This window comes from Rhodanobacter sp. Soil_C_14, assembly GCF_057657335.1.
In genome coordinates, this window is record NZ_JBDGIQ010000003.1 from 222893 (window position 1) to 338235 (window position 115343).

Genomic DNA, 115343 nt, shown 5'->3' on the forward strand with positions numbered 1-115343 from the left:
CAGGATCCCGCCATGAGCCATGCCCCAGCCCCCGTACTCACCATCGACGGACCGTCGGGATCGGGCAAGGGCACCATCAGCGCGCTGGTGGCCGAGCGGCTGGGCTGGCGCCTGCTGGACTCGGGGGCGCTGTATCGCGCCGTGGGTTACGCCGCGGGGATGGCTGGGCTCGACCTTTCGGACGTGGAGGCGGTGACCCGTTGCGCGCAGGGGACGAAGATCCAGTTCCGGGCTGCGGCCGATGGCGGCGAGACCCGGGTGATCGTCAACGGCCACGATGCCACCGACGAATTGCGCACCGAAACCGCCGGCGCGGCTGCTTCGGCGATCGCCTCGATGCCCTCGGTGCGTGAAGCGCTGGTGGCGCTGCAACTGGGCTTCCGCAAGCTGCCAGGCCTGGTGGCGGACGGGCGCGACATGGGCACGGTGATCTTCCCCGATGCCCAGTACAAGGTTTTCCTCACCGCGAGCGCCGTGGAACGAGCGAAAAGGCGCTATAAGCAGTTGAAGGAAAAGGGACTCAGCGTTACACTTGCTGGCCTTCAGCGCGAAATTGAGGCGCGTGACAGTCGCGATGCTTCGCGTGCCGTGGCGCCGCTCAAGCCTGCCGCTGATGCCTTGCTGGTGGATACCACCGGCATGGGCATCGACGAGGTCGTTGCGAAAGTATTTGCCGTCGTGCAGCCCTGAACGGGTTGCGCGGCGGCTTTTGTGCCCCTGCCAAGGCAGGGGGTTTTGGCCAACGGTGATGATGGTCGGTTCCCCGGGAACCCCTCATGCACCCTCAACCGGTGGATCGGAAGTTCGCGCACCAACCATTCCAGCGCAATGAACCACGATCCTTTCCCACTATGGAATCAACATGACTGAAAGTTTTGCCGAACTGTTTGAACAGAGCCAGCAGGCCATCTCCAAGCTGAAGCCCGGCGCCATCGTCACCGGCATCGTTGTGGAAATCCGCAATGACGTCGTCGTGATCAACGCTGGCCTGAAGAGCGAAGGCATCGTCCCCATCGAGCAGTTCAAGAGCGAAGAGGGCGTGCTGGAGGTGCAGGTAGGCGACGAGGTGAAGGTAGCCCTCGAAGCTTTGGAAGACGGTTTCGGCGAGACCAAGCTGTCGCGCGAGAAAGCCAAGCGCTCGATGGTGTGGGACGACCTGGAGCAGGCGTTCGACAAGGAAGAGACCATCAAGGGCATGATCTCGGGCAAGGTCAAGGGCGGTTTCACCGTCGACATCAAGGACGTTCGCGCGTTCCTGCCCGGTTCGCTGGTCGACGTGCGCCCGGTGCGCGAGCCGACCTACCTCGAGGGCAAGGAACTCGAGTTCAAGATCATCAAGCTCGACCGCAAGCGCAACAACGTGGTGGTCAGCCGCCGTGCCGTCGTCGAGACCGAGTTCTCCGCCGAGCGCGAACAGCTGCTTGAGCGCCTGACCGAGGGTGCCGTCGTCAAGGGTGTGGTCAAGAACCTCACCGACTACGGCGCGTTCGTGGACCTGGGTGGCATCGACGGCCTGCTGCACATCACCGACATGGCGTGGAAGCGCGTGCGTCATCCGTCCGAAGTGGTCAACGTCGGCGACGAGCTGGACGTGCGCGTGCTGAAGTACGACAAGGAGCGCAACCGCGTTTCGCTGGGCCTGAAGCAGCTGGGCGACGACCCGTGGGTCGCCATCGCCCGCCGCTACCCGGTCGGCAGCCGCCTGTTCGGCAAGGTCTCCAACGTCACCGATTACGGCTGCTTCGTCGAGATCGAGCCGGGCGTGGAAGGCCTGGTGCACGTGTCCGAGATGGACTGGACCAACAAGAACGTCAACCCGGCCAAGGTGGTTCAGGTCGGTGACGAAACCGAAGTCACCGTGCTGGACGTGGACGAGGAGCGTCGCCGCATCTCGCTGGGCATCAAGCAGACCCGCTCGAACCCGTGGGAAGCCTTCGCAGCGATGCACAAGAAGGGCGACAAGGTGTCCGGCCAGATCAAGTCGATCACCGATTTCGGTGTATTCATCGGCCTGGACGGCGGCATCGACGGCCTGGTGCACCTGTCCGACATCTCCTGGCAGATGTCCGGCGAAGATCTGGTTCGCAACTTCAAGAAGGGCGACGAGATCGAGGCCGTGGTGTTGGCAGTCGACCCGGAGCGTGAGCGCATCTCGCTCGGCATCAAGCAGATGGAGCAGGATCCGTTCGGCCAGTTCATGGCGGCGAATCCGCGCGGCACCATCGTCAACGGCACCGTCAAGGAAGTCGATGCGAAGGGTGCGGTGATCGATCTGGGCGAGGGCGTCGAGGGTTACCTGCGCGCCAACGACATCGCCAAGGAGCGCATCGACGATGCCACGCTGCATCTGAAGGTGGGTGACAAGGTCGAGGCCAAGTTCACCGGCATGGATCGCAAGGGTCGCCAGCTGGCGCTCTCGATTCGCGCCAAGGACGAGGAAGACGCACCGGATACGTCGGTCGACTATTCGTCTGCCGCCAGCGGCACGACCAAGCTTGGTGCGCTGCTCAAGGAACAGTTCAACAAGGCTGACTGATCGCGTTGCACACGTCTGACACGGGGCGGCTTCTGCCGCCCCGTTGTTTCACGTCACGGACATTGGGGCCCATGACTAAATCCGAATTGATCGAGGCGCTGGCCAGGCGTCAGACCCACCTTGCGTTTGCCGATGTCGAGATGGCCGTCAAGAGCGTCATCGAACAGATGAGCCATGCCCTGGCTCATGGCGAGCGTATCGAGGTGCGTGGTTTCGGCAGCTTCGCGCTGCATTACCGACCACCACGCATGGGGCGCAACCCCAAGACCGGCGAAGCCGTGGCACTGCCCGGCAAGCACGTTCCGCACTTCAAGCCTGGCAAGGAGCTGCGTGAACGGGTCAACCAGGATCTCGAGACAGGCATCGCCTGATCAGCAGGTCATGCAACAGACATGGAAAGAAGGCAGGCGACGCGAGTCGGCCTGCTTTTTTTTTGCCTTTTCCGCGGGCAGGCGCACGCGCATGAATCATCGCCGCACGGAATCCCGGCGGCGCCTGTGCCAGTCAGCATCAATCGGGTAAAGTCGCCCCATGCGACTGCTCGCCATCATTCTCCTGCTGTTCTTCATCGCCGCCGGCATCGTCTTCGGTGCGCTCAACGCCGACCTCGTTGGCTATGACCTGGGCTTTGCCCAGCTCCGGCTGCCCAAGGGTGCAGCCCTGCTTGGTGCGGTCGTGATCGGATGGCTGCTCGGTGGACTGACCGCCTGGCTGGGCGTGAGCATGCGGCAGGGTCGCCAGCAGCGTCGGCAGTTGCGCGCGGACAAGAAGTCGCCGGTCAAGCCATGAATGTCGTGCTCGTGCTGGTTTCCCTGGTGCCGATCGCTTTCGTGCTGGGCTGGTGGACTTCGCGCCAGTTTGGCGCACGCCGCTCCGGCGCCGAAGTCAGCGCGCTGTCGTCGGACTACTTCCGTGGCCTGAACTACCTGCTCAACGAGGAGCAGGACAAGGCGATCGAGGTGTTCCTCAAGCTGGCCGAATACAACCGCGATACGGTCGAGACGCATCTGGCCCTGGGCAACCTGTTCCGCCGTCGTGGCGAGGTCGATCGGGCGATCCGCCTGCACCAGCACCTGGTTTCGCGCCCCGGGCTCACCGATGCGATGAAGACGGTGGCGCTGCTGGAACTGGGTGAAGACTACATGCGGGCGGGCCTGCTCGATCGCGCCGAGGCGCTGTTCTGCGACCTGGTGGCGATGAACGCGCACGCGCCCTCCGCACTGCGGCACCTGATTGCCATCTACCAGCACGAGCGCGACTGGCACAAGGCGATCGAACATGCGCGCCGCCTCGAGGTGATGACCGGCGAGGACGAGGCGCCGATGATCGCCCAGTTCTATTGCGAGCTGGCCGACCGCTCGCGCCAGCACGGGGCGAGGGCCGAAGCACGCGACTACCTCAGGCAGGCCTTTGAATGCCAGCCGGGTTGTGTGCGGGCATTCATGCTGACCGGAAGGTTGCTGTCCGAGGATGGCCAGCACGCCGACGCCGTGACGGCGTATGAGTCGGCGATCCAGACCGACATCGCCTTCACTCCGGAAATCCTGCCGCCGCTGCTCAACAGTTACGCCAGGTCGCAGCAGATGGAACGTGCGGAAAGTTTCTTGCGCGAGATGATCGGTCGCTACCACGGTGTTTCGCCGGTGCTGGCGCTGGCCCATCTCTACAAGGAGCGCGACGGCGAGCGTGCGGCGATCGATTTCCTCACCACCCAACTGCGCCAGCGGCCCTCGGTGCGTGGCCTGATGGCGCTGATCGACGCCACCATGGACAAGATCGAGGGGGAGGCACGCGAGAACTTCCTGATCCTGCGCGACCTTACCCGCAAGCTGCTTGAAGGGCAGGCGATGTACCGCTGCAGTCGATGCGGTTTCGGCGCCAAGGCCCATCACTGGCAGTGTCCGAGCTGCAAGAGCTGGAGCACGATCAGGCCCATCCATGGTGTAGCCAGCGAGTGAGCAGCGGATGTCCGTGACCATCGGATGGTTGTCGTGCAGTTTTCTGATCACCGTGCTCGTGGTGCGGGCTTCGATCAGCTATGCCCGCCGACGCGGCATGCTGGACCTGCCCGGGCAGCGCCGATCCCATAGCGTGGCGACGCCGCGCGGCGGTGGTATCGGCGTGGTCGTGGCCATGCTCGTGTGTCTTCCGGGCGTGTTGTGCGCGCCGCCGGCGGGTTGGCCGCTCAGCGTGACGGCGGGGTTGCTCGCCGGATTCCTGCTCGTCGCCGTGGCCGGATGGTGGGACGACCACCGTTCGCTGCCGGTATTGCCACGGCTGTTCGCCCAGTTGCTTGGCACCGGCCTGTTTTCGGCAGGCTTGATGGCGACTGGCATGCCGGCGTGGTGGTTGCCCCTGCTGCTGGTTGGCGGCGTCTGGAGTGTCAACCTGCACAATTTCATGGACGGCATCGATGGTTTGCTGGCGCAACAGGCGATCTTCGTCGGCGCGGGACTGACCCTGTTGGCATGGCAGGCAGCGCAGCCTGCCCTGGCGCTGGCGACGGCGGTGATGGCGGCGTCACTGGCGGGATTCTGGTGGTTCAATCGCCCGCCCGCGAAGATCTTCATGGGCGACGTGGGCAGCGGCAGCATCGGCCTGCTGATCTTCGCCTTTACCGCCATGCTGTGGCGCGTCGAGCCGGCGCTGCTCTGGCCCGCGCTGATCCTGTCCTCGGCGTTCGCGGTGGACGCCAGCCTGACCCTGTTGACGCGCATGTGGCGGGGACGGCGCTGGTACACTGCCCACCGCGAACATCTCTACCAGTGGACGGTACGTCGCGGCGCCACCCACGCCTTGGCCGATCTCGCCTACCTGGGCTGGAACCTGCTTGTCGCCGCACCCATGGCCTGGTTGGCCTGGAGTCATCTGCGTCTGGCGCTGCCGATTACCATGGCGGTTTATGCAGTGGCGTCGGTCGGGTGGCTGGCGCTGAAACGTCGTTGTCTGCGGCGCAACTTGAACAGGACACCTCATGTCGCTGCGTAAGCTTGTCGGCTTCATCCATCCCCGCATCGCCGTCGTTCTGCACGACTTGATGATGGCCGCGCTTGCCTGGTGGATTGCCAAGCTGTTCCGCTATGCCTTGAAGCCCGATGAAGTGGTCAGCTTCCAGTTGCTGGAATTTCCCATCGTGCTGCTGGTCCAGGGCCTGATCTTCCGCTGGACCGGGCTCTACAGGAGCGTATGGCGCTTCGCCAGCCTGCCTGATCTATGGAATATCGTGCGCGCGGTGCTGGCGGGCACGATCTCCATCGGCGTGACGCTGTTCCTCTACGAGCGGCTGGAGGGTGTGCCGCGCTCCGTGCTGGTGCTCTATCCGCTGCTGTTGTCGATACTGCTTGGCGTACCCCGACTGGCTTATCGCTACTGGAAGGACAGCCGCAACGACCTGCTGCAGAACCAGAGCGTCAAGCGGGTGCTGATCGTGGGGGCGGATCGCGCCGGCGAGGTGCTTTCGCGCGACCTCCACCGCGACAGGCGCTACGCGGTGGTCGGTTTTGTCGACGACAAGTCCAGCCTGCGTGGCGCCAGCATCAACGGACATCCGATCCTGGGGCGACTGGAGCAGTTGCCCGAGGTGGCGCGCGAGGCGGCGGTCGACATGCTGCTGATCGCGCTGCCGGGTGCTTCCACGATCGAGATGCGCCGGGTGGTCGCGTTGTGCGATGCCACCGACCTGCCATATCGCACGGTGCCCCGGCTGGAGGACGTGGTCGCCGGTCGGGCCCAGTTCAACCAGATCAAGGAAGTGGCGATCGAGGACCTGCTTGGCCGCGACGCGGTCGAACTGGACTGGACGGCCATTCGCGAGACGCTCAGCGGCCGTCGCGTGCTGATCACCGGTGGCGGTGGCTCGATCGGTTCGGAACTGTGCCGACAGGTGGCGCGGCTGGGGGCGCAGTCGCTGACCGTGGTGGAGCAGAGCGAGTACAACCTGTACCGGATTGGCCAGGAGCTGCGCGCCGAGTTCCCCGAGTTGATCTTCGACGGCATCCTGGCCCGCTGTGGCGACCGGGTGGCCATGCGCAAGGCGTTTGCCGACCTGCAGCCCCAGGTGGTGTTCCACGCGGCAGCGTACAAGCACGTGCCGATGTTGCAGGGGCAGCTCCGCGCAGGCTTCAACAACAACGTGCTGGGAACCTGCGTGGTGGCCGATGCCGCATGCGAGACGGGCGTCGAGTGCTTCGTGCTGATCTCCACCGACAAGGCGGTCAATCCGACCAGCGTCATGGGCGCATGCAAGCGCGTGGCCGAAATCTATTGCCAGAACCTCAATGCGCAGACCGACACCCGTTTCATGACGGTGCGCTTCGGCAACGTACTGGACTCGGCCGGATCGGTGGTGCCGCTGTTCCGGCGGCAGATCCGGGCAGGTGGCCCGGTTACCGTGACCCACCCCGAGGTATCGCGCTATTTCATGACGATTCCCGAGGCCTGCCAGTTGATCCTGCAGACCGCGAGCATCGGCACGGGCGGCGAGATCTATGCGCTGGACATGGGCGAGCCGGTGAAGATCCGCGACCTGGCCGAACAGATGATCCGGCTGGCCGGCAAGAAGCCCGGCAGCGAGATCCCGATCGTGTACACGGGGTTGCGCTCGGGCGAGAAGCTGTTCGAGGAATTGTTCCACCCGCTGGAAAACTACTGCGCCACCACCCACGCCAAGATCTTCCTGGCCCAGCACCGTGAAGTGTCGTGGGAGCTGCTGCAATCCCTGCTGAAGAAGGCCGCCGAAGCGGTGAATGCCTTCGATGAGGAAGAACTTCGACGCTGCGTATCCAGCCTGCTGCCGTCGTTCCGCTGGAGCGAGTCGGCGCAGCCGGACAACGTGGTGTCTATCCGTCGTGCCAATCCGGAGATCAATGAGTGAGCAAGCCCCTGCGCAAAGTGGTGTTCCCCGTCGCCGGCCTCGGCACGCGCTTTCTGCCGGCGACCAAGGTCGTCGCCAAGGAAATGCTGCCGGTCCTGGACAAGCCCCTGATCCAGTACGCCGTCGACGAGGCCGTGGATGCCGGTGCGGACACGCTGATCTTCGTCACCAATCGCTACAAGCACGCGATCGCTGACTACTTCGACAAGGCCTACGAGCTGGAGTCGAAGTTGCAGGAGAAGGGCAAGGCCGAGTTGCTGGCACTGGTGCAGGGCACCCTGCCGCGCAACGTCCGGGCGATCTTCGTGACGCAGCCCGAAGCGCTGGGCCTGGGCCATGCCGTGCTGTGCGCCAAACCCGTTGTCGGTGACGAGCCGTTCGGCGTGGTGTTGCCCGATGACCTGATCTGGAACGGCTCCGGCAAGGGCGCGCTGCGGCAGATGGCCGAACTGGCCGACGCGCAGCAGGCCGGCGTGATCGCGGTCGAGGAAGTGCCGCACGACGAGACGGACAAGTACGGCATCGTCGACGCGACCCCGATCGATGAACGCAGCGCGCTGATCCGCAGCATGGTCGAGAAGCCCAAGCCGGCTGATGCTCCGTCGAACCTGGCCGTGGTCGGTCGCTACGTGCTGCCTGGCCGGATCTTCCAGTTGCTGGAGCAGACCACGCCGGGGGCGGGTGGCGAGATCCAGCTCACCGACGCGATCGATGCCTTGCTCAGGGAGCAGGGCAAGGTGCTGGCGCATCGTTTCGAAGGCATCCGCTTCGACTGCGGCAACAAGGCCGGGCTGGTCCGCGCCACCATGCACATGGCGATGCAGGATCCGAAGCTCGCACCGACGGTCCGCGCGTTCCTCGAACAGCTTTGAGCGGTAGCGCGCCCGCGCCTGTCAGGTCGGCAGCGCGGGCATGGGCCACGGCGTCGGCATGAATCAGGTTTCCTTCCCTTCGTACTACCGCGCCACGGCGACACCTTACCCGGCTTACGCCGCGTTGCAGGGCAGCGGGCGCGCCCGGGTGGCGATCGTCGGTGGCGGTTTTGCCGGACTGAACACGGCACTGGGACTGGCCGAGCGTGGTGTCGGCGAGGTGGTGCTGCTGGAGCGCGAACAGATCGGTTTCGGCGCCTCCGGCCGCAACGGCGGTTTCGTGTTTGCTGGCTATTCGCTGGGAGAGCAATCGCTGCTGGACCAGTTGGGCGAGGCGCGCGCGCAGGCCATTTTCAGGCTCACCACCGAAGCGGTGCAGCGCATTCGCCGGCGCATCGCCAATTACGCCATTCCCTGTGATGCCGTCGACGAGGGCGTGATCTGGGCCAACTGGTTCCGCGATCCCGCCGTGTTGCGCCAGCGCCAACAGTTGCTGGCAGGGCACTACGGCGTGCAATGGCAATGGCTGGCTGAGGCGGAGCTGCGTCAGCGTATCCACAGCGAGCGTTATCACGACGGCCTGTATGAGCGTGACGCGCTGCACCTGCATCCGCTCAACTATGCAATCGGGCTTGCCGCGGCCGCAGCCGGACAGGGCGTGCGCATCCACGAGCACAGCGGTGTCCGCAGCCTCGAACGCGAAGGCCTGCAATGGCGCTTGCGCACCGCGCAGGGCGACCTGTTGGTCGACCAGGTGGTGCTGGCCTGCGGCGGTTACCTGGCGGGCCTGCAGAAGCCGATCGACCGGGCGATCCTGCCGATCGCCACCTATGTGATGGTGACCGAACCGCTGGGGCCACGCATGGACGACTGCCTGGCCACCCGCGCCGCGGTCTACGACAGCCGCTTCGCATTCGATTACTACCGCGCGCTGCCGGACACCCGGTTGCTGTGGGGCGGCCGCATTTCGATCCGCAACCGCTCGCCGCAGGCGGTGCAGCGGCTGCTGACAAGAGGCCTGCTGCGGGTGTTTCCCCAATTGCACGGCGTGAAAATCGACTACGCGTGGTCGGGCCTGATGAGCTATGCGCGCCACCAGATGCCGCAGATCGGTGGCAGCGACGACGGGCTCTGGTGGGCACAGGCGTTTGGCGGCCATGGCCTGGCGCCGACTTGCGCGGCCGGCGAACTGCTGGCGGCGGCGATCGCCGATGGCGACCAGGGCTGGAAACAGTTTGCCGACTACGGCCTGGGCAGCACGCACCGGCCGTTCGGTTATCTTGGTGCGCAGGCGACCTACTGGTGGCAGCAGGGCCGCGACTGGTTGAAGACGAGGCTGGAAGGATGAGCGAAGCAGGGCAGGGTGAAATCAGCTGGGCCGATTTCGAGAAGGTGCGGATCGTCGCCGGTACGGTGACACGGGTGGAAGCGTTCCCCGAGGCGCGCAAGCCGGCCTGGAAAGTGTGGGTGGATTTCGGCGCGTACGGCGAGAAGAAGACCAGCGCGCAGATTGCCGCGCTGTACAGCGCCGAGCAACTCGTGGGCCGGCAGATCGTCGGCGTGATCAACTTCCCAGAAAAGCAGATCGGCCCGTTTCGTTCGCAGTTCCTGCTGACCGGGTTTCACACCGACGACGGGGTGGTTTTGACCGCCGTCGAACGGCCGGTGCCGAACGGTACGCGCCTGGCCTGAGTCGTCAGCGGTCCAGCCAGACCTCCAGCCCCTGCGCATTCAGCTCGATGTCCATGCCCAGCAGTTGGCGCAAGGTGCTGCGTCCGAAGTTCCAGCCGTGCGCTTCGGCGCGGGTGGCGTAGAGATCGGTGAGCGATTCCATCAACACGGCGTGTCGGTCGGGTTGGCCGTGCGCGGCGCGGGCCAGCGCGACCATCGCGTCGATCTGCGTGTGCAGGTCGGCGGCCAGCCGTTCCACCGCTTCCACCCGGCCGTAGTGGGTGAGGTACATCGCCTCGGGCCGCAGCGCAATCAAGCGTTCGATCGAGGCATGCAACGCTTCCGGGTCGAACTGCACCGGCGAGGTGGTGGGCAGGATGAACGGGCCCTGCGTCGTGTCGAAATCGCGATACGAGAGGCCGAACACGTCGCCGGTGAAACAGACGTTGGCACGCTCGTCGTAGACGGTAAGGTGGTGCTTCGCATGGCCCGGGGTATCGATGCACGACAGCGGCCGCCCGGCCAGGTCCACCACGTGCCCGTCCGCCGCCTCGATCACCCGCTCGGCCGGAATGGGCCGCAGCCGGCCGTAGGTCTGTTCCATCACCGCCTCGCCGTAGACGGCGCTGGCGCCGGCCCACAACACCGACGGGTCGATCATGTGGCGTGCCCCGCGCGGATGCACCACCAGCTTCGCGTTCGGCAGCTGCGCGATCAGTTCGCCGGCGCCGCCGGCATGGTCCAGATGCACGTGGGTGAGGATCAGCCAGTCCACATCGGCCGGCGTGATGCCGGCGTCGCCCAGTGCATCCAGCATGCGCGGCACCGCGAAGTTGGTGCCGCAGTCGATGAACGCGCCGCGGCCGTTCTCGACGACCAGGTAGGCCGCGTCGAACCGTGGCCGCACGAAGCCGGTATCGATGGTGTGGATGCCGTGTTCTGCCATGCCTGCCTCGCGATCGGTGGATTCCGCGAGGGTAGCAAGTTGCCGGGGCCACGGCACGGCCGCCCGGGTTGATTCCGATGAATCCGGCCAGCGGGCAAACTGCGGTAGGCTAGCTGCCAATGAGGGGATCGGGGGACTCCGTCAATGCGCTGCCTGCTCGTGGTTGCGTCACTGCTGCTGGGAAATGCATGGCCGGTGCTGGCGGCGGAGGTCACCGTCCACCTCGACGATGGCCGCGGCCATGCGGTGAGCGACGCGGTGGTCATGCTGATCCCGGATGCGGCTCCGGCTGTGGCATCCGCGCCACCGGCACCGGCCACCCACGTCGTCGACCAGCGGGACGAGACCTTCGTTCCCTACGTGCAACTGCTTCATCCCGGCGACGAGGTGGTGTTCCGCAACAGCGACAGCACCCGCCACCACGTCTATTCGTTTGCCGCGATCAGGACTTTCGAATTCGTGCTGCGGCCGGGGGAAAGCTCGCCGGCCCTGGTGATGGACAAGAGCGGCATCGCCGCGGTGGGCTGCAACATCCACGACCACATGATCACCTACCTGTTCGTGTCCGCGGTGCCGGCGATCGCCCTGTCCGGTGGTGACGGCAACGCCACCATCGGTCATCTGGCGCCGGGTCGCTACACCGCGCACGTCTGGCACCCGCAGCTGCATCCCGGTCATCCGCAACCGAGCCAGAGCGTGACCGTCGGGGGTGATGCCGACATCGGGCATCTGGATTTCACGCTGTCGCTGATGCCCGATCCGCGCATGTTCATGGATCGCGAGCACCTGGACTACTGAGCCGACCATGCGCACCATGGGTTTCCGCCTTCGCCTCGCGCTGTTCTTCGTCGCCACCCTGGTGACGGTGCAACTGCTGACCGCCGGCCTCGTCTACGAGGTGACCCGGCGCGCCCTGGTGACCGAAGGCGAGCGCCAGCTGACCGCCAACGCGCAGGCTTTCGTGGCGCAGATGGACGACATCTCGGCGCGGATCGGCGGCAACGTCGAAGTGCTGTCGCTCGACTACGCGCTGCGCTCGGCTATCGCCGAACGCGATCGGGGCACCGTGTTGTCGGTGCTGCGCAACCACGGCCGGCGGGTGGGTGCCTCGCGCATGCTGCTGATCGGCCTGGACGGAACGGTCGAGGCCGATACCGCCGCCACCACGAGCACGCCGCAGCGCTTTCCGTTTCCCGACCTGATCGATGACGCCTATGACCGGCGCACCGCCGCGGTGGTCGCGCTGGACGGCAAGGCGTCGTGGATGGTGGTGGTGCCGATCTATGCGCCGCAGCCGGTGGGCCTGGTGGTGGTCAACGTGCCGCTGGATGACGTGCTGCTGGCGCACATGCAGCGGCTTTCCGCCTTGCCCCGCGACATCGAGCTGGCCACGCAGACCGCACCGGATCGCTGGGACGTGGTGGCGCGGGGCGATCGCCACACCGGGCTGGTCGACAGCCTCGCCAGCGCACATCGCGGGCTGCCATGGAAACCGCTGCTGACCGAGGTCGGCGGCAAGGAATACATGGTGCTGGCGCAGCGCCTGAAGCAGCCGAAGCAGGGCGCGCCGGTGGTGGCGGTGCTGGGCTATTCGCTGGACGACGCGCTGAGTCCGTTCCGCTCGATAGCGATCGCGTGGGCGACGCTGCTGGCGCTGGGCCTGGGCGTGGGCCTGCTCGGTGCATGGTTCACCGCGCGCAGCGTGTCGCGCCCGGTCGAGGCGCTGGCCGCCGCGGTGCGACGCATCGGGGCGGGTGATTACCGCACCCCCGCCAGCACCCGGCGACATGACGAAATCGGCCAGTTGGCCGGCGCCTTCGACGCCATGACCGAAGCGGTGTGCCAGCGCGAGCTGCGTATCCGCCACCAGGCCATGCACGACAGCGTCACCGACCTGCCCAACCGGCTGGCTGCCGAAGCCAGCATCGACGAAAGCCTGGCAAGCCATGCGGGCGAGGGCGCCCTGCTGATGGTCGGGCTGACGCGGGCGCCCGAAATCATCAAGACGATGGGACACGCCCTGTGCGACCGGCTGATGCGCGACGCCAGCGAACGCATCCGCCGGGTCGCGATGGATGCCTTCCTTGCCCGCACCAGCGACACGCAGTTCATGCTGTGGCTGCCGCGGGCCGGGCAAGACGCCGCGATCGCGGCCGGGCTGCGCGTGCTCGACGCGCTCAACGAGCCGTACCAGGAAACCGACGTCAGCATCGATCGGCTGCCGTCCGTGGGCATCGCGATGGCGCCGGCCGATGGCCAGCAAGCCGACATGCTGCTGCGCCATGCCGAGGTCGCCCAGTTCGCCGCCGCCGGCTCGGCCAGCGCGCTGAGTTTCTATGATGCAGCCACCGACCCGCATCGGCCCGAGCGGCTGTCGCTGATGGGCGACCTGCGCGAGGCACTCGATCGCGACGGCCTGCTGCTGCACTACCAACCCAAGTTCGACCTCGCCACCCAGCGCACCGATGGTGCCGAGGCGCTGCTGCGCTGGAGCCACCCGCGACGCGGCTGGGTGGCGCCGGACACGTTCATCGGCATGGCCGAGGACACCGGCAACATCCATCGTGTCAGCCGCTGGGTGCTGGCCAGCGCGCTGGCGCAGGTTCAGCGCTGGATCGAACGTGGCCTGGCGCTGCACATCGCGGTGAACCTGTCGACCCGCGACCTGGAGGATGCCGAGTTGCCGGCGTGGATCGCCGCGCTGCTGTCGATCCATCGGGTGCCGGCATCCTGCCTGACCGTGGAAGTGACCGAGCGGGCCGTGATCGGCGAACCGGACACGGCGATCCGCATCCTGCGTGGGCTGGCCGAGCAGGGCATCGGCATCGCGATCGACGATTTCGGCGTGGGCCAGGCGACCTTCGCCTACCTGCGCCACCTGCCGGTCAGCGAACTGAAGATCGACCAGATGTTCGTCCGGCACCTGGCCACCGATGCGAACGACCGGATCATCGTGCGTTCCATCGTCGAGCTGAGTCATCAGCTGGGCTATCGCGTCACCGCCGAAGGCGTGGAGGACCAGGGCGCGCTGGATTACCTGGCTGCGGTCGGCTGCGATCATGCACAGGGCTTCTTCATCGCCCGGCCGATGCCGGCCGAGGCTTTCGCGACCTTCGTCGGCGGGCAGGCCGGGCTGGCCGCCGCGGGGCCGCGCCGATGATGCGCCGGGCCTGCCTGTGCTGCCTGCTGGTCTTGTACGTGCCGGCGGGTCTCGCCCAGGAGTTCAAGTTGCATGCATGGCTGGACGGACGCCTGGTCGCCGCACCCGGCGAAACCAGCTGGACCCGCGGCGGCCTGGGCAAGACGCGTTTCGGCGGTGGCGTCGATGCCCGCTTCGGCGGTGCGGGCGTGGTCGGCACCGCCCAGTTCACGCCTGCGCTGATGGCGCTGGCCTCCGTCCAGTGGCAGGACACCGACTACGCCACGCTGGACACGATCGAAGCCTACCTGCGCTACCGCCCGGTGTCGCTGTCGCGCTGGCGCTGGTCAGTGCAGGCCGGCGCTTTCCTGCCGCCGATCTCGCTGGAGAACGATGCGATCGGCTGGACCAGCTCGTGGACGCTTACGCCTTCGGCGATCAACAGCTGGGTCGGTGAGGAATTGCGCGCGACGGGCGCGGAGGGCCGGCTCGAATGGCGCGGCGACGACGCCAGCTGGGAACTGCGCAGCGCGCTGTTCCAGCGCAACGATCCGGCCGGCAACCTGCTGGCTGTGCGTGGCTGGTCGCTCAGCGACCTCACCTACGGGCTGGGCAGCCGCCCGCACGAGCCCGACGCGGTGGTGCGCCGAAACGGTGGCCAGCCGCCGGGACGCTACGATCCGTTCCAGAATATCGGCCATCGCACCGGCTGGTACGCGAACCTCGACTGGCGCACGTCTGCCGGCGGCAGGCTGAGCCTGATGCGTTATGACAACCGCGCCGATCCCGCCGCGCACAGCGACAGCGGCGTATTCGCCTGGCACACCTGGTTCTGGAGCCTGGGCGCCTCGGCCGACACCGGCCCGATCCGCTGGATCGCCCAGGCGATGGACGGCGCCACCGTGATCGAGCCGGTCGACGGATTGCAGTTCGAAACGCGCTTCCGCTCGGCCTTCCTGCTGGCGGGATGGAACCGCGGGGCGTGGCGCCCGGCATTGCGCATCGAGCACTTCAGCACCCGCGAACTCGCCGCCGCCGTGGGCACCGGCCAGGGCGAGCACGGCAACGCCGTCACCGCGGCGCTCAACTGGCGCCCGCGCGACTGGCTGCGACTGAGCGCCGAGGTGCTGCGCATCGATAGCGTGCGCACGCAGCGCGTCGACGCGGGGCTGGCGCCGGGGTCGGCGGTCACCCAGGTGCAGGTGGGCGTGCGGCTGATCTATTGAGCGGCTTCCGCGAGATGTTCGCCCGGCACACGGGAACCTCCTGAGCACGATTGCATCCGATCCCTGACGATCCACTTCATCCACACCATGCGACAAGGGGAGAACGACATGTTGCTCTATGCAGTCCTGATTTTTGCGGTGGCCGCCATCGGCGGCCTGGTGCTGGCCTCCAGCGTGCTGCGCGGCAAGCTGGCGCCGTGGGTGATCTCGATACTGCACGCGCTGCTCGGTACCAGCGGTCTGGTGCTGCTGATCCTGGTGGTGCTGCAGGGTGCGGCGCCGGGTCGGCTCACCGCGGCGCTGGCCTTGCTGGTGCTGGCGGCGCTGGGGGGCTTCTTCCTCGCTTCGTTCCATATGCGCAAACAGGTGGCGCCCAAAGCCGTGGTGCTCGTGCATGCCGGCGTCGCGGTGGTCGGCTTCCTGACCCTGCTCAGCCTGCTGCTGGGCTGAGCGGCCATGCGCCATCCGCTGCACCCCGCACTGGTCCATTTCCCGATCGCCTGCTGGTCGCTGGCCACGGCGGCGGATCTGGCCAGCCTGGTCTGGGGTGAGCCGGCGTGGAATCTTGCCGGCGTGTTGCTGGTGGCGGGGATCGGCTTCGCGATACCCGCCATGCTGGCCGGTTTCCTGGAGCTGGCGAAAATCGCCGCGGACCACCCGGCGATCCGCGACCTCAACCGGCACATGATCGCGGTGATGAGCGCACTGTCCTGTTATGCGGCCAGCCTGTTCCTGCGCCTGCAGGGCGCCCGGCTGACCGAACCGGGCGCGCCGGCGATCGCGCTGAGCGTGCTGGGTTTCGTCGCGCTGGGCGTTGCCGGCTGGCTCGGCGGCAAGCTGGTGTATGGACACCGGCTCGGCGTCACTCCACCGTCGGCGTAGTGGCCCGCTTTGCCTTCAACGGTCGGGGGACGCGCCACAGGTACCACGCCGCGGCCGTGCGATGCGGGCTCCACGCCTAGCCGATCAGCGCCATCGCCTTCGGCGTCGGCGCCGCGTCGAGCGACTTCAGCAGCCGGTAGCCTTCGCGCACACCGAAATCGTCAGCCGGCAGGATATCGGGCCGGGCCAGGCTGTAGATCAGGAACATCTCCACGGTCCACCGACCGATGCCCTTCAGCGCGCTCAGGCGGGCGATGAGCTCGTCGTCGGCGAGCGACTGCGCGGTGGCGAGGTCGGGCACCACGCCTTCCAGCGTGGCCGCGGCGATGCCCCGGATCGTCTCGATCTTGCGCGCCGAGAAACCACAGGCGCGCATCGCGTCGAAGCTGGTGTCGAGCAGTTGCCGCGGCGACGGAAACGCCGACCGTGGATGCAGGGCGAGCAGGCGGGCGACGATCGCATCGCCGGCCTTGACGTGCAGTTGCTGGTAGGCGACCGCACGCACCAGCGCTTCGTACGGTTCGCGGGCGGGTTTCGGTTCGTGTCCGCAAGGACCGAGTTGCGCCACCAGTTGCGCCCAGTCGGAGTCGATTGATGCCAGATGTTTCGATGCATCGACGGATGCCGGCTTGCGGCCTTTCATCGGACGAACTCCCTGGCTAGCCGGCGCAGCGAAACGTGAGGTTGATGCGGCATTCGCCCAGCGCTTCGTGATGGTTCGGCTTCAGCGGCAGCACGCCATGATGGCGCAACCGCGCCGGACCGCCCCACACGACCACGTCGCCGTGAGCCAGCGGCACCCGCATCGCGGGATCGCTGCGCTGTTCGCCACCGAACAGGAACACGGCGGGAATGCCCAGCGACACGGAAACGATCGGCTGGCCGAAGTCGCGCTCGTCGCGATCCTGATGCAGGCTCAGCCGGGTGCCCGGCTCGTAGCGGTTGATCAGGCAGGCATCCGGCGCGAAACCGGCAAACCCGGCCTGGGCGGCCGCGCTGGTGGCGAGCTTGCGGAACACGTCGGGCAGCAGCGGCCAGCGCTTGCCGCTGTCCGGATCGACCGGATCGTAGCGATAGCCGCGCCGGTCGCTGACCCAGCCCAGCGATCCGGCATTGGTCATCGCCACCGACATGCGCAAGCCGCCGGGGGTGATCAGGTGGCGGAATGGCGCCTGCGCCACGATCGCATCGATCGCCTGCAGCAGCGGCGCCTCGTCGGCCAGCGCAAAGCCGCGCAACACCACCGCGCCTGCGCACAAGGACTCGTCGCGCCGCGGCGCCCGGATGCCGGCGAACAGGTCGGTGGTGATCATGTGGCGTCGTGGAAGATGATGCCCAGCGTGTGGCGATGGCCGCTGCGCAGCCGGCTGACGCCATGACGAAGGTTCACCCGGTAGCTGCCCCGCGTGCCACGCACCGGGCGCTGGTGCACCGCGAACACCACCGCGTCGCCCTGGCGCAGCGGCACCACGTCGGCGCGTGACTGCATGCGCGGGCGCTGCTCGGTCAGCACGAATTCGCCGCCGCTGAAATCCCGCCCCGGCTCGGACAGCAGGATCGCCACCTGCAACGGGAACACGTGCTCGCCGTAGATATCCTGGTGCAGGCAGTTGTAGTCACCGGCGCCGTACTGCAACAGCAGCGGCGTGGGCCGCCGCTGGCCGGCGCCGTGGCAGCGCGCGAGAAACGCCGCGTGGGACTCGGGATAGCGCACGTCGATGCCCATCGCCGCATTCCAGCGATTCGCGACCGGCGCCAGTCGCGGATAGATCGCGCCGCGCAAGTCAGCCACGGTGTCCGGCAGCGGGTAGACAAAATACTGGTACTCGCCGCGCCCGAAACCGTGCCGGCCCATCACGACACGGCTGCGGAAGATCGCCTCGTCGGCGTAGAGGCCTGCCAGGTCGCGGCACTCCCGCGGCGACAGCAGGGCTTCGAGCATCGCAAAGCCCTGCGCGTCGAGGTCGTCCGCGACGTTGGCCCAGTCGAAAACTTGCAGTCGCGCAGCGACGTCATTCGTCATCGCGTCGGGCATCGCGTTCATGCCTTGGCTTCGCGGGCGAGCAGGGCGCGCTTGCGTTCCACGCCCCAGCGATAGCCGGACAGGCCGCCGTCGTTGCGCACCACGCGATGGCAGGGGATCGCCACCGCCAGCATGTTCGCCGCGCAGGCGCCGGCTACCGCCCGCACCGCCCTGGGCGAACCGATGCCTTGGGCGATCTCGCTGTAACTGACGGTGGCGCCGGCCGGAATGTCGCGCAGCGCCCGCCAGACCCGCTGCTGGAACGCGGTGCCGCGCACGTCCAGTGGCAGGTCGAGGCCGAGCGCCGGCGCCTCGACGAAACCGACCACCGTCGCCACCAGCTGCTCGAAGGCGCGATCGCCACCGATCAGGTTCGCCCTGGGAAAGCGGTCCTGCAGGTCGCGGGCCAGGGTGTCCGGGTCGTCGCCGAACAGGATAGCGCAGACCCCACGCTGGCTCTGCGCGACCAGGATGGCGCCCAGCGAGCACTCGCCGATCGCGAATCGGATGTCGTGGTCGACGCCGCCGGCGCGGTAGCTGGACGGCGTCATGCCGAGCAGCTGGTTCGAGCTCTCGTAGAAACGGCTGCTGGCGTTGTAGCCGGCGTCGAAGATCGCCTCGGTCACGCTGCTGCCGCGACCGAGTTCGCTGCGCACCCTGCTGGCGCGGTGTGCCGCGGCATATTGCTTCGGCGTCACCCCGGCGATGGCCTTGAAGATGCGGTGGAAATGGAACGGACTCAGGCCGGTCGGTTTCGCCAGTTGCTCCAGCGTGGGCGCGGTCTCCGCGTTCTCGATCAGGCGGCAGGCCGCGGTGACCATGGCCGCGTGCTGCTCCTGCAGCGACAGCTGGTCCGGCTTGCAGCGCTTGCACGGGCGAAAGCCGGCGCGTTCCGCCGCCGCGGCCGAATCGTGGAAGGCCACGTTCTCGGGCCGGGCCGGACGGGCTGCGCAGGAAGGACGGCAGTACACGCCGGTGGTCCTGACCGAATAGAAGAAGCTGCCGTCGGCGCCCGCATCGCGCGCCTGCAGCGCGGCCCAGCGGGGGTCGCTCAGGGTGGCGGCGGCCTGTTCGGCGATTTTGTCGGCGGTTTTCATGGGTGTGCTCCCGAAGATTATCTCGTGCAGCCAATCTACGGGGCGGTGGCCGTGGTGGCACTCCGGGTCTTGCGGTCGAATTCGCGCCGTTCATCGTGATGGGCATGCAAGACACTGGCGCCTGCGTGGGAGATATCAAGTGCCGATGGCTGCGCGTGTGCGGGAAGTCGCGATTTACCGGTAGCGCGATCGCGTATACCTTCACCGGGCGCCGCCGTGGCCGATCGCCAGCGGCGCCACTGTTCATCGCCAGAGGCCTGCGCATGACGAAACAGAGGACGCGACCGGGCAGGGATGTCCCGCCAACCACGGCGTTCCCGAGACGATGCGCGTGCGTAGCCGTTCTGATCGTGTCGCTATGGGCCGGCGGCGCGGCCGCGGCAACGCAGACGCTCGCCAGCGGCTGGCGCTTCCGCCTCGATCCGCATTCGCCCGCCGCGCAGACCCACCCGGAAGCGGCGGGCTGGCGCGCTGCCCATGTGCCGGGCAGCGTGCAGACCGACCTGCTGGCGGCGGGCGTGATCGTCGATCCGTTCCAGCGCGACAACGAGGCGGCGTTGCAGTGGATCGGCCTGGCCGACTGGCAATACCAGTTGCCACTGGCGATCGATGCGGCGACCTTGCGACATGGCCATGTCGATCTGGTCTTCGACGGCCTGGACACGTTCGCCGACGTCTCGCTCAACGGCCAGCCGCTGCTGGCCGCGGACAACATGTTCCGGCGCTGGCGCGTGCCGGTGAAGGACGTGCTGCACGCGGGCAGCAATACGCTGCAGGTCACGCTGCATTCGCCGATCGCCCGGATGCAGCCCTGGCTGCTGAAACAACCCCACGCCTTGCCGGGCGAATTCGATTCCGCGTTCGGCGACGAGCCGAAAGGCCGGCAGACATCCAATTACGTGCGCAAGGCGAACTACCAGTACGGCTGGGACTGGGGCCCGCGCTACGTCACCGAGGGCATCTGGCAGCCGGTGCACCTGGAAACCTGGGACGAGTTGCGGCTGGCGGATTTCCATATCGCCCAGCAGCATGTCGATGCGCAGGCCGCGCAATTGCTGGCGCAATTCGATCTTCGTGCTGACCATGCCGGCAAGGTCGGGTTGCGGGTGACGTGGACCGCGCCTGACGGCAGCCACCGCAGCACGACCCTGGAGACCTCGCTGACTGCCGGCGACAACCATGTCGAGCTGCCGTTGCGCATCGAACATCCGCAGCGCTGGTGGCCGGTCGGCTACGGCGAGCCGAACCTGTATCGCTTCCATGCCGAAGTGGTAGTGGCCGGCAAGGTCATCGCCAGCGCCGAGCGCGATACCGGGCTGCGCAGTGTGGAGCTGCGGCGGCAGCGCGATCGCTGGGGCCGCAGCTTCGCTTTCGTGATCAATGGCGTGCCGGTCTTCGCCAAGGGCGCCAACCTGATCCCGCTGGACAGCTTCCCCGAACGCGTCACCGCGGCGCGCCTGCAACAGATCCTGCAGTCCGCCCGCGACGCCAACATGAACATGCTGCGCGTGTGGGGCGGTGGCTATTATCAGAGCGATGCGTTCTATGCGCTGGCCGACCGGCTCGGCCTGATGATCTGGCAGGACTTCATGTTCGGCGGCGCGATCCCGCCGTACGACGAGGCGTTCCGCGAGAACACCCGGATCGAGGCGACCGAACAGGTCATCCGCCTGCGCGATCACCCGAGCATCGTGCTGTGGTGCGGCAACAACGAGGTGCAGACGGGTTGGGAGTCCTGGCCCGACCGCAAGAAGTTCGCCGAGTCCATCGGACCGGCCGAACGGGCACGCGTCGAGCGCGGCATGCGCACCCTGTTCGGCGAAACCCTGCGCGACGTGGTGCAGCGCCATGCGCCGGACGTGCCGTACTGGGCCAGCTCGCCGAGCACGGATTTCGACGGGCCGGCCAACGTGCCGAACGACGGCGACATGCACGTGTGGGATGTCTGGGCCGGCTCCGCCCCGATCGAGGACTATCTGAAGACCACGCCGCGCTTCCAGTCCGAGTACGGCTTGCAATCGTTCCCATCGATGGAAACCATCCGCAGCTTCGCCGCACCGTCCGACCTGTCGCCGGAGTCGCCGGTGATGCGCGCGCACCAGAAATTCGACGGCGGCAACGGCAACCGGCGCCTGCTGTTCTACATCCGCAAGTATTACGGCGAGCCGAAGGATTTCGGGTCCTTCGTCTACCTCAGCCAGGTGATGCAAGCCGAGGGCATCGAGCTGGCCGCCGACCACCTGCGCAGCGCGCGGCCGCAAAGCATGGGCTCGCTGTACTGGCAGCTCAACGACGTGTGGCCCGGCGCCTCGTGGTCGAGCATCGACTACTTCGGACGCTGGAAGGCGCTGCAGTTCCACGCCCGCCGCTTCTACGCGCCGTTGCGGGTGGCGCCGATCCGTCGCGGCGGACGTACCGAGGTGTTCCTGGTGTCCGACCGCACCGCGCCGCTGGATGCCCGGCTGCGCCTGCGCGTGATGGACATGGATGGGCAGCTGCTGCACGAGCGCCTCGACCAGGTGCGTGTGCCTGCGCTGGCCAGTACCCGCGTCGCCGAGTTGGCCGATGCGGCGCTGCTGCAAGGTGCCGATCCGCATCGCAGCTTCGCCGTGTTCGAGCTGATCGTGCAGGGCAGGGCGGTGTCGCGACATCTGCTGTATTTCGATCGCGCGTCGACCTTGCAACTGCCGTCCCCGGAGTTGCAGGCGGAGCTCCGCGACAGCGGCCATGGCGTGGTATTGAAGCTGCACGCGAAACATCTGGCGCGCGCCGTATGGATCGACTTCGGCGAACTGGATGCCAGGGTATCGGACAACGCCCTCGACCTGCTGCCCGGCGAAAGCATCGAACTGCAGGTCAGCAGCCCGGCCGATCTCGCCTCGTTGCAAGCGGCGTTGCAGGTGCGCTCACTGGTCGATGCCACGGTCGGGCAAAGCGTGGCCCGCGACGGGGGCTGCAGCGTTTCTCCGGGGAAATGCGTTAATCCCGCGCAAGCCGGGATTCGTGTAAGGCTTGCGAAACCGCAACCTGGATTTCCACCTTCGCGGGAATGACGGGCAAGCGGGTCATTCGAGGGCCTTCATCGAATCATGAATACATCTCGCCGTTCCCTGTTGAAGTTGATGGCCGGCGCTGCCGGTGGCGCCATGCTCGGCGGCATCCCGCTGGTACACGCCGCATCGCGCTTTCCCAGCCATCGCCCGCCCCTGGGCAAGCGCAAGTTCACCAGCGCAGCCGTCGAAGCGCTGATCGCCCGCACGCGGGCGAAGATCGGCGATCCCGAACTCGCCTGGCTGTTCGAGAACTGCTACCCGAATACGCTGGACACCACGGTGCAGCTGGGCAGTCTGGGTGGCAAGCCGGATACCTTCATCGTCACCGGCGACATCGACGCGATGTGGCTGCGCGATTCCTCGGCGCAGGTGTGGCCGTACGTGTCGCTGGCTGCGCACGACGAAGCGCTGCGCCGGCTGTTCCGCGGCCTGATCCACCGCCACGCGCGGTGCATCTCGATCGACCCGTATGCCAACGCCTTCCTGCCCGATCCGCAGGCGAAGACGCCACTGTCGTGGGCGCAGCAGGACCTTACCGACATGCGCCCGGGCGTGGCCGAGCGCAAATGGGAGATCGATTCGCTGTGCTATCCGATCCGCCTGGCGCATGCGTACTGGCAGGCTACCGGCGATCGCCAGCCGTTCGACGACGACTGGCGCACCGCGATGCATGCCGTGCTGGCGACGTTCCGCCAACAGCAGCGCAAGCACGGCCCCGGTCCGTACCATTTCCAGAGGCCATCGGCCAACCCTACCGATACCCAGTTCCTCCGCGGCTACGGGCAGCCGACCCGGGCAGTCGGGTTGATCCATGCGATGTTCCGCCCATCGGACGACGCCTGCGTGTATCCGCTGTTCATCCCCGGCAACCTGTTCGCGGTGAGTTCGCTGCGTCAACTGGCGCAGCTGTCCATCGCGCTGCACGACGAGCGCGCCTTTGCCGGCGAATGCACCGCGCTGGCCGATGAGGTGGAACAGGCGCTGCAGAAGTTCGGCGTGATGCGCGATGGGCAAGGCAACGAAATCTGGGCGTACGAAGTCGACGGCTACGGCAACCAGCTGTTCATGGACGATGCCAACGCGCCGGGATTGTCGAGCCTGGCTTACCTCGGCTGCTGCAAACGCGACGATCCGCGCTACCGGCGCAGTCGCGCACTGGCCTGGAGCCCGCGCAATCCGTATTTTTTCCAGGGCCGCGCGGCGCAGGGCATTGGTGGCCCGCACCAGGGCTTGCGGATGATCTGGCCGATGTCGATCATCGTGCGGGGCCTGAGCAGCGATGACGACGGCGAGATCCGCCAGTGCCTGCGCTGGCTGAAAACCACCCATGCTGGCACCGGCTTCATGCACGAGGCCTTCGATCAGGATGATCCGGCACATTTCACCCGCGCGTGGTTCGCCTGGGCCAACACCCTGTTCGGCGAACTGATCGTGCAAGTGGCGGCGCAGCGACCGGAGCTGCTGCGGCGCGCATGACCCCCGAACACGCAACGGAGAACGCAGCATGGTGACACGCAGACGTTTCCTGCAGGGCGCAGCCGCCCTGGGCCTGCTCGGCAGCCGGCTCGAACCGCTGGCGGCATTCGCGGCACCGCGCAACGGCCATGCGATGTCGCCCGCGCCCGAGCCCGACGGTTTCGCCCGCCACGTGGATGTCTTCATCGGCACCGGCGGCCACGGCCACGTCTATCCCGGCGCCACCTTGCCGTTCGGCATGGTGCAGCTGAGCCCGGACACCAACGACGCCGGCTGGGATGCCTGCTCGGGCTACCACCAGGGCGATGGTTCGATCATGGGTTTCTCGCACACGCACCTGAGCGGCACCGGCGCCAGCGACATGCTCGACGTGCTGGTGATGCCGGCACAGGGACCGGTGCTGCTGCAACCGGGCGGGCGTGGATTGCCGGACCTGAACTACCGTTCGCGTCACGACGGCGCCGATGTCGGCGAGCGGATTTCGCCCGATGCGATGGCGCAGCCCGGCCCGGGTTACCGCTCGACGTACGATCAGGAACAGGCGCAGCCGGGCTACTACCGGGTGCACCTGAAGAACCACGACATCCTCGCCGAGCTCACGGCGACCCTGCGCACCGGACTGCATCGCTACACCTTCCACGGCGACGGCAGCGGCCACCTGCTGGTCGATCTCGCGCACGGCTACCACGACGATGCCGCGGTACCCAGCAAGGTCAGCGATGCGCGGCTGAAGCTGGTCGGCAACGACACCCTGGTCGGCGAGCGGCGCGTGCATCAGTGGGCCGGCGGCCGGCACATCTATTTCGCGATGAAGCTGTCGCGCCCGATCACGCAGGCCACGTTGTACAACGAAGATGCGGCCCTGCCGGCCAGCGCCGGCGAAACGCAGGGGCTGCACCTGAAGGCGGCGCTGCACTTCGACAACATCGCCAGCGCGCCGCTGCTGGTCAAGGTCGGCATCTCCGGCGTCGACGTGGCCGGCGCGCTGCGCAACCTCGACGCGGAAGTGCCCGGCTGGGACTTCGAACAGGTCCGCAGGACGGCGGCCGCAACGTGGGAGCGCGAGCTGGGCCGCATCCGCATCGACACGATGTCCGAAGACACGCGCAGCATCTTCTACACCTCGCTGTACCACACCATGCTGGCGCCGACCCTGTTCAGCGACGTCGATGGCCGCTACCGGGGCATGGACCTGGCCGTGCACCAGCTGCCGTCGGGCGCGAACAACTACAGCACCTACTCGCTGTGGGACACCTACCGGGCGCAGCATCCGCTGCTGACGCTGTACCAGCCCGATCGCGTGCCCGACCTGGTCAACGGCCTGGTGCGGATGGCCGGCGAAAGCCCTGACGGCCCGCCGGTGTGGCCGCTGCAGGGCGTGGAAACCGGTTGCATGATCGGCTACCACTCCGCCGCGGTGGTAGCCGAGGCGCATGCGAAGGGCTTCACCGGCATCGACTACGCCGCGGCCTGGCCGCTGTTTCGCCGTCGGGCGATGGACGACGACTACCGCGGCCTGCCGTACTACCGCAAGCTCGGCTACATCCCCAGCGACAAGGAAGGCGAGGCGGTCAGCAAGACGCTCGAATACGCCTACGATGACTGGGCCGTGGCCAGGCTGGCCGATGCCGCTGGCGCGCATGCCGAAGCTGCCCGGCTGCGCGAGCGCTCGCGCAACTACCGGCACGTGTTCGACCGCCAGTCGGGTTTCGTGCGGCCACGCGCGAAGGATGGCCACTGGCTGGAACCGTTCGATCCGCGCGGCATGGGCCACTCGAGGAAATGGCGCGACTTCACCGAATCGAACGCATGGCAGGCGACCTTCCTCAATCAGCACGACCTGTACGAATACATGAAACTGTTCGGCGGCGAGCAGGCGTTCGAGCGCAAGCTGGATGAACTGTTCAACACCAGTTCGGCGCTGCCGGCCGATGCGCCGCCGGACATCGCCGGCCTGGTCGGCCAGTACGCCCACGGCAATGAACCCAGCCATCACGTGGCCTACCTGTACGCGTACACCGGTGCGCACCACAAGACCCAGGCACGCGTGCGCAAGCTGCTGGAAAGCATGTACGAGGCGCAGCCCGACGGCCTCGCCGGCAACGAGGACTGCGGCCAGACCAGCGCCTGGTACGTGCTCGGCGCGCTGGGTCTGTACGCGGTCGATCCGGTCAGCGCCAACTACGTGTTCGGCAGCCCGCTGGTCGATCGCGCGGAGATCGAGCTGGCCGACCGGCGCAGGCTGATGGTGCTGGCCCCGGGCAACGGACCGGACAGTCCGTACATCCAGTCGGTCAGCTGGAACGGCCAGCCATGGAGCCGCAGCTGGATCAGCCACGCCGAGCTGGCCGCCGGCGGCACGCTGGAATTCCGGATGGGCAGTACGCCGAACCCGGAATTCGGCGCGGCGCCGGCGGACCGGCCGCCGTCATTCGGCGAGGCCGCCGGCAGGAAGGCCTGACGACGGCGAGGGCTCACCAGTCCGTGGGGCGGTAATCCTTGAGGAACTGCCCCCACACGTGTTCGCCGGTGTTGATGCCGTGGATGATCGGATCGACGATGCGGGCGGCGCCGTCGACGATGTCCAGCGGCGGATGGAAGCGTTCCTCCGCCACCTTCCTCGCGGCCAGCTCGGCCGGGTCCTCGTCGGTCACCCAGCCGGTGTCCACGCTGTTCATGTGGATGCCGTCGTTGTGGTAATCCGTCGCCGAGGTGCGCGTCATCATGTTGAGCGCGGCCTTGGCCATGTTGGTGTGCGGGTGCCGGGTGGTCTTGAAGTTGCGGTAGAACTGGCCTTCCATCGCCGACACGTTGACGATGTGCTTGTCGCGATCGGCCGTGCGCAGCATCAGCGGCTTCAATCGCGCGTTGATGATGAACGGGGCGATCGCGTTCACCAGCTGCACCTCCAGCAACTCCACCGACGGCACCTCGGCCATCAGCAGGCGCCATGAATTGCGCTGGCGCAGGTCGACCTGCTGCAGGTCCTGGTCGAGCCGGCCTTCGGGGAACAGGTGACTCTGCGCCAGCAATTCCTCCGGCAGCAGCGCCACCTGCGACAGCTCGGCGGCGCGGGTCAGGCCGGGAACGGAGGAATCGTGCCGGGCCGGCGCATCGCCTTGCGGCAGGATGTTCGAGCTGCGCAAACCCTCGTAGTGGCCGACCAACTGGCGCACATGCTCGGGCATGTCGTGCAGCGCGGCGGTCTCGCCTTCCATCATGTGGGCGTAGAAGTCCGGCGGTCGGCGCACGGTCTGGCAGGCGTTGTTGATGATGAAGTCCAGCCGCGGGCGGGTGGCCACCAGTTCCTGGCAGAACGCTTCCACGCTGGGCGTGTGGCGCAGGTCAAGGCCGTAGACCTGCAGCCGGTGACCCCATTCGGCGAAGTCCGGTTCAGCCGCGTAGCGCGCCGCCGAGTCGCGCGGGAAGCGCGTGGTGACGATCAGCTCGGCGCCGGCGCGCAGCAGTTTCAGGCCGGCCTGGTAGCCGATCTTCACCCGGCCACCGGTGAGCAGGGCCACGCGTCCGCTGAGGTCGGCCAGTTCGTCGCGCTTGGCGTAGTTGAACGCGGCGCAGTCGGGGCACATCTGGTCGTAGAAGAAGTGCAGGGTGGAATACTTCTTCTTGCAGACGTAGCAGTGCCGGGGTTCGATGGCTTCGCGCGGCTGCGCGGCATCGGCTTGCGGCGGGATGTCGTTTGGCTGGAATCCCTGGGGCGGGAACAGGTTGGCCGTGGTGAACACGGGGCGGCGGCGCAGCGTGCGGATGCCGGTCTGGTTGAGTACCGATTCCTCCGCTTCGACCTTGCTGGCGTAACGGGCCTTTTCAGCCGCCTTCAGCTTGATCCGACGCGCCGCCGGGTCGGGGTGATAGACCTGCGCCACGGCCTGGTGCAGGCGCTGGCGATCGTCGGCCGGCAGCCGGTCCAGCAGCTCGCGGTCCGCCGCCACCGACTCCAGCAGTTCAGCCGCGGCGCGCAGACGCTCCAGCAGGCAGGCATCGGCGTCTTCGGGCGGGGAGGCGGGGGGCATGTTCAAGGCGGTCATTCGTCGTCGGTCATCGGCAGGAAGGGGCGGACACCCGGGATGGCATGCCGCAACCGCCTATTTTGCCTGTTTTTCCGCGCCAACCGGGAAAATCCGGCCGGCCGCGGCGCGCGATGCCCCTGAACCGCCCCGCACGGGCTTCCAGCGATGCGATCCAGCGCACACTTTGTTGGCGCGGTCGATGCAAGAGTGAAACCGTAGTTGTCCAGGCTGGACGGCAGGTATCCGGGTGACGGGGCGCTGGCAGAGTCGAGAGCCGTGGTCGCCCAAGCAGGCAGGGTTGTTTTGTGAGTTTGTCGATTTCTGCAAGTGCGCCAGTGCAAGAGGCCGCCATGGCCGATCCGTCCGCCGTATTGCCCGCCATCAAGAGCGTGCTCGACAGCTTGCCGACCGCGCATCGCGCCCTGCCGATCGGGCGCCGGATCATCGGCCAGGGCTGTCACGGGGCCGTCCGCAGCGACGAAGCCACGCCGCGCATCCGCTTCGTCTATTTCACGGCCGGCGCCGAACATGATCGTCACGCCGCCTACCATCGCCACCTGATCACCGCCGAAATCCTGCTCGACCGCGTACTGGCTGCCCACGCCGCCGGGCTGCGCTCGATGGCGCCGTCGCTGGATTACGCCGCCGAGGCGCGGGCCACGGTGCCGCCACCGGCAGGCCTGTTTCATCGCGCCACGCTGGAACATCGGCGCTGGTATCGTGCCGACGGCAGCGTCCGCGCGGTGCCGCTGACCCAGGAGGCACTGTCCCTGCGGATGGCGGCCACCGACGAATTGTCCATGCGGGAAGCCAGGGCCCGCACCGCGCAGCGTTCGCACGCGCTGCCGGCCCGCGACCAGGCCTGGCTGGTTGCCCGTCGCGCCATCCCGCTGGGCCAGCGCCCGCTGAACCAGCCGGAGTGCCGCAGGCTGGCCGCTGCCCTCGACGGGATCTGGCAGGCATCCACGGGCAACTCGCACGTGGAACGGGCCAACCGGCGGATCGCCCTGAGCGTGGTGGCCGTGCTGGGCAACCTGCTGGACGAATACGTGGCCTCGCCCTTCCAGTGCGCCGCCTTGAGCGAAGCGTTCAACACCAGCCACCTGGCCCATCTGCGCCAGACCATCGCGGACTCGCGCCAGACCGAGTCGGCGTCGGACAGCTTGCTGGCCGGTCCGAAGGCCTGGTTTGCCGCCAAGGCCGTCCGCATGCGCGCCGAACACCAGCTCGGCCTGTCGATGTCGCCAGCGGCGTCTGCCAGCATCCGCCTGTCCGGCCGTGCCGTGGTGACCATGATCGGCGGTCGCCTGTACACCTTCATCGACGGTCGGCGATCGGGCTCGCGCCGGCTGCCGCCCCTGCTGGCGACTGACGCGCTGTCGGCCTGAGCTGATTCCCCGCCGCGGCGACCGAGCGGACGACCGTTCAGCTGTCCGCGCCGAACGGGGTACGGATTCCCGGCAAAGGCGTACCATGCGGCGCATGGCGGCTGCAGGGAGGTGCTCGTCATGTCCGATTCCCGACCCCTGGCCAGCGACGGTTCCACCGACGCGCTGTTCGCCGTGGTGTACGCGCGGCTCAAGGCGATGGCCGCCCGACAGTTGTCGAATCGTCGCCAAGCCACCCTGGACACCACCGAACTGGTGCACGAGCTGTACCTGCGCATGGGCCAGCGCGAGGCGTTGCATTTCGACCATCCCGCCCAGTTCTTTGCCTACGCCGCGCGCGCCATGCGCCACCTGCTGATCAACCGCGCCCGCGATCGCCTGCGCCTGTGCGCGGGCGGGCAGTGGCTGCGGGTTACCCTTGACGACCAGGATCTGAAACTGGCGCTCGACACCGCCGAACAGACGCTGGCGCTGGACGCCGCGCTGGACGCGCTGGAACAGTCCGACGCCCGTGCCGCCCAGGTGGTGGAACTGCGTTACTTCGCCGGGCTCAGCCTGGAACAGGTCGCCGACACGCTCGGCGTGGCCCGGCGCACCATCGACCGCGACTGGCGCTTTGCCCGCGCATTCATCAAGGCCCGCATGGGTTGAGGGTGCCGGGCGCGGCATGCCGTCGGGGTGGCGGCGAAGCGCGATCGGGGGCGAGGTCGCAAACGGGGCATGTTCGGGGTTAACCGTGGCAAGGCATACCGTGGGGAGTTCGGCGTGGAACCCGCAACGACAATGCGCGACGTGTTCGAAGCGGCACTCGGGCTGCCCGCGCCGGAGCGTGCGCGTCTGCTGGACGAGCGCTGCCCCGATCCGCTGCGGCGCGCGGAGATCGAACGCCTGCTCGCCGCCGACGCCACCGAAGGCGAGCTGCTGTCCACCGGCGATGCCGCCTGTGCCGCGCGGGCCATCGGCGATACCAGCGTCGCCCAGGCGCTGCCGGCCGGCAGCCGCATCGGTCCGTTCGAGCTGGTCGAGGTGCTGGGCGAGGGCGGTTCGTCGACGGTGTTCCGGGCCTTTCGCCAGGTCGATGGCGTACGCCAGGAAGTGGCGATCAAGCTGCTGGCGCGCGGCCTCTACACCGCCGATGCGCAGCGCCAGTTTCGCCGCGAGCGCGAGGCGCTGGCGCGCCTGCGCCATCCCGGCATCGCCCGCCTGATCGAGGGCGGCATCACCGAGGCCGGTCTGGCCTATATCGCGCTGGAGCTGGTCGACGGCGTGCCGATCACCCGCTACGCCAGCCAGCACCGGCTGGACCTGCGCCAGCGGCTGGTGCTGTTCCTGATGGTCTGCCGTGCGGTGGAGACGGCGCATCGTGCACTGATCGTGCACCGTGACCTGAAGCCGTCCAACGTGCTGGTCACCGCCGACGGCCACGTCAAGCTGCTGGACTTCGGCATCGCCATGCTGCTCGACGAGGACGCCGCCGAGCAGATCCATACCCAGCATCGCGCCTTGACGCCCGCCTACGCGGCGCCCGAACAGTTCGCCCAGGAACCGGTCACCGCGGCGACCGACGTGTATGCGCTGGGCGTATTGCTGGACGAACTGATCACCGGGCAACGGCGCGCCAGCGTGGATGCCGGCACCCCGTCGTCACGGCTCAGCCCGGACACCGTCACCACGGCTTACGGCACCGTGCCGGCCAGCGTGTCGAGGCTGCGGCACAAGCTGCGCGGCGATCTCGACAACATCGTGCTGAAGGCCATCGCCACCGAGGCGGAGCGTCGCTACGCCTCGGCCGGCGCACTGGCCGAGGACATCGAGCGCCACCTGGACCGCCAGCCGGTGCTGGCCCATCCGCCGTCGCGCTGGTATCGCACCAGCAAATTCGTGGCCCGCCATCGCGGCGGCGTGGTGCTCACCTCGTTGTTCGTGGCGGCCGTCCTTACCTCATTGTCGATAGCGCTGTGGCAGGCGCAGGTGGCCCGCCAGCAGGCCGCACGCGCGAACATGGTGCGGGATTTCGTCGAGAGTCTGTTCGCACCAGTGCGCTACGGTGCCGCCACATCGGAACAACCGAGCCTGGACGAACTGCTGGCCCATGGCGTCGCGAAACTCGACAACGCGCCGTCGATGGATGACGGCAGCCGCGTGGACCTGCTGGCGATGTTCTCGCGCCTGTACGAGGACCTCGGCGATGTCGCGCAGGCGCGCCAACTGGCGAACCGGGCCGTCGCCTTGTCGGAACGGACGCTGGCGCCGTCCGCCATCGAATCGATCCGTGCGCTGACCGCACGGGGCTACGCCGCGGTACGCATGGAGGACTATGCCGACGGCGGCACCGACCTGCGGCTTGCCCACCAGCGCATGCTGGCGCAGGGCATCCGCGGCGAAGCGCTGATCGACCTGCTCGGTCCGCTGGGCGCGGTCGAGGACAGCGAAGGCCATGGCGAAGCCGCGCTGGACCTCGCCCGCGAGGCACTGGCCGAACGGATCGCCAGCTGGGGGCCGGACGATCCGCGGGTCGGCATCGGCTACAACGACGTCGCTTCCGCGCTGGAAGGCCTGGAGCGCTACGACGAGGCGATCCCGATGTGGCGGAAAACGTGGCAGTTCGAGCTCGCGCATTTCGGTCCGTCCAGCAACCAGACGACGCTGGCGCTGGCCGGCCTGGCCTCGTCCACCTATCGCGCCGGCCACTGGACGCAGGCACATGCACTGTTCGCACAGGCCCTCGCGATGTACGCCCGCAACGGCAATGCGCCCCAGATCACCCAGGTGTATGCCGCGCAGAAAGCATGCGTGCTGGAGGGGCTGCGCGCCGATCACGCCAGCGCGCAGGCGCGTTGCGGGCAGGCGCAGGCCTGGTCGGCCAGCGGCTTCGGCGCGGATACCGCCCTGCATGGCGACTCGCTGGAGGCCACGGCGTTTGGCGAGGTGGAGGCGGGCGATCTCGTCGCGGCGCGCAAGCTGTTCGACGCGGCCCGCAAGCTGTACGGCAGCGATCCGGCCAACCGCATGCGGATCGGCCGCTTGGACAGCGAACTGGCCGGCATCGCCCTGCTGGAAGGCCAGCCTGCCGTGGCGCGCAAGCTGCTGCCGGAAGCCATCGCCGGCCTGCGCACGCGCAAATACCGGATGCCGCCGCTGATCGCCGAGGCGCGCCTGCTGCTGGCCTGCGCCCAGACCCCCGCCACGCCGTGTCCAGCCGACCTGCAGGCGACAGTCGAGCGCGACCTTGCGGCGGTGGCGCCCCGCAACGACCCACAACTGCTGTGGGTGCACACGCTGCTGGCGCAGGTCGAGCTGGCGCATGACCAGGCCGGCGAGGCAAAGACCCGGCTGACGGCAGCGATTCCCCGTGCCGCCGGCGAGTTGCCACCGGCGCATCCGCGTCGACTCGCGGCGCAGCTGTGGCTTGCCGTGGCCGCGGCGCGCAGTGGCGACTGCGCCCATGCCGAAGCGCAGGCCCGCGCCGCCAGCGCGACCATCCAGGCCGGCGGTCTCGCTGCACATCCCGAGCTGGCCATTGCCAGCACGCTGCTGCGCCATCCCCTGGCTTCCTGCGGCCTGTTGCTGGACTGACCGGCGCTTCAGCGTCCCACTGATCGTCCCGGCTGGCCTGCGTGGACCGAGCGGTGGGCACATGTCGCAACTTGTCGCCCTTCGGTGTTCTCCGTCTTGCCACGACCACGCGGTCGGGCGGGGCAGGGGCTGCATCAACGACAAGCCAAGGGGGCACACCGTCATGTTCCATCAGCGCACTTTCGTATCCGTCGCAGCGGGGCTGGTCCTGCTGGCGACGGTCGTCGGCACACCGGCGCAGGATCGCCGTCACCAGCCATCACCGGCTGCCAACACGCTGGTCACCGCCAACCCTTCGGGCTGGCTGCAGACCAGCACGCCCAGCGGCAGCATCGACACCGCCAACCCGTTCTTCCAGAGCTTTGGCCCCAACGGTCGCTCCTGCGATTCATGCCATCGGCAGGCCCAGGGCTGGTCGATCACTCCGGACGAACTGCGCCAGCGCTTTGCCAGCACCGACGGCAACGATCCGATCTTCCGCCTGGTCGACGGCGCTGTGTCGCCACGGGCCGATGTGTCCAGCCTCTACGCGCGGCGCATCGCCTACTCCATGCTGCTCAACCGGGGCCTGATCCGCGTGGGCATGCCAATGCCGGCGAATGCCGAGTTTCACCTGACCCGCGTCGATGATCCTTACGGTTACGCCAGCGCGAGCGACCTGTCGCTGTTTCGGCGCCCGCTGCCGTCGACCAACCTGATCTGGCTTACCGCGGTCATGTGGGACGGGCGTGAGACCGTCGCGCCATTCAAGCCGCCGATGGATGCCGGCATCAACCACGAGAACATCATCGAGAGCCTGGCTTCGCAGGCGCGTGACGCCATCCTCGGTCACGAACAGGCCGCGGTCGCCCCCGACGAGAGCGTGATCGACCGGATCGTGGACTTCGAACTGCACCTGTTCACCGCCCAGCTGGTCGACCAGGACGCCGGCAAGCTCAACGCCGGGGACGGCATGGGCGGCGCCAGCATCCTGGCGCAGCAGCGCTTCTGGATCGGCATCAACGATACCCTGGGCGGCGATCCCACCGGCGATGCCTTCGACGAGAAGGCGATGCGCCTGTTCGACGAGTGGAACGTCCCCGGCGCGCAGTTCAGCCACGATCGCGGCGAGCGTGCGCGGGCCGCGATTGCCCGCGGCGAGCAGCTCTTCAACACGTTGCCGATCGCGATCAGCGGCGTGGCCGGGCTCAACGACGTGACCGGCCTGCCCGTCATCCACGGCAGCTGCAGCAGCTGCCACAACGCGCCGAACATCGGCAATCACTCGGTGGCGCTGCCGGTGGACATCGGCATTGCCGACGCGAGCCGACGCACGCCGGACATGCCGCTGTACACGCTGACCAACAACGCCACGGGCAGGAGCGTGCAAACCACCGACCCCGGCCTGGCGTTACGTACCGGCAAGTGGGCTGACATCGGCAAGTTCAAGGGGCCGATCCTGCGTGGACTCGCCGCACGCGCGCCGTACTTCCACAACGGCTCGGCGGCGACGCTGATGGACGTCGTCGACTTCTACGACACCCGCTTCGACGTGCACATGAGCGGGCAGCAAAAAAACGATCTCGTGGCGTTCCTGTCGGCGCTGTGAGGCGTCACCACCGGAGGTAATCGATCATGCGTGCCTTGTCGGTTCTCTGCTACGGCGTGCTCTGCTACGTCGTGTTCTTCCTGACGTTTCTCTACGCGATCGCCTTCGTGGGGGACTTCCTGGTACCCCGGACACTGGACCGGCCGCCGCCGATCGGGCCGGAGACGCCCACACCCTGGATCATCGACCTCGCACTGCTCGGGCTGTTCGCCGTGCAGCACAGCGGCATGGCACGCCGCGGCTTCAAGGCGTGGCTGACACGCGTGGTGTCGCCGGCGATCGAGCGCAGCACCTACGTGCTGCTGTCCAGCCTGGCGCTGATCCTGTTGTTCTGGCAGTGGCAGTCGTTGCCGGGCACGATCTGGCAGGTGGACGCCGGCTGGGGCCAGTCGCTCCTGTATGCGCTGTTTGCCTTCGGCTGGCTGCTGGTGCTCACCGGCACCTTCGTGATCAACCACTTCGACCTGTTCGGCCTGCGCCAGGTGTGGCTGTACGCTCGCAGGCGCCCCTGTACGCCGTTGCCGTTCAAGCAGCATTTTTTCTATCGCGTCGTGCGCCATCCGCTGATGCTCGGTTTCCTCATCGCGTTCTGGGCCACCCCGCACATGAGCGCCGGCCACCTGCTGTTTGCCCTCGCCACCGGCGGCTACATCCTGATTGCGGTGAAATTCCTCGAAGAACGCGACCTGATCGCCGCGTACGGCGGTGACTACTGCCGCTACCAGCACGAAGTACCGATGCTGTGCCCGTGGCCGCGCCCGCGCCATGGCAAATCGTCCCGTTCCGCACCCGGGGTGGCGCATTGAGCGGGTACCTTGCCCGCTGGCAAACCGCTCTTCAACGCGCTGTCGATATGGTCGAACAATTGGCCATGTGCAGCAGCACGCCGGCCAGGCTTTTCAGGTCCTGGGCGTTGTGCGCGGCCACCCGTCGCAGGTTCCGGGCAGAGCCGCCGCGCAGGTAGGTGAGCCAGGCGGCCGGCGCCTCGGCGCCGGGCAGGTCGTCCTCGCGCACCACGCCGAGCAACTGTCGTTCGGCGGTGGCCAGGCGGCAGTTGGGCCACTGCCGCTTCCAGTACCGTCGCACCGGATGCAGCAGGTCCAGATGAGCCAGGCCGGCCAGCGGATTGGGCAGGCGGGCGAGGCGATAGCGGGTGGCCAGCAGCGGTGCGTCGTAGCACTTGCCGTTGTAACTGACGAGCACGGTGTCCTCGCTCAGCCACTTGGCGAACGTGTGCAGCATGGCGGTTTCGGCGGCCATCGTGGTGAGGGTGAGCTGGCGGATGCGGAAGCGGCCATCGAGCCAGTCGGCGGCGCCAATCATGAAGGCGCGGGTGCCGGTGCCACCGGCCAGGCCGGTGGTCTCGGTGTCGAAGTGCAGCAGGCGATCGTGATGTACCAGTTCCATCCGGGCGAAGCTGGCGTCGATGATCGCCGGCGGAGCGAGCCAGTCAATCCATTGTTCGGTGTAGCGCAGGCCGGGCGCGATCTCGATGCCGGGCACCTCGCGGTCGTTGGACGAGAGTGTGGCCGGGCCTCGCTTCAGTTGCGCGTGTCGTTGCAGCAGGCGACGCAGTTCGGGGGAAATCACCCGATCCGGCACGGTCACCGCATGGCTGCTGACGGAATGGATGATTGATGTCGCTACAGGCGTGCTGGCGACTTTGCCGGCTTCCACGCGCAGCTTGCGCATCCGTGCAGCCAGCGCATTCACAGTGCCACCAGCAGTGCCAGCACGCGCAGCGCCAGCGCCTTCGGCGTGCTGGCTGCCTCTTCGTCCGCGGCCAATACAGGGCCGACACAGGCCGGGCAGCCGGCGCGGCAGTCGCAGCGTTCGATCAGGCTAATCGATTGCGCCACCAGATCCTCGCGACGCTGGAACAACGGCTCGCTCTGGCCGATGCCGCCGGGGAAGGCATCGTAGAGATAGACGGTCGGCGTGAACGGCGTACCTGGCGCCAGCGTGGCGGGTTGACCGTCGTTGCCACGGATCTGGCTGCGGCCACTGAGGTCGGCGGTGACGAACCACGCGCCATCGCCCGAGCCCACGGACTTCTGCAGGTCGCGCGCCTCGGCCATCACCGCCACGGTGGCCACGATGTGCAGCGCATAAGCCGCGCCGAGGAAACCGTCCAGCGCCTGCTGGCGCTGTTCGAACGCAGCATCCAGCACCGCCTGCGGCAGTTGCCACCACACCGCGGTGGTGTGCAGTTCCTGGTCGGGCAGGTTGACCGGGCCGAAACCGATGTTTTCGTGCGAGTAGAAGCGGATCTTCTTGTAGCCGGGCACGCGGCGCACCACGTGCACCTCGCCGTGATGCGCCTGGCCGCAGCCGGCGTGCGAGCTGTCGAAGCAGTCCAGCACTTTCAGTTTCGTGTAGTCGATGGCGTCGGTGTAGTAGTCGACGTTGGTGCGCGTGACATAGGCCTTGCGGCCTTCCCAGTCCAGCTTTTCCACCTGGTAGGGCAGCGACTGGATCATGTGGATGGCGCCTTCGTACAAGGTCACCGCGGCGGCGGAATAGTCGACCTCGGCGATGATGGTCTGGCGACCATCGGTGCGGTCGACCACCACGAAGTTGCCGTCGGCCACCGAGCGCAGCGACACCGCGATGGCCGGGTAGCTGTCGGCAATCCATTCCCAGCGATCGCCTTCGCGATGCAGTACGCCTTCCTCGCTGAGCAGGTCCAGCCACGGCGTGGCCACTTCGGTGCCGAACATTTCGTCGCCCACGAAGGGCAGTTCGAACGCGGCGCAGCGGATGTGGTCGAGCAGAATCAGCGGCTGATCCGGCTGGATGCGGGCATGCTCGGGCGTGGCGTCCTGGAAGAACTCCGGATGCCGCACCAGGTACTGGTCCAGCGGATCGGAGCTGGCCACCAGCACGCCCAGCGCCGATTGCTGGCGCCGGCCGGCGCGGCCGAAGCGCTGCCAGGTAGCGGCGACCGAGCCCGGATAGCCGTTCAGCACCACCACGTCAAGGCTGCCGATATCCACGCCCAGCTCCAGCGCCGAGGTGCTGACGATGCCGTCGATGCCGCCCTCACGCATCGCCCGCTCGGCGGCGCGGCGTTCCTTCGGCAGGTAGCCGCCGCGATAGGCGCGGATGCGCGGTGGCTTGCGCGGGTCGTGGTCGAACACGTCCTTGAGATACTTGGTCAGTACCTCGACCATGCTGCGCGACTGGGCGAACACCAGCGTCTTCATGCCCGACTTGATCGCCAGCCGCGCGATGCGATTGGTCTGCGAGCGCGCCGAGGCGCGCAGTCCCAGATCGGGATTGATCACCGGCGGATTCCACAGCAGCACATGCTTGTCGCCGGTGGGCGCGCCGCTTTCGGTGATCGCGGTGACCGCGTCCTCGATCAGTGCCTCGGCGTGCTCCTGCGGATTGCCGATGGTGGCCGAGCACAGGATGAACTGCGGCGTCACGCCGTAGAACGCGCAGACGCGTTTCAGCCGGCGGATCACGTTGGCTACGTGCGAGCCGAACACGCCACGGTAGGTATGCACCTCGTCGATCACCACGTAGCGCAGGTTCTCGAAAAACTGCGCCCACTTGGTGTGGTGCGGCAGGATCGCCTGGTGCAGCATGTCCGGGTTGCTGACCACGATGTCGCCATGCAGGCGGATCGCCTGCCGCGCATCGCCGGGCGTATCGCCATCGAAGGTGAAGGCTTTCACGCCCAGCTCGCCGGCGTTGTTCAACTCCAGCAGTTCGGCTACCTGGTCCTGCGCCAGCGCCTTGGTCGGGAACAGGTACAGCGACTTGGCCCTGTCCTGCATCGCCGCGCTGATCACCGGTAGCGTGTAGCACAGTGACTTGCCCGAGGCGGTGGGTGTGACGATCGCGACGTGCGCGCCCGATTGCGTGGCCTTCCACGCCTCGGCCTGATGGCTGTAAAGCTGCTCGATGCCCCGCGTGCGCAGGGCTTGCGCCAGTGCCGTCGGAAGATCCGCGGGCATCGGCGCGAAGCTGCCCTCGCGACCGGGCACCACGAAGGCGCCGGTGATCCGCGCCGCGTAGCGCTTCGACAGGCGCTGGGCCAGCGTGCGGCCATCGCCGGGGTCGCGCAGTACCAGGTCATCGGTGGCATAACGGTCGGGCAAGGCGCTCATGGTTGGCATCCGCGAAAGTCTTCGCGGATTAAGCCGGCGTGGTGTCTCACTGGGTGAGATAGGCGTTCCGCGAGCGTGCACGAATGACGCTCCTCCTGCCTGCTCAGCGCGCCAATCGGTCCAGGGCCACCTTCATCGCATGCGCACCAGCATCCATCGCTGCCTCGATCGCGCCACCGATATCGTCGGGCAGGAAATCCGCCAGCCAGACCACACGAGTGGCATCCGGTTCGGCCACCACCTGGGCGGAGGCGTTGTAGTGCGTGGCGCCCACACCTTCGGCTGACCACACCAGTCGACGGCTGCACTCGTCCAGGGTGATGATCGGCTCGCGCACGCACTGGCCATTGGCAAAGGTGACCCGCCGCGCACCGGGTTCGAGACAGGTGTCGATGACGAAGCCGGGCACCAGGCGCGTATGCAGCGCACCGATGTCGCGGATCGCATCCCATGCATCGTCGGGATGGGCTGTGGTGATGATGTCCTTGCGTACGGTTGCCAAGGGGTTCTCCTCGTTGGACTGGATGATGCCGTCCCGCTGCAGTCAGTCACGCAGAGCTGCCGCAATACGCCTCGATGCGGTAGCCGTCAGGGTCGCTCACGAACGCGGCGTAATAGTTCGCGCTGTAATCTGTCCGAAGCGCAGGTCCCCCGTTGTCGCGCCCGCCATGAGCGAGCGCAGCGGCATGGAAGGCATCAACGCTGGTGCGGCTGGGAGCCAGCAGGCAGATGTGCAGCCCCGAGGCGTCGTTGGCCGGAACCGGTGCCTCGCTGCGCAGCACCCAGAACGCCACCGAAGTCGCGCCGTAGCCGAGCGAGGTTGCATCCGCACTGAGACAGCGATAGCCCAGCGGCTGCAATGCGGCGTCGTAGAAGGCCCTGGCACGCGTGATGTCGCGGACGCCGATGGACAAGTGGTCGATCATGGGTGACTCCGATGATGGTCGGTGGCAGCATCATCGACGTGACTGCAACTGGCGGCTTGGGAAAAATTGCTGTTCGACCGAAAGGCCTGTTCCCCGGTGACGATAGAGGCAACAACATTAGCCAGCGGCAATGGCTGGAGCGTGCAGGAGGTGATCTGCAGCGCCGGGCCGCGCGATCGTGCGTTCGAGGAGCGCCATGAGACCGTCTCCATCGCGGCGGTCCTCGCCGGAACCTTCCTGTATCGCAGCGGTCAGGGTGATGCTCTGCTGGCGCCCGGGTCGTTGCTGCTCGGCAACCATGGCCAGTGTTTTGAATGCGGACACGAACACGGCACCGGCGATCACTGTCTGTCCTTCCATTTCACCCCGGCCTGCTGGGAAAACCTGGTAGCCGCCATGCCCGGCGTACGCAAGGCCACATTCGGCCACTCGCATGTGCCGCCTGTGGCGTCGCTGACGCGGCTCCTGGCCCGACTGGAATCTGCCCGACAGGGAAATGCCGCCGCGCTGGAGGAAATCGCCATCGATCTGGCGGGCATCGCGCTGCATGTGGATGCCGGGCTGTGCCCACGATCGGGCCGCCTTGGCCGTCACGACGCCCAGCGCGTATCGGATGCCGTACGCCGTATCGAAGCCGGTGCGCAACTGGCCGACGATAGCCTGACGCTGGGCGAGCTTTCCCGCGAAGCCGGCCTCAGCCCCTGGCACTTCCTGCGGGTGTTCCGCCGCGTGGTGGGCATGACCCCGCACCAGTACGTGTTGCGCACACGCATGCACCGCGCCGCCGTTCAGTTGCGCGACTCCACCACATCCATTTCGGGCATTGCCTTCGAGGCCGGATTCAGTGATCTGTCCACGTTCAATCACCGCTTCCGCGCCGTGATGGGCATGAACCCGGGTGCGTATCGGGCCCGGCCGAAATGCTGAGCTGACCTGGTGGGCCAGCCACGATCGTTCCGCGGCGGCGTTGTCATCCTGTTCGTCAGATGGGTTGACCTATGACCTCTGGCCCTTCGGCAAGCGCACCTTGCCGTCGTAGGCTTGCGCAGCCATCCGGCAAGTGACATCCGTCCCTCAACCGATGGCAGCAGACGACGAGTGAAACCCGGCTTGCACCCGACAGTCCGTCGCGTGCCGGACAGGTAATGCGCGGACGTCCAGAACTCCCCCACGAGCGGGCTGCCTGATTTCTGGCGGCGTTCGTGCCCCAAGGCTGTAACCAAGCATCAGGAAATCCCATGAACAACAGCAATGTCCTTTCGAACAAGCATTCGCAGCGTCGCTCCTCTTTCGCACGCAGCCTGGCCATTTCCGCCGCCGTCGCCCTGTGCGGTGCGGCAGGATCGATGGCGGTCCATGCACAATCCACCGTCGGCAGCGTCTTCGGCATCGCGCCGGCAGGCGACGCCATCTTCGCCCAAAACGGCACGACTGGAGTCCAGCGCCGCGTCCATGCCGATGCCAAGGGTCGCTACAAGATCAGCTCGCTGCCGACTGGCATCTACACGGTTACGCTGGAAGAGAATGGCCAGCCGGTCGTGAAGCACGTGAACGTTCCTGTTCGAGTCGGCGGCGGCATCAAGGTCGATTTCGATTGCGCCAAGGGTGAATGCGGCAAGCTCGCAGACAAGTCCTGATGCATCGTCCGGGGTAAATGCCGATGGTCTCGTCAGCGTGCTTCGATCGTGATGCGTGCGGCTGGCCATGCGGTCATTCCCGGCAAGTCCGGCGTCGGAAGACGCCGGACTTGCGTTGCGGAACATCTCCATCCCACAGGTGAGCGCCTGACTTTCCGGCACGTTAGAGCAGGCTTTCCAGCGGCAGCAGCTTGAGCATCTGTACCTCGATCCGACGGCTGGCGGTAACGCCGGGGTCGTGGTCGTAGGTCACCGGCTTGCCGTGTTCGGTGGCCTGCCATTGCATGGCACCGTGCGCCGATCCGTCGGTTTTCAGCGACACGCGGTAGGCGTACTCGGGCAAGGTGGCGGTGTCGAAGAACTCGGTCACCGCGGCGGCCAGCGGCGGGCAGTCGACGATGATGCCCATCTCGGTGTTGAGCAGTTTCGAGCGCGCGTCCATGTTCATCGAGCCGATGAACACCTTCTGCCGATCCACCACGATGGCTTTGGCGTGCAGGCTGACGCCGGACGAGGTGCCGCCGGAGGTGGCCGGTTGCGACGCGCCCGTGGCCGGTTGCAGTTCGAACAGTTGCACGCCGCTTTCCAGCAGCGAGCGGCGATAGCGCGAGTAGCCCGAGTACACGATCGGCTCGTCGTTGGAGGCGAGCGAATTGGTCAGTACCTTGACCGTCACGCCGCGCCTGGCCAGCGCGTCCAGATACGCCGAGCCACGCTCGCCGGGAATGAAGTAGGGCGAGATCAGCAGCAGTTCGTGCTGCGTGGCATCGGTCATCGCCTTGATGTCCGGACCGATGCGCAACTGCGGCTGGTCGGGCCCGGCCTCGATCTTGGACGGCTGGTCGGCCACCAGCGTGGCCGGCCCCCAGAACCAGCTGCCCGGACGATCGGCGGATGCGCCGTGGGGCAGGGCGTCCAGCGTCGCCTGCGCATAGTCCGATTGCGCGAACACGCGCGCATCGTGGGCCAGCTCCACCCGCAGCTTCGCCAGGTCGAAGTGATCGGCGTGCTTGCCGTGGAACGCCTTCACCGGATAGGCCGCGTCGCAGTTCCAGTATTCGTCGAACGCGTGCGAGGCCTGGTTCACCACCGGTCCGATCGCGATCAGGTCGAGGTCGCGGAAGTTGGTGTTCTCGCCGGCATCGAAGTACGCATCACCGATATTGCGTCCGCCCACGATCGCCACGTTGCCATCGGCGATGAACGACTTGTTGTGCATGCGGCGGTTGAGCCGGTGCGTATCGAGCAGGAACTGGGTGGCCCTGGACAGCAGCGATGGACTCTTCGTGGCAAACGGATTGAACAGGCGCACCTCGATGTTCGGATGGGTGTCCAGCGCGTCGAACAGGTCGATCGCCTGGCTGGCGTTGATGTCGTCCACCAGCAGGCGCACGCGCACGCCGCGATCGGCCGCGGCCAGCAACCGCTGCGCCATCAGCCGTCCGGTCGCGTCGTTGTCGAAGATGTAGTACTGCAGGTCAAGCGAGTGCTGTGCATGGTCGGCCAGCGCCACGCGGCTCATCAGCGCATTGGTGCTGCGCATCAGCAGACGAAAACCGGATTGCTCCTGGTGCTTGTCCGCCTCGGCGTGCACGTAGCGCGCCGCCGGCGTGCTCACGGTGGGCGGCAACGCCTTCGACACCGGCTTGACCACCGGTGCCGGGGGCGAGCAGGCCGCCAGCGCCAGGCCGAGCAAGGCCGATCCGACCGCCTTGATGAGATACCGCATGTGCACCTGCCTTTGCGTTACGCGCCGACCCCGGCTTCGCAGCCATCGTGACCGTCGGCGTACTGTGCGAAGCGGGCCGTGAATTCCACGCGACTGGCGCGCTGCGCTGCTTCGGGCCGGCTGCTGGTCGTTCGGATCAGCAGGCAAGAGGGCGTACGGAACGACACGGCTACCCGCGCCGTTCCGTACGTTCCCCCGACGCGCTTACAGGTCGAAGCCGAAGCCCGCGCCGGCGCTGGACTCACCGCGACTGAAGCTGGCACCCAGCGAGAACGAACCGTGGTCGCCGACACGCTTGCCATAGCCGATCGATACCGCGCCTTGGCCTCCTTGCGCGCCCATGCCGATCGCGATGCGTCCATTCGGGCCACTGCCATTGGATGCGTTGACCGCCATCTGGGTCATCGCGGTGCCCATCGCGCCGACCTGGCTGATGCGCTTGTCGGTCTGCGCAAAACGCCTGCCGACCTGCTGCTGATACTGGGTGAAACTGTCGTTCCAGGTCGCGAACCTGCTGTCGGTGTACGACTTCGTGGCTGTAGCGGCGGGCGGACGTGCTTTGCTTCGAAAGTGAGGCGCGTGTTCCAGGCGCGGCGTCGGCCCCTGTCTAGCCCCAGCTCGACGCCGGTATGGCACCGGGGGCGAACATGCCGTGCGGCCCGAAGTGGAACATGCGCGAGCGGTCGCGTGCGTAGTCGAGGCCCTTGTCTGCCAGCACGGACCGGTTCAGGTCTTCATACCATCGCTGCACCGTCGTGGCGTCGGTCAACAGCAGGATTCTCCAGTCGGGGAACGCGACCGTGATCGGCTCGTCGCCGTGCCAGGCGAACTGCGCCTCCGCGCCATGCTGCACCATGTCGGTGCCGATCAGCTGGTTCAGCGAGACGCGGATGCGTTCGAACTCCATGTTCGTGAGCAGCGGAGTGAAGTTCTTGACGCCGTGGAGCTGGCCTTCGTGGCGCCGGTTGTCGGTCTCGTTGCCGCGGACGATCACGTCCTTGAGGTCGTAGTCGCCGTGGATGTAGACCCAGCCCTTGCCGGCATGGTTCAGCTGCAGGCAGCCGTAGTGGCGGGAGGCGGGGTCGACGTCGACGCGCCAGCGCCACTCGGCCGAACAGGCAGCGACGCGGCCCACGCCCCAGGCGGCCCAGCTCTCCGGACGCTGTGGATCGCCCGTGGCCGGCATGTCGGCCGCCAGGTAATGCATGCCGTCGTGCCAGGCGTCCGTCGCCTTCTGCAGCTTGGCCGGCTTGTACGCCCCGGGATGCATGCCCGGATGCACCACCAGTCCGGCGATGACGTACTCCTGTCTCACCATGCGGCCGCCGACCGAACGCACGACAGCCGGCGGGTTGAGGTCGGCGGTCTTGGCCTTGATCAGGGCCGGCTTGGGGTAGTAGCCGGGCACGCAGACGTAGCGCAGCGAATCCTCGTTGGTGTGGCGCACCAGCAGGATGACGTTGCGTTCCCGCGCCACCATCAGGAACTTCCGAAGGTCAGTGCCCCGCATGCCGATGCCGATACCCATGTCCGCCGCTCCTGTGCCGTATGGATGCCCAAAAGTGTACGTATTTCGAGACGTCGTGGTTCCGGCAACGCCGGGGCACGTCGATGTTTGCTGGCGCCCTTATCCGGAGCCGCCTGGCACCCGCTGCACGCGCTTGCGGTAGGCGTGCACATTGTCGCCACGGATGCGCGAGTCACGCGTGCCTTTCACCTCGTCGATCTTCTGTTCCGAGCCGGTCACGGGCTTGGCCACCACGGCCGTCTCGTGTTCGAAGTCGTGTGACTTGTCGGTGTTGCGGTAATACCGGTACAGGGTCCAGTACAGGCCCGCTGCCCCGGCCGGCCCCAATGTCAGCAGCCACAGTCCACTGTCGTCGCTCATGACGAATGTCCCAGGATGAAGAGTGCGATGGCTTCGAGAAAGGTGCCGACGGTGAGCGCGGCCGTGAGCAGCTTCCACTGCTGCACCGGTACGCTGCCCATGGTTTCGCCGGTGCGGCCGTTCACCGCGATGTAGTGCAGCATGCCGCCGTTGGGGCCTGGCTGGTGATAGGAGTACAGCCACACCGGCAGGTACATCGACACCCAGCGCGTGCCATGCACGCTGAGTTGTTCCTGTTCCCAGCGCACGCCGCGATCGTAGCGGGCCACGGACATTTCGACCTGGGCGCGGGCGATCGACAGCAGCTCGTCTTCCAAGTGCGGGCGAAGCTTTTCCACGTCCAGGTCACGCTTTTCCGAGGTGATGCCGGTGAGGTAGGACGCGTTCCACTTCACCGCGTTCTTGGTGTCGAACGGCAGGATCGTGTTGATGATGTTGTTGGTGTTGGTGCGCGTGTCCAGGTTGCCGCGTTCGCTGGAGGATTCCAGCGGCAGGTCGTCCACGGTGAAGTCCACGTGGCGATCCAGCCGGTAGACGTCGGCGTCGTAATAGGTCTTCTTGTCGCTGGTGTATTCGCGCGTCTTGATCTCGCCCTGGCCAGCGACGCTGGCGCTGACATTGCCATCGACGATCATGTACGGCAGGTAGACGGGAACGACGTTTTCGGGCGTGAACTGTTCCTTGAAGGCCTTCAGCGCGAACAGTCGGCGCTTGTCCACGAACTGGCGGATGCGCGCCACCGCGTCGTCCTTCTTGATGTGGAAGGGCAACACCGCGTCGGGCACCGCACCGTTCGGCACCTGCTCGTTGACGCCGAACACGTGACGGCACCAGTGGCAACGCGCGGTCATGGCGTTGGCGGTATTGATCGTCACCTCGGCGCCGCAGCCGGGGCATTTGAAGGTCATCAGGCTGGCCGTGTCGGCCTTGATGTCCTGCGCACCGGAAGCGATCACCGTGCCCTGCAACTGGTCGATGCCCTCGCCCAGTCCGAAGGCCTCCTCGACGCCTTCGCCATGCCATTCGTGACGGCAATACATGCAGATCAGCAGGTCGGTGCCGGGCCGTTGCCGGATCTCGGTCGAACCGCATTTCGGGCAACGGTTGAGGCCGTCCTTGAGCTCGTCGGCGGCGGTGTCGATGGCGATCGGGTCCGGCGCCTGCAACTCGTCGCGGATCGGTGGGGGCAGGGTGGCTGGATCGATCGGAAAGCTGCCGTGTGGCGGCGGCACATCCTGCGGCGAGCCGGGGCCGGTAGGCGGCGGCCCCGGCGGTAGCGGGGGAATGGTGGTGTTCATGGTGTGAGCGCCGTTCGCCGTTTACAGGCCGAGGGCCTTGGCCTTGGCCGCGTCGTAATCGGCCTGGGAGATCAGGCCGAGATCAAGCATCTCCTTGGCCTTCTTCAGCTTGGCGATCGGGTCGTCGGCCGCCGGTGCGGCTGGCGCCACCGGCTGCTGCAAACCACCGATGCCACCCATCATGCCCGACGCCATGCCGATGCCCATCATGCCCGCCGCGCCGCCGTTCTCGCCGGCCGCCTGCATGCCGGCGGCGACGCTGGCCTGCAAGTTGGAATTGCCGCGGGCGCCGGAAAGCGCATCGGCGCGCTGCACCGTCTTCAGTAGTTCGCGGGTGTTCGCGTCGTACTCGATGGAGACGATGGCGGTCTTGACGATGGCCAGGCCGCGATCGGACTTCCACTGGTAAGCGCTTTCCACCGCATCGGACAGGCTCTTGGCGAAGCCCAGCGAATCCTGTTGCAGCTTGGTGATGCGGTGTTCCTTGTTGCCGTCGTTCGAATACAGGCTGAAAGCCGGGGCAAGCGAACCCACCACCTCGTTGAAGAGCTGGCTGGCTGCGGCGTTGTCGATGTCGGTGAAATCGAACACCTTGCCCGGCTGCAGATACGTCGCCGGCACGAAGTTCTTCACGAACAGGATCGGATCGACGATCCTCAGCGTGTACGAGCCGCGCGTCACCGCGCCGACCTGGGTATTGAGGAAGGCGTCGTCCCAGTAGATTTCCGATTGCGTGCCGAAGCGATTGTCCGGCAGTTCCTTCAACGAGACGAAGAACGCCGCCTGCTGCGAACCCGGCTGGCCGCCGAACTTGAAGCGCTCCCAGCTCTGCTTGACCAGCGAATCGACAAGGCCGCCGCCCGAGAAAATCGAGGTCGAGTTGAGGTCGTCCGAACGCCATTCATAACCGCCGGCCTCGGCGGCGAAGCCGGTGATCTTGCCGTCCTGGAACAGCAGCAACCCGTAGCCCTCGGGCACGACGATCTTCGAACCATTGGTGATGATGTTCGACGAGCCGTGCGTGTTCGAACCGCGCCCGGCATTGCTGCCCTGAGGCACTGCCGCAAACAGCGCCGCCGTCGACGGCAGGCCGTCCGGAATCGTGTAGAAATCCTTCCATTGATCGGCCAGCGTGCCGCCGATCGATCCCGCCACTGCCTGAAAAAGACCCATGACTTTTCCCCTTGGATTCGTGGCCGGGCAAGACACCCGCCATGCCCGTCGAACTATACCCCGCAAGGCGGGGCACGCGAACCGTCAGACGCGAGGCCGGTTTGCCGGCCGTCCCGATTTTTTGCGCTATCCTCGACCGGATTCCGGGGGGAATGGATGACCATGGAACGCGGGCCGATCGTCGCCACCATCATCTGCGTTGCCGCCACGACGGCAGCAGGGCAGATGCTGGAGTGCCATCACGTGCTTGTCGACCGCGACAGGCCTGCCCTGCGAATCCGTTTGCCATCACCGGCCGTTTCGCTGGCATCTAGGCCGCGGACCTTGCAGCTTCATCACCTTTCATTTCGATCCCCTCGCACGAGGCGTGAACGAACATGGCGATTGCAGGTGACAGGTGCCTCGATTCCAGGTTCCGTGCCGCGTAATGCCGCGGGAACGGGAAGGAATTCGCCTTTACGCAAGTGACAGAAGCATCCGACTCGGGCCCGGTTCTCCGGTTCCTCTTTCGATCGACCACCAAGGGAGTTGATGGGCATGCCTTCACAACCGGTTATCGACACACTGCTTGCAGCTTATGGCTGGACGGGCAAACCTGCCGCCCACATCGTCAACATGCCCGGCCACCCTCTGGCCGATATCGCCAACAAGACCACTCTTTGGCACAACTTGAACGCGAATCTGTGGCGTTATGCGCGAGCCAACAACTGGGTCTGGATAGATACGGCCGGAAACAACGGCTCGACCTCGCATAGCGGGCCCATCGCCCCGGGCAAGCCCCCGGCGATCCCTGGAGCCGGCACCGGCGGCATACCGTTGCTGGACGGTACCAACCTGGCGAAATCCTGCAATTGCGGAATCTTCAACACCGTGGCGCGGCAGCTCGCCTGGCACATCCTGGGGTTCAAGGACAACGAGGTGTTGAACGCCTCCACCGACAAGACCTTCGTCACGCTTCCCGGATCATCCACGTTCGACGCGGCATGGATGGGCAATGTCCGCACGGTGACGCAGGACTTCGCCACGATCCAAGCGCTGAAATTCACCAATCACTCCTTCAGCAAGGGGCCCGATGGCAATTTCACCGACGCCACCTGCAACGTCCCCAGCTTCGCCAACAAGACCGACATCATGTGGTTCGACCTCAAGCGGGCCAAGAGCACGCTGCTGGTCGAAAACTCCGGCCAAGCCGGCTGGCTGGTGGTTGACACGGTCTATAGCCATCATGGTCACCTGCCGGCCGGAGGCCCGCCTTACTACCTGATTGCCTCCGCGCAGCTGAAGGCAAAGAAGGGATTGTTCCCGCTGGGAGGCCCCGGACTGACACAGGCGGCGATCAACGCCGTGCCCGACCAATGCGCCACCTGCGTCGCATGGCCGAACTGGTGGCTGCTGAGCGCCAACGATCTCCCCGTCGAATTCAAGAACTGGGCGCGCTACTTCCTGCCGATACCGGGATACAGCTCGGGGTATTAGGGGCGACATCGGTGACAATGTTGTCCGCCTTGCGGTGCCATTGCATGGCGTGGGCAAGGGGGTGGCGAGGCCGCACAAGAAGTGGGGCCGTGAATTTGATCGGGCCCCTTTGTTCACATGCGATAGGTCCGTGCTTCATCGCTAATCCGGGGAAAATGGATGACCATGCAGCATTGGTCGATCACCGCCCGTGACCTGTGCTGTGTGGCTGCCGGACACAGCGAAGCGCCAGGCAAAAGGCGGCGGCAACCACACGCCGCGCCGGCCTCGGACGGTATCTAGATCGACCGGTGGTTGCTACACCCGTAATGAGGAACGGCCCCGAAGGGCCCGTTCTTCTTCATGCTCAGTCGGCCTCGCCACCCGTACACCATTGGCTCTCGCAAGGTGTCCCGTCGTCGTCGCCATCCATTTGCGTGCCGGGGCACTGTTTGATGAAAAAGGTGGCTTCGGCACACGAGGTCATTTGTGAGCACCGGGTGCGGCCGTCGCAAGAGAAGGTTGGCGCGGGAGACGCGGGAATGGATGGAACGACGGATGCTGCCTGTATCGGAGAAGGCGTGCTGCTCTGGGCTAGCCGTGTGTAGCTGTACCAGCCAATGACGCCGATCGCCGCTACGCTGGCTATGGCCACGAGCGGGTTTCGCCGTGTCGAGGATGGCCGTGGGAGGTGATGGCGGTGCGATGCAGCTCTGCTGCCGGGGCGCATGACGCGCACGGCCCGATGCTTGCCGTCGGGGCGCAAGTCGGTCTCGAAGGATACGAGTTCGCCAATGCGGGGTCGGATACCGTCCCGCGGAAAGGCAGAGATGTGGACGAAGAGTTCCTTGGTGCTCGCCGCCGTCTCGATGAAGCCGAATCCCCTGTCGTCATTCCACTTGGTCAGTGTGCCGTGGATGCGCATGGGCGGAGCTTCCTGGCCTGGGTTCGTAATCAGTGCATCGGATGTTCAGACTCCACGTCGGCGGCCGTCAAGTCCGGCGGCAGGCTCGCAGTGTCATCTCCGAAAGGCGCGCTGGAGAATACGTCCATGAAGACCTTCGTGGTCCTGACATCGTTTGGCGACGGGCGTGGCCGGATCGGTCCGCTCATGGTCCGGCGCGGTGCTCGTCGGCGGTCGGCCCGGCTTCCTAAAGTGACGACTTCCCCCAACGAAGGAGTCGCCTCATGTCCGATACCCCCGCCTTGCTGGTCATCGATGTGCAGCAGTCGTTCCTGCATGCGCCGTACTGGCGCGAGGACGATGTGCCGGTGTTCCGCGAGAAGTTGTTGGAACTGATCGACGCGGCGACCGCGCGCGGATGGCCAGTCGTGCGCATCCTGCACGAGGAGAGCGCCGGCCATTTCGCCCCGGCGTCGGGGCTGGTGACGCCGATGGCGTGGGTGCCGGACGCGCACGACGTGGTGTTTCGCAAGCAGGTGCACAACGCGTTTACCGGCACCAGCCTGGAGGCGTGGCTGCGCGAGCGCGGCATCGGGCGGGTGATCGTCAGCGGCATCCGCACCGAGCAGTGCTGCGAGACCACCGCGCGGGTGGCCTCGGATCTCGGCTTTGCGGTGGACTATGTGACCGAGGCGACGCTGACGTTTCCGATGATCCACGCCGGCAGCGGAAGCCACTACGATGCGCAGGACATCAAGCAGCGCACGGAACTGGTTCTGGATGGACGCTTTGCCCGCATCCGCACCGTCGATGACGTCCTCGCTGATCACTGAGGTGTGCTTCGTGCTGCCGCCGGCGCTGATCCTGCTGGATCTCGCCGGCGCGGCCGACGCGTTCCGCATCGCCGCCTCGATGGGTTTGCCGGTGCGCCTGCGCCTGCTGGCACCGATCGCGGACGGCGAGGCTGCCACGACGGCGCTGGGCGTGGGACTCGCCGGCATCGAGCCGCTGCCGGCGCAGTTGGATGATCACGCGATGATCGTGGTGTGCGGCGCCACCGGCAGCGGTGAGCAGGTGTTGTCCTCGCCCGCCAGCAAGGCCCTGGTCGCATGGCTGCAGCGGCATGGCGGCCGCGGCCGGCGGCTCGCCTGCGTGTGCTCGGGCGCGTTGCTGGCCGCCGCCGCCGGGTTGCTGGACGGCCGCCGCTGCACCACGCATCACAGCCTGCTCGACACGCTGCGGGAACTCGCGCCGACCGCCGAGGTGCTGGACAGCCGCGTGTTCGTCGAGGATGGCAAGGTGTACACCAGCGCGGGCATCACCGCCGGCATCGACCTGGCCCTGCATCTCATCGCCTGCCTGGGCTCGTCGCGGCTGGCTGCCGCGGTGGCGCGCGAAATGGCCGTCTACGTGCGGCGTGCGTCGGGTGATCCCGCGCTGTCGCCGTGGCTGGAAGGGCGCAACCACATGAACACGGCTATCCACCACGTGCAGGATGCGCTGGCCAGGGCGCCGGCCCAGGAATGGCCGCTGGCGCGGCTGGCCGACATCGGTCACCTGAGCGTGCGCAGCCTCACGCGGCATTTCCGCGAAGCCAGCGGCATGTCGATCAACACCTACCACGCCCGCCTGCGCCTCGCACTCGCCCGTCAGGCGCTGGCCACCGGGGACAGCGTGGAACGCGCCGCCGAACGTGCCGGGCTGGGTTCGGCACGCCAGCTGCGCCGGCTGTGGTCGACGCATGCGAACGACAGCCCGGCGTCGGCGCGACGGCGGCGCTGAGGGCACCTGCGGTTTTCCGCTGCCCCGCCTTGGCTGGAAACGGAAACGGCGCCGTATCGCTACGGCGCCGTTCGTTTTTCGGTCAGGCGATTACAGCGCTTCGAAGATTCCTGCCGCACCCATGCCGGTACCAATGCACATCGTCACCATGCCGTACTTCTGCTTGCGCCGACGCATGCCGTGCACCAGCGTGGCGATGCGCACCGCACCGGTAGCACCCAGCGGATGGCCGAGCGCGATCGCGCCGCCCAGCGGGTTGACCTTGCTGGGGTCCAGCTTGAGGTCGCCCATCACGGCCAGCGCCTGGGCGGCAAATGCTTCGTTGAGCTCGATCCAGTCGAGCTGATCCTGGCTGATGCCGGTTTGCGCGAGCGCTTTCGGGATCGCTTCCTTCGGACCGATGCCCATGACTTCGGGCGGGACGCCGGCGACGGAGAAGCCGACGAAGCGGGCCAGCGGCTGCAGGTTGTATTCCTTGATGGCCTTTTCGCTGGCGAGCATCACGGCGCCAGCGCCGTCGGACATCTGGCTGGAGTTGCCGGCGGTGACGGTGCCGCCGAACTGGCCGTTGCGGAACACGGTCTTCAGCTTGGCCAGCACTTCCATGGTGGTGCCGGCGCGCGGGCCTTCGTCGGCGCTGATGGTGCGGCTGTCGGTGACGATCTTGCGGGTGGCGAGATCCGGATAATGATCGTCCAGCGCGAACGGGCTGATCTCGTCGTTGAACTCGCCGGCGGCCTGGGCGGCCAACGCGCGGCGGTGGCTTTCGACCGAGAACGCGTCCTGCTGCTCGCGGCTGACTTTCCACTGCTTGGCGACGTTCTCGGCGGTGATGCCCATGCCGTAGGCGATGCCGATGTTCTCGTCCTGGAAGATCGCGGGGTTCATGGCGATCTTGTGGCCCATCATCGGCACCATGCTCATGCTCTCGGTGCCGCCGGCGAGCATCAGGTCGTCCAGGCCCAGGCGGATGCGGTCGGCGGCCATCGCCACGGCCTGCAGGCCGGAGGAGCAGAAGCGATTGACGGTGACGCCGGGCACGGTGTGCGGCAGGCCGGCCAGCAGCAGGCCGATGCGCGCCACGTTCATGCCTTGCTCGGCCTCGGGCATGGCGCAGCCGATGATGACGTCGCCGATCTGGTGCGGGTCGATACCGGGGTATTGCCCCATCACGGCGCGAATCACGTGGGCGAGCATGTCGTCCGGGCGGGTGTTGCGGAACACGCCGCGCGGCGCCTTGCCGACCGGGGTGCGGGTGGCGGCGACGATGTAGGCGTCTTGGATTTGCTTGGTCATGGTTCGGATCTCAATGGAGTGGGAACGGGGAACAGGGAACGGGGAACGTGCAGATGGCGCTTTGCTTGTTGCTGCCTGTACTGACGTTTCGTTCTCGCACCCTCCAATCAAAAGCGGCGGCTGGGACCAGGTTCGGGGCAGGACGTAAAGGACATGCTTGCGACAGCCTCCACGTTCCCTGTTCCCCGTTCCCTGTTCCCCGCTTAATTCCTGAGCGGCTTGCCGGTGGTCATCGTGTGGGCGATGCGGGCCTGGGTCTTTTCGGTCTTGGCCAGCTCCACGAAGTGCTTGCGTTCCAGCGCCAGCAGCCATTCCTCGTCGACGGTCGAGCCGCGCTCAATCACGCCGCCGCACAAGGTGTCGGCGATGCGCGTAGCGATGTCGATGTCGTGCGGCGAGGCGAAGTAGCCGGCCTGCAGGTTGGCCAGCGAGGCCTTGAAGGTGGCGGTGCCGACATCGCCGGCGACCGGGATGGCGTTGGCAGGCAAGGGCGGGCGGTAGCCGGATTCGGCCAGCGCGTTGGCCACCTGCTTGGCCACGTAGAGCAACTCGTAGGCGTTGAACACGACCACGTCGCCGTCGCGCAGCAGGCCGAGGTTCTTCGCCTCGAACGCGCTGGCGGAGACCTTGGCCATCGCCACCGTCTCGAACACTTTCTTCAGCTCCTCGAACGGATCGGCCGGATTGGCCTTCGCCGCGCGGATCGCCAGCTCATGCAGGCCGCCACCGGCCGGCAGCAGGCCGACGCCGGCCTCGACCAGGCCGATGTAGCTTTCCAGTGCTGCAACCGTCCGGGCGGAATGCATCTGGAATTCGCAGCCGCCGCCGAAGGCCATGCCGCGCACGGCGGAAACCACCGGCACCAGGGCGTGCTTGATCGCCATGCTGGTGCGCTGGAAGTTGGCGACCATGTGCTCGAAGTCGTCGAACTTGCCGTCCTTCAGCAGGCCCAGCGCGCCCTTCAGGTCCGCGCCGGCGGAGAACGGTTCGCCGGTCTGCCAGATCACCACGGCCTTGAGTTTTTCCTCGGCCAGCTTGATCGCGTGCTGGATGCCGTCGAGCACGTGGTCGTTGACCGTGTTCATCTTGGTCTTGAACGAGATGATGCCGATGCCGTCATCGCCCAGCGTCCACAGGCGCACGCCGTCGTTCTCCCACACGGTGCTGCCGGTGTCGAACTTCTCGCCCAGGATCGGATCGGGGAACAGCTGGCGCTGGTACACCGGGTGCTGCGAACGCGGCTTGTCGGCGTTGGCGCTGGCGGAATACGAACCGTCCTTGCCGTGCACGCCCTTGCGGCCGTCGGTGACCCAGGCGGGCAGGGGCGCGTTGCTCATCGCCTTGCCAGCCTTGATGTCTTCGTTGATCCATTCGGCAATCTGCTGCCAGCCGGCGGCCTGCCAGGTCTCGAACGGACCGAGCTTCCAGCCGTAGCCCCAGCGGATCGCGAAATCGACGTCGCGGGCGGTGTCGGCGATGTCGGCCAGGTGATAGGCGCTGTAGTGGAACAGGTCGCGGAAGCTGGCCCACAGGAACTGCGCCTGCGGGTCGCTGGAGGCGCGCAGCTTGCCGAACTTCTCGGCCGGGTCCTTGATGGACAGGATCGCGGCGACTTCGTCGGACGGTTTCTGCTCGGATGGGCGGAAGTCCTGCTTTGCCACGTCTAGAACCTGGATGTCCTTTCCGACCTTCTTGTAGAAGCCGCCGCCGGTCTTCTGGCCCAGCGCCCCCTTGTCGATCAGGCCCTGGAGCCACACCGGCGCCTTGAAGTACTGATGCCACGGATCGTCGGGCAGGGTGTCGGCCATGGTCTTGATGACGTGCGCCATGGTGTCCAGGCCGACCACGTCGGCGGTGCGGTAGGTGGCGCTCTTGGGGCGACCCAGCGCCGGGCCTGTCAATGCGTCGACGGTGTCAAAGCCGAGATTGAACTGGTCGGTGTGGTACATCGCCGACAGCATCGAGAACACGCCGATGCGGTTGCCGATGAAGTTCGGGGTGTCCTTGGCGATCACCACGCCCTTGCCGACGGTGGTGACGAGGAAGGCTTCGAGGCCGTCCAGCACGCTCTTGTCGGTGAGTCTGGTCGGGATCAGCTCGACCAGGTGCATGTAGCGCGGCGGGTTGAAGAAGTGCACGCCGCTGAAGCGATGGCGCATTTCCTCGGGAAGCGCCTCGGCCAGCGTGTTGATCGACAGGCCCGAGGTGTTGGAGGCGATGATCGCGGTCTTGGACAGGTGGCCGGCGATCTTCTTGTACAGGTCGAGCTTCCAGTCCATCCGCTCGGCGATCGCCTCGATCACCAGGTCGACGTCCTTCAGATGATCGAGATCATCGTCGTAGTTGGCCGGGATGATCGAGGCGGCCAGCGCCTTGTCGGCCAGCGGGGCGGGTGACAGCTTGGCCAGGTTGGCGATCGCCTTCAGCGCGATGCCGCTCTTGGGGCCTTCTTTCGCGGGCAGGTCGAACAACACGGTTTCGACGCCGGCGTTGGTCAGGTGCGCGGCGATCTGCGCGCCCATGACACCGGCGCCCAGCACGGCGGCCTTGCGGATGCGCAAGCCGGGGGTGGGGGAGGATGCAGCAGTCATTGGCTTCTCCAAACGTGCAAGAGGTGGGACAGGTGAATTCAGGGGTGGCTGAGACCGGCCACGGCGAAGCGGATCAGGTGCAGGGCGGTCTGTTCGCGATGGGCGTTCTCGCTGACATCGCTTTTGCGCTGGATCATGCCGAAGCCGGACATCGCGTGGGTCAGCGCGCCGGTCACCAGATCGATGCGCCAGTACAGCTCCTGCTTGCTCAACTGGGGCAACAGGCGGGCGAACTCGGCGGTGAACTGGCGCATGACATGGCCGTAGTTGGCGGACAGGAACTGGCGCAGGGTGTCGTCGTGTTCGGCGAAGGCGCGGGCCAGCACGCGCATGAACAGGGCGCCGCTGTCGTCGTGGGAAAGGTCGAGCGCCGGGCGGATGAAGGCTTCGAGCACGTCTTCCAGGGTGGTCTCGGGCGCGCCGGCGACCTGCGCCAGTGCGGCCAGTCGGCTTTCGTTCAGCGCGTCGAGGCGGCGACGGAACACCTCCTCGACCAGCTTTTCCTTTGAACCGAAGTGGTAATTGACGGCGGCCAGATTCACCCCGGCATTGGTGGTCAGCTGGCGCAGCGAGGCGCCCTCGAACCCGCGCTGGGCAAACAGCAGCTCGGCGGCGCCCAGGATGCGGTCCTTGGTTGAAACGGAGCTGTTCACGGAAGGACCATCCAGCAGCCTGAGGTCGGTTCAAACGATCGTTTGAGCATACGCGGACAGCTCCGCAGCCGTCAAACGATCGTTTGTTGCAAACCCGCCGCGACTTGCGTATGGGTTAGAATCTGTCACAATTTCGTGAGCTAAATCCTCAATCTCTGACAGATTTGGCCTCAGCCGGCCTCGACTGGCGACCATCCCTTTCCCAATCATCCGTTTTTTTCCGGAGCAGACCCGTATGGCGCTGGAGCGCACTCTTTCCATCATCAAGCCCGACGCCGTTGCCAAGAACGTCATCGGCCAGATCTACGCACGCTTCGAACAGGCTGGCCTGAAGATCGTCGCCGCCAAGATGAAGCAGCTGTCGCGCCAGGAAGCCGAAGGCTTCTACGCCGTGCACAGCGAGCGCCCGTTCTTCAAGGCGCTGGTCGAATTCATGATCTCCGGCCCGGTGATGATTTCCGCGCTGGAAGGCGAGAACGCCGTGCTGGCCCACCGTGACCTGATGGGCGCGACCAATCCGAAGGAAGCCGCGCCGGGCACGATCCGCGCCGACTTCGCCGAGTCGATCGACGCCAACGCCGTGCATGGTTCCGACGCCGTCGACACCGCCAAGGTGGAGATTGCCTATTTCTTCGCCGCCACGGAAGTTTGCCGTTAATTTGTGCGTTCATCCTTGAACGCGAAGATCAAAAAGCGGCCATCCGTGGCCGCACTCTTCACAAGAGCCATTCCTTGAACCAAGTTGTCGCCAGTAACACCAAGGTGAACCTGCTCGATTTCGATCGGCAGGGCCTGCGCGATTTCTTCGTGCAGATCGGCGAGAAGCCGTACCGCGCCGAGCAGGTGATGAAGTGGATCTACCACGACCTGGAAGACAACTTCGAGAACATGACCGACGTGGGCAAGGCGCTGCGCGCCAAGCTCACCGAGGTCTGCTACATCGGTGCACCGAAGACCCTGCTGGACAAGGTCGCCACTGACGGCACGCACAAGTGGCTGCTGGGCATGGACTCGGGCAATGCGATCGAGACGGTCTACATTCCCGAGCCGACCCGCGGCACCTTGTGCGTTTCTTCGCAGATCGGTTGCGCGCTGAACTGCCAGTTCTGCTCGACCGGGGCGCAGGGCTTCAATCGCAACCTGTCGACCGCCGAAATCATCGGCCAGGTCTGGGTCGCGGCGAAGTACCTGGGCAACGTGACCCACCAGAACCGTCGCATCACCAACGTGGTGATGATGGGCATGGGCGAGCCGCTGGCCAATTTCGAGAACGTGCTCAAGGCGATGAAGCTGATGCGCGACGACCTGGGCTTCGGCCTGGCCGCCAAGCGCGTCACCTTGTCGACCGCCGGCATGGTGCCGCTGATCGACCAGCTGTCCGACGCCATCGACGTGTCGCTGGCCGTCTCGCTGCATGCGGCCAACGATGATCTGCGCACCGAGCTGATGCCGATCAACAAGCGTTATCCGCTCGCCGAGCTGCTGGCTGCCTGCCAGCGCTGGGTCGCGCGCAAGCCGCGCACGTCGATCACCTTCGAATACACCTTGATGAAGGGCATCAACGACCAGCCCGAGCATGTGCGGCAGCTGATCAAGCTGATGCGCAAGCTGCCCACGTGCAAGGTCAACCTGATTCCGTTCAACCCCTTCCCGGGCACCCAGTTCAAGCGTTCGGATGCGAACGACATCCACCAATTCCAGACCCAGTTGCTCAATGCCGGCATTTTGACCATGCTGCGGAGGACTCGCGGCGACGACATCGACGCCGCCTGCGGCCAACTGGCCGGCCAGGTCGCCGATCGTACCCGGCGCAGCGCCGACATCAAGAAGCGACAGGAAGAGGGGACATCGCATGCGGTTTGAGCGGGTAGTGCTGTTCAGCCTTTGGCTGCCATTGGCAGGTTGCGTCACCACGCACAGCGACAGCAGCTCGCTGGGCAAGAGCATGCCGCAGAGCAGCCAGAGTGATCAGGCTGAGGAAGCCGCCCGCATCCATACCGAACTGGCCCAGCGTTACCTCAATTCGGGCGACCTGCAGACGGCCCTGGAAAAAGTGACCAAGGCGCTGCAGTTCGATCCCCGCTACGCGCCGGCCCACACCGTGATCGCCGTCATCTACGAGCGCATCAACAGGCTGCCCGAGGCCGAGGAGCATTACCGCAAGGCGGTTGCACTGGAGCCGAACAAGGGGGCACCCAACAACAACCTGGGTGTTTTCCTCTGCCATACCGGCAAGATCGCCGAGGCGGACCAGTATTTCCGCAAGGCGATAGCCGACCCGTTCTACCAGACTCCGGACGTGGCCTTGACCAATGCCGGTGTCTGCCAGCTTCGCGCCCACGACATTGCGGGGGGTGAAGCGAGTTTTCGTGACGCCATCGCAAGAAATCCGGGTAATGCAGAGGCACTCTTCCAGCTTGCAAATACGCTTTACCTGAACAAGGATGCGTTTCGCGCCAGGGCGTTCCTCCAGCGGTTCGATGCGCTGGGCCAGCCCACGGCCGCGTCACTCAAACTGGGGCACGACATCGAAACACGTCTGGGCAATAAGGAAGGCGCCCTCACTTACAGCAAGCGACTGCTGAGCCAGTTCCCGGATTCGGAGCAGGCGCAGGCGCTGAATTCAACGACCCGCCAATGACCTCCATGCAATCCCAGCCGACCGGGCAGAGCTCTGACAAGCCCGAATTGTTCGGTATCAATTTGCCCAACATGGATGTGTCCCCCACAGACCCCCACGCGGTAAGTTTCGGCAGTCGCCTGCATGGGGCGCGTGAAGCCCGCGGGCTGGACCTGGAAGCCTGTGCCCATACGCTGAAGTTGCCCGCTCGCATACTGCGCCAGCTCGAGCGCGATCAGCACGAGGGCATTGATTCCAAGGTCTACCTGGCCAGCTATATCGGCAAATATGGTCGCTACCTGGGTATCAACGAGGCATCGATCCAGGTGGAACTGGATCGCATCCGGCAGGTCGAGACACCTTTGGTAGCCACGGGCGGCATCTCGCATTCGCGCTTCCTGCTGGATCGTTACGCCACGGCCGCCACCTACGTCGTGCTTACCGCAGTGATCGTGGTGCCGATGATCTGGCTGGGCGTGCGCGGCACGCTGGATCGGGATCTCACCCATCTCGCCCCGCTCGACGCAACACCGGTAGCGCAGATCGAGGCGCCCGCTGTCGAGGCCGTCAAGACTGACGGGCAGACGCCCGCCAGCATCCTGCCGCCAGTGCAGCAGGTCGCACCACCGGCGCAGGATCAGCCGCTGCTCGCCTCCATGGCGCCATTTCCCAGCCTGGAGAACAGCAGTCTGACGCCTGCACGACCGACACCACCCGTGGTCGAAACCGGCGTGGGTGATCATAGCCTCAGCATGACGCTTACCTCGGCGAGCTGGGTGGAAGTGGTGCAGGCGGACGGCACGCGACTGGAATACGGCTTGCTTCCTGCCGGAACCAGCAAGACCTACCACAGCAGCCAGGCGCTGGACGTGCGCATCGGCAACGCCAACGGTGCGCAGGTGGTGATCGACGGTGCCACGATCGGCCTCGATGATTTCCGCCGGGCCAACGTGGCCCGTTTCCGCGTGCGAATGCAGGACGGCAAGGCTTCCGCAGCCAGCCTCTGATCGCCATTCCGGGCCGCTTCAGGCGCGCCATTTCGGTTATGCTTGCCCACTGACGTCCACTCGGTCTCGAGTGGACGTGACCGGCTTTTCCCTTGATTTATCGCACTGGCCTCTGCACGCGTCCGCGGGCGCGCGGCCTTTTGAATGGTGATTGCATGGCATTTGAAGAATACGACAAGTACGAACAGAGCGAGCTGGTTCAGAAGTGGCTGCGCGAGAATGGTGTGTCGATCATCGTCGGCATCGCGATCGGTCTGGTCGGCATCTTCGGATGGCAACAGTGGCGCAAGCACCAGGCTGGCAACGAGGCCGAGGCCTCCCAGCTCTATCAGCAGGTGCAGATCGCGCAGGCCTCGGGCAAGACCGATGCCGCCGCGCAGCTGACCGATCAGCTGATGAAGGATTACGCGAAGTCGCCATTTGCCGTGTTCGCCGTCAGTGATCGTGCGAAACAGCAAGTCGAGGCCAAGCAGTTTGACAAGGCCGAGGCCTCGCTGGAATGGGCCGAGAGCCATGCCACCGAACCGGCACTGAAGTCGCTCACGCAGTTGCGCAAGGCCCAGGTGGAAATGGCCAGCGACAACGGCAAGGCGGCCCTGGCCACCCTCGACAAGATTCCGGCGGACAGCTATCAGGGATTGGCGCAGGAACTCCGCGGTGATGTGCTGGTCAAGCTTGGACGCCCGGACGAAGCCCGCAAGGCCTATCAGGCTGCCATGTCGGCACTGGGCGAGGAGGCGCCGCAACGCGGCGCGCTGCAGATGAAAATCGATAATCTGGCTGTGGCCGGGAAGCAGGGTGCATGAAAAGATTTCTGTTGATCACGCTGGCTTCGCTGGCAACCCTCGCCGGTTGCCATTCCTTCAAGAAGGAAAACGTCCAGCCGCCGACGCCGCTGGCCAAGGATTTCAAGTCGACGGTGCAAGTCACCCGCCTGTGGAAGACCACGGTCGGTGACGGCGCCCAGGTGAGCGGCGTGCGTTTGCGCCCGGCGGTGGTCGACGGCGTCCTGTATGCCGACAGCACCGACGGAAAAATCGCCGCCATCGACGCCACCAGCGGCAAGACGCTGTGGACGAAGAGCTCGCGCACGCACGGCTGGTTTGGCTGGGGTGACAAGAAGCGCAAGGATGCCCAATACGCGGGCGGCCCTGCGGTCAGCGGCGACCTGCTCGCGGTCGGCACGCTGGATGGTCACGTTTACGCCATGAGCGCCAAAGACGGCAACCCGCGCTGGGAAGTCGAAGTCAGCGGCGAAGTGATGGCGTCGCCGGTGATCGTGGGCGACATGGTGATGGTGCGCACCGGTGACGGCCGCATTTATGCGCTGGACGCCGCGGACGGCCATCGTCGCTGGGTTTACGACCAGAGCACGGTGCCGCTGCTGAGTCTGCGTGGCAACGGCACGATGCTGGTAGCCAACGGCGTGCTGTTCTTCGGCAGCGACGACGGCAAGCTGGTGGCCCTGCGTCAGGACAATGGTTCGAAGTTGTGGGAGCAGCGGCTGTCCAGCGGCGAAGGCCGCACCGAGATCGACAAGCTGAATGACGCCGACGGCTCTATCCTGCTGGACGGCAGCACGCTCTATGGCGCCGCCTATCACGGCAACCTGACCGCCATCGACGGCCCCAGCGGTCGCCCCTTGTGGTCGCACCCGTTCTCCACCTTCGATTCGCTGGCCAGCAATGCCGGCGCGATCTTCGGTGTCGACGACCAGTCCCAGGTGTGGGCGTTCGATCGCAGCACCGGCACCGACATGTGGAAGAACGCCTCGCTGAAATATCGCTGGGTCACCGGCCCCGCCGTGCAGGGCAACTACGTTGTCGTGGGCGATCTGGAAGGCTACGTGCACTGGTTGCAGAGCGGCGATGGCGCCCTGGCCGCCCGTGAGCGGCTGTCGAAGAAGGCGATCCGTGCCCAGCCGCTGGTGGTGGGCGACATCGTTTACGTCGAGGACGTCGAGGGCCACATCGGCGCCTACCGTCTGTCCTCACCCTGATCGCTGGAACGAAGTACTTATCATGTTGCCCGTCGTCGCACTGGTTGGTCGTCCGAATGTCGGTAAATCGACCCTGTTCAATGTGCTGACGCGCAGCCGTGACGCCCTCGTGGCCGACATGCCGGGCGTCACCCGCGATCGCCACTACGGCGTCTGCCGCAGCGGTGAGCGGCCGTTCGTGGTGGTTGATACCGGCGGCCTGTCCGGCGTCGAGGAAACCATGGACGTGCTCACCGCCAGGCAGGTGCGCCTGGCGATCGAGGAAGCGAACGTGCTGGTCTTCGTGGTCGACGCCCGCGACGGCCTGCTGCCGCAGGATTACGTGATCCTGGGCGAGCTGCGTCGCAGCGGCAAGCCGATCGTGGCGGTGGTCAACAAGACTGACGGCCTCGATGAGCAGGCCGTGCTGGCCGAGTTTTCCGCGTTCGGCATCGGTACCACGCTGCCGTTGTCGGCGGCGCACAATCGCGGCACCGATGACCTGATCCGCGTCCTGCTGCCGATCCTTCCCGCCGAGGAAGAGGGCAGCGTCGAGGCCGACAGCGAGGATGGCACCATCCGCGTCGCCATCGTGGGACGCCCGAATGCCGGCAAGTCGACCCTGATCAATCGCCTGCTGGGCGAAGAACGGCTGATCGTTTCCAACGTCGCCGGCACCACCCGCGATCCGATCCGGGTGCCGCTGGAGCGCGACGGCAAGCGTTATACGCTGATCGACACGGCCGGCATCCGGCGCAAGGCGCGGGTCGAGGAAGCCGTCGAGAAGTTCAGCGTGATCAAGACGCTGCAGTCGATCGCCGCGGCCCAGGTCGTGGTGGTGATGATCGATGCCCGGGAAAACCTCGCCGACCAGGACCTCACCCTGATCGGTTATGCGATGGACGAGGGCAGGGCGCTGGTCATCGCGATCAACAAGTGGGACGACATGGACCCGTACCAGCGCGACGAATGCCGCCGTGCGCTGGATCGTCGCCTGGTATTCGCCGACTGGGCCAAGCAGGTGCAGATCTCCGCACTGCATGGTTCGGGCCTGCGCGAACTGATGCGCGCCGTGGTGCGTGCGCACGCGTCGGCCACCAAGGTGCTGGTGTCGTCCGATCTCACCAAGACGCTGGAAAAGGCCTACGAGAGCTACCAGCCGCCGCTGGTCAACGGCCATGCGCCGAAGCTGCGTTTCGCGCATCCGGGCGGTACCAATCCGCCCACCATCGTGATCCACGGCACCCGCACCAAGCACATCGCACCGGCATACCAGCGCTACCTGGAAAACTTCTTCCGCAAGCGCTACAAGCTCGAGGGCACGCCGATCCGCATCGCGTTCCGCGAGGGCGAAAACCCGTATGCCGGGCGCAAGAAGGTGCTGACCAAGGAACAGCAGCACAAGGCCCGCCGCCGCAAGAGCGAGCTGATCAGCCGCACGCGCTGAACAGGCTTCAGTCGAGGTCCCGCGGTATCCATCCGTATACCGCGGCGTCGCGCGCCCGGCCTTCAACCCACAGCCGTTGCCGGGCGATCACCTCGAATTTTGCACCCAGACTTCTGGCGACGGCGTGGCTGGCCAGGTTGTCGGGCAGGATCACGATCTCGATGCGGACCAGCCCGAGTTGCGAGAAGCCGAAGCGGGCCACCCGCCGCGCAGCCGCAACGGCGACACCGCGCCGCTGGCAGGATTCACGCACCCAGTAACCCAGGTTGGCGCTGCGATGCAGCCGGTTGTGCTGGTTGAGACCGGCGGCACCCAGCAATCGACCGGAACCGGCTTCGAAGACCGGGAACGCGAAATGATCGCCGCTGGCCCAGCCTGTCTGGCAGTGTGCGATCCAGGTCAGGGCGTCGCTCAGGTCGTAGCCCGCGCGACACCACGGCAGCCATTGCCCGACACTGGCCACGGATTCGCGGACAGCTTCCACCAGCACCGGCGCATCTTCCTCCCGCCATGTCCGCAGGTGCAGACGATCGTCGCTCAATCCGGTGATGTCCATGCGCGGCCCGTGTTTGTATGCATGTGATCCAGCCCGGATAATGCACGACTCCCCAGCCAGGTGACATCCATGAGCGCACGCATACTCGACGGCAAACGCATCGCGCAGGAATTGCTCGAGCGTGTGGGGAAACGCGTGGCCGAGCGCGTCCGGCAGGGGCTGGCCGCGCCAGGCCTAGCGGTGGTCCTGGTCGGCGCCGACGCCGCCTCGTCGGTCTACGTGCGCAACAAGCGCAAGGCCTGTCACCAGGTCGGCTTTCGTTCCTTCGACCATGACTTGCCGGCACACACGACCCAGCAGGAGCTGTTCGCACTGATCGACAGGCTCAACGCCGATCCGGATGTGCACGGCATCCTGGTGCAGTCTCCACTGCCGGATCACATCGACGAAGACGCTCTGGTCGACCGCATCGATCCGGACAAGGACGTGGACGGTTTCCAGGCGATCAACGTGGGGCGCCTGGCCTTGCGTCGCTTTGGTCTGCGTCCATGCACACCGAAAGGCGTGATGACCCTGCTCGGCCACACCGATCGCCCGGTGCGCGGACAGCACGCGGTGGTGATCGGCGTTTCCAACCATGTCGGCCGACCGCTGGCGCTCGAGCTGATGATCGCCGGTTGCACCACCACTTCGTGCCACCGTTTCACGCGCGACCTGGAAGGTTTCGTGCGCCAGGCCGACATCGTGATCGTCGCGGTCGGCAAGCCCGGGCTGGTCAAGGGCGACTGGATCAAGCCCGGCGCCGTGGTCATCGATGTCGGCATCAACCGGCTGGACGATGGACGGCTGGTCGGCGACGTGGAGTTCGCCCCGGCGGCTGAACGCGCCAGCTGGATCACGCCGGTTCCCGGCGGTGTCGGACCGATGACCGTGGCTACGCTGATGGAGAACACGCTGGAAGCCGCCGAGGCTCGTTTGCAGGCTGCGGCAGCGGGCTGAGCCGGTCCGGCAGGCCGGCATTCAGGCCTGCATCTGGCAGGCAACACGTCGGGGCGCGTATAATTCCCTCTTTGCAGCGGGGCTTTTTCATGCGCATTCTCGCCGAGGCACTGACCTACGACGACGTCTACCTTGTTCCGGGCCACTCCATCGTGCTGCCGCGCGACGTGAACACCTCGACGCGGTTTACCCGCGACCTGCGCCTGAACATCCCCATCGTGTCCGCGGCCATGGACACCGTCACCGAAGCCCGACTCGCCATCACCATGGCCCAGAACGGCGGCATCGGCATCATCCACAAGAACATGACCGCCGAGCAGCAGGCCGCCGAAGTGCGCCTGGTCAAGAAGTTCGAAGCGGGCGTGATCCGCAGCCCGATCACCGTCACCCCGGAAACCTCGATTCGCGAAGTGCTGCGACTGACCCGCGCGCACAACATCTCCGGCGTGCCGGTGGTGGATGGTGCGCAACTGGTCGGCATCGTCACCAGCCGCGACCTGCGCTTCGAGCGCAAGCTGGACGACCCGGTGCGCAACATCATGACGCGCCAGGACAAGCTGGTCACCGTCCGCGAGGGCGCCGGCCAGGACGATGTGCTGCTGTTGCTGCACAAGCACCGCATCGAGAAAGTGCTGGTGGTCAACGAGGCATTCCAGTTGCGTGGCCTGATCACCGTCAAGGACATCCAGAAGGCGCGCGACAATCCGCATTCCGCCAAGGATCGGCAGGAAGCGCTGCTGGTCGGCGCGGCAGTCGGCGTTTCGGGCGATACCGAACAGCGCGTGGCTGCCCTGGTCGATGCCGGCGTCGACGTGCTGGTGGTCGACACGGCGCATGGCCATTCGCAGGGCGTGATCGATCGCGTGGGCTGGGTCAAGAAGAACTATCCGCAAGTGCAGGTGATTGCCGGCAACATCGTCACCGGCGAAGCGGCCCGAGCGCTGCTCGACGTGGGCGTGGACGCGGTCAAGGTCGGCGTGGGTCCCGGCTCGATCTGCACCACCCGCGTGGTTGCCGGTGTGGGTGTGCCGCAGATCACCGCAATCGACATGGTCGCCACCGCGCTGAAGGACGAGATCCCGCTGATCGCCGATGGCGGCATCCGCTATTCCGGCGACATTCCCAAGGCATTGGCCGCCGGCGCCTCCAGCGTGATGCTGGGCTCGATGTTCGCCGGCACCGAGGAATCACCGGGCGAGGTCGAACTGTTCCAGGGCCGCTCGTACAAGAGCTACCGCGGGATGGGTTCGATCGGCGCGATGCAGCTGGGCTCGAAGGATCGCTACTTCCAGGACGAGGCCGACGCCGACAAGCTGGTGCCCGAAGGCATCGAGGGTCGCGTGCCGTATCGCGGCCCGCTGCGCAACATCATCCATCAGCTGATCGGTGGCCTGCGTGCCTCGATGGGTTATCTGGGCGCAGCCACCGTCGAGGACGTGCGGCACAAGGCGCAGTTCGTGAAGGTCACTTCGGCCGGCGTCACCGAAGCGCATCCGCACGACATCCAGATCACCAAGGAAGCGCCGAACTACCGGCTGAATTCCTGATTTGAAACCCATCCGGAGATTGGACTCTGTCCAATTCTCCAACCCCTGGCGGACGTCATCCCCGCTTTCGCGGGAATGACGCCGGCTAATTACGGACGTTTTCAAGGCCCGGGCCGATGCACAACATCCACTCCGACAAGATCCTCATCCTCGACTTCGGCGCGCAATACACGCAGCTGATCGCGCGGCGTGTGCGCGAGCTTGGCGTGTACTGCGAGATCTGGGCCTGGGATCATGATCCGGCCGAAATCGCCGGCTTCGGCGCCAAGGGCATCATCCTGTCCGGCGGGCCGGAGTCCACCACGCTCGAAGGCGCGCCCAAGGCGCCGCAACAGGTGTTCGATTCGGGTCTGCCGATCCTCGGCATCTGCTACGGCATGCAGACCCTGGCGGCCCAGCTCGGCGGTGCGACCGAGGCGGCCGATGCCCGCGAATTCGGCCACGCCACGGTGGACATCACCGCCGCCAGCCGCCTGTTCGATGGCCTCAGCGATCATGCGGACAGTCACAAGCTCGACGTGTGGATGAGCCACGGCGACCACGTGTCGAAGGCACCGCCGGGTTTCGTCATCACCGGCAGCACCGAGCGCATCCCGGTCGCGGTGATGGAAAACGAGGACAAGCGCTGGTACGGCGTGCAGTTCCACCCCGAGGTGACCCACACGAAGCAGGGCGGGGCGCTGCTGAAGCGCTTCATCACCGAGATCTGCGGCTGCGCCACCTTGTGGACCGCCGCCAACATCATCGACGACCAGATCGCCCGCGTGCGCGAACAGGTCGGCAACGACCACGTGCTGCTGGGCCTGTCCGGCGGCGTCGATTCCTCCGTGGTGGCCGCGCTGTTGCACAAGGCGATCGGTGAGCAGCTGACCTGCGTGTTCGTCGACACCGGGCTGTTGCGCTGGCAGGAAGGTGACCAGGTGATGGCCACCATGGCCGAGAACATGGGCGTCAAGGTCATTCGGGTCAACGCCGCCGATCGCTATTTCAAAGCGCTCGAAGGCGTGGCCGATCCGGAAGCCAAGCGCAAGATCATCGGCGGCCTGTTCGTGGAAATCTTCGACGAGGAGTCCACCAAGCTCACTGCCGGCGGCAGCGGCGAGGTGAAGTGGCTGGCCCAAGGCACCATCTATCCAGACGTGATCGAGTCGGCCGGCAGCAAGACCGGCAAGGCTCACGTCATCAAAAGTCACCACAACGTCGGCGGCCTGCCGGCGCACATGAAGCTGAAGCTGGTCGAGCCGCTGCGCGAACTGTTCAAGGACGAGGTGCGCCGGATCGGCGTGGAACTCGGCTTGCCCCGCGCGATGGTCTATCGCCATCCGTTCCCCGGGCCGGGCCTGGGCGTGCGCATCCTGGGCGAAGTGAAACGCGAATACGCCGAGCTGCTGGCCCAGGCCGACGCGATCTTCATCGACGAACTGCGCAAGGCCGACCTGTACGACCGGACCAGCCAGGCGTTTGCGGTCTTCCTGCCGGTCAAGTCGGTGGGCGTGGTCGGCGACGCGCGCGCCTACGAGTGGGTGATCGCGCTGCGTGCGGTGGAAACCATCGACTTCATGACCGCCCACTGGGCACACCTGCCGTACGAGTTTCTCGGCAAGGTTTCAAATAGAATTATCAATGAGTTGCGCGGTGTTTCTCGCGTAGTTTACGACATAAGCGGCAAGCCACCTGCCACGATCGAGTGGGAATAGTAAAATCAGCCACTTGCATGCACGGAGAACGGCCGGCAACTTGCCGGCTTTCTCATGTAAATCATGCAACATTTTGAAATGACTGACAAAATTTCTTCAAGTTCCAGTGAATTCTCAGCTGCCGACGTGCAGTACATGCGGCGAGCACTGCAGCTGGCAGCGCACGCCCGCGATGCCGAGAATGAAGTGCCCGTGGGGGCCGTACTGGTGCAGGGAGGCGAGATCGCCGGCCTGGGCTGGAATCGCAACATCACCCTGCACGACCCGACCGCCCATGCCGAAATCATGGCCATGCGGGCGGCGGGCGAGAAGCTGGCCAACCACCGGCTGTCCGGCGCCACCCTCTACGTCACGCTGGAGCCATGTTCGATGTGCGCCATGGCCATGATCCACGCGCGACTGGGCAGGGTGGTCTACGCGGCCGCTGATCCCAAGACCGGCGCGGCGGGCAGCGTATTCGACACCCTGGTCGACGCGCGCCACAACCATCGGATCGAGGTGGTCGGTGGCCTGCTGGGTGAGGAGTCGGCCGGGATGCTGCGGGAGTTCTTCCGCGCCCGCCGCTGAACTCAGCCGCCGTCGTACTGGATATCGGCCGTGGCCAGACCCGTGTTGCCGGGATCGGGCACGTTCCTGCCCACCAGTTGCAGGCGCAACCCCCATGGTGCCGCGAAATCCAGCACCATGTGCCCGGCCAGGGGACCCGAGACCACGCGATGCGGCGCGCTGCGGACTGCCACGCCCTGGTTTCGCAACCATTCGTTGGCGTGCGCCACATCGTCCGTAGCCAATTGCAGGGTCGCCGATGGCTTGTCCGATGCGGGAGAGGGGGAGTTGCCCCGATCGACGAAGAGTTCGACCACCGAGCCTTCGTCGCAGGAAAGCAGGAGGGACTCCGTTGCGGATTCACTGGCCGTGGCTTCGCCCCCGATCAGCTGGCAATCGAGCACGTCGCGGAAGAATGTCGCCGCCTGCGTCATGTCAGGCACGCCGACCCTGACGTAGCCGCCGTCATACGACGTGGCTGCGCGAGCTCCCGACGGCGCGATCGCGCCAAGCATCAGGACGACGTACAACAATGCAAATATTTTCTTGCCCATGATCCGACGGCCGAAGATCTGTTCGGCCAGCTACATGGGTTCGCATGACAACAGGCGAAACCCCGGTTTGACGACCGCTGTGTTTCCGAGCGCGAACACCACCGCCACTTCGGCATCGTTTCCAGGCAGGAACGGAATGATCGCCCGAACCGGCTTGATACATGGCGAGGCAAAGCCAATCCTGCGTCTGGAACATCCTGGCCGGCACGCATCGGCCCGGCCACCGCCATTTCCAGGAGCCACTCGAATGAAGCGCTACATCAATCATCTGCTGCAGGGCCCGAGCAGTCGGTTTGGGAATCTCCGGCCCGCACGCCAAGACGCGGGGCCACGAACGATCGCAACCAAAGCCAGCCTGCGGGCCGAAGATGGCTATGACTGGCTGCGGCAAATCAAGTCGACACAGAAGAGCTGTCCGAACCTGCTTTAGGACAAGCAGTTCCAGGGCTGCCGGGTCGACGCGATCGATCCATCCATTCTTGATTTGACATAATATACATTATGCGAAATCAAAGAAGTGCCCGATAAGGCCACGGCAACCGCTGGCACCCGCCCTATGGGCCTCGCCGTCTCATGTTCGCAGGCCATGTGCCCGGCTCTCTGGCTCATCCCACAATTGGTGCGACCCTCTCATCATGTCGCAACCGCTGGCGTTCATGGCTGATCAGTGTGCGAGGCGAACCCAGATCGCCCTCTTCAGCGCGCGCCACGCACCGGCAAGATGGCCCAAGCTCCAAGTGCGACGAGAACCGCTGCCATGGCGAACAACGCTGTATAGCTCCCGCCGCTCGCCAACAGGATGCCCGGCGCAACGGCCGGCATCAGCGACTGCGGCATGACGCTGGCGATGTTGAAGATGCCAAAGTTCCTGGCGGCATGTGTTTTCCGTTCTGGCAACACATCGGTCACCAACGCCAGATCCGCGGCCAGGTATCCCCCCTGCGCGATGCCGGTGATCGCCATCGCCACGAGAAAAAGGGTGTACGAAGTGGCAAAAGCGATCATCAACAAGGCCAGCGCGTAGATCAGTGCCGTACTGCAGACGAAAGCCTTGCGCCGGCCGCTAGCATCCGACAGCCCACCGCCCACGACACTGGAAACCGCTACCGCACCGGATTGCACCAGGGTCGAGAGAAAGATCCACCGTGGCACAGCAGCTGGGGGACAGCCCAACTGATGGATCAGATAGAAATCCTGGTAGGTCATCAGGAGCGCGACACCGGCAAAGAGCAGGAAACGGCTACTCCACACCCAGGCGAAATCCGGAAAGCGCAGCGGGTTGATCCAGAAGCTGCCGAGAAATTCGCGCCACCCGTAACGCGGCCGCTGCATTGCTACCAGGCGACGGTCGGGCAATACGCAGGCCAGGAGGAATGCGCCGACCAGGGCGATCACGGCTGGCACCAGAAAGATGGCCAGCGTGGAATACGCAAGGAGCTCCACCAGGTAGGTGCCTCCCACCATACCCAGCGGCATGCTGACACCTACGATGCCGGATACCGTGCCGCGCTGTGACGCTGGAATCTGATCGGCAAGAATCGCAGTCAACGCGGCCAATTGCGCATTGTAGGCAAGCTGCGTGATGCACCAGCCCAGCAGCAGTTGCGGAACCGACGCGGCCATCGCGATGACCGCCAACCCGACCACTCCCCCCGTGGCGCCGGCAATCAGCCAGGGCCGTCGCATGCCGAAGCGCGAGGTCGTGCGATCCGAGAGGCTGCCGAAGAACGGGTTGCCGAATAACGCAATCAGCGCCCCCATGCCCACTACCAGCGACAGGCTGCCCGTCGCGTGCGCCGGGGCAATCGCGCTCACGCGCATTGCCAGGCCCACCAGGATGGGCGGCAGCAAGGCCATCCACAGGCCCATGTATGCCATGCCGTAGATCGCGATGAACGGCCAGCCGACGCGGCGCACCGGTGGCACCGCATCCGCACATGCGCCGAAGGGCGTGGGCAGCCCGCGCAACGCCACTCCGGCCTCGTCGTCGATCACAGCCCCTCCGCTCCGTCGATCCGCGCGCCAGGTTCCCTGCGCCAGTCCTGGACGAATATTACGGTTTCCGGGGCGCGGCCGTGGATGCTCGCAAGTGCACCTCGTAGGGCACCCGCGCCTGCCGGGGGATGGCGGCGTCGCGGATCGACTGCAGCACGCTTTGCACGGCAAGGCATCCGAGCTCGCGGCATGGCTGATGCACCGTGGTCAGGCCGGGCGAGATCAGCTGCGACACCGGCGTGCCGTCGAAGCCGCATACCGACAGGTCGCCGGGAATCGACAGCCCGCGTTCGTAGGCTTCGCGCATCACGCCGCAAGCCATGTCGTCGTTCGCCGCGAAGATCGCCGTAGGCGGGTGGCGCAGGTCGAGCAGCGTCCGCGCGCTGGCCACGCCCGAGGCGAAGGCGAAATCCCCGTCCACCACCAGCGACTCGTCGTAAGCGATGCCGGCCCGGCGCAAGGCGTCGCGATAGCCGCCGAGCCGCCAGGTTCGCGCACCGTGTCCCTGCAGCCCGGCGATGTGGCCGATGCGGCGATGCCCGAGCGAGACCAAGTGCTCGACAATCTCGGCCGCTGCCCTGCGCTCGTCGAAGCCGACGTCGATGCGCGACTGATGCAGCCTGGAGGAGATCGTCGAGTAAGGAATGTCCAGCTCGTCGAGGCGCTGGAGCAGCTTCACGTTGTTCGCATGCGGCGGCACCAGCACCAGCGCGTCCGGCCGGTGCGTCGCCACGAAGCCATCGATCCGCGCAGCGAGGTCGTCCGCCGCGTCGAAGGGATGCAGGACCGCGTTGTACGGCGTGCCCTTGCACGCCTGCAGCACGCCCACGATCAGTTCCATGGTGTAGCTGGAACCGGCCATCGGGTTGTCGTACAGCAGCGCGACCAGGTACGAGCGATTCCCCGCCAGGCCGCGTGCCGACGCGTTGGGCACGTAGTTGAGCGCGTGGATCGACGCTTCGATCCGCGCGCGCAGCTTGGCGCGCACGGTCGTATGGCCGTTGAGCACGCGGGACACCGTCTTGGTGGATACGCCGGCATGCGCAGCGACGTCTTCGATTCTCGCAGGCATGTGCAGATCCCGCCCCTGTATGGCTTGCAGCGCTCCATCCTACCCCAAGCGGAAGGCGCGCAACCATACGGAATCCGGCCGTTTCACGCGAAAGTACCAGCGCTGGTATTTTCTGTTGACAGCGCTTGTACATTTGATTAGCTTGCGACGAATGCGGGATCCGCTTGCGGGGGGACGCAACGCGGGAGAGAGGAGAAAGTCCGGTCGGAGGCGGTTGGCGAAGCGCCCTGCGGCGGCAGCCGCCCACGCCACTTCAATCTCTTCTCGCCGACTGCAAAGGCAGGTTTGCACCTGGCCGACGAAGGCGGGGCGATGGTCTGGGGTCTGGGGTCTGGACGGCTGGCGGAAGAAACCGAGGTCGAGGGCGGAACCGCGTTGGCCGAGCGTTCACTGAAAACCGGGGAGATATCGAAGTGACGAAGCAATCCGTGCACCCGCTTGCAGGCGGCGCCAGTCAACTGCGCCTGTTGCCCATCGCGATCGCGATGACGCTGTTCGTGGCCAGCCCATTGTCTGCGCAACCTGCCCCGCAGGATGCGGACCAGGCCGCGCAGGCTGCACCCGCCGCGAAGAGGGATTCGAAGGTCGCCGCAAAAAAGAAAAACGCTGCCACGACGGCGAACGAGAAGGAGGCGAAGCAGCTCACCGGCATGACCGTCAACGGCTACTCGTCCAGCCTGAACCGTGCGCAGAACATCAAGCGCTACGCCGACACCGTGGTCGACGCGATCTCGGCGCAGGACGCCGGCTCCCTGCCCGACCTGTCAGTGACCGAGGCCCTGCAACGCGTGCCGGGTGTAGCCGTCAGCGCCTTCGGCGTCGCCGCCGACCCGGATCATTTCTCGATCCAGGGTTCGGACATCAGCCTGCAGGGCCTGCCCTACACCAGTACGCTGTTCAACGGCCGCGAGGTGTTCTCCGCCGGCGGTGGCCAGGGGCTCAACTTCTCGACGGTGTCGCCCGAGCTGATCGGATCGGTGGTGGTGAGCAAGAACCAGACGGCGGACATGATCGAAGGCGGCATCGCTGGCTCGATCAACCTCAACACGCGCATGCCCTTCGACAGCAACAAGGATACACAGGCCTCCGTCACCCTCGGCAGCTACTGGGGCGACCTGGCCAAAAAGGGCACGCCGCAGATCGCCGGTCTGTTCAGCCACAACTGGGATACCGGCATCGGCCGCTTCGGTTTCCTCGCCAACGTGGCCTACGACCGCATCTACCAGACCGACAATGCGATTTCCGTGGTCGATTACCAGCGGCGCTGCAATGGCTGCGACCTGCCGGGTGGCAGAACCGACGCCCTCCCCGGCCTTGCGCCGGGCGAATACCGCTACGTGCCGGTCGGCGGCGACCTTCGCCACCAGGACGAAACAAGCACGCGCTTCGGCCATGCGCTGGCCCTGCAATGGGAAAGCCCGGACAAGGCGTGGCAGGCCGCACTGACGTGGAATCGGACATCGGATTCCGAAACCACCTTCGAGCACACCCTGCAGGCATCGACGGATGGCTGCAGCGGCCAGACGCTGGCCGGTTGTGCCGTGCCACTGGCAGGCACCCCGCCTGTGTATGACGCCAACGGCGTATTTCAGTCCGGCGTCATCTCGGGCGATCCGGCCGCATCGACCTTCCTGCCGTTCACCTATGGCGGCGTGCCGACGCAGCTCAATACCACCGGCTTCAGGCGGCGTTATGTGACCAACGACTACGCCTTCAACCTGAAGTGGAACGTCAATGACCGCCTGCACCTCAGCCTGGACGCGCAGGACACCCATTCCGATTACTCGGATTCCTACTACTACATTCGCCAGATGACCCAGGCGAACTGGTACATCGCCACGCACGGCGACAATGTGCCCACGATCAAACTGCTGTCGCCCGATCCCAACGAAACGACGGCCCAGTACTTCGCCAACCCCAACAACACCTATTGGTCGGCGGCACAGGATCACCAGGAGAAATCCTGGGGCAACCAGCGCGCCTTCCGCCTGGACGGCAGCTTCGACGTGGACAAGGGCCCGCTGGACGACATCCAGTTCGGTTTCCGGCACAGCGACCAGGAAGAAACGCTGCATTCCTCGCCGTACAGCTACTTCTGGGACATCAGCACGCCTTACGCCGGCGGGCCAGGGCTGGCAGTCACTGCCGCCGACACACCGAACGACGTTTCCCCGTATCACGTCAACCTGCCTGCCTTCGACCACGGTGATTTCGGCGTGGTCGCGCCCTTCTTCAACCTCAACCCGCAGTCGCAATTCTGGCAGTCCGTCGCCGCGATGAAGCAGATCAACCAGCAGTCGCTGACCATCAATCCGGGCTGGGACTGGTGGAGTCCCTATTACACCAACTACGAACGCGATCAGTACGGCTATACCTTCGTGCCGGGCACGCATTACCTGCCGCAGGAAATCTCCTCCAACGGGGAAAAAACCAACGCCACCTATCTCCGCCTGAACTTCAGCAACGGCAACATGGATTTCCTGAGCGGCCTGCAGATCAGCGGCAACATCGGCGTGCGCTACGTGCATACCCAGGACGATGCCTCGGGCTATCTGCTGCTGCCGGACATGAAGCAGGCTCTCGGCAATGCCACCGTCGCGGAGTATTGCCAAGGCGTAACGAAGAATGGCACCCAACCGGCCTCACCAGGCACGTTCTGCGCGCTCACCTCGCCACAGCAGCAGCAATACGTGACCTTCGCCAACGGTGGTTATAGCCCGATAAAGGCCAGCAACGGCTATGGCAACTGGCTGCCCAGCTTCAATCTGTCAATCGGCTGGACCGACGACCTCATCACCCGTTTCGCATTCTCCAAGTCGATCTTCCGGCCGGCGCTCAACCAGCTGGAAGCGGGCCAATCGATCAGCGGGCTGCTGCCTTACGGGACCAATGGCAGCACCGAGCCGACGGTGGGCAACGGCTACAACGGCACGAACCCCTACCTCAAGCCCATCACGGCGCACAATTTCGACCTGACCCAGGAGTGGTATTTCGGCAACGCCGGATCGTTGACCGGCATGCTGTTCTGGAAGCAGTTGAACCACACCATCCAGTACATCACCAACGTTGTGGACACCACGGTGACGAACAACGGCGTGACCTATCCGGAGCAGTACACGGCGGGCCTGGCCAACCTCGACCAGAAGGGCAGCGTGGGCGGGGCAGAACTGGCTTACCAGCAAAAATTCGATTTCCTGCCTGGCTGGCTGTCCGGCTTTGGCGTGCAGACCAACTACACCTACATCAAGCCACACGGACTGGCCTTCGGCGTGGTCAACTACTGCCCCGCCACGTATCTGGCGGCTACGCAGTGCGTCAACCAGCTCAAGCTGCCGCCAGGCGAATTGTCCCGCGATACCTTCAACTTCACCACGTATTACGAGAAAGGCCCGCTGTCGGCGCGGCTGGCGTGGAACTGGCGCTCGCAGTTCCTGATCACGGGCCAGGAGGCGGATTATCCGTTCCTGCCGGTCATGGCCGCATCCCAGGGCCGGCTGGACGGTTCGCTGATCTACTCGCTCAACGACCACGTCAAGGTGGCCCTGCAGGTGGCCAACCTGTTGAACTCGACGTTCAAGAGCCGCGAAATCATCGACACCAACGGCACCACCGTGCCCAAGGGTTTCTTCCGCAACGACACCCGCTACAACCTCAGCCTGCGCGCGGACTTCTGACCAGTCCCGTGCGACAGGCTCCCGCCATGGCGCATGCCGAACCACGTGCCGTGGCGAGATGGCGACACGACATGGCGAGTTCCCCGGTTGCCGCCATTCCCGTGAAGGCGGGAGTGGCGGCCTTGTTCGCCTGCCTGCTGCTCGCCGCATCCACCGCAATGCAGGTGCATGCGAAAACCGCGGCGTCCGCGACGCCAAGGATTGCAGCACTCGAGCGTGCAGGCTGCGACGCCATCGCCGCGCGCGTCGATGCGCTGCCGGGCAACGGCCCGGTACTACTACGCAGCTACGACAGCGAACGCGGACAAGGCGCACCCGCCCTGCCGCCACTGCACACGGTGGCGTTCGCCTACGACAACGCGCTCGCCGTCATCGCCCTGCTCGCCTGCGGCAGGCGGCCGCAGGCGGAACGCATCGGCGAAGCATTGCGCCTCGCGGCCATGCATGACGCGCGCCTGCGCGACGCGTATCGCGCAGGCGCGGTCGCAGGCGACAAGCCCTTGTCGAACGGCTGGCAGGATGCGCAACGCAAACAATGGGTCGATGCCGCGCAGCAGTATGCCGGCGCGTACCAGGACGGCAGCTCCTGCGGCAACGTCGCGTGGACCGCACTGGCGTTGCTGGCGCTGCACGACGCCACCGGCGAGACGCGCTGGCGCGATGCCGCGGTACATCTCGCCGACTGGGTCGTCGCCCACGCGTCGGACGCGCACGACGCGGCCGGCTTCCACGGCGGCATCGAGTCTTACCTGCTGGTGCCACGCAAGGCATCGTGGAAATCGACCGAGCACAACATCGACCTGGCCGCGATGTTCGCGTGGCTGGCCCGGATCTCCGCACCCGGCGGCGACTGGAACGCACAGGCGAAACACGCCCGTGATTTCGTGGCGCAGCAATGGGATGCCGCGAGCGGGCATTTCTGGACGGGCACCGAAGGCGACGGCGTGGCGCCGCTGCGCTCGCCATCCGCCCTCGATGTGCAGCTCTGGGCGCAACTCCTGCCGGACGCGCCGAAGGCATGGCGGCGCGCGCTGGGCTGGGTCGAACGCAGGCATGCGGTCAAGGGTGGCTACGCTTTCACCGATGCCCGCGACGGCATGTGGACGGAAGGCACCGCGCAGGCCGCGCTCGCCTGGCGATGGGTCGGCGACGAGGCCAGGGCGGACACGCTGTTCGCCAGGATCGCGCAGCAGGCCTCGCCGGGCGGCTTCCTCTACGCCACGCCCGAGCCACGCATCGTGGCGCTATATGCCTGGTACTACCACCGGCCATGCCTTGCCGCGACGGCGTGGGCCGTGATCGCCGCATCGAATCGCAATCCGTACCTGCCGAGTCAAGCGTTTGCCACCCGGCACCCGCGATGAGCATGCATCCAATCTGTTCCGGAAAAACGAAGGGGACGTCATGGCACTCCACAAGACCCGCATTGCTTCCTTGATCGGCATCGCCCTATGGGCCTTCGGCGGTGCATGCACCACCGCGAACGCGAGCGGCGACGCGCACCCGTGGATGAACGCCAGGCTGACGCCCGACCAGCGCGCCGACCTCGTACTGAAGGCGATGACGCAAGACGAGAAATTCCGCTTGATTCGCGTCGACTTCGGCGACACCGAGAACGGCCACGTGATGGCATCGGGCGCGCTGGGTTCGGCCGGCTATGGGCCGGCGATCGCGCGACTGGGTCTGCCGGCCATCCAGGAAAGCGATGCCGGTCTCGGCGTAGCCAAGCCGCACAAGCTCGGCGCCACCGCCCTGCCCTCGGGCCTCGCCACCGCGGCCAGTTTCGACCCTGCGATCGCCCGCGAAGGCGGCGCGATGATTGGCAGCGAGGCGCACCGCCGCGGCTTCAACGTGATGCTGGCCGGCGGCGTGGACCTGGTGCGCGACCCGCGCAACGGCCGCAATTTCGAATACGCGGGCGAAGACCCGCTGCTGGCCGGCGTGATCGCCGGCAACGCCATCGCCGGCATCCAGAGCCAGCATCTCGTCTCCACCATCAAGCACTATGCGCTCAACGACCTGGAAACCGACCGCACCACGCTGAGCGCGAATATCGACCGCGCCGCCGCGCGCGAGTCCGACCTGCTCGCCTTCGAGATCGCCATCGCGACCGGCCACCCGGGCTCGGTGATGTGTTCCTACAACCGCATCAACGCCGTCTATGCCTGCGAGGACGACTGGCTGCTCAACGACGTGCTGAAGCACGACTGGCACTACCCCGGCTTCGTGATGTCGGACTGGGGTGCGGTTCACAGCGCCGCGAAATCCGCGCTGGCCGGACTGGATCAGGAATCGGCCGGCGAAACCTTCGACAAGGAGGTTTACTTCGACCAGCCGCTGCGTGCCGCGGTCGCATCCGGCCAGGTGCCGCAGTCGCGTATCGACGACATGGCGCGACGCATCTTGCGCAGCCTGTTCGCGGCCGGCGTGATGGATCATCCCGCAAGGCAAGCGCCCATCGACTTCGCCGCGGACCGCAAGGTGGCGCAGCGCGCCGAGGAAGCCGGCGCGGTGCTGCTGCGCAACCAGGACGCGCTGCTGCCGCTGTCCGCCGCGCAGTCCGTGGCGGTGATCGGCGGCCATGCCGACAAGGGTGTGCTGACCGGCGGAGGCTCCTCCGCGGTGCAGTCGCCGCAGGGCAACGCGGTACCAGGCCTGCCGCCCGCCGAGTGGCCGGGGCCACGCATCTACCAGCCATCCGCACCACTGGCGGCGATCAGGCAACGCGCGCATGGCACGGTGGGCTACGCCAGCGGCGAGGACATCGCCGCCGCCGCCAAGCTGGCCGCGCAATCCAGGGTGGCCGTGGTGTTCGTTGAGCAGTGGGCGGCGGAAAGTTTCGACGCGCCGCACCTCACCCTGCCGGGCAACCAGGACGCACTGGTGGCCGCCGTGGCCAAGGCCAACCCGCTCACCATCGTCGTGCTGGAGAACAATGGGCCGGTGGCGATGCCGTGGCTGGACAAGGTCGGCGCCGTACTGGAAGCGTGGTACCCCGGCGCGGCCGGCGGCGAGGCGATCGCGCGGCTGCTGTACGGCGAGGTCAATCCCTCCGGTCGCCTTCCGATCACCTGGCCGCGCGACGAATCGCAACTGCCGCGCCCGACTATCCCCGGCGCAGGCCTCGCCGCCATCGGCCTGCCGCCGCAAGGCCAGCCGGCGCAGGACGTCGACTACAACCTCGAAGGCGCTGACGTAGGCTACCGCTGGTACCAGCGCCAGCACTTCGAACCGCTGTTCCCGTTCGGCTACGGCCTGAGCTACACGCACTTCGACTACAGCGACTTCAAGCCACGTGTGGAAGGCGGCAAGCTCATCGCCTCGTTCACCGTCACCAATCGCGGCGCACGCGCGGGCGCTGATGTGCCACAGCTCTACGTGACCCCGCCCAGGTCGAACAATGCACGGCGACTGGCCGGCTGGTGCCGCGTCAGCCTGAAGCCCGGCCAGTCCGCGCACCTTACGGTCGCCGCCGACCCGCGCCTGCTGGTGAGTTTCGACAGCCATGGCCAGCGCTGGCTACGCCCGGCCGGCACCTATCAATTGCAGCTCGGCCACTCGGCCATGTCGTTTCAGGGCGAAGGCAAGGTGACACTCACGGCAGTCTCCTGGGGCGCCGACGCGTCGCCCCCAGGTGCAACTCGACCCTGCGTGACGGGCAAGCACTGAGCCGGCATGTCCTGGCGGGATGTCAGGCGGGAACTTCGTATGTCGTCCACAGACGATCAACCGGCTCGGCCTGCACGCTCCGGCGGGCCGGACCCGTCGGGAATGCGACATGCTCAAAGGTGGCTGGCCTGCGAACAGGCACGGCTGTACCGCGAGGCATTCGAGCGCAAGGGCCTTTGAAGCACCCTCTTCCCGGATATTTTTGCCGCCGGTCCTTGATATGCGCGCCGGCACTGCCATTTCTGTCTGCATCGCAACCACGACAGGAGGCGCCGCATGTCCCGTTACACCAGAAGTCCCGAGGCCTTGTCGCAACTGAGTCCCGAGCAGTATCGGGTCACCCAGGAAAGTGGCACCGAACGCCCCGGCACGGGCGAATACCTGCACAACAAGGAGCCCGGCATCTACGTGGATGTCGTTTCGGGCGAACCGCTGTTTGCCTCGTCGGACAAGTTCGAGTCAGGTTGCGGCTGGCCGAGTTTCACCAAGCCGATCGAGGCGGCCCACGTGAACGAGCTGCGCGACGGCAGCCACGGCATGATCCGCACCGAGGTGCGCTCGACCCATGGCGACAGCCATCTCGGCCACGTCTTTCCGGACGGCCCACGGGATCGTGGTGGCCTGCGTTATTGCATCAACTCGGCCTCGCTGCGTTTCGTCCCTCGTGACGAGATGGAGGCGCAGGGTTACGGCGCGTACCTGGATCAGGTGGAGGATGTGCGATGACGACCGAGCGTGCGGTGCTCGCCGGAGGCTGCTTCTGGGGCATGCAGGACCTGATTCGCCAGCAGGATGGCGTGCTCTCCACCCGGGTCGGCTACAGCGGCGGCGACGTGCCGAACGCGACTTACCGCAATCACGGCAGCCATGCCGAGGCCATCGAGATCGTGTTTGATCCATCGCGGATCAGCTATCGCAGCCTGCTGGAATTCTTCTTCCAGATCCACGACCCGTCAACGGCCAACCGCCAGGGCAATGATCGTGGCACGTCCTATCGTTCGGCGATCTTCTACACCTCGGATGCGCAGAAGGAGGTCGCCGAAGACACCATTGCGGACGTCGACGCCTCCGGCCTGTGGCCGGGCGAGGTAGTGACCGAAGTGGCGCCGGCGGGTGATTTCTGGGAGGCCGAACCGGAACACCAGGATTATCTGGAACGTTACCCGCAGGGTTATACCTGTCACTTCATCCGCCCCGACTGGAAACTGCCGAGGCGTGACGCGCAAGCCTGAAACGCCTCAGCGGCCGAAGATGATTTCCTTGCCTTCGTGGTCGCGATCCCAGCCACGCAGTTGGTCGCGGATGTGGGCGATGCCCTGACGTCCGAGCGCGTTGCGCTCCTCGTCGAGCACATGGCCATCCAGCAACTCGGCCAGCCGCTGCGCGGTGGGCAGCATGGCGTCCCATGCGTCCAGCGCCGGCAGCGGCGCCGGCAGGGTCATGAAGAAGCTGACGCCCGGTGTGCGCAGATCTTCCAGCCGGGCGAGGTCGAAGTTGCCCGGCTTGAGCATGTTGGCGACGCTGAAGATCGGTCCCAGCTCGCGTTTGCCGTCGACCAGGCGGTGATAGATGCCCATGTCGCCAAATTCCAGGCCGGCTTTTTCGGCCGCCACCACGAGGTCCGGGCCGTGGAAACGTTCGCCTTCGCGGGCCACCACGAACAGCGTGATGATGCGTTCCACCGGCAGCTGCGGCGGCCGCCGCCCCAGATCGGAACGCTGGGGAGCCGCCGCGGCCGGTGCGGGTGTCGATGGAGTTTCCACCACCGGTGCTTCCGCCGGCAGGTCGGTGTTCTGCGCCACCGGGTCGCTGGAGCTGGGCGCGCGCAAGGCATCGATGATCGAGGCTACGTGATCCGCCAGCTTCGGTGGCTGCCTGGTCCTGGGGGTTTTCGGCGCAGCTGCCGCGCCTGGTTCCCTGCCCCGGTCGCCCGACAGCGTGGCGCCCAGGCGCTCCAGTTCCTCGCGCAAGCCCACTTCGAGCTCGCCTTGCTGCGGCCTGGCATCGCCATGGAAGACATCGTCAGCCACCGGCTCGATATCCGATTCGCCGAAGGTCGGTTCGCGCCGCTCGCCGGCATGCGGGCCGGGCACGACGCGGCGTTTGCCCTGCTCCTTCCTGGGCTGGCCGAACAGCCACAACAGCGCCAGCACGATGAGGCCGACGATCAGCATCGGAATGCCGACGGCGGGATTCCAGGCAAGGGCAAGCACGGGTTGCAACGTCATCATGGGGTCCTCAGGCAGCGCCTGCCAGTTTAGCCGCTTCGGCCAGATCCACCTGCACCAGTCGCGAAACGCCCGGCTCGCGCATGGTCACGCCGCACAGCTGGGTGGCCGCTTCCATGGTCGCCTTGTTGTGGCTGATGAAGATGAACTGCACCTGCTCGCTCATCTCGCGCACCAGGCTGGAGAAGCGGCCCACGTTGGCCTCGTCCAGCGGTGCGTCGACCTCGTCGAGCAGGCAGAACGGTGCCGGGTTGAGACCAAAGATCGCGAACACCAGCGACACCGCGGTCAGCGCCTTTTCGCCGCCGGACAGCAGCGAGATGTTGGATGGACGCTTGCCCGGCGGGCGCGCCATGATCGTCACGCCGGTGTTGAGCAGGTCGTCGCCGGTGAGTTCCAGGTAAGCATGGCCGCCGCCGAACAGGCGCGGGAACAGTTCCTGCACGCCGGCGTTGACCTTGTCGAAGGTTTCCTTGAAACGCTGGCGCGTTTCGCGGTCGATCTTCTTGATCGCACCTTCCAGCGTCTCCATCGCATCGACCAGGTCGGTGAGCTGGTTGTCCAGGTAGGTTTTGCGCTCGCTCTGTTCGGCGTGTTCCTGGATGGCAGCGAGGTTCACCGGTTCAAGCCGGGCGATCTTCTGGCCGAGGTCACTCAGCTGCGAACGCCACTGATCCGCATCGATGTCGGGCGCGAGTTCGGCCAGCAGCGTTTCCAGTTCCAGACCTGACCCGGCGATCGCCTCGGCCAGCTGGTCGGCGCGCAACTGCAAGGCCTGCGCCGCAAGCCGCTTCTGCGACAGCCCTTCGCGCAGGGTGGCCAGGCCCTGCTCCGCCAGGTGACGCTGCTGCTCCAGCTTGCGGAACTCGATGTCGCAGTCCTCCAGCGCGCGACGCGCCTCGACCAGCTGCTTGTCGACCAGCAGGCGCTGGTCCAGGTACGCCTGCCGCTCCGATTCGAGCTCGGCGATCGGATCGGAACCCGCGGCGAGCTGTTCGGTGATTTCGTTGCGGCGCATCTCGATCTGGCGCAGCTGCGTGTCCATGCGGGCCAGCGTCTGTTCCAGCGAGCTCAGTGAGGAACGCTTCGACTCCAGCGCGAGCGCCAGCGAGTGCGACTGCTCGGCGGCCTCGCGTGCGTTCATGCGCGCTTCCTCGCGCGCTTCGAGCAGGCCGCGGCGCTCGTTCTCCAGCTCGCGGCGCTGGTCTTCGAGGTCGCCCATCAGGCCGACCGATTCATCCAGTCGGGCGCGTGCCTCGCGGGTCTGGCCCTGCAAGTCGTCGATCTGCCGATTCAGATCTGCCAGTTCGCCCTGGACCTTCTCGGCGCGGGCGCGGGCGGTTTCCAGCTTGCCGCGGTGGCTCTGCAACTGGCCGGCCAGTTCGGACTGCCGGCGATGCGCGTTGTACAGCTCGCGCTGGGCGTCATCGCGCGCGCGTTCGGTCTCGAATTTGCTGGTGCGCAGCGTATCGAGCCGCTCGCTGGCTTCTTCCAGCTGCGCTTCCAGTGTGGCGATCTGCTCGGCCAGCGTGCGCAGCTCGCGTTCGCGCGCCAGCACGCCGACCTGGCTGCCCTGCGCCCGGCGCACGCGCGCCCAGCCCGGACCCAGCCACTCGCCCGCCGGCGTGATCACCGACTGGTACGGCGCCAGCGAGGACAGCGAGACGACCCGTTGATGCGCTTCGTCCAGCGATGCCGCGGTGAGCACGTGACCAAGGATCGCCATCGCCGCCGCCGGCCCACGCACGTGCGCCGCGAGGGTGCCGGCGGTGTTGATGCCGCCTTCGCTGGCGTCGAGCAAGGCCATGTCGGCGTTCTCGATCGAGGAAAATTCGCTGGCCAGCGTGTGCGCCTGGTCAACCAGCACGCTGTCCAGAAAGCCGCTCAACGCCGTTTCCACCGCGGTTTCCCAACCGGCTTCCACCTGCAGCGATTCGCCCAGGCGACGCGAGTGATCCAGTCCCAGCTTCGTCAGCCACCCACTGGCCGCGCCTTCGTCCTGTCCCAGCGCGGCGTGCTGCAAGGCCTCCAGTGAAGCGTGCCGGCCGCGAGCAGCCTGCAGTTGCTGGCGCGCCTCGTTGAGGGTCGACTGCACCTGGCGTTCGTCTTCCAGCACCTTTTCATGGCCGGACTTGTGCTGGTCGAGCAGGCTGCCGAGCGTCTCCACGCGTTCGCGCTGGGTCTCGTGCTCGTTGGCCAATTGCTCGCCGGCCGCATCCAGCGCCGCCACGTCGGTGGCCTTCTGCTCGGTTTCCAGCACTTCGCGACGCCGCGCCAGGTCGATCGCCTGGCGATCCAGGTAGCTGAGCCTGGTTCGTTCCACTTCCGCAGCGCGGTTCGATTCCCCTGCGTTGCGCGTGTGGCTGTCCCAGCGCTGTTGCCAGTCGGCCAGCCTGGTTTCGGTGTTGCGCTGGGCCTCGCCGGTGTCGTCCTGCAGCTGCTGCAGCGCTTCGAGCTTCGGCTCGCCTTCGGCCAGGGCCAGGCGCAGCGCCTCGACCTGTTCGCGATCGGTGGCGATGTGCGCGGCCAGTTCGGCATGTTCGCGCTCGGCGTCGCCATGGGCGCGCTGCAGGCGTTCGGCGGTTTCCTTGTTGTAGCGCACCTGCTGTTCGACCCGGGCAATCTCGGCGCCGACCTTGTAGACGTCAGCCTGCACCGCATTCAGATGCTCGCTGGCGTCGGTGTGGCGTTCACGCACGCTTTCCAACTGGGCCTCGATCTGGCGCTGGCCGGCGAGCTGCTTTTCGATCTCGATCTCGGCGGCGGACAGCCCCGCGCCCTCGCCTTCGTGCTGGGACTTCAGGCCACGATATTCCAGCGCACGCAGTTCGGCGTCCTTGCGCGTCTGCTCTTCCTTCAGCGCCTTCCAGCGCTCGGCGGCGCGGGCCTGGCGGTTGAGATGTTCGAGCTGCTTGTCCACTTCGTCGCGCACGTCGCGCACGCGGTCGAGGTTCTCGCGGGTGGCCTTGATCCGGCTTTCGGTTTCCTTGCGGCGCTCCTTGTACTTGGAGATGCCGGCGGCCTCTTCCAGATGCGTACGCAGTTCTTCCGGATGCGCCTCGATGATCTGGCTGATCATGCCCTGCTCGATGATCGAGTAGCTGCGCGGGCCGAGGCCGGTGCCCAGGAACAGGTCGGTGATGTCGCGGCGGCGGCAGCGCGCGCCGTTGAGGTAGTACGAGGACTGGCCGTCGCGGGTGACCTGGCGCTTCACCGAAATCTCGGCGTACTGGCCGTACTCGCCCTGCACCGAACCGTCGGCGTTGTCGAAGATCAACTCGACCGTGGCCTGCCCCACCGGCTTGCGCGTGTTGGAGCCGGAGAAGATCACGTCGGTCAGCGAGTCGCCGCGCAGGCGGCTGGCCGCGCTCTCGCCCATCACCCAGCGGATCGCGTCGATGATGTTGGATTTGCCGCAACCGTTGGGACCGACCACACCGATCATGTTGCTGGGCAGATGAAGGGTGGTCGGGTCCACGAAGGACTTGAAACCGGCGAGTTTGATGGTGCTCAGGCGCATGCGGTCTTCAACGGGTCAACGGTAAGGCCCGTGCAGCGGGCGACAGGACACTGTGCCAAACGCAGGGCGACGCTGCAATGCGTTTCTGCATGAAGCATCAAGTGAACAGTTCACTGTAACTGACTGTTCCTGAATTATTTGTTCTTTGCATCAATTGACAGGGCATGGATGCCGTTGTCCATCAGGCCGTCCAGCGCCGCATAAACCATGCGATGCCGCCGAATCGGCAGCAGTCCGGCGAATGCGGGACTGACGATGCGCACATGGAAGTGACCCTTGCCCTCCCCCGCGTGGCCGGCATGCAGGTGGCCTTCGTCGACGACTTCCAGCTCGGTCGGTGCCAGCGCCGCAGTCAGGCGCTGGCGGATCTGCTCGAGCACCACTTCGCTCACGCCGGCAGCGCCTTGCGGAACGGCTTGATCTGCACGTCGGCGTAGACGCCGGCGGTCACGTAGGGATCGGCGTCAGCCCAGGCGCGGGCCTCGGCCATCGACGGGAACTGGGCCAGGATCATGCTGCCGGTGAAACCGGCCGGGCCCGGGTCCTCGGACTCGATCGCCGGGAACGCGCCCGCGACGAACAGCCGACCGGCTTCCTGCAGTTCGAGCAAGCGCGCCATGTGTGCGGGTCGCGCACCCTGACGCCTGGACAGGGTATCGGGATGGTCTTTGGCGATGATGGCATACCACATGGGAGGGCTCGTGGAATAAGAAGAATTGCCCTATTTTAATCGAAACCAGTGCCTGCACCGAACCGATATCTGCAGCGTCCGTGCGATGGCCATCAGGGGAGAATCGAACGATGAGACAAACAGCGGCAATCCCTGCATCGAATCATCCGTGTCGCCGATGCGGTAATCGGAATTCGGGGGCGCTCGCAGGTTCGACGGCATTTCCCGGGGCATCGGCTTGAACGCAATCGGCAATCCTCGCGAGCGCCTGGACGAATGCGAGTCGTTGCGTGGCATCGCCATTGTCCTGGTCTTTTTCTATCACTTTCTCGGCTCCTTGCGCGGCTACATGCCGAACCCCCAGGCCAGCTACGCCACGGCACTGTTTTTCGGGGGCAGTATCGGGGTGGACCTGTTTTTTGTATTGAGCGGCTTCCTGCTTTCACTGCCCTACATCCGCGGCAGTCCGATGGTGCTCAGGCAGTTCTTCGGCAATCGTGCGTTGCGTATTCTCCCCATGTACTACCTCATGGTGCTGGCAGGCGCTGCCTGGAAGGGAGATTGGCGCGCCGCGATGCACGCAGCCCTGTTCCAGAACATCAGCCTGGACACCCTGCTTCCGTTCGGCCTGGTCTGGTGGAGTCTTGCGATCGAAGTCCAGTTCTATCTCGTGCTGCCGCTCGCAGTCTGGTTGGCTCGCCTGAAACAGGGAAGGTACCTGCTTGCAGCCGTGTTGCTCGGCTTGTGCTTCTGCTATTGGAAACTCGCAACGCCGGCGGCGTCCGAATTCTGGGCTGCCCAGCGCAGCACCCTGCTTGGCCGCTGGCCACAATTTGCCATCGGCATTGCGGCCGCCTGGGCGCATCATTGCTACGGTCCCATGCTGCGAAGCTTGAGCGTGCGGAAGCGTCGATGGCTCGGCACGTGTGTCGCGCTTGCCGCCCTCGCCATGATCGATGTCCTGGCAGCCCATGGCCTGCGCCAGTTTGGCATGCTGCAGTTCGGGTATTGGTACGCGAATTACCTGTATGTGTCGATTATGTGGGCAGTGTTCCTGCTGGCCCTGATCGATCTACTTCCCGCATTCCGCAAAGTCGTGGTCAACCCCGTGCTGCACCGTATCGGCTTGTGGTCGTATTCGATCTATCTCGTGCACGCCGTATTCATCGTCTTCGCCGTCGTAAAGCTGGACATCCAGCCGTCCGATGAGCTGCTGAGCCATCATTTGTCCAATCTGATGCTGTTCATCTACATGGCCGGCGCTACTTTGCTTGTCTCCGCAGCAACCTATCAACTGATTGAAAGGCCATTTCTGAGGCTGAAGCACAGCAAGTTCCTGTTGATCGGCAAGGTTCGCGAAGACGTCATGTAATCCGGTGCACCCGTGGCCACGAAAGCGCTCGGTGCCACGCCCATTGCGCCTCAGCCTGCTTGAACCTCGGGCCGCATGTACGGGAACAGCAGCACGTCGCGGATCGAGGCCGAGCCGGTCAGCAGCATCACCAGCCGGTCGATGCCGATGCCGAGGCCGCCGGTGGGCGGCAGGCCCACTTCGAGCGCGCGGATGTAGTCGGCGTCGAAGTGCATCGCCTCGTCGTCGCCGGCGTCCTTGGCGTCGACCTGGGCCTGGAAGCGCGCGGCCTGGTCTTCCGGGTCGTTCAACTCGGAAAAGCCATTCGCGATCTCCTTGCCGTTGATGAACAGCTCGAAGCGGTCGGTGATGCCCTTGTCGGTATCGCTTTCGCGCGCCAGCGGCGACACCTCGACCGGGTGGTCGGTGATGAAGGTGGGCTGGATCAGGGTGTGTTCGACGGTGTGCTCGAAGATTTCCAGCAGCAGCTTGCCCCAGCCATAACCGGGCTTGACCTGTGCGCCGAGACGCTTCGCGTGCGCCGCCATCGCCTCGCGATCGCGCAGTTCTTCGCGCCTGATCTCCGGGTTGTGTTCCAGCACCGCGTCTTCCATGCGCCAGCGGCGAAATGCCGGGCCCACGTCGATCGCCGCGCCGTCCCATTCCAGCTGCGTGGTGCCCAGCACAGCCTGGGCAGTATCGCGGATCACGCTCTCGGTGAGGTCCATGATCTCGTGATAGGTGGCGTAGGCCTGGTACAGCTCCAGCATGGTGAATTCGGGGTTGTGCCGGGTCGACACGCCCTCGTTGCGGAAGTTGCGGTTGATCTCGTAGACGCGATCGAAGCCGCCGACGACCAGCCGCTTCAGGTACAGCTCGGGCGCCACGCGCAGGTATAGCTCCAGATCCAGCGCGTTGTGGTGGGTGGTGAACGGCTTGGCCGTGGCGCCGCCGGGGATCATGTGCATCATCGGCGTCTCCACTTCCATGAAGCGACGCGTGGGCGCCTCCAGCCACTGGCGCATGGTGCCGATGATCCGCGAGCGCAGCATGAAGGTGCGCCGCGCCTCCTCGGTGACGATCAGGTCGACGTAACGCTGGCGGTAGCGCTGCTCCACGTCGGCCATGCCGTGGTGCTTGTCCGGCAGCGGGCGCAGGCTCTTGGTCAGCAGGCGCAGCTGGTCCACGCGCACCGAAAGCTCGCCGGTCTTGGTGCGCATCAGCACGCCTTCGGCGCCCACGATGTCGCCCATGTCCCAGCTCTTGAACGCCTCGTAGGTGTCGCCCAGGGTGCCCTGGTGGATGAACAACTGGATGCGCCCGCTGAAGTCCTGCAACTGCACGAAGCTGACCTTGCCCTGCACGCGCTTGAGCACGATGCGCCCGGCCATCTTCACCCGGCGTGCGGCAGCCTCGACCGCTTCGGCCGTGTGCACGTCCCTGTCGGCGAACTCGGCCTGCAGGTCGCCGGCGAAGCTGTCGACCTTGAAGTCGTTCGGGAACGCGATGCCCTGCTCGCGCAATGCGTTCAACTTCTCGCGGCGCTCGGCAATCAGCCGGTTCTCGTCGATGATCGGGGTGTCGGTCGTTTCGCTCATGGGAACTCTGTTGCTCCGGGTGTCCGCAACGCGGGGCGCACACCAGATGGTCTGGGGGTTGGGTCGCAAGATGACGCGTCGAGGTTTCCCTCGGGAACCTGGCTCGTCAATCGTCCTTGCCGAATACTTTCCTGGCCGCGTGTCTGGTTGCATCCCAGCCTTCGCGCGCGCCGTGGCCGATGGCGATTCCCGCCTTCTTCGCCCCATGGCCGATGCCGACACCGGCGTCCTTGGCACCGTGCCCGACCTTCTTGGCGACGTGTTTGGTCGCATGACCGACATCGCGGGCGCCATCGGCGACGCCGTGGCCGACAGCTTTGGCGTCCTGCTTGATGCCCTGACCGGCACCGCCCTGTTGCGACTGCGCGGCCGCGCCGAACGCAACCATTGCGGCACAGGCAATCACGATGCTGCAGATCTTCTTGCTGTTCATGCGGCTACCTCGTCAGTAAGCGGAAGGCGTCAGGTCTCACGCATCGATGCGCTTGGAGCCGGCTTCGAGACCGGACTTCAGGCTCGCCTCGATGAATTCGTCGAGGTCGCCATCCAGCACCTTCTGCGTGTCGGTGCGCTCGATGCCAGTGCGCAGGTCCTTGATCCGGCTCTGGTCCAGCACGTAGTTGCGGATCTGGCTGCCCCAGCCGATGTCGGACTTGGTCGCTTCCAGTGCGTCCTTCTCGGCATTGCGCTTCTGGATCTCCAGCTCATAGAGCTTTGCGGCCAGCATCTTCATCGCGGTGTCGCGGTTCTGGTGCTGGCTGCGGCCGGTCTGGCAGGCCACCACGGTATTGGTCGGGATGTGGGTGATGCGCACCGCCGACTCGGTCTTGTTGACGTGCTGGCCACCAGCGCCGGAGGAGCGGTACACGTCGGTGCGCAAATCCGCCGGGTTGATGTCGATCTCAATGTCGTCGTCCACTTCCGGCGACACGAATACCGAGGTAAAGCTGGTATGCCGGCGATTGTCCGAGTCGAACGGGCTCTTGCGGACCAGCCGGTGCACGCCGATCTCGGTCTTCAGCCAGCCGTAGGCGTAGTCGCCTTCCACCCGGAACGTGGCGGACTTGATCCCGGCCACGTCGCCGCCGCTGACTTCCATCAGCTCGGTCTTCCAGCCGCGGTTCTCGCACCAGCGCAGGTACATGCGCAGCAGCATCTCGGCCCAGTCCTGCGCCTCGGTGCCACCGGCGCCGGCCTGGATGTCGACGAAGGCGTTGGTGGAATCCATCTTGCCCGAGAACATGCGCTGGAATTCCAGCTTGTTGACCTCGGCGTCGACCTTGGCCAGGTCGTCGATCACCGACTGCGCGGTGTCGTCGTCGCTGTCGGCGATGGCCATCTCCAGCAGCTCACCGGCATCGGTGAGGCTGGCCGTCATGCGGTCGATGCCGTTGACGATGGTATCCAGTCGGGCGCGCTCGCGGCCCAGTTCCTGCGCACGCGCCGGGTCGTCCCAGACGGTGGGACTTTCCAGTTCGCGGGTTACTTCTTCCAGGCGTTCGTTCTTGGTGGCGTAGTCAAAGATACCCCCGAAGCGACTCGACACGGTCGCGAAGGTCGGCAATCTGGGCCTGGATGGGATTGGTCTCGATCATGGTCGGAAATCGCAGGAAAACAGCCCTCGATATTAGCAGAGCGTGCGCCGGTGCACGCGGTTGCTGGCTACACTCGAGGGCTCCCGGACATGAAGGAACATGGGCAATGAAGAAATGGACGTTTCTACCCGCATTCGTCTGCAGCCTGGCCGGCCTCGGCTGCCCGCTGGCCACGCAGGCATCGAGCCCGGGAACGCCCTCTTCCCCATCGGGTTCGGATGCTGCCACGCTGGCGATCGTGGAAAAGGCACTGACCCAGGCCGACGTGCCGACCCTGGCTCGCATGTACCAGGCCTCGAACGATCCCGTCAATCGCGTCCTTGCCGCCATGGTGCTGGAACGCATCCACTTCAACCTGGAGAAGTCCAGCGAGGATGCACGTGTCTGCGAACGCAGCCTGATCGACAGCAAACCCGAGGTTGCCTTCTTCTGCGCGAAATTTGCCAACGGCAATCTGCGGCTGTCCCGGGGCTCGGCCAAGGCCGATGCGGCCGAGCTGGACATCATCCACCGTTTCGAGGGCAAGCTGGCGCCGGCCCGGCTCGAGCAGATGCGAAGCTATGTAGCGAGCCAGGCCGGCACGCCGCAGCTTGACGTGGTCATGCCCTCGCGCAGCTTCAGCATTCCGGTTCAGCGCAGCCTGGCGCAAGGCAACCTGCCAGCCGTGGAAGTTGAAAGCGACGGCCAGAAGACATGGCTGCTGGTCGACACGGGCAGTTCGGCGCTGACCCTGGACGAAGACAGCGCACGCAAGCTCGGCGTCGCCATGCTTGATCGAACCGGCAAGGTCGGCGGGTTTCTGTCGCACGACGTCCCCGTCCGCTACGGCACCCTGGCCAGGCTCGGCATCGGGGAGCTCACCCTGCTGAACGTTCCGGTGACCGTAGTGCCGGGGAATCACCGGCTGCTCGGCATGGACATCCTGCGGCGACTGGGCGCGTTTCGCCTCACCGAGAGCTCGCTGGTGGTTGGCGACAGCACTGATGGCGACGGCGCCTGCAGGGAACCGATGCTGGTATCCAGCGACATCTGGGGCAACCAGCTGCGCGTGGTCACCGCCCTGTCGATCGATGGGCAATTGCGCACGGCCCTGATCGACAGCGGCACCAGCCATTACCTCGCCGCCGACCAGCACGCCCTCGACGAGCTGCACAGCAGCCCGGGGCGGCGCCTCAGGGTCCGCGACATGGGCGCGCACCAACACGCCGCGCGCATCAGCCGGGCCACCGCCGATGTCGACATCTCCGGGCAGCCATTCACCGTCACCTTCGATGTATTCAAGCAGGCCAGCCTGCCCTGGCATTACCTCCTCGGCGGCGGCGCCTTGCGCTACATGGACTTCCTTTTCGACTTCAATACCCGGCATACCTGCCTGCTGATCCATCCCGACCAGCATTGACCGTTCAGCTCGCCAGCGCCTGCTGATGCACTCCCCTGACCGCCCGCCCCGACGGATCGGCTGCGCTGGCGAAGGACGGGTCCCAGGCCAGCGCCGCGGGTGACGAGCACGCGATCGACTTGCCGCCGGGCACGGTCGCTGCGCAAGCTTCGCCGGGGAAATGCTGTTCGAAGATGCGGCGGTAGAAATAGGCCTCCTTGGTCGCCGGCGTGTTGAATGGGTAGCGCGCTGCCGCCGCGGCAAACTCGCGGTCGCTGATCGCCTGCTCCGCATGCGCCTTCAGCCCGTCGATCCAGCCATAGCCGACACCATCGCTGAACTGTTCCTTCTGCCGCCAAAGGATCGAATCCGGCAGCGCACCGTCGAATGCTTCACGCAGTACCGCTTTCTCGATGCGCCGCTGCCCGGCCATCTTGTGCGCGGCATCGAGGCCCATCGCCACGTCGATGAATTCCAGATCGAGGAACGGCACGCGCGCCTCCACACCCCAGGCCATCATCGCCTTGTTCGCGCGCAGGCAGTCGTAGCTGTGCAGCGCGTCGAGCTTGCGCACGGTTTCCTCGTGGAATGCCTCGGCCGACGGCGCCTTGTGGAAGTACAGGTAGCCGCCGAAGATCTCGTCGCTGCCTTCACCGGACAGCACCATCTTCACGCCCATCGCCTTGATCCGCCGCGCCAGCAGGTACATCGGCGTGGCGGCGCGGATGGTGGTGACATCGTAGGTCTCGATGTGGCGGATCACTTCGGGCAACGCGTCCAGCCCTTCCCAGAAGGTGTAGACGAAGCCGTGGTGCACGGTGCCCAGCGCCTCGGCGGCGACCTGCGCCGCGGCCAGGTCGGGCGAGCCCTCCAGCCCGATCGCGAACGAATGCAGGCGTGGCCACCACGCCTCGCTGCGATCGTCGTCCTCGACGCGCTCGCGAGCAAACCGGGCGGCGCAGGCGGCGACCAGCGAGGAATCCAGTCCACCGGACAGCAGCACGCCGTACGGCACGTCGGTCATCAGCTGGCGATGCACCGCCTGCTCGAACGCCTTGCGCAAGGCCGGCGCCGCCACGTCATGGCCGCGCGTGGCGGAGTAGTCGCGCCATGGCCTGGCGTAGTAGCTGCGCAGTTCGCCGCTGGCGCTGTCGTAGACATGGCCCGGAGGGAACGGCGCCACGTCGGCGCACACGCCGACCAGCGCCTTCATCTCCGACGCCACGCACAGGCGGCCTTGCGCATCGTGTCCCCAGTACAGCGGGCAGACGCCGATCGGGTCGCGGGCGATCAGGTAGCGCTGCGCCTCGCCGTCCCACAACGCGAACGCGAAGATGCCGTTGAGCCTGCCCACGAAGTCGCCGCCCTGCTCGCGGTACAGCGCGTTGATCACCTCGCAATCCGAGCCGGTGGTGAAGTCGTAGCTGCTGGCCGCACGCAGCTCGCGGTGGTTGTAGATCTCGCCATTCACCGCCAGCGCCAGCGCGCCGTCGCGCGATCGCAGCGGCTGCGCACCGCTGGCCGGATCGACGATGGCCAGCCGCTCGTGCACCAGGATCACCCCGGCATCGACGAACACCCCACTCCAGTCCGGCCCGCGATGACGCTGGCGCTGCGACAGTTCCAGCGCCTGCCGGCGCAACGAAGCGAGGTCGTCGCCCGGCTGCAAGTCGAACATTCCGAAAATCGAGCACATGGTGGAAGTTTCCTCGTTGCTAGTTGTGGATACCGCTCTTCTAGAAAGTCGGCCATGGATGGCCGGGTTTGCTCTTGCGCGGATGGACTCGCGCAAAAGTGACCGCACGGCCATGGATGGCCGGGTTTGCCCTGCGCGGAAGGACCCCCGCAAAAATCAAGCACGCAAAACGAAAAAGGCCCGCACTGGGCGGGCCTCTTTCGCGTATTCGATGAAACTTGCAGCTACGCGAGGGCCCGCCAACGGTTGGCGTTATTGTTCGCGCGATTATTGTTGTTACCGGCCAGCACGAAGCCGCGCGCGGAAGCCGCGGTGGAGTTCAAGCTGCTGGTGGCGAAGGAAGGCATGGCTCAACTTGAACAGATCATCCGACGCTTGGCAAGTGCTGGCACAGCCGTGACGCCAGCCGTCGCTTGCCGCTACATTGCCGCCAATGAGCCCTGACGCAACACGGATGTCTGCCCGCTCCCGCACCGACCCGGCACCGATGCCCGCCGGAGGGCGGCCACTGCGCTGGTGGATTCCGCTGCTGGCCTGGTTGCTGCGCGGCTTCTACTTCGGCCGCATCCGCATCGTCGGCGCCCATCGGCAACCTGTGCCGCGACGCGGCGGTCGACTGATCGTCAGCAGCCACCGCAACGGGGCGATCGACGGCTACACCGTGCTGCGGGCGTTTCCCGGCGCGCAGGGGCTGGTATCGATCCAGCTGCTGCGGCATCCGCTGCTGCGCTGGATGTTCGACGGCATCGCGGTGGTGCGCGACAAGGATCGCGAGCGCTACGGCGTACATCGCGCCGCGTTCGCCCATCCCGTCGAAGCCGGCTGTGCACAACTGCGCGCGGGCGGCGATCTGGCGATCTTTCCCGAAGGCAGCAGCGAATGGGGCTGGCAACCGCTGCCTTACCAGCGTGGCGCGGCGCGCATCGCGCGCACCTTGCTGGATGAGGGCGTGGCACTGGAGGTGGTGCCGCTGGGCCTGCACTACCAGGCGCCGGACCGCTTCCGTTCGCGCGTCGAGGCGCTGGTCGGCGTGCCGGTGAGCTTGCCTGCACGCGACGCCGATGAATCCGATCGCGACTGGGAGCGGCGCATTCATCAAGCGATCGCGACCGCACTCGACGCGGTCTCGGTGAACTGCCCGAACTCGGAAATCTTTACAGCGACGGAAGCCTTGGCGACGGTGCGGGCCGCAGCGGGCGAGTCCTATGCGCTGGCGTTCATCGATGCCCAGCAGCACCCGCAGGCACGGCCGCCACAACCACGCACCCGTTCATGGCCATGGGACTGGCTGGTGGTGGCGGCGTTCATGCTGTTGGCGGCGCCGGTGCTGCTGGCCGGCCGGTTCGCCGGTGGCAAGGCAGATGCGCGCAATACGGTGAGTTTTTTCCGCATCGTGGGCGGGCTGCTGGTGGCGATGGTCTGGCTGCCCTGTCTGCTGTTGATGACCGGGTTCTGGCCATGGCCGCTGCTGGTGCTGTGGCCGCTGGCCGCACTCGGCTGGTGGCGCTGGCCACGCGTGATGCATCGGGGGAATCCATGAACATGCCACGCATCGCGCGCTGGATCGGCCATGCCTTCGCCGCCGAGCTGTTGCTGATCCTGGTGCTCGGCAGCGTCGGCGCCTGGCGGCTGGACGACGGCGACCTGCATGCCGCCAGCGTGCTTGGCAGCATCGCCTGGCTGCTGTTGCTGGCCGCCACCCTGGCCGCGCCCGGCAGCGGCTGGGCGAACTGGAAAGGCACGCTGCAGTTCGTCGCCTGCTGGCTGATCTTTCCGCTGTTCAAGGCGATCCGCGAGGTGTTCATCCAGCACACCGCCGACGCGACGCTGCTCGCGCTGGATCGTGATCTGTGGGGTGGCCGCAGCCTGCCGGAACACCTGCTGGGCTGGGAACGGCCGTGGCTGTCGGAGCTGCTCAGCAGCGGCTACTTCCTGTTCTATTTCGTGGTGCTGCTGCCGGCGATCGTGTTCAGCGTGCGGCGCAGCAACCCCGAGGCGCAGGCGTTCTTCCTCGGCCTGACCCTGATGTATCTGGTCGGCTTTGCCGGCTACCTGCTGGTGCCGGCCGGCGGACCGTACATGGCGTTCCCCGAAGTGTTTCCCTATCCCGTGCACGGCGGCGCGATGACGGCCCTGCTGGCCGGCGTGGTCAAGGCCGGCATCACCGGCATGGATGTGTTCCCCAGCCTGCACAGCGGCATCGGCGTATACGTGCTGGGCTTCTTCGCGCTGGGCAGGTACCGGCGCATCGCGCTGCTGCTGGCGCCGATCATCCTGGCGCTGGTGGTGGCCACGTTGTACCTGCGCTATCACTACGGCATCGACGTGCTGTGCGGGATCGCCCTCGCCGCCGCGGTGCTCGCCTTCATCCAGCGTTACCGCAAGGAAACCCTCGCATGACCCAGCTCTTCGCGTTCACCGATCCGCAGGCCGCCGAGCATGCCGTCAGCGGCGGCAAGGGCGCCAACCTGGCCCGCGCCGCGCAGCACCTGCCGGTGCCGCCCGGCATCGTGGTCGGCAGCGAGGTCTATCGCGAGTTCGTGGCGCCGTTGCACGAGGCGATCCGTCACGTGCTGGACGACGCCGCGCTCGACCACGCCGCGCGCAGCGAGCGCATCCAGGCCCTGCTGCTGGCGCAGCCGTTGCCGTCGTCACTGCGCGGCGAGCTGGCCGCCAAGCTGGAAGCACTCGATCTGGCCGATGCGCCGGTGGCGGTGCGTTCCTCCGGCACGCTGGAAGACCTGCCCGGCGCTGCGTTCGCCGGCCAGCACGACACCTTGCTCGGCATTCGCGGCGTCGATGCCGTGCTCGACGCGATCCGCCGCTGCTACGCCTCGCTGTGGAATGCTCACGTGCTGCCGTATCGCGAACGGATGGGGCTGAACCACCTGGATGCGGCGATGGCCGTGGTGGTGCAGAAGATGGTGCTGGTGGACGAGCGCGAAGCCGCCGGCGTGGCGTTCTCGATCGACCCGGTGCGCGGCGCGCTGGACCAGGTGCTGATCAACGCCGCGTTCGGCCTCGGCGAAACCGTGGTCGGCGGCGAGGAACCGGTCGACGAATACCGCCTCAAGCGCAGCGACATGAGCGAGGTCGAGGCGGTGATCGCCGAGAAGCCGCAGGCGCTGGTCACCGATGCCGCCGGCGGTACCCGCCACACGCCGTTGTCGGCCGAACAGGCGCACGCCCCTGCCCTCGCCGAAGCACAACGCCGCGCCGTGACGCAGCTGGCGTTGGCCGCCGAGCAGCACTTCGGCTTTCCACAGGACATCGAATGGGCGTGGCAGGACGGCACGCTGTACCTGCTGCAGTCGCGCGCGGTGACGCGCATCCCGGCGCGCTGGACCCGCGACGAATCGGCCGAGCGCTTTCCCAACCCGGTCACCCCGCTGACCTGGGACCTGTGCGAAGCCGGCTTCCATGCCTCGCTCAACCACAGTTTCAGGTTGATGGGCCTGCCGCCGTTCGGCGACAAGTGGTTCGCGATGCGCGACTACTACATCTACGGCAACCAGAACGCGGTCGAACTCTACAGCGGCCGCACGCCGGCGAAGATGTTGAAGGACGTGGAAAGCATCCGCGCCGCGCTGCCGCAGATCGCGGCGCAGTTCGCCTGGGTGCAGGAGCTGCCGGTGCGCTGGATGCGCGACCTGGACACCTATCTGCTCGGCATCGGCGCCCTGATGCGCGAGCCGCTGGACGGCCGCCCGCTGAACGAGCTGTGGGATTACGTGCTGCGCATCAACGCGCTGGGCGCCAGCTACTTCCTGCCCAACATCGCGATCTCGCTGACCCAGCGCACGCTGTACGTGGCCCTGCAGCAGATGCTGCGACTGGCGTTGCCGGCCGACCAGGCGCAGCAGGTGTTCGACCAGTTGCTGGCAGTCACCGACACCAAGACCGGCCAGGTCAACGCCGAACTGTGGTCGCTGTCGCGACTGCTTCGCATGGACGCCGCCCTGCATGCGCGGCTGCGCAGCGGCCCCAGCGTCGAACTGCTGGAAGACCTGCCGCAGCACCCTGCCTTCCACGCCGAGTTCCAGCGCTTCCTGGCCCGCCATGGCCATCGCGAACTGGACTTCGATGCCTACCACCCGACCTGGGTCGAGGCGCCGCAGATCGTGCTGGACCAGCTGAAGATGCTGGTCGATCGTCCCGACGAGGACCGCGCCGCCGCCGAACTGGCGCAGAAAGCCGCCCAGGCGACCATGGAGCACAGCGTGCTCAGCCACGCGCCGGAGGAACTGCGCTACCTGGTGCACGAGGTGATCCGGCTGGCCCGCACGTATACCGCGCTGGACGACCTGGAGCATTACCAGACCACCCGCCTGCACCTGCCGTTCCGCCGCGGCCTGAAGGCGATCGGCGCACAGCTGGTCGAACGCGGCGTGCTGGCCGATCCGATGGACGTCTATTTCGTGCCGCTGGCCGTGCTCGATGGCGCGTTGCATAGCGGCGAGCTGGTCCCGATCACGGAAGCCGCCGCCCGACACAAGAGCGGTTACCTGGCGGCCTGCGCACGCACGCCGGACTGGATCTTCGGCGAGGCGGAACCGGTCGAGGTCGACGGCAGCCACGTGCTCAAGGGCCTGGGCGGCAGCCCCGGCATCGTCGAGGGCGAGGTATTCGTGGTGCGCAGCCCGGAGGACTTCCCGCACTTCCCCAAGGACGCGATCCTGGTGGCGCGCACTACCAACCCGGCGTGGACGCCGCTGTTCTACCAGGCCTGCGGCGTGATCACCGAAAGCGGCGGCCCGCTGTCGCACGGCGCGGTGACCGCACGCGAACTGGGCCTGCCGGCGGTGATGAGCGTGCGCCACGTGATGCGTCTGCTGGTCAATGGCCAGCGCGTGCGCATCGACGGCCGCCACGGCACCGTCGAAGTCCTCAGTCCGCCGTGATCCAGCGCGTGGCTTCCTCGACCTCGGCACCGTGGAACAGGCGGAACTGGGCCGGGATCGCGAAGCTGAAAGCCGTGGCGGTACCGCGCAGCCACGGCACATCGGTGACCAGCGCCACGCGATCCCAGCCGCTGAAATGGCGCATGCCGAGCTTGGCGTCGTCCCACATCGCGCCGGCGTCGAAGCCGGTGAAATCGTCGGCGGTGACGTACAGCAGGCGCAGCTTGCGGTTCAGCGCAAACGCCGCCTCCACATCCGGCACGATGATGCTTTCGTAATCCGCCGACGTGACCTGTCCATGGGCGCGGAAGCCCAGCGTGCCGGGCGGCAGTCCTTCGATCTGTGCGATCACGGGCGTTCTCCCTCGATGACGTCAGAAGCAGTCTGATCCGCGCCACGTGAAAACCGCGCAAGAGACGCCCGCTCATGGGCGCAGGAACTTCAGGCCGGCTCGATGTGCCTCAGCAGCAGGCGCGGGCTTTCGCGACCCTGCCAGTCGTTGATGACCAGCTCGTAGGCCGCGCGCAGCCGCGGCGGCGGTGGCTGGCCGTGGTAGGCGTTGAACATCACGGCGTCGTGCACGGCGCCATCGCGAGGGTCTCGCAACTGCAGGCGCAGATGGCATTCACCCATCACCTTCCAGCTGGCGCAATCGAACAGGTTGTCGAACAGCGGTTCGGGGAACGCCTGGCCCCACGGACCGGCAGCGCGCAACTGCCGGGCCAATGCCAGCGTGGCGGCGCCGGGCGGCAGCTCGCCGTCGGTGTGCAGCACCGCCTGCAGGCGTTCGGGTTCGATCAGTTCGCGTGCGACGGCATCGAAGGCAGCGGCGAAGCGCGGATAGTCCGCTGCTTTCAGGCTGAGCCCGGCGGCCATCGCGTGGCCACCGAAGCGCTCGATCAGGCCGGGCTGGCGCGCATCGATGACGGCCAGCGCATCGCGGACATGGAAGCCGGGGATCGAGCGTGCCGAACCCCGCAAGTGCTCGACGTCGTCCTCGCTGGCCGGGGCGAAGGCGATCACCGGACGGTGCAGCCGTTCCTTCAGTTTCGAGGCGACCAGGCCCACCACGCCCGCGTGCCAGGACGGCTCGAACAGGGCCACGCCGATCGCGTCGATGTCGGAAAGACCCGCCACCATCTGTTCCGCCTCGGCCACCATCGATGCCTGCAGGTCGCGGCGTTCGCGATTGATCGCATCGAGTTGCGCGGCGCAGTGGCGCGCGCGCGCCAGGTCATCGGTGAGCAGGCATTCCACGCCCAACCGCATGTCTTCCAGCCGCCCCGCGGCGTTCAGGCGCGGCCCCACGGCGAAGCCCAGATCGCTGGCGCACAGCGTCGCGAGGCTGCGCTTGCCCACCTCGACCAGGGCGCCGATGCCGGCGCAGGCGCGACCGCTGCGCATGCGTTGCAGGCCGGCTTCGACCAGCACGCGGTTGTTGAAATCCAGCGGCACCAGGTCGGCCACCGTGCCCAGCGCGACCAGGTCGAGCAGGCTGGACAGGTCCGGCTCGGCACTCGCGAAGGCGCCCTGCTCCCGCAACACGGCGCGCAGGCTCAGCAGCAGGTAGAACATCACGCCGACGCCGGCCAGCATCTTGCTGGGGAACGGGTCGCCGGCCAGGTTCGGATTGACCATCGCGTCGCAGTCCGGCAACTGCTCGCCGGGCAGGTGGTGGTCGGTGACGATGACGCGGATGCCGCGCGCTTTCGCCGCAGCCACGCCGGCCACGCTGGCCACGCCGTTGTCGACGGTGACGATCAACCGGGGCGTCGGCTGCAGCGAGGCCACGAAGGCGGCGCTCAAGCCGTAGCCGTGGGTGAAGCGATTCGGGATCGCGTAGTTGACCCGCTGCGCGCCGAGCAGGCGCAATCCGCGCACGGCCACGGCGGTGCCGGTGGCGCCGTCGCAGTCATAGTCGCCGGCGACCAGGATCGACCAGTCGTCGCGGATCGCCTCGGCCAGCAAGGCCACCGCCTGATCCATCCCGCCCAGCAACTGCGGCGCCAGCATGCGCGCCAGCCGGTGCTCGACCTGGGCCGGTTGCAGCACGCCGCGCGCGGCGTAGACCTGCTGCAACACCGGATGCACCGACTCCGGCCAGCCGGCGGGGATGCCGCGACTTTCGCGGCGACGCAGCTGCAGGACGCTCAACGTCCGCCCCGGCGCCACACGCGCAGGCGATGCCATGGCTTGCGCTGCCAGCGTTCGCCGCTGGCGAAGTGCAACAGCACCGGCTGCCGCGCCAGCAAGGGCTGCACCGCCGGCCACCAGCGTGCGGCGATCTCGTGGGCCGGCAGGTCCTGCAGGTCGACCAGCCAGCCCGCGCGGGCGCTGGCGATGGCCTCGACGCTGCGTGCCTGCTGCGTGATGCCGGCGTGCGCGGCCAGCGCGCGCAGCAACACGTCGTCGCTGATCACGCCGACGAGCTCACTGCCGATCCTGGTCGGCAGGCGACCGCCGCCCCACAGCCACAGGCTGTTCACCGGCGACAAACCGCGCGCCTGCCGTTGCGCATTCAGCGGATGCTGGTGCAGCAGCACCTGGATGTCGTTGAGCAGGACGCGCCAGCGACGCCCTTCCGGCCCTTGCGGCAGATGCTGGGCGAGGTCTTCGCCCAGCGCCTGGGCGGGCGCGGCGAACTCGGGCAGCGCCATGTCCGCGGGCAGCCGCAGATGCCAGTGGTCCGGCGAGGAAACCTCCAGCTGCATGCCGGCCTCGTCGAATACCGCGCGCAGGCTCTCGGCCAGCGTCCGGGCTGCGTCGATATCCAGTTGCAGGCGACCGCAGGCCAGCAAGCGCACGCCATTCATGTCCGGCTGCACCCAGGCCGGATCGGCCGACAGCCACAGGCCGTCACCCGCATCGCCGGCCAGGAACTGGCGGGTGATCGCCGCGGCGGGAAGATCCGCGCCGATGTTCGTGAAGTGGTCGGCCAGCCCGCCAAGATACCCATCGCCGCCGGCGGCAAGGCGGTCGGCCCGGGCCAGCCATTCGCGCAGCGGGTAGCCCGCTGCGAAGTGCGCTAGCGCGGGCAGCCATAATTGCAGCGAAGGGATGGCGGTCGACATCGGCTACGCCTCCAGTTGTTCCATCAGCGTCAGCCATTCGCCTTCCAGCGCTTCCTTCTCGCTGCGCAACTCGGCCTGGCGCTGGCCCAGTCGCATCATCTCCTGGGTCGGGCCGTTATAAGTGGCCGGATCGGCGAGCTGCGCCTCCAGCGCGGCCAGCTCGGTATCGATGGCGGCGGTGCGCGTCTCGATCTTCTTCACCCGCTGGCGCGCGGCCTTTTCGTCATCGCGCTGGGCGGCCGCCTGGCGACGGCGCTCCTCCGGCGAAACCTCGACCACCTTGACCACCACGGGCTTGGCCGCACCGGCCTTCGCCGCCTTCTTGCTGGCCGAGCCGCGATTCTTCAGCCAGCGGGCGTAGTCGTCGAGGTCGCCGTCGAACGGTTCCACCACGCTGTCGGCCACGCGCCAGAAGCTGTCGCAGACCAGGCCCAGCAGGTGGCGGTCGTGCGAGACCAGCACCAGGGCGCCGTCGAAATCGGCCAGCGCGTCGGCCAGCGCCTCGCGCATGTCCAGGTCGAGATGGTTGGTCGGTTCGTCCAGCAGCAGGAGGTTCGGCTTGTCCCAGGCGATCAGTGCCAGGGCCAGGCGCGCCCGTTCGCCGCCGGAGAAACCGTCGACCGATTCGAACGCGCGATCGCCGGCAAAATTCCAGTTGCCGAGGAAGTCGCGCATCACCTGCGTCGCCACCCCCGGCGCCTTGTCCATCAGGTGATCGAGCGCGCTGGCGCCTTCGCGCAGGCTTTCCACCGTGTGCTGGGCGAAGTAGCCGATGCTGAGGTCCTTGTGCACCTTGCGCTCGCCGCCGAACGGTTCCAGCTCGCCCACCAGGGTTTTCACCAGGGTGGATTTGCCAGCGCCGTTGGGACCGAGCAGGCCGATCCGCTCACCCGCTTCTATAGAAAAACGCACGTCGGCCAGCACGATGTTGGCCACTTCGTCGTTGCCTTCGCGGCTGGACGGATCGGCAGCGTAGCCCGCGGTGATGTCTTCCAGTTGCAGCATCGAATCCGGCAGGCGGCCGGGCACCGGGAAGCTGAAGCTGAAGGGCCGCTCGGCGCGCACCGCCTCGGTGCCGGCCAGCTTCTCCAGCCGCTTCATCCGCGACTGCGCCTGCTTGGCCTTGCTGGCCTTGGCCTTGAAGCGGTCGACGAAGGACTGCAGGTGCGCCCGCTCGGCCTGCTCGCGTTCGTGCGAGATCTGCTGCTGGCGCAACTGCTCGGCGCGCAGGCGCTCGAACGCGCTGTAGTTGCCGGTGTACAGCTTGGCCTTGCCGTCGTTGAGGTGCAGCGTGTGGGTGATCACGCCGTCGAGGAACTCGCGGTCATGCGAGATGATCAGCAAGGTGCCCTGGTAGCGGCGCAGCCATTCCTCCAGCCAGAGCACGGCGTCGAGGTCGAGATGGTTGGTCGGCTCGTCCAGCAGCAGCAGGTCGGACGGGCACATCAGCGCCCGCGCCAGGTTCAGTCGCCCACGCCAGCCACCGGAGAACTCCTGCACCGCGCGCTCGTGGGTTTCCGGGGGAAAGCCCAGCCCGTGCAACAGGCGTCCGGCGCGGGCACGGCCGTCGTAGCCGTTCAACTCCTCGATGCGGTGGTGCGCCTTGGCCATCGCATCCATGTCGCCACGTTCGCCGGCCTCCGCCTCGGCGTTGATCGCCGCGGCCAGTTCCTCGTCGCCGCCCAGCACGTAGTCGATCGCCGCATCCGGCAGCGCCGGGGTTTCCTGCGCCACCGAGGCCAGTCGCAACTTGCCCGACATCTCCAGTTCGCCGGCGTCGCCTTCCAGCTTGCCCTGCAGGGCGGCGAACAGGCTGGACTTGCCGCAGCCGTTGCGGCCGATCACGCCCAGGCGCCAGCCACTCTGGATCACCAGGTCGATGTCGGAAAGCAGCAGACGGCTGCCACGGCGCAAGGCGAAATGTCGAAAGGAAATCATGAAAAACCCGGGCTGAAACGGACGGGTCGTCGCCCGCAGCCGCCCATGATAGCGGCGATCAGGCTATTCTCGACCAGTCACCGGGCCTGGCCGAATGCCGAACCCATCGCAATCGCCCGTGTCCGGCATGGCGTAGCATGGGCGCTTCTGCTACAACGACGCCGCATACAGCCTTGCAGGGAGAGGGGGAGCCAATGATCAAGTTCACCAGTATTTTGCCGATCGTCGTCTTGGCGGCAGGCGCTGCCTTCGCCGCACCGCAGACTGCGGCCGCCGCGCAGCACAAGCATGGCGACAGCCTGCTGGTGCATCGCGTGCAGCAGGAAAAGGGCATGAACCTGCCCCGCCGCGGCCTCAGCATGAGCCAGGTCGAGAAGACCTGGGGCGCACCGCAGCGCAAGCTGTCCCCGCGCGGTGGCGACACCGCCAAGCACCCGCAGATCAATCGCTGGGAATACGCGAACTTCATCGTGTACTTCGAACACAGCCACGTGATCCATTCGGTGCTGAACACGCCGGCAGGCAACAACACCAATCCGTCCGCGGTCAACTGATCCGGCTTCATGAAGGCGCGGCCCGCAGCGATGCGGGCCGCGTTTTTGTGTGCGCGTGTCCGCCGCGTCGTACACTTTGCGGTCGCGCGCCAAACCCGGCGTGCCCAGCGTGCACACGAGATCACCCCGCATGACCGACCACAACCTGCGCCTGCCCGCGGAATGGGAACCGCAATCCGCCGTCCTGATCGCCTGGCCGCACGCGGACACCGACTGGGCCGAACGACTGGCCTCGGTGGAAACCACCTACGTGGCGCTGGCCGCCGCCGTCACGCGGTTCCAGCGGCTGATCATCGTGGTCGCCGATGCCGACTTGCGTGCGCACGTGGAAGGCCTGCTCGCCGACGCCGGCGTGGACTTGTCGAAGCTGCGCTGCATCACCCTGCCCTACGACGACACCTGGCTGCGCGACTCCGGCCCGATCACGCTGAAGGGCGGTGCCCGGGGCTTCCAGCTCACCGACTTCCGCTTCACCGGCTGGGGCGGCAAGTTCGGCGCCGAACAGGACGATGCCCTGGTCGCCGGCCTGGTTGCCGCGGGCGTGTTCGGCCACGCCGCGCACAAGCGCATCGACTGGGCGCTGGAAGGTGGCGGCATCGAGAGCGACGGCGTGGGCAGCATCCTCACCACCTGGCGCTGCCTGGTGCAGCGCCACCCGGAACAGTCGCGCGAGGAAATGAGCGCCATCCTGCGCGACGGCCTGCACGCCGATCGCGTGCTGTGGCTGGACTATGGCTACCTCGAAGGCGACGACACCGACGCCCACATCGACACCCTGGCCCGCTTCGCGCCGGACGACCGGATCGTGTTCCAGGCCTGCGACGACGCCAGCGATCCGCACCACGAGGAGCTGCAGCGCATGGCCGGCGAGCTGGCCGCGCTGCGCACCGTCGATGGCCGTCCATATCAGCTGTATCCGCTGCCGTGGCCGCGGCCCATCCTTGATAAAAGCGGCATCGACGAGGGACGCCGACTCGCCGCGTCCTATGCGAACTACCTGATCGTCAACGGCGCCGTGCTGGTACCGGCCTACGACGACCCGGCCGACGCCGAGGCCGCCCGCATCATCGGCGCGGCGCATCCGGGCCGCGAGATCGTGCAGGTACCGTGCCGGCCGCTGATCTGGCAGAACGGCAGCCTGCACTGCATCACCATGCAGCTGCCGGCCGGGCTGGCCTGAGCCGCATCGGCTAAACTGCAGGGTCTGTTTCGCCTGGCGCCATGCCGAGGATAGCCCCGATGACCCGCAAGACCCTGAAGGTCGCCCTGCTGCAGGAAACCGACCGCGGCAGCCGTGACGCCAATCTCGATGCGATCGAAGCCGGCCTGCGCGAAGCCGCGGCCGCCGGCGCCGAACTGGTGCTGCTGCAGGAACTGCACAACGGGCCGTACTTCTGCCAGCACGAGTCGGTCGAAGTGTTCGACCAGGCCGAGACGATCCCCGGCCCCGGCACCGAGCGCATCGGCAAGCTGGCCGCAGAACTGCAGCTGGTGGTGGTCGCCTCGCTGTTCGAGAAGCGGGCGACCGGGCTGTACCACAACACCGCCGTGGTCTTCGATCGCTCGGCGGCGATCGCGGGCAAGTATCGCAAGATGCACATTCCCGACGATCCGGCCTTTTACGAAAAGTTCTACTTCACCCCGGGCGACCTCGGCTTCGAGCCGATCGACACCTCGGTCGGCCGGCTCGGCGTGCTGGTGTGCTGGGACCAGTGGTATCCGGAAGCGGCGCGCCTGATGGCGCTTGCCGGCGCCGAACTGCTGCTCTATCCCACCGCGATCGGCTGGGACCCGAACGACGAACAGGCCGAGAAGGACCGCCAGCGCGACGCCTGGATCACCGTGCAGCGCGGTCACGCGGTGGCCAACGGCCTGCCCCTGCTGTCGTGCAACCGCACCGGCTACGAAGCGGACCCGACGGCGACAGGCGCGGGCATCCAGTTCTGGGGGTCGAGCTTTGTCGCCGGTCCGCAGGGCGAATACCTGGCCCAGGCCGGCACGGAAGGCCGCGAACTGCTGCTGGCCGACGTGGACCTGGCGCGCAGCGAGCATGTGCGGCGGATCTGGCCGTTCCTGCGCGATCGCCGCATCGATGCCTACGCCGACCTGCTCAGGCGCTACCGCGACTGAAACCGGACGGGCATGCTGCCTGCTTGTTCCGCATGGCCTTCGTCCCCATGCTTGGACTTTCCCTTCAGACCGGCCCGCTGATCGCATGAGTGTCCCCGAAACCGAAGTCACCACGTCGCCCGCCGCGCTCGACGGCCAGCCGATCGAACGGGTGCAACGCGATGGCGTGGAGTACGTGGTGCTGGGCACCGCGCACGTATCGCGCAGCAGCATGGAGGCGGTCGAGGCCCTGCTCGATCACGAGCACTTCGATGCGGTGGCGGTGGAACTCTGCGACAGCCGCGCGCAAAGCATGCGCGACCCCGAAGCGTTCAAGCAGATGGACCTGTTCAAGGTGATCCGCCAGGGCAAGGCCGGCATGGTCGCCGCCAGCCTGGTGTTGTCGACGTTCCAGAAGCGCCTCGCCGACCAGTCCGGCATCCAGCCCGGCGCCGAAATGAAGGCGGCGATGGATGGCGCCGAGCGACGCAACCTGCCGCTGTGGACGATCGACCGCGAGGTCGGCACCACGCTGAAGCGGGCCTGGCGCAGCGTGGGTTTCTGGCAGCGCTTCGGCCTGCTCGGCGGCCTGCTGGCCAGCGTGTTCGATCGCGAGGAGATCGCCCAGGGCGACATCGAGAAACTGAAGCAGGAAGACCTGCTCGAAAGCGCGTTCAGCGAATTCGCCACCGGCTCCAAGCCGCTCTACGACAGCCTGATCGGCGAACGCGATGCCTTCATGGCCGCACGCCTGCGCCAGGAAGCGGCAAGCTCGGCTGGCACGGCGAACCGCCGCGTGCTGGTGGTGATCGGCGCAGGTCACCTGAAGGGCATGTGCACCCTGCTGCGCGATCAGCAGGACGATCCCGCGGCCAGGGTTGCCGAGCTGGCCGCGTTGCCGCCCAAGGCGCGCTGGCCGAAATGGCTTGCGGTGGGCCTGGTGCTGCTGGTGTTCGCCGCCATCGCCTGGGCCTTCCATCAGAACGCGGCACTGGGCGCGCAGGCGCTGCGTGACTGGGTGCTGTTCACCGGCGGCTTCGCCGCGCTGGGCGCGCTGGCAGCCGGCGGTCATCCGGTCAGCATCCTGGCCGCCTTCATCGCCGCACCGATCAAGCCGTTCCGTCCCGGCATCCCCGCCGGCGGCATCAGCGCGATGGCCGAAGCCTGGGTGCGTCGCCCCCGAGTGGTCGACTTCGACACCTTGCGCGACGACATCGTGCACTGGAGCGGCTGGTGGAAGAACCGCGTGGCACGCACCCTGCTGAACTTCTTCCTGGTCAGCGTGGGCACGATCATCGGCGAGTACAGCGCCGGCATCCACATCTTCAAGAGCTTGTTCTGACGCGCCGCGCGTGACAGGCCTGCGCCGGGCGCATGCTACGATGCGCGCCGCCTGCAGCCGTGCTGCAGCTCGCTCCGACATCCGGCCCGGATGGCGAAACTGGTAGACGCAAGGGACTTAAAATCCCTCACCCTCACGGGTATCCCGGTTCGATCCCGGGTCCGGGCACCAGTAAAAACAATGACTTACCGAGATAGCTTGTTGCAGCGCCGTTTCCCATGGGACACTCACGGGACACAACGCCCAACAAGGGACAATCATGGCCACCATTGTTCGACGAGTCGCGAGCGACGGGACAACGAGCTATCAGGTGAAGGTGCGCGTCCGTGGAGAGCGTCCGCGCTCGCGCACGTTCAAGCGCAAGACCGATGCAGCCGCCTGGGCAGCGAAAGCCGAGAGCGACATGGGGCACGGCGCATATGTGCCGACTACTGCTGATCGCCGCCGCACGCTTGCCGAGCTGATCGACAAGTTCACCGCCGAATATCTCCCCGTAAAGCCGAACAACAAGGACGGTGCAAAGGTCACCGCCATGCTGCAGTGGTGGAAAGATCGCGCCGGGTTCGTGACGCTGGACAAGCTCACACCGCAGACGGTCGTCGGCTATCGCGCCGAGCTATCCACGCAACCCTCCAAGCGCGGCGGCGGGCCACTGTCGGGCGCCACCGTGAACCGCTATCTCGCCGCCCTGTCAGCCGTCTGCAAGTGGGCGTGGAAAGAGCTTGGCTGGTTGCCGTCTAATCCCGTGCTGGCAATCAGTAAGCGCAGCGAGGGCGCGGGCGTGGTGCGGTTCCTGTCTGATGACGAGCGCAAGGCGTTGCTGGCCGCGTGCCGCGCCAGCGAAGATCCGAACATCTACTGCGCCGTCATGCTCGCGCTGGCCACTGGGGCGCGCCGAAGCAACATCTACGGCTTGCGCTGGGAGCATGTCGACTTCGACCGGCTCACCCTGCACTTCCCTGACACCAAGAACGGCGAGCCGCGCCGCGTGCCGATCGTGGGGCCTGCGGTGGCTGCCATGCGCGCGCAGCTCGACCGCGACCCGACGCAATCCGGCTGGGTCTTCAAGGGCCGCAGTGACGACGCGCCGGCCAATCTGGATAAGCCGTGGGCGAAGGTGCGCGATGCGGCCGGGCTGGTCGACTTCCGATTCCACGACCTGCGCCACACGACGGCAAGTTATCTCACGATGAACGGCGCGAGCCTCGCCGAAGTTGCCGAGGCGCTGGGCCATCGCACGCTGGTCATGGCGCGGCGCTACTCGCACATGACCGGAGACCACACGCGCGGAGTGCTTGAGCGCATGGCGGGCAAGTTTTTGGAGGGCGAGGAATGACGAAGTACCTCACCCGGGAGCAGATCTTCCTAGCTGCGCAGGACGAACGGCTGCGGAAACTTTCAGAGCTCGCAGACGGCGGGGACAGTGACGCCGTGCGCGAGCTACACGTTTTTCTGGCCAGTTGCTTGGAGGAAGGAACCGACACTGCAGCGGTACGCGCGTTCCTCGCCGATATGCACAAAAGCATGGGAAAAGGTGTGGCCGCAGATGTTGCCATGATGAGCAAGCCGACGACCGGACGGCCCCGAAATGATCTGCGCGACGAAAGGCTGTACTGGTTCGTTCACGACCGTGTGACCTGGTGGGACTTGCTGGAATATCGGCGTGAGGAAATCGAAACCAAGTACGGACCCAAGCCCCCGCGCCCGACCATCACGTACATCTATGAGCAGGCCGCCGCAGAGTTCCATTTGAGCGCAAGCACCATCAAGGGCATTTATCTGAGGGTGAAAGCAAACCAAGCACGGACGTAAAAGCCCCCCGTTTATCTCGTCCTAGACCCCCTAGGACCATCTCCACACCGGCCAACTATGGCCATCAAGTGCGGAGACGGACATGCAACGCAATCTGAAATCGGTTTCACAGTTCGCGGCTGATTCGCCCTTCACCGAATCGCAAATTCGCTGGTGGATCTTCAACGCCGCAGCCAACGGCCTGCAGCCGGCAATCGTCCGCATCGGCCGCCGCGTGTACATCGACGTTGACGCCTTCGGCCGCTGGATAGACGAGCAGCAAGCCGGGCAGGTGGCGGCATGAACGCCCCGCTGCCGCCGCCACCGCCCATCCCCGAACGCACCGCGCACGATTTGCTGTGCGACCGCGCGGACGCCCTGGCAAGGGCGATGTATCAAACCTTCCCCGAAGTGCCGCTGACTGTGGCGGCTTATATACAGGCAGAGCTGTTGCGTATTCGCGTCGAGCACGCCACCCCGACGAAAGCACGATTTTTCGTGGACATCTTCGAGTATTTCGCGCGCACCGATGCACATTACGCGGCGATTACCGCCCTTGTCGCCACACTCGACATGATCGCCCGAAGCATGGGCGAGGCGGTAGAGCTATGAGCGGCGCCGTCGATTTTCGCCACCGCTGGGGTGTGGATTGGTCGCAAAGCGCGTTCCCCGGGTTCCCCCTTGAACTCCACGCATGGTCTGCCATCGTTCGCCGTAACGCCCCGGACAACCCCGACGATGTTGCGGTTTTCATGGCGGCCACCGTCGCGGCCACGCTCGCGCACACCGCCGCGGGTTCGGCAGGACTCGCCATACTCGCAGACCTTGTGACCCGTGGATTCAATGGCTGCGATACGGCCGTCATGATCCGGCGCGGCATGGATTGGACCCGCGCCAATGCGAAGGCCCGCGAAACCGCATTGCGGCGCTTGGGCCATTGCAGCGGCGATATTGCGGCCGCGCTACGACGCGCAGGTCACGCCGCAGACGTGCCGGCTGAAATCGAGGAATGCCGCGTCGAGCTGACGGACCGCGAAGAATGCCCGCAAAACCCGATGCCCCTGGGCGTGGGCTTGTGGAGCTGGGCACAATTAATCCCCGCCGTGAAATGTTGGCGCCGTATGTTGGCCGCGTTCAATCGCCTTTACCTATGGCGTGAGCGTCCGCTGTGTTCGCCCCGGGCGGTTCGCGCGGCCCGTGACGCCATCGCAAAACCGGTGAAGCCATGACCGCCGCGACAGTTGCGGCACAGGCCGCCCGGATAGCCGCCAGGACTGCCGCGTGGGACTGCCGCCGCCCGAGCTTGGGCGAGGTGCTGGATGTCGCCGAACGCCTTGCGGAGCTGGTTTGGCGGGTGAATGAACTGGGCGCCGGTGAAGGATTCGGCGCACCGGCACGCACTGCCACAGCGCTCGCACAGCACGTCGCCACAACGGCCCGTGCGCTCCGTACAAACACCACCGGCTGGCTGCAGTGCGTGCCGCTACCGGACTCCGTACACGGTGCCCAACGCTTGAACGCCGAGCTCGCCTGTTCTCTGGCCGCGCTGAGTCGCCTCTTTAAAGGGAATCTTGATGAACTCGCCGACTAGCGCACTCGCCACCGCTGCCGCTGACCTCGCGCGCGTGGGCTGGCGCGTGCTTCCCTTGCGCCCTAGCTCGAAACTCCCGATGTTGGAACGTTGGCCCGAGCGCGCCACCAGTGACGCGGCGACCGTTGTAGCGTGGTGGGCAGAAACGCCCGCAGCAAACGTTGGCATTGCTACCGGCGCGGGCGTGTTTGTGCTCGACGTCGACGTCACCGACGGCAAGAGCGGCGCCGCGTCCCTGGCCGCGCTGGAAGCTGCACACGGGCCACTGCCCGCCACGCTCGAAACCGTCACGGCCAGCGGCGGGCGTCACCTCTACTTCGCCAGCGCGGAGCCCGTGCGGAATAGCGCCGGCAAGCTGGGCGCCGGTCTCGACATTCGTGGTGCCGGTGGTTTTGTCGTCTCGCCTCCGAGCGTGACCGACCGCGGCGCGTATCGCTGGGGGAGGCTGGCGCCCGTCGCGCCAGCGCCTGACTGGATGCTGCGCCTAGCACTGGAGGCCGCGCCCACGGCGGCAGCGGCGCCAGCTATCCCCGCCAGCGTCGAGCCCACTCCCGAGCTGCTGGACGACCTGCGCAGCGCGCTCGCTGCGCTCCCCGCGGACAACCGCACGGACTGGATTGCTGTCGGCGCGGCGCTGCGCCCGCTGGGCGATGTGGGCCGAGATCTGTGGATCGAATGGAGCGCGACAAGCCCGAAGCACGACCCGCAGCGCGATCCCGACACGTGGGAAACGATCGGCCACGATTCGACCGGCCCAGCCGCGATCTTCGCGCGTGCAGCGCGCGCCAGGTGGATCAATCCCCGCTCAATGCTTGCCGCCGCCGCGCGCGTGCTGGCCGATGGCACGACGACGACACCGGGCAAGCCCGCGGGCGCCCATTCCCCGTGTTCGCATCTGTCGAACGCCCATCGCATCGTGCAGCACTACGGCGATCGGCTGCTGTACGTCGAGGGCATCGGCTGGCACACCTGGTCCCCGCCATGGAAACATGACGAACTGGCCACGCGCCGCATCGTGCAGGGACTGGGGCGCATCATCGCGGCCGAAGCAGTCAGCATGGGCGACTGGGTTGCCGCTGCGCCCGACAAGCCACAGCGTGAGCTGCGCGAGAAAGCACTGGTCGAGCGCTTCAAATGGGCGAGCCTAAGCGAATCGGAGAAGGTGCTGGAGCCATCCTTGCGCATGGCCGCCGCGCTGCTGAATTGCAAGGCGGCAGATCTGGACGCAAACCCCGATTTGTTGGGCTTGCCCGATGGTGTGCTGGATCTGCGCGCCGGCTCCGCGCGCCCGCACCTGCAGGCCGACCGGGTTACGAAGGTGGCCGGATGCGACTTCGACGCAACCGCGCCCGCGCCGACCTGGACCGCGTTTGTTGCCGAGATCCTGGGCGGCGATGCGGACCTTATCGACTACGTGCAGAAGCTGGCCGGCTACACCCTGAGCGGGCGCCGCGGCGAACACTTGCTGCCCATCCTGTACGGCAGCGGCGCGAACGGCAAAAGCACGTTCATCGGCGCCCTGCAATCCATGCTCGGGGAGTATGCGAGCAGCGCCGCGCCGGGCCTGCTGATCCAGCGCAGTGCCGACCAACACGCCAGCGCTACATCCGACCTGCAGGGGCGGCGCCTTGTCGTCGTGAGCGAGACCGGCGAGTTCGGACGCCTAAACGAAGAACAGGTTAAGGCGCTCACCGGCGGCGACCGCGTTCACGCACGACGCCTGTACCAATCCGCTTTCGAGTTCGACCCGACCCACCTGCTAATGCTGCAGACGAATCACCGGCCGCGCGTCGCCGGCACCGATGAGGGCATCTGGCGGCGCCTGCGCCTGATCCCGTTCACCGTCACGGTGCCACCTGAGCGCCGCGACCCGGACTTGCCAGCGAAGCTGCGCGCGGAGCTGCCTGGCATCCTGGCGTGGTGCTGGCGCGGCCTGCAGGCGTATGGGCGCGAAGGCTTCCGCACACCGGCCGCGGTGCGTGCCGCCACCGCCGAGTATCGCAGCGCGTCCGATCAAGTCGGGGCGTGGCTGGCCGAGTGCTGCACCGAAGATCCTGCGGCCACGATACCGGCGGCGGAGCTGTACGCGAGCTATTCGGCATGGTGCGCCCTGAACGGGGAGCGCCCGCGCTCGCAGCGCGACCTGGGCTTGCGGCTGACCGAACGGGGGTTCGAGCAGGCAAGGACGGGCGCGGCGCGGCGCTGGGCCGGAATAAAAATTTTCCGCGGCGCTCTAGAAATTATGTCCGGCGGCGGAAAAATAATTTCTGAGGCGGAAAAATAATTTCGGCGATGGCGAATAGTACGGATATGCACGGGTGTGAACGGAAGCCAGTGACGCAAGTGACGGTTATTCGTTTTTCCGGCAAAGTCTCCATAGGAAGGAAAATATATAGGAAGTTACCGGAAATCGTGCGTAACCGTCACTTGCGTCACTGGCTGCCATCCCCGTCACCGGGCGGCCTGTGCCGGCGTGAGGTTTGGGCGAGCCACTGGCAAGCAAGCGCCTTTGATAATGTCGAATCTGTCATTTTAATTAGGCGTTTGATAATGACGAAACGACGTGCTATTACGTCGCCTCAATTACTGTTCGGGATGAATTAAAAATGCGCATTTCCCTGAAACTTGCCGCCGATCCTGCTGCAGAGGCGGGCACCTTCACCGGCTTTGCAAGCACCCCGGATCTGGACCGCTCGCGCGACGTGATCCCACCGTCGGCGTGGGAGGCCACCCTTGCCGCATGGACCGCGCGTGGTGGGCGGATTCCGCTCCTGTACCTGCATGACCAAGGCCAGCCCGTCGGCGCTATCACGCGCGCAACCGCCACGGCACGCGGCCTGGAGGTAGAGGGCGCCATCGCCATCGCCACGCCCACCGGCGCGATCGCGTACGAGCTGGCGAAGCTGGGCGGCCTGTCCCTGTCCATCGGCTATGTCGTGCCGGATGGTGGCGCCACGTTCGACGCGCGCACCGGCGTGCGCACGATCCACGCGGTGGACCTGTACGAAATTTCCCTTGTGCCGGTGGCTGACAATCCGGCCGCCGTTGTGTCATCCGTGAAGCACTTTTCAGAGTGCGCCACAGTGCGCGAATTCGAGGCTGCAGCGCGCGAGGCGCTGGGCTTGAGTGCGCGGCAAGCAAAAACCCTGGCTGCCGTGGGCTGGCCTGCGCTGCGTCGAGAAGATGCCGCGCCCATGCGTCGAGACGATGCGCCGCCACCTGCTGCCAACCCTGGCCCGCGATCCGCCGATATTCGGCGCGCGCTGGGCCTGTCCTAACCCATTCGAGGAAACACCCATGAACGAAATTACCGAAGCACTCCGCGAGCACGCGGAAAAAATCGAAGCCAAGGCCGCGGCCGATCGCGTCGAGTTGAAAAAGGTGCGCGACGAAAACAGCGAACTGGCCGCACGCTTGGCCGGCATCGAGCAGGAAGTCGCGGGCAAGCTCGCCAACGGCAACCGGGGCGCCTTCGACGCTGGCCCGTCGCCGGTGGTCGAGTTCGTCAAGTCGGCGCAACTTCAGGCCATGCGTGACGGCAGCCCGACGACTGGCCGCGTATCGCTCAAGACGGCGGGGCTCAAGCTGCTGAGCAAGGCAATCAGCAACACCGGCGTCGGGCAGGTCGGGGACAATGCGTACAGTGTCCAGCCCGAACGCTGGGCGGGCCTGGGCAACAACCCGCAGCCCCGTCTGTCGCTGTTCGACGTACTGCCGAGCATCCCGGTCACCACCGGCACGTTTGAGTACATGCAGCTGAATGGCTACACCAATGCGGCAGCGGTGCAGGCAAAGGAAGGCGATGCGAAGGCCGCGGCCACCATGCCGACGCAGGTCGTCACCGCCAACATTGCGACCATCGCGCACTACGTGAAGGCATCGCAGCAAGTGCTCGACGACGCTCCGGCATTGTCGCTGCAGCTCAATAACCTGCTGAACTACGGCGTACTGGCCAAGGGCGAGTCGCAGCTGATCAACGGTGCCGGGGGCGCCGGTCAGGTCAAGGGCCTGCTGAGCTTTGCCACCGCGTTCACGCCGACCAGTACCGAAGCGCAAGACATGATCGGCGAGGCCATTACCGAGCTGCAGGCGAACGGCTGGAACCCCGCCGTCGTGATCCTCAACCCGACGGACTGGGGCGCTATCCAGCGCGCGCGCGGAACCAGCAACGACGGCTATCTGATGGGGAGTCCGCGCGACCCCGCGCCGCCGTCACTATGGAGCGTACCGGTCATCACCAGCGCGTCGCTGGCGGTCGGGACGGCGATCGTGCTGGACGTGTCGCAGGTAGCGTTGCTCGACCGGCAGGAAATTATCGTCGCCACGTCGCGCGAGGACGGCAGCAACTTCACCACGAATATGGTGACGGTGTTGGCGGAAGGCCGTATGGGCCTGGCCGTGTTCTCGCCTGGCGCGGTGCTGAGTGTGGATCTGGCTCCGAGCACCTAAGCGGCAAGGGGTAAGCCCGGCGAGTGCCCTTATAACCCCGGGCAGTAGTGGCGGCCACCGTCATGGCCGTGACACTGCACGCCCCGGTTCGTTCCTCACACGAGCCGGGGCTTTTTTTTTTATTTGCTGCATGCGCCCCGCACACCATGCACCCACACACCACCATGCACCCACACACCACCATGCACCCACACACCACCACCATGCACACACCGACTACTGACCACGCTGCACACGTCGCGCCGCGCTGACTGCGCTGCACACGCTGCGCCGGGCCGAGTGCCGGAGCGGTGCCCACCCCACCCCCGGAGGGCGGAAGTAGAGTTATTTCGTCTTCCCTTCCTGACCGTGCGGGCAACCGTTTTCACGCGTCCGCACATGAAATTACTTGGAGTTCCCCGCGATGGCCGCACACCGCAAACCATCCAACGTGCTC

General features: G+C 66.3%; 99 protein-coding genes, 1 tRNA gene and 1 pseudogene. 65 read left to right on the top strand and 36 right to left on the bottom strand.

Going from position 1 to position 115343, the window contains the following annotated elements; translation table 11 throughout:
• Positions 1-12: 12 nt before the first annotated feature.
• The 10 genes from cmk to AC3A56_RS09625 all read left to right on the top strand — a co-directional run bounded on the left by cmk (position 13) and on the right by AC3A56_RS09625 (position 9973).
• Entirely contained in the window at positions 13-690 is a 678-nt protein-coding gene (cmk, locus tag AC3A56_RS09580; protein ID WP_082542695.1) for a (d)CMP kinase, read from the top strand.
• Positions 691-862: 172 nt separating this feature from the next.
• Positions 863-2536, top strand: a complete 1674-nt coding sequence (gene rpsA, locus AC3A56_RS09585; protein WP_007805435.1) for a 30S ribosomal protein S1 — start codon at positions 863-865, stop codon at positions 2534-2536.
• Positions 2537-2607: 71 nt separating this feature from the next.
• Entirely contained in the window at positions 2608-2907 is a 300-nt protein-coding gene (locus AC3A56_RS09590) for an integration host factor subunit beta (RefSeq protein ID WP_056718595.1), read from the top strand.
• A gap of 160 nt (positions 2908-3067) precedes the next feature.
• Positions 3068-3325 carry a LapA family protein gene (locus tag AC3A56_RS09595; protein ID WP_056718594.1) on the top strand — a complete coding sequence of 86 codons (258 nt, stop codon included), beginning with the start codon at positions 3068-3070 and terminating at the stop codon, positions 3323-3325.
• Positions 3322-4494: a lipopolysaccharide assembly protein LapB gene (gene lapB, locus AC3A56_RS09600; RefSeq protein WP_056718593.1), complete on the top strand. Its 1173-nt coding sequence runs from the start codon at positions 3322-3324 to the stop codon at positions 4492-4494. Before AC3A56_RS09595 ends, lapB begins: the two co-directional genes overlap by 4 nt.
• Before the next feature lie 7 nt (positions 4495-4501).
• Positions 4502-5524, top strand: a complete 1023-nt coding sequence (locus AC3A56_RS09605) for an MraY family glycosyltransferase (RefSeq protein WP_487770148.1) — start codon at positions 4502-4504, stop codon at positions 5522-5524.
• Positions 5511-7409: a polysaccharide biosynthesis protein gene (locus tag AC3A56_RS09610; RefSeq protein WP_056765075.1), complete on the top strand. Its 1899-nt coding sequence runs from the start codon at positions 5511-5513 to the stop codon at positions 7407-7409. Before AC3A56_RS09605 ends, AC3A56_RS09610 begins: the two co-directional genes overlap by 14 nt.
• On the top strand, positions 7406-8281 hold the full coding sequence (gene galU / locus AC3A56_RS09615; protein WP_056765072.1) for a UTP--glucose-1-phosphate uridylyltransferase GalU: 876 nt from the start codon (positions 7406-7408) through the stop codon (positions 8279-8281). Before AC3A56_RS09610 ends, galU begins: the two co-directional genes overlap by 4 nt.
• A 58-nt stretch (positions 8282-8339) precedes the next feature.
• Positions 8340-9629, top strand: coding sequence for an NAD(P)/FAD-dependent oxidoreductase (locus AC3A56_RS09620; protein ID WP_487770149.1), 1290 nt, complete (start codon positions 8340-8342; stop codon positions 9627-9629).
• Positions 9626-9973: a tRNA-binding protein gene (locus AC3A56_RS09625; protein WP_056718588.1), complete on the top strand. Its 348-nt coding sequence runs from the start codon at positions 9626-9628 to the stop codon at positions 9971-9973. The genes AC3A56_RS09620 and AC3A56_RS09625 overlap by 4 nt, the downstream gene beginning before the upstream one ends.
• 4 nt (positions 9974-9977) lie before the next feature.
• On the opposite strand, the gene AC3A56_RS09630 is transcribed toward AC3A56_RS09625, so the two are convergent.
• Complete coding sequence (locus AC3A56_RS09630) at positions 9978-10898, bottom strand: MBL fold metallo-hydrolase (protein WP_487770150.1); 921 nt, start codon at positions 10896-10898, stop codon at positions 9978-9980.
• A 144-nt stretch (positions 10899-11042) separates the two neighbouring features.
• On the opposite strand from AC3A56_RS09630, the gene AC3A56_RS09635 reads away from it, so the two are divergent.
• The 5 genes from AC3A56_RS09635 (at position 11043) to AC3A56_RS09655 (ending at position 16145) form a co-directional block, all read left to right on the top strand.
• Positions 11043-11696: a cupredoxin domain-containing protein gene (locus AC3A56_RS09635; RefSeq protein WP_487770151.1), complete on the top strand. Its 654-nt coding sequence runs from the start codon at positions 11043-11045 to the stop codon at positions 11694-11696.
• A gap of 7 nt (positions 11697-11703) precedes the next feature.
• Positions 11704-14058 (top strand): putative bifunctional diguanylate cyclase/phosphodiesterase, encoded by a 2355-nt coding sequence (locus AC3A56_RS09640; protein ID WP_487770152.1) that lies wholly within the window; start codon positions 11704-11706, stop codon positions 14056-14058.
• On the top strand, positions 14055-15263 hold the full coding sequence (locus tag AC3A56_RS09645; RefSeq protein ID WP_487770153.1) for a porin family protein: 1209 nt from the start codon (positions 14055-14057) through the stop codon (positions 15261-15263). Before AC3A56_RS09640 ends, AC3A56_RS09645 begins: the two co-directional genes overlap by 4 nt.
• A 108-nt stretch (positions 15264-15371) precedes the next feature.
• Positions 15372-15713: a hypothetical protein gene (locus AC3A56_RS09650; protein WP_487770154.1), complete on the top strand. Its 342-nt coding sequence runs from the start codon at positions 15372-15374 to the stop codon at positions 15711-15713.
• Between the two features lie 6 nt (positions 15714-15719).
• A complete protein-coding gene (locus tag AC3A56_RS09655) occupies positions 15720-16145 on the top strand; it encodes a DUF2231 domain-containing protein (protein WP_487770155.1) in 426 nt (141 codons plus the stop codon).
• Positions 16146-16221: 76 nt separating this feature from the next.
• Here the strand turns inward: AC3A56_RS09655 and AC3A56_RS09660 are convergent, their stop codons facing one another.
• Genes AC3A56_RS09660 through ada form a run of 4 tightly spaced genes read right to left on the bottom strand, consistent with a single transcriptional unit; the run spans position 16222 to position 19265 of the window.
• Positions 16222-16788: a DNA-3-methyladenine glycosylase family protein gene (locus tag AC3A56_RS09660; protein ID WP_487770156.1), complete on the bottom strand. Its 567-nt coding sequence runs from the start codon at positions 16786-16788 to the stop codon at positions 16222-16224.
• Between the two features lie 16 nt (positions 16789-16804).
• A complete protein-coding gene (gene alkB / locus AC3A56_RS09665) occupies positions 16805-17458 on the bottom strand; it encodes a DNA oxidative demethylase AlkB (RefSeq protein WP_487770157.1) in 654 nt (217 codons plus the stop codon).
• Positions 17455-18189 (bottom strand): 2OG-Fe(II) oxygenase, encoded by a 735-nt coding sequence (locus AC3A56_RS09670; protein WP_487770158.1) that lies wholly within the window; start codon positions 18187-18189, stop codon positions 17455-17457. Before AC3A56_RS09670 ends, alkB begins: the two co-directional genes overlap by 4 nt.
• Complete coding sequence (ada, locus tag AC3A56_RS09675; RefSeq protein WP_487770159.1) at positions 18186-19265, bottom strand: bifunctional DNA-binding transcriptional regulator/O6-methylguanine-DNA methyltransferase Ada; 1080 nt, start codon at positions 19263-19265, stop codon at positions 18186-18188. The genes AC3A56_RS09670 and ada overlap by 4 nt, the downstream gene beginning before the upstream one ends.
• A gap of 263 nt (positions 19266-19528) precedes the next feature.
• Between ada and AC3A56_RS09680 the strand changes: the two are divergent.
• From AC3A56_RS09680 to AC3A56_RS09690, 3 genes and pseudogenes are all read left to right on the top strand, one after another.
• Positions 19529-22195 (top strand): annotated as a pseudogene (locus tag AC3A56_RS09680) (beta-mannosidase); the annotation flags it as partial.
• A gap of 159 nt (positions 22196-22354) precedes the next feature.
• Entirely contained in the window at positions 22355-23794 is a 1440-nt protein-coding gene (locus tag AC3A56_RS09685; protein ID WP_487770160.1) for a glycoside hydrolase family 125 protein, read from the top strand.
• A gap of 28 nt (positions 23795-23822) precedes the next feature.
• The gene (locus tag AC3A56_RS09690; RefSeq protein ID WP_487770161.1) at positions 23823-26255 is read left to right on the top strand and encodes a GH92 family glycosyl hydrolase; all 2433 of its coding nucleotides are present in this window, start codon (positions 23823-23825) and stop codon (positions 26253-26255) included.
• A gap of 13 nt (positions 26256-26268) precedes the next feature.
• On the opposite strand, the gene AC3A56_RS09695 is transcribed toward AC3A56_RS09690, so the two are convergent.
• Positions 26269-27840: an SDR family NAD(P)-dependent oxidoreductase gene (locus tag AC3A56_RS09695; RefSeq protein ID WP_487770162.1), complete on the bottom strand. Its 1572-nt coding sequence runs from the start codon at positions 27838-27840 to the stop codon at positions 26269-26271.
• A gap of 332 nt (positions 27841-28172) precedes the next feature.
• Here AC3A56_RS09695 and AC3A56_RS09700 point away from each other — a divergent pair, with 332 nt between their 5' ends.
• From AC3A56_RS09700 to mddA, 5 genes are all read left to right on the top strand, one after another.
• Entirely contained in the window at positions 28173-29210 is a 1038-nt protein-coding gene (locus tag AC3A56_RS09700; RefSeq protein ID WP_487770163.1) for a hypothetical protein, read from the top strand.
• Between the two features lie 120 nt (positions 29211-29330).
• On the top strand, positions 29331-29861 hold the full coding sequence (locus tag AC3A56_RS09705) for an ECF-type sigma factor (protein ID WP_056718575.1): 531 nt from the start codon (positions 29331-29333) through the stop codon (positions 29859-29861).
• A 132-nt stretch (positions 29862-29993) separates the two neighbouring features.
• A complete protein-coding gene (locus AC3A56_RS09710; protein ID WP_487770164.1) occupies positions 29994-32786 on the top strand; it encodes a serine/threonine-protein kinase in 2793 nt (930 codons plus the stop codon).
• A gap of 163 nt (positions 32787-32949) precedes the next feature.
• Positions 32950-34374: a c-type cytochrome gene (locus AC3A56_RS09715; protein ID WP_487770165.1), complete on the top strand. Its 1425-nt coding sequence runs from the start codon at positions 32950-32952 to the stop codon at positions 34372-34374.
• Positions 34375-34400: 26 nt separating this feature from the next.
• Positions 34401-35180 (top strand): methanethiol S-methyltransferase, encoded by a 780-nt coding sequence (gene mddA, locus AC3A56_RS09720; protein WP_487770166.1) that lies wholly within the window; start codon positions 34401-34403, stop codon positions 35178-35180.
• Between the two features lie 31 nt (positions 35181-35211).
• Here mddA and AC3A56_RS09725 read toward each other — a convergent pair whose 3' ends face one another.
• The 4 genes from AC3A56_RS09725 to AC3A56_RS09740 form a co-directional block, all read right to left on the bottom strand.
• Entirely contained in the window at positions 35212-36066 is an 855-nt protein-coding gene (locus AC3A56_RS09725) for a ribonuclease H-like domain-containing protein (RefSeq protein WP_487770167.1), read from the bottom strand.
• A gap of 17 nt (positions 36067-36083) precedes the next feature.
• Entirely contained in the window at positions 36084-38492 is a 2409-nt protein-coding gene (locus AC3A56_RS09730; RefSeq protein WP_487770168.1) for a DEAD/DEAH box helicase, read from the bottom strand.
• A 103-nt stretch (positions 38493-38595) separates the two neighbouring features.
• On the bottom strand, positions 38596-38994 hold the full coding sequence (locus AC3A56_RS09735) for an SRPBCC family protein (RefSeq protein ID WP_056718569.1): 399 nt from the start codon (positions 38992-38994) through the stop codon (positions 38596-38598).
• A 46-nt stretch (positions 38995-39040) separates the two neighbouring features.
• The gene (locus tag AC3A56_RS09740; protein ID WP_204111311.1) at positions 39041-39418 is read right to left on the bottom strand and encodes a VOC family protein; all 378 of its coding nucleotides are present in this window, start codon (positions 39416-39418) and stop codon (positions 39041-39043) included.
• 66 nt (positions 39419-39484) lie between these two features.
• On the opposite strand from AC3A56_RS09740, the gene AC3A56_RS09745 reads away from it, so the two are divergent.
• Complete coding sequence (locus AC3A56_RS09745; protein WP_487770169.1) at positions 39485-40345, top strand: helix-turn-helix transcriptional regulator; 861 nt, start codon at positions 39485-39487, stop codon at positions 40343-40345.
• A gap of 311 nt (positions 40346-40656) precedes the next feature.
• Positions 40657-41055 carry a carboxypeptidase-like regulatory domain-containing protein gene (locus AC3A56_RS09750; protein WP_487770170.1) on the top strand — a complete coding sequence of 133 codons (399 nt, stop codon included), beginning with the start codon at positions 40657-40659 and terminating at the stop codon, positions 41053-41055.
• A gap of 163 nt (positions 41056-41218) precedes the next feature.
• Here the strand turns inward: AC3A56_RS09750 and AC3A56_RS09755 are convergent, their stop codons facing one another.
• From AC3A56_RS09755 to AC3A56_RS09780, 6 genes are all read right to left on the bottom strand, one after another.
• A complete protein-coding gene (locus AC3A56_RS09755) occupies positions 41219-42784 on the bottom strand; it encodes a phospholipase D family protein (protein ID WP_487770171.1) in 1566 nt (521 codons plus the stop codon).
• A gap of 204 nt (positions 42785-42988) precedes the next feature.
• Positions 42989-43201, bottom strand: coding sequence for a YadA-like family protein (locus AC3A56_RS09760; protein WP_487770172.1), 213 nt, complete (start codon positions 43199-43201; stop codon positions 42989-42991).
• Between the two features lie 190 nt (positions 43202-43391).
• On the bottom strand, positions 43392-44312 hold the full coding sequence (locus tag AC3A56_RS09765) for a hypothetical protein (RefSeq protein WP_487770173.1): 921 nt from the start codon (positions 44310-44312) through the stop codon (positions 43392-43394).
• A gap of 99 nt (positions 44313-44411) precedes the next feature.
• Positions 44412-44672 (bottom strand): hypothetical protein, encoded by a 261-nt coding sequence (locus AC3A56_RS09770; protein ID WP_007808840.1) that lies wholly within the window; start codon positions 44670-44672, stop codon positions 44412-44414.
• Entirely contained in the window at positions 44669-45970 is a 1302-nt protein-coding gene (locus tag AC3A56_RS09775) for a TFIIB-type zinc ribbon-containing protein (protein WP_487770174.1), read from the bottom strand. Before AC3A56_RS09775 ends, AC3A56_RS09770 begins: the two co-directional genes overlap by 4 nt.
• A gap of 21 nt (positions 45971-45991) precedes the next feature.
• Positions 45992-47143 (bottom strand): SPFH domain-containing protein, encoded by a 1152-nt coding sequence (locus AC3A56_RS09780; RefSeq protein WP_487770175.1) that lies wholly within the window; start codon positions 47141-47143, stop codon positions 45992-45994.
• A 537-nt stretch (positions 47144-47680) separates the two neighbouring features.
• On the opposite strand from AC3A56_RS09780, the gene AC3A56_RS09785 reads away from it, so the two are divergent.
• Entirely contained in the window at positions 47681-48619 is a 939-nt protein-coding gene (locus AC3A56_RS09785) for a hypothetical protein (RefSeq protein ID WP_157599287.1), read from the top strand.
• Between the two features lie 346 nt (positions 48620-48965).
• Here the strand turns inward: AC3A56_RS09785 and AC3A56_RS09790 are convergent, their stop codons facing one another.
• Positions 48966-49523 (bottom strand): cold shock domain-containing protein, encoded by a 558-nt coding sequence (locus AC3A56_RS09790; protein ID WP_056718560.1) that lies wholly within the window; start codon positions 49521-49523, stop codon positions 48966-48968.
• A gap of 263 nt (positions 49524-49786) precedes the next feature.
• Between AC3A56_RS09790 and AC3A56_RS09795 the strand changes: the two genes are divergently transcribed.
• Together AC3A56_RS09795 and AC3A56_RS09800 are read left to right on the top strand one after the other, a co-directional pair.
• Complete coding sequence (locus AC3A56_RS09795) at positions 49787-50335, top strand: cysteine hydrolase family protein (protein WP_487770176.1); 549 nt, start codon at positions 49787-49789, stop codon at positions 50333-50335.
• A complete protein-coding gene (locus AC3A56_RS09800; protein ID WP_487770177.1) occupies positions 50283-51284 on the top strand; it encodes a GlxA family transcriptional regulator in 1002 nt (333 codons plus the stop codon). Before AC3A56_RS09795 ends, AC3A56_RS09800 begins: the two co-directional genes overlap by 53 nt.
• A 90-nt stretch (positions 51285-51374) precedes the next feature.
• Here AC3A56_RS09800 and AC3A56_RS09805 read toward each other — a convergent pair whose 3' ends face one another.
• The 3 genes from AC3A56_RS09805 to AC3A56_RS09815 form a co-directional block, all read right to left on the bottom strand.
• Entirely contained in the window at positions 51375-52580 is a 1206-nt protein-coding gene (locus AC3A56_RS09805; RefSeq protein ID WP_487770178.1) for an acetyl-CoA C-acyltransferase, read from the bottom strand.
• A gap of 203 nt (positions 52581-52783) precedes the next feature.
• A complete protein-coding gene (locus tag AC3A56_RS09810; RefSeq protein WP_487770179.1) occupies positions 52784-55171 on the bottom strand; it encodes a 3-hydroxyacyl-CoA dehydrogenase/enoyl-CoA hydratase family protein in 2388 nt (795 codons plus the stop codon).
• 38 nt (positions 55172-55209) lie between these two features.
• Positions 55210-55824, bottom strand: a complete 615-nt coding sequence (locus AC3A56_RS09815; protein ID WP_056718556.1) for a TetR/AcrR family transcriptional regulator — start codon at positions 55822-55824, stop codon at positions 55210-55212.
• A 235-nt stretch (positions 55825-56059) separates the two neighbouring features.
• Between AC3A56_RS09815 and ndk the strand changes: the two genes are divergently transcribed.
• From ndk to der, 7 genes are all read left to right on the top strand, one after another.
• Positions 56060-56482 (top strand): nucleoside-diphosphate kinase, encoded by a 423-nt coding sequence (gene ndk, locus AC3A56_RS09820; protein ID WP_056718555.1) that lies wholly within the window; start codon positions 56060-56062, stop codon positions 56480-56482.
• 74 nt (positions 56483-56556) lie between these two features.
• Positions 56557-57687 carry a dual-specificity RNA methyltransferase RlmN gene (gene rlmN, locus AC3A56_RS09825; RefSeq protein WP_056718554.1) on the top strand — a complete coding sequence of 377 codons (1131 nt, stop codon included), beginning with the start codon at positions 56557-56559 and terminating at the stop codon, positions 57685-57687.
• Positions 57677-58465 (top strand): type IV pilus biogenesis/stability protein PilW, encoded by a 789-nt coding sequence (gene pilW, locus AC3A56_RS09830; protein WP_056764933.1) that lies wholly within the window; start codon positions 57677-57679, stop codon positions 58463-58465. Before rlmN ends, pilW begins: the two co-directional genes overlap by 11 nt.
• On the top strand, positions 58462-59451 hold the full coding sequence (locus AC3A56_RS09835; RefSeq protein ID WP_487770180.1) for a RodZ domain-containing protein: 990 nt from the start codon (positions 58462-58464) through the stop codon (positions 59449-59451). Before pilW ends, AC3A56_RS09835 begins: the two co-directional genes overlap by 4 nt.
• A 155-nt stretch (positions 59452-59606) precedes the next feature.
• Entirely contained in the window at positions 59607-60257 is a 651-nt protein-coding gene (locus AC3A56_RS09840; protein ID WP_487770181.1) for a YfgM family protein, read from the top strand.
• Positions 60254-61450 (top strand): outer membrane protein assembly factor BamB, encoded by a 1197-nt coding sequence (gene bamB, locus AC3A56_RS09845; RefSeq protein WP_056718550.1) that lies wholly within the window; start codon positions 60254-60256, stop codon positions 61448-61450. The genes AC3A56_RS09840 and bamB overlap by 4 nt, the downstream gene beginning before the upstream one ends.
• Before the next feature lie 22 nt (positions 61451-61472).
• Complete coding sequence (gene der / locus AC3A56_RS09850) at positions 61473-62876, top strand: ribosome biogenesis GTPase Der (protein ID WP_056764924.1); 1404 nt, start codon at positions 61473-61475, stop codon at positions 62874-62876.
• Between the two features lie 7 nt (positions 62877-62883).
• Here der and AC3A56_RS09855 read toward each other — a convergent pair whose 3' ends face one another.
• The gene (locus tag AC3A56_RS09855; RefSeq protein WP_487770182.1) at positions 62884-63432 is read right to left on the bottom strand and encodes a GNAT family N-acetyltransferase; all 549 of its coding nucleotides are present in this window, start codon (positions 63430-63432) and stop codon (positions 62884-62886) included.
• 69 nt (positions 63433-63501) lie between these two features.
• Between AC3A56_RS09855 and folD the strand changes: the two genes are divergently transcribed.
• The 4 genes from folD (at position 63502) to tadA (ending at position 68182) form a co-directional block, all read left to right on the top strand.
• Positions 63502-64371 (top strand): bifunctional methylenetetrahydrofolate dehydrogenase/methenyltetrahydrofolate cyclohydrolase FolD, encoded by an 870-nt coding sequence (gene folD, locus AC3A56_RS09860; RefSeq protein WP_056718547.1) that lies wholly within the window; start codon positions 63502-63504, stop codon positions 64369-64371.
• 89 nt (positions 64372-64460) lie between these two features.
• Positions 64461-65918 carry an IMP dehydrogenase gene (gene guaB, locus AC3A56_RS09865; RefSeq protein WP_056718546.1) on the top strand — a complete coding sequence of 486 codons (1458 nt, stop codon included), beginning with the start codon at positions 64461-64463 and terminating at the stop codon, positions 65916-65918.
• Between the two features lie 116 nt (positions 65919-66034).
• Positions 66035-67615, top strand: a complete 1581-nt coding sequence (gene guaA / locus AC3A56_RS09870) for a glutamine-hydrolyzing GMP synthase (protein WP_487770183.1) — start codon at positions 66035-66037, stop codon at positions 67613-67615.
• Between the two features lie 78 nt (positions 67616-67693).
• A complete protein-coding gene (gene tadA / locus AC3A56_RS09875; protein WP_487770184.1) occupies positions 67694-68182 on the top strand; it encodes a tRNA adenosine(34) deaminase TadA in 489 nt (162 codons plus the stop codon).
• 2 nt (positions 68183-68184) lie between these two features.
• Here tadA and AC3A56_RS09880 read toward each other — a convergent pair whose 3' ends face one another.
• Positions 68185-68691, bottom strand: a complete 507-nt coding sequence (locus tag AC3A56_RS09880) for a VOC family protein (protein WP_487770185.1) — start codon at positions 68689-68691, stop codon at positions 68185-68187.
• Positions 68692-68962: 271 nt separating this feature from the next.
• Here AC3A56_RS09880 and AC3A56_RS09885 point away from each other — a divergent pair, with 271 nt between their 5' ends.
• On the top strand, positions 68963-69145 hold the full coding sequence (locus AC3A56_RS09885; RefSeq protein ID WP_157598902.1) for a hypothetical protein: 183 nt from the start codon (positions 68963-68965) through the stop codon (positions 69143-69145).
• 266 nt (positions 69146-69411) lie between these two features.
• On the opposite strand, the gene AC3A56_RS09890 is transcribed toward AC3A56_RS09885, so the two are convergent.
• Both AC3A56_RS09890 and AC3A56_RS09895 read right to left on the bottom strand, forming a co-directional pair.
• Positions 69412-70710 (bottom strand): MFS transporter, encoded by a 1299-nt coding sequence (locus AC3A56_RS09890; protein WP_487770186.1) that lies wholly within the window; start codon positions 70708-70710, stop codon positions 69412-69414.
• Between the two features lie 58 nt (positions 70711-70768).
• Positions 70769-71782: a LacI family DNA-binding transcriptional regulator gene (locus AC3A56_RS09895; RefSeq protein WP_056718542.1), complete on the bottom strand. Its 1014-nt coding sequence runs from the start codon at positions 71780-71782 to the stop codon at positions 70769-70771.
• A gap of 413 nt (positions 71783-72195) precedes the next feature.
• Here AC3A56_RS09895 and AC3A56_RS09900 point away from each other — a divergent pair, with 413 nt between their 5' ends.
• From AC3A56_RS09900 to msrA, 5 genes are all read left to right on the top strand, one after another.
• Positions 72196-75456, top strand: coding sequence for a TonB-dependent receptor (locus tag AC3A56_RS09900; protein ID WP_487770187.1), 3261 nt, complete (start codon positions 72196-72198; stop codon positions 75454-75456).
• Between the two features lie 71 nt (positions 75457-75527).
• Positions 75528-76820, top strand: a complete 1293-nt coding sequence (locus AC3A56_RS09905; protein WP_487770188.1) for a hypothetical protein — start codon at positions 75528-75530, stop codon at positions 76818-76820.
• Between the two features lie 40 nt (positions 76821-76860).
• Entirely contained in the window at positions 76861-79125 is a 2265-nt protein-coding gene (locus AC3A56_RS09910; protein WP_487770189.1) for a beta-glucosidase, read from the top strand.
• Between the two features lie 276 nt (positions 79126-79401).
• A complete protein-coding gene (msrB, locus tag AC3A56_RS09915; RefSeq protein ID WP_487770190.1) occupies positions 79402-79851 on the top strand; it encodes a peptide-methionine (R)-S-oxide reductase MsrB in 450 nt (149 codons plus the stop codon).
• Positions 79848-80357: a peptide-methionine (S)-S-oxide reductase MsrA gene (gene msrA / locus AC3A56_RS09920; protein WP_487770191.1), complete on the top strand. Its 510-nt coding sequence runs from the start codon at positions 79848-79850 to the stop codon at positions 80355-80357. The genes msrB and msrA overlap by 4 nt, the downstream gene beginning before the upstream one ends.
• A 6-nt stretch (positions 80358-80363) precedes the next feature.
• On the opposite strand, the gene zipA is transcribed toward msrA, so the two are convergent.
• The 4 genes from zipA to AC3A56_RS09940 all read right to left on the bottom strand — a co-directional run bounded on the left by zipA (position 80364) and on the right by AC3A56_RS09940 (position 85564).
• Positions 80364-81353 (bottom strand): cell division protein ZipA, encoded by a 990-nt coding sequence (gene zipA / locus AC3A56_RS09925; RefSeq protein ID WP_487770192.1) that lies wholly within the window; start codon positions 81351-81353, stop codon positions 80364-80366.
• A gap of 10 nt (positions 81354-81363) precedes the next feature.
• Positions 81364-84873, bottom strand: a complete 3510-nt coding sequence (gene smc / locus AC3A56_RS09930; RefSeq protein ID WP_487770193.1) for a chromosome segregation protein SMC — start codon at positions 84871-84873, stop codon at positions 81364-81366.
• Positions 84874-85007: 134 nt separating this feature from the next.
• Entirely contained in the window at positions 85008-85265 is a 258-nt protein-coding gene (locus AC3A56_RS09935; protein ID WP_056718537.1) for a BolA family protein, read from the bottom strand.
• The gene (locus tag AC3A56_RS09940) at positions 85262-85564 is read right to left on the bottom strand and encodes a YciI family protein (RefSeq protein WP_487770194.1); all 303 of its coding nucleotides are present in this window, start codon (positions 85562-85564) and stop codon (positions 85262-85264) included. Before AC3A56_RS09940 ends, AC3A56_RS09935 begins: the two co-directional genes overlap by 4 nt.
• Positions 85565-85781: 217 nt before the next feature.
• Here AC3A56_RS09940 and AC3A56_RS09945 point away from each other — a divergent pair, with 217 nt between their 5' ends.
• Positions 85782-86915 (top strand): acyltransferase family protein, encoded by a 1134-nt coding sequence (locus AC3A56_RS09945; RefSeq protein ID WP_487770195.1) that lies wholly within the window; start codon positions 85782-85784, stop codon positions 86913-86915.
• A 50-nt stretch (positions 86916-86965) separates the two neighbouring features.
• On the opposite strand, the gene lysS is transcribed toward AC3A56_RS09945, so the two are convergent.
• The 3 genes from lysS to prfB all read right to left on the bottom strand — a co-directional run bounded on the left by lysS (position 86966) and on the right by prfB (position 90087).
• Positions 86966-88492: a lysine--tRNA ligase gene (gene lysS, locus AC3A56_RS09950; RefSeq protein WP_487770196.1), complete on the bottom strand. Its 1527-nt coding sequence runs from the start codon at positions 88490-88492 to the stop codon at positions 86966-86968.
• 106 nt (positions 88493-88598) lie between these two features.
• Complete coding sequence (locus AC3A56_RS09955; RefSeq protein WP_487770197.1) at positions 88599-88925, bottom strand: hypothetical protein; 327 nt, start codon at positions 88923-88925, stop codon at positions 88599-88601.
• A gap of 36 nt (positions 88926-88961) precedes the next feature.
• Positions 88962-90087 (bottom strand): peptide chain release factor 2 gene (gene prfB / locus AC3A56_RS09960; protein WP_487770198.1). Its coding sequence is split into 2 segments (ribosomal slippage): positions 88962-90011 and positions 90013-90087, totalling 1125 coding nucleotides; the frame shifts between segments, so codons are not numbered across the junction.
• A gap of 106 nt (positions 90088-90193) precedes the next feature.
• Between prfB and AC3A56_RS09965 the strand changes: the two genes are divergently transcribed.
• Positions 90194-91486, top strand: a complete 1293-nt coding sequence (locus AC3A56_RS09965; RefSeq protein WP_487770199.1) for an aspartyl protease family protein — start codon at positions 90194-90196, stop codon at positions 91484-91486.
• Between the two features lie 4 nt (positions 91487-91490).
• Here the strand turns inward: AC3A56_RS09965 and asnB are convergent, their stop codons facing one another.
• Positions 91491-93161: an asparagine synthase B gene (asnB, locus tag AC3A56_RS09970; protein ID WP_487770200.1), complete on the bottom strand. Its 1671-nt coding sequence runs from the start codon at positions 93159-93161 to the stop codon at positions 91491-91493.
• A 312-nt stretch (positions 93162-93473) separates the two neighbouring features.
• Here asnB and AC3A56_RS09975 point away from each other — a divergent pair, with 312 nt between their 5' ends.
• Genes AC3A56_RS09975 through AC3A56_RS09990 form a run of 4 tightly spaced genes read left to right on the top strand, consistent with a single transcriptional unit; the run spans position 93474 to position 98062 of the window.
• Positions 93474-93605 (top strand): hypothetical protein, encoded by a 132-nt coding sequence (locus AC3A56_RS09975; protein WP_487770201.1) that lies wholly within the window; start codon positions 93474-93476, stop codon positions 93603-93605.
• 10 nt (positions 93606-93615) lie between these two features.
• Positions 93616-94701 (top strand): lysophospholipid acyltransferase family protein, encoded by a 1086-nt coding sequence (locus AC3A56_RS09980; protein ID WP_487770202.1) that lies wholly within the window; start codon positions 93616-93618, stop codon positions 94699-94701.
• Positions 94698-95561, top strand: coding sequence for a phosphatase PAP2 family protein (locus tag AC3A56_RS09985; RefSeq protein WP_487770203.1), 864 nt, complete (start codon positions 94698-94700; stop codon positions 95559-95561). The genes AC3A56_RS09980 and AC3A56_RS09985 overlap by 4 nt, the downstream gene beginning before the upstream one ends.
• Positions 95558-98062, top strand: a complete 2505-nt coding sequence (locus AC3A56_RS09990; RefSeq protein ID WP_487770204.1) for a PEP/pyruvate-binding domain-containing protein — start codon at positions 95558-95560, stop codon at positions 98060-98062. The genes AC3A56_RS09985 and AC3A56_RS09990 overlap by 4 nt, the downstream gene beginning before the upstream one ends.
• On the opposite strand, the gene AC3A56_RS09995 is transcribed toward AC3A56_RS09990, so the two are convergent.
• The 4 genes from AC3A56_RS09995 to AC3A56_RS10010 form a co-directional block, all read right to left on the bottom strand.
• Complete coding sequence (locus AC3A56_RS09995) at positions 98049-98414, bottom strand: SpoIIAA family protein (RefSeq protein WP_056764902.1); 366 nt, start codon at positions 98412-98414, stop codon at positions 98049-98051. The genes AC3A56_RS09990 and AC3A56_RS09995 overlap by 14 nt on opposite strands.
• An 89-nt stretch (positions 98415-98503) precedes the next feature.
• Positions 98504-100252, bottom strand: coding sequence for a single-stranded-DNA-specific exonuclease RecJ (gene recJ, locus AC3A56_RS10000; RefSeq protein ID WP_487770205.1), 1749 nt, complete (start codon positions 100250-100252; stop codon positions 98504-98506).
• Positions 100213-101133, bottom strand: coding sequence for a phosphoglycerate mutase (locus AC3A56_RS10005; protein ID WP_487770206.1), 921 nt, complete (start codon positions 101131-101133; stop codon positions 100213-100215). The genes recJ and AC3A56_RS10005 overlap by 40 nt, the downstream gene beginning before the upstream one ends.
• A gap of 3 nt (positions 101134-101136) precedes the next feature.
• Complete coding sequence (locus tag AC3A56_RS10010; protein WP_487770207.1) at positions 101137-103071, bottom strand: ABC-F family ATP-binding cassette domain-containing protein; 1935 nt, start codon at positions 103069-103071, stop codon at positions 101137-101139.
• A 194-nt stretch (positions 103072-103265) separates the two neighbouring features.
• On the opposite strand from AC3A56_RS10010, the gene AC3A56_RS10015 reads away from it, so the two are divergent.
• The 14 genes from AC3A56_RS10015 to AC3A56_RS10080 all read left to right on the top strand — a co-directional run bounded on the left by AC3A56_RS10015 (position 103266) and on the right by AC3A56_RS10080 (position 114907).
• A complete protein-coding gene (locus AC3A56_RS10015) occupies positions 103266-103625 on the top strand; it encodes a hypothetical protein (protein ID WP_007808930.1) in 360 nt (119 codons plus the stop codon).
• A 130-nt stretch (positions 103626-103755) separates the two neighbouring features.
• On the top strand, positions 103756-104805 hold the full coding sequence (locus AC3A56_RS10020; protein WP_487770208.1) for an agmatine deiminase family protein: 1050 nt from the start codon (positions 103756-103758) through the stop codon (positions 104803-104805).
• 59 nt (positions 104806-104864) lie between these two features.
• Positions 104865-105755 carry a carbon-nitrogen hydrolase gene (locus tag AC3A56_RS10025; RefSeq protein ID WP_487770209.1) on the top strand — a complete coding sequence of 297 codons (891 nt, stop codon included), beginning with the start codon at positions 104865-104867 and terminating at the stop codon, positions 105753-105755.
• An 85-nt stretch (positions 105756-105840) separates the two neighbouring features.
• A complete protein-coding gene (locus tag AC3A56_RS10030; protein WP_487770210.1) occupies positions 105841-107076 on the top strand; it encodes a TraB/GumN family protein in 1236 nt (411 codons plus the stop codon).
• Between the two features lie 84 nt (positions 107077-107160).
• A tRNA-Leu gene (locus AC3A56_RS10035) sits at positions 107161-107247 on the top strand.
• 88 nt (positions 107248-107335) lie between these two features.
• The gene (locus AC3A56_RS10040) at positions 107336-108412 is read left to right on the top strand and encodes a tyrosine-type recombinase/integrase (protein ID WP_487770211.1); all 1077 of its coding nucleotides are present in this window, start codon (positions 107336-107338) and stop codon (positions 108410-108412) included.
• The gene (locus AC3A56_RS10045; RefSeq protein WP_487770212.1) at positions 108409-108888 is read left to right on the top strand and encodes a hypothetical protein; all 480 of its coding nucleotides are present in this window, start codon (positions 108409-108411) and stop codon (positions 108886-108888) included. The genes AC3A56_RS10040 and AC3A56_RS10045 overlap by 4 nt, the downstream gene beginning before the upstream one ends.
• 82 nt (positions 108889-108970) lie before the next feature.
• On the top strand, positions 108971-109171 hold the full coding sequence (locus AC3A56_RS10050) for a DNA-binding protein (RefSeq protein ID WP_487770213.1): 201 nt from the start codon (positions 108971-108973) through the stop codon (positions 109169-109171).
• Positions 109168-109479 (top strand): hypothetical protein, encoded by a 312-nt coding sequence (locus AC3A56_RS10055; RefSeq protein ID WP_487770214.1) that lies wholly within the window; start codon positions 109168-109170, stop codon positions 109477-109479. Before AC3A56_RS10050 ends, AC3A56_RS10055 begins: the two co-directional genes overlap by 4 nt.
• Positions 109476-110096, top strand: a complete 621-nt coding sequence (locus AC3A56_RS10060) for a hypothetical protein (RefSeq protein WP_487770215.1) — start codon at positions 109476-109478, stop codon at positions 110094-110096. The genes AC3A56_RS10055 and AC3A56_RS10060 overlap by 4 nt, the downstream gene beginning before the upstream one ends.
• Positions 110093-110458 (top strand): hypothetical protein, encoded by a 366-nt coding sequence (locus AC3A56_RS10065; protein WP_487770216.1) that lies wholly within the window; start codon positions 110093-110095, stop codon positions 110456-110458. Before AC3A56_RS10060 ends, AC3A56_RS10065 begins: the two co-directional genes overlap by 4 nt.
• Positions 110442-112742 (top strand): phage/plasmid primase, P4 family, encoded by a 2301-nt coding sequence (locus AC3A56_RS10070; RefSeq protein WP_487770217.1) that lies wholly within the window; start codon positions 110442-110444, stop codon positions 112740-112742. The genes AC3A56_RS10065 and AC3A56_RS10070 overlap by 17 nt, the downstream gene beginning before the upstream one ends.
• A 322-nt stretch (positions 112743-113064) precedes the next feature.
• Positions 113065-113736: an HK97 family phage prohead protease gene (locus AC3A56_RS10075; protein WP_487770218.1), complete on the top strand. Its 672-nt coding sequence runs from the start codon at positions 113065-113067 to the stop codon at positions 113734-113736.
• A gap of 19 nt (positions 113737-113755) precedes the next feature.
• Positions 113756-114907 (top strand): phage major capsid protein, encoded by a 1152-nt coding sequence (locus AC3A56_RS10080; protein ID WP_487770219.1) that lies wholly within the window; start codon positions 113756-113758, stop codon positions 114905-114907.
• Positions 114908-115343: the final 436 nt, after the last annotated feature.

Excerpts from the sequence above, each read along its gene's own strand:
- AC3A56_RS09895 (WP_056718542.1), bottom strand. The coding sequence starts at position 71,782 with ATGCCTGCGAGAATCGAAGACGTCGCTGCGCATGCCGGCGTATCCACC.
- guaB (WP_056718546.1), top strand. The coding sequence starts at position 64,461 with ATGCGCATTCTCGCCGAGGCACTGACCTACGACGACGTCTACCTTGTT.
- AC3A56_RS09885 (WP_157598902.1), top strand. The coding sequence starts at position 68,963 with ATGAAGCGCTACATCAATCATCTGCTGCAGGGCCCGAGCAGTCGGTTT.
- AC3A56_RS09940 (WP_487770194.1), bottom strand. The coding sequence starts at position 85,564 with ATGTGGTATGCCATCATCGCCAAAGACCATCCCGATACCCTGTCCAGG.
- msrA (WP_487770191.1), top strand. The coding sequence starts at position 79,848 with ATGACGACCGAGCGTGCGGTGCTCGCCGGAGGCTGCTTCTGGGGCATG.
- AC3A56_RS10080 (WP_487770219.1), top strand. The coding sequence starts at position 113,756 with ATGAACGAAATTACCGAAGCACTCCGCGAGCACGCGGAAAAAATCGAA.
- AC3A56_RS09800 (WP_487770177.1), top strand. The coding sequence starts at position 50,283 with ATGGACGCTTTGCCCGCATCCGCACCGTCGATGACGTCCTCGCTGATC.
- AC3A56_RS09655 (WP_487770155.1), top strand. The coding sequence starts at position 15,720 with ATGCGCCATCCGCTGCACCCCGCACTGGTCCATTTCCCGATCGCCTGC.
- AC3A56_RS09770 (WP_007808840.1), bottom strand. The coding sequence starts at position 44,672 with ATGAGCGACGACAGTGGACTGTGGCTGCTGACATTGGGGCCGGCCGGG.
- AC3A56_RS10060 (WP_487770215.1), top strand. The coding sequence starts at position 109,476 with ATGAGCGGCGCCGTCGATTTTCGCCACCGCTGGGGTGTGGATTGGTCG.
- AC3A56_RS10045 (WP_487770212.1), top strand. The coding sequence starts at position 108,409 with ATGACGAAGTACCTCACCCGGGAGCAGATCTTCCTAGCTGCGCAGGAC.
- AC3A56_RS10055 (WP_487770214.1), top strand. The coding sequence starts at position 109,168 with ATGAACGCCCCGCTGCCGCCGCCACCGCCCATCCCCGAACGCACCGCG.
- AC3A56_RS09725 (WP_487770167.1), bottom strand. The coding sequence starts at position 36,066 with ATGCGCAAGCTGCGCGTGGAAGCCGGCAAAGTCGCCAGCACGCCTGTA.
- zipA (WP_487770192.1), bottom strand. The coding sequence starts at position 81,353 with ATGACGTTGCAACCCGTGCTTGCCCTTGCCTGGAATCCCGCCGTCGGC.
- pilW (WP_056764933.1), top strand. The coding sequence starts at position 57,677 with ATGCGGTTTGAGCGGGTAGTGCTGTTCAGCCTTTGGCTGCCATTGGCA.
- asnB (WP_487770200.1), bottom strand. The coding sequence starts at position 93,161 with ATGTGCTCGATTTTCGGAATGTTCGACTTGCAGCCGGGCGACGACCTC.
- AC3A56_RS09635 (WP_487770151.1), top strand. The coding sequence starts at position 11,043 with ATGCGCTGCCTGCTCGTGGTTGCGTCACTGCTGCTGGGAAATGCATGG.
- alkB (WP_487770157.1), bottom strand. The coding sequence starts at position 17,458 with ATGATCACCACCGACCTGTTCGCCGGCATCCGGGCGCCGCGGCGCGAC.
- lapB (WP_056718593.1), top strand. The coding sequence starts at position 3,322 with ATGAATGTCGTGCTCGTGCTGGTTTCCCTGGTGCCGATCGCTTTCGTG.
- folD (WP_056718547.1), top strand. The coding sequence starts at position 63,502 with ATGAGCGCACGCATACTCGACGGCAAACGCATCGCGCAGGAATTGCTC.
- AC3A56_RS09705 (WP_056718575.1), top strand. The coding sequence starts at position 29,331 with ATGTCCGATTCCCGACCCCTGGCCAGCGACGGTTCCACCGACGCGCTG.
- AC3A56_RS10025 (WP_487770209.1), top strand. The coding sequence starts at position 104,865 with ATGACCCGCAAGACCCTGAAGGTCGCCCTGCTGCAGGAAACCGACCGC.
- AC3A56_RS09590 (WP_056718595.1), top strand. The coding sequence starts at position 2,608 with ATGACTAAATCCGAATTGATCGAGGCGCTGGCCAGGCGTCAGACCCAC.
- AC3A56_RS09685 (WP_487770160.1), top strand. The coding sequence starts at position 22,355 with ATGAATACATCTCGCCGTTCCCTGTTGAAGTTGATGGCCGGCGCTGCC.
- AC3A56_RS09660 (WP_487770156.1), bottom strand. The coding sequence starts at position 16,788 with ATGAAAGGCCGCAAGCCGGCATCCGTCGATGCATCGAAACATCTGGCA.
- AC3A56_RS10010 (WP_487770207.1), bottom strand. The coding sequence starts at position 103,071 with ATGATTTCCTTTCGACATTTCGCCTTGCGCCGTGGCAGCCGTCTGCTG.
- AC3A56_RS09755 (WP_487770171.1), bottom strand. The coding sequence starts at position 42,784 with ATGCGGTATCTCATCAAGGCGGTCGGATCGGCCTTGCTCGGCCTGGCG.
- AC3A56_RS09805 (WP_487770178.1), bottom strand. The coding sequence starts at position 52,580 with ATGACCAAGCAAATCCAAGACGCCTACATCGTCGCCGCCACCCGCACC.
- AC3A56_RS09645 (WP_487770153.1), top strand. The coding sequence starts at position 14,055 with ATGATGCGCCGGGCCTGCCTGTGCTGCCTGCTGGTCTTGTACGTGCCG.
- AC3A56_RS09990 (WP_487770204.1), top strand. The coding sequence starts at position 95,558 with ATGACCCAGCTCTTCGCGTTCACCGATCCGCAGGCCGCCGAGCATGCC.
- AC3A56_RS09605 (WP_487770148.1), top strand. The coding sequence starts at position 4,502 with ATGTCCGTGACCATCGGATGGTTGTCGTGCAGTTTTCTGATCACCGTG.
- AC3A56_RS09835 (WP_487770180.1), top strand. The coding sequence starts at position 58,462 with ATGACCTCCATGCAATCCCAGCCGACCGGGCAGAGCTCTGACAAGCCC.
- AC3A56_RS10050 (WP_487770213.1), top strand. The coding sequence starts at position 108,971 with ATGCAACGCAATCTGAAATCGGTTTCACAGTTCGCGGCTGATTCGCCC.
- AC3A56_RS10020 (WP_487770208.1), top strand. The coding sequence starts at position 103,756 with ATGACCGACCACAACCTGCGCCTGCCCGCGGAATGGGAACCGCAATCC.
- rpsA (WP_007805435.1), top strand. The coding sequence starts at position 863 with ATGACTGAAAGTTTTGCCGAACTGTTTGAACAGAGCCAGCAGGCCATC.
- cmk (WP_082542695.1), top strand. The coding sequence starts at position 13 with ATGAGCCATGCCCCAGCCCCCGTACTCACCATCGACGGACCGTCGGGA.
- AC3A56_RS09750 (WP_487770170.1), top strand. The coding sequence starts at position 40,657 with ATGAACAACAGCAATGTCCTTTCGAACAAGCATTCGCAGCGTCGCTCC.
- AC3A56_RS09795 (WP_487770176.1), top strand. The coding sequence starts at position 49,787 with ATGTCCGATACCCCCGCCTTGCTGGTCATCGATGTGCAGCAGTCGTTC.
- AC3A56_RS09905 (WP_487770188.1), top strand. The coding sequence starts at position 75,528 with ATGGCGAGTTCCCCGGTTGCCGCCATTCCCGTGAAGGCGGGAGTGGCG.
- msrB (WP_487770190.1), top strand. The coding sequence starts at position 79,402 with ATGTCCCGTTACACCAGAAGTCCCGAGGCCTTGTCGCAACTGAGTCCC.
- AC3A56_RS09625 (WP_056718588.1), top strand. The coding sequence starts at position 9,626 with ATGAGCGAAGCAGGGCAGGGTGAAATCAGCTGGGCCGATTTCGAGAAG.
- AC3A56_RS09955 (WP_487770197.1), bottom strand. The coding sequence starts at position 88,925 with ATGAACAGCAAGAAGATCTGCAGCATCGTGATTGCCTGTGCCGCAATG.
- ndk (WP_056718555.1), top strand. The coding sequence starts at position 56,060 with ATGGCGCTGGAGCGCACTCTTTCCATCATCAAGCCCGACGCCGTTGCC.
- bamB (WP_056718550.1), top strand. The coding sequence starts at position 60,254 with ATGAAAAGATTTCTGTTGATCACGCTGGCTTCGCTGGCAACCCTCGCC.
- AC3A56_RS09650 (WP_487770154.1), top strand. The coding sequence starts at position 15,372 with ATGTTGCTCTATGCAGTCCTGATTTTTGCGGTGGCCGCCATCGGCGGC.
- AC3A56_RS09715 (WP_487770165.1), top strand. The coding sequence starts at position 32,950 with ATGTTCCATCAGCGCACTTTCGTATCCGTCGCAGCGGGGCTGGTCCTG.
- AC3A56_RS10065 (WP_487770216.1), top strand. The coding sequence starts at position 110,093 with ATGACCGCCGCGACAGTTGCGGCACAGGCCGCCCGGATAGCCGCCAGG.
- AC3A56_RS09965 (WP_487770199.1), top strand. The coding sequence starts at position 90,194 with ATGAAGAAATGGACGTTTCTACCCGCATTCGTCTGCAGCCTGGCCGGC.
- smc (WP_487770193.1), bottom strand. The coding sequence starts at position 84,873 with ATGCGCCTGAGCACCATCAAACTCGCCGGTTTCAAGTCCTTCGTGGAC.
- AC3A56_RS09695 (WP_487770162.1), bottom strand. The coding sequence starts at position 27,840 with ATGACCGCCTTGAACATGCCCCCCGCCTCCCCGCCCGAAGACGCCGAT.
- AC3A56_RS09790 (WP_056718560.1), bottom strand. The coding sequence starts at position 49,523 with ATGCGCATCCACGGCACACTGACCAAGTGGAATGACGACAGGGGATTC.
- mddA (WP_487770166.1), top strand. The coding sequence starts at position 34,401 with ATGCGTGCCTTGTCGGTTCTCTGCTACGGCGTGCTCTGCTACGTCGTG.
- AC3A56_RS09700 (WP_487770163.1), top strand. The coding sequence starts at position 28,173 with ATGGCCGATCCGTCCGCCGTATTGCCCGCCATCAAGAGCGTGCTCGAC.
- AC3A56_RS10075 (WP_487770218.1), top strand. The coding sequence starts at position 113,065 with ATGCGCATTTCCCTGAAACTTGCCGCCGATCCTGCTGCAGAGGCGGGC.
- AC3A56_RS09785 (WP_157599287.1), top strand. The coding sequence starts at position 47,681 with ATGCCTTCACAACCGGTTATCGACACACTGCTTGCAGCTTATGGCTGG.
- AC3A56_RS10015 (WP_007808930.1), top strand. The coding sequence starts at position 103,266 with ATGATCAAGTTCACCAGTATTTTGCCGATCGTCGTCTTGGCGGCAGGC.
- AC3A56_RS10005 (WP_487770206.1), bottom strand. The coding sequence starts at position 101,133 with ATGTCGACCGCCATCCCTTCGCTGCAATTATGGCTGCCCGCGCTAGCG.
- AC3A56_RS09775 (WP_487770174.1), bottom strand. The coding sequence starts at position 45,970 with ATGAACACCACCATTCCCCCGCTACCGCCGGGGCCGCCGCCTACCGGC.
- AC3A56_RS09910 (WP_487770189.1), top strand. The coding sequence starts at position 76,861 with ATGGCACTCCACAAGACCCGCATTGCTTCCTTGATCGGCATCGCCCTA.
- AC3A56_RS09610 (WP_056765075.1), top strand. The coding sequence starts at position 5,511 with ATGTCGCTGCGTAAGCTTGTCGGCTTCATCCATCCCCGCATCGCCGTC.
- guaA (WP_487770183.1), top strand. The coding sequence starts at position 66,035 with ATGCACAACATCCACTCCGACAAGATCCTCATCCTCGACTTCGGCGCG.
- AC3A56_RS09640 (WP_487770152.1), top strand. The coding sequence starts at position 11,704 with ATGCGCACCATGGGTTTCCGCCTTCGCCTCGCGCTGTTCTTCGTCGCC.
- lysS (WP_487770196.1), bottom strand. The coding sequence starts at position 88,492 with ATGAGCGAAACGACCGACACCCCGATCATCGACGAGAACCGGCTGATT.
- AC3A56_RS09855 (WP_487770182.1), bottom strand. The coding sequence starts at position 63,432 with ATGGACATCACCGGATTGAGCGACGATCGTCTGCACCTGCGGACATGG.
- AC3A56_RS09780 (WP_487770175.1), bottom strand. The coding sequence starts at position 47,143 with ATGGGTCTTTTTCAGGCAGTGGCGGGATCGATCGGCGGCACGCTGGCC.
- recJ (WP_487770205.1), bottom strand. The coding sequence starts at position 100,252 with ATGGCATCGCCTGCGCGTGTGGCGCCGGGGCGGACGTTGAGCGTCCTG.
- AC3A56_RS09760 (WP_487770172.1), bottom strand. The coding sequence starts at position 43,201 with ATGGGCACCGCGATGACCCAGATGGCGGTCAACGCATCCAATGGCAGT.
- AC3A56_RS10040 (WP_487770211.1), top strand. The coding sequence starts at position 107,336 with ATGGCCACCATTGTTCGACGAGTCGCGAGCGACGGGACAACGAGCTAT.
- AC3A56_RS09810 (WP_487770179.1), bottom strand. The coding sequence starts at position 55,171 with ATGACTGCTGCATCCTCCCCCACCCCCGGCTTGCGCATCCGCAAGGCC.
- AC3A56_RS09730 (WP_487770168.1), bottom strand. The coding sequence starts at position 38,492 with ATGAGCGCCTTGCCCGACCGTTATGCCACCGATGACCTGGTACTGCGC.
- AC3A56_RS09765 (WP_487770173.1), bottom strand. The coding sequence starts at position 44,312 with ATGGGTATCGGCATCGGCATGCGGGGCACTGACCTTCGGAAGTTCCTG.
- AC3A56_RS09840 (WP_487770181.1), top strand. The coding sequence starts at position 59,607 with ATGGCATTTGAAGAATACGACAAGTACGAACAGAGCGAGCTGGTTCAG.
- AC3A56_RS09595 (WP_056718594.1), top strand. The coding sequence starts at position 3,068 with ATGCGACTGCTCGCCATCATTCTCCTGCTGTTCTTCATCGCCGCCGGC.
- tadA (WP_487770184.1), top strand. The coding sequence starts at position 67,694 with ATGACTGACAAAATTTCTTCAAGTTCCAGTGAATTCTCAGCTGCCGAC.
- AC3A56_RS09980 (WP_487770202.1), top strand. The coding sequence starts at position 93,616 with ATGTCTGCCCGCTCCCGCACCGACCCGGCACCGATGCCCGCCGGAGGG.
- AC3A56_RS10030 (WP_487770210.1), top strand. The coding sequence starts at position 105,841 with ATGAGTGTCCCCGAAACCGAAGTCACCACGTCGCCCGCCGCGCTCGAC.
- AC3A56_RS09670 (WP_487770158.1), bottom strand. The coding sequence starts at position 18,189 with ATGAACGCGATGCCCGACGCGATGACGAATGACGTCGCTGCGCGACTG.
- AC3A56_RS09620 (WP_487770149.1), top strand. The coding sequence starts at position 8,340 with ATGAATCAGGTTTCCTTCCCTTCGTACTACCGCGCCACGGCGACACCT.
- AC3A56_RS09710 (WP_487770164.1), top strand. The coding sequence starts at position 29,994 with ATGCGCGACGTGTTCGAAGCGGCACTCGGGCTGCCCGCGCCGGAGCGT.
- AC3A56_RS09630 (WP_487770150.1), bottom strand. The coding sequence starts at position 10,898 with ATGGCAGAACACGGCATCCACACCATCGATACCGGCTTCGTGCGGCCA.
- ada (WP_487770159.1), bottom strand. The coding sequence starts at position 19,265 with ATGAAAACCGCCGACAAAATCGCCGAACAGGCCGCCGCCACCCTGAGC.
- AC3A56_RS10070 (WP_487770217.1), top strand. The coding sequence starts at position 110,442 with ATGAACTCGCCGACTAGCGCACTCGCCACCGCTGCCGCTGACCTCGCG.
- AC3A56_RS09985 (WP_487770203.1), top strand. The coding sequence starts at position 94,698 with ATGAACATGCCACGCATCGCGCGCTGGATCGGCCATGCCTTCGCCGCC.
- AC3A56_RS09690 (WP_487770161.1), top strand. The coding sequence starts at position 23,823 with ATGGTGACACGCAGACGTTTCCTGCAGGGCGCAGCCGCCCTGGGCCTG.
- der (WP_056764924.1), top strand. The coding sequence starts at position 61,473 with ATGTTGCCCGTCGTCGCACTGGTTGGTCGTCCGAATGTCGGTAAATCG.
- AC3A56_RS09740 (WP_204111311.1), bottom strand. The coding sequence starts at position 39,418 with ATGATCGACCACTTGTCCATCGGCGTCCGCGACATCACGCGTGCCAGG.